101 protein-coding genes (1 of these 101 cut by a window edge) are annotated in these 115,343 nt (G+C 45.2%); 43 read left to right on the plus strand and 58 right to left on the minus strand.

Annotation, left to right across the window (positions count from 1 at the left end; all coding sequences use genetic code 11):
• Positions 1 to 23 precede the first annotated feature (23 nt).
• A complete protein-coding gene (locus OO016_RS01535; protein WP_266010265.1) occupies positions 24 to 1,346 on the plus strand; it encodes a M16 family metallopeptidase in 1,323 nt (440 codons plus the stop codon).
• A 1-nt stretch (position 1,347) separates the two neighbouring features.
• Positions 1,348 to 3,429, plus strand: coding sequence for a M16 family metallopeptidase (locus OO016_RS01540; RefSeq protein ID WP_266010266.1), 2,082 nt, complete (start codon positions 1,348 to 1,350; stop codon positions 3,427 to 3,429).
• 28 nt (positions 3,430 to 3,457) lie between these two features.
• Here the strand turns inward: OO016_RS01540 and OO016_RS01545 are convergent, their stop codons facing one another.
• Positions 3,458 to 4,345 (minus strand): DMT family transporter, encoded by an 888-nt coding sequence (locus OO016_RS01545; protein ID WP_266010267.1) that lies wholly within the window; start codon positions 4,343 to 4,345, stop codon positions 3,458 to 3,460.
• Between the two features lie 85 nt (positions 4,346 to 4,430).
• Here OO016_RS01545 and OO016_RS01550 point away from each other — a divergent pair, with 85 nt between their 5' ends.
• Entirely contained in the window at positions 4,431 to 4,856 is a 426-nt protein-coding gene (locus OO016_RS01550; protein WP_266010268.1) for a hypothetical protein, read from the plus strand.
• Here OO016_RS01550 and OO016_RS01555 read toward each other — a convergent pair.
• The 5 genes from OO016_RS01555 to mutY are packed head-to-tail and all read right to left on the minus strand — an operon-like array spanning position 4,853 to position 9,284.
• Positions 4,853 to 5,788: a pyridoxal-phosphate dependent enzyme gene (locus OO016_RS01555; RefSeq protein ID WP_266010269.1), complete on the minus strand. Its 936-nt coding sequence runs from the start codon at positions 5,786 to 5,788 to the stop codon at positions 4,853 to 4,855. The two genes, OO016_RS01550 and OO016_RS01555, sit on opposite strands and share 4 nt — an antisense overlap.
• 32 nt (positions 5,789 to 5,820) lie before the next feature.
• Complete coding sequence (gene gldD, locus OO016_RS01560; RefSeq protein WP_266010270.1) at positions 5,821 to 6,372, minus strand: gliding motility lipoprotein GldD; 552 nt, start codon at positions 6,370 to 6,372, stop codon at positions 5,821 to 5,823.
• Positions 6,362 to 7,690 (minus strand): gliding motility-associated protein GldE, encoded by a 1,329-nt coding sequence (locus OO016_RS01565; RefSeq protein WP_266010271.1) that lies wholly within the window; start codon positions 7,688 to 7,690, stop codon positions 6,362 to 6,364. Before OO016_RS01565 ends, gldD begins: the two co-directional genes overlap by 11 nt.
• Before the next feature lie 24 nt (positions 7,691 to 7,714).
• Positions 7,715 to 8,182, minus strand: a complete 468-nt coding sequence (locus OO016_RS01570; protein WP_266010272.1) for a single-stranded DNA-binding protein — start codon at positions 8,180 to 8,182, stop codon at positions 7,715 to 7,717.
• A 40-nt stretch (positions 8,183 to 8,222) separates the two neighbouring features.
• Entirely contained in the window at positions 8,223 to 9,284 is a 1,062-nt protein-coding gene (gene mutY / locus OO016_RS01575; RefSeq protein WP_266010273.1) for an A/G-specific adenine glycosylase, read from the minus strand.
• Between the two features lie 123 nt (positions 9,285 to 9,407).
• On the opposite strand from mutY, the gene OO016_RS01580 reads away from it, so the two are divergent.
• The 4 genes from OO016_RS01580 to OO016_RS01595 all read left to right on the plus strand — a co-directional run bounded on the left by OO016_RS01580 (position 9,408) and on the right by OO016_RS01595 (position 14,508).
• Entirely contained in the window at positions 9,408 to 9,698 is a 291-nt protein-coding gene (locus tag OO016_RS01580) for an HU family DNA-binding protein (RefSeq protein WP_266010274.1), read from the plus strand.
• Positions 9,699 to 9,948: 250 nt separating this feature from the next.
• The gene (locus OO016_RS01585; protein ID WP_266010275.1) at positions 9,949 to 11,496 is read left to right on the plus strand and encodes an Rne/Rng family ribonuclease; all 1,548 of its coding nucleotides are present in this window, start codon (positions 9,949 to 9,951) and stop codon (positions 11,494 to 11,496) included.
• A 108-nt stretch (positions 11,497 to 11,604) separates the two neighbouring features.
• Complete coding sequence (locus OO016_RS01590; RefSeq protein WP_266010276.1) at positions 11,605 to 14,004, plus strand: alpha-L-rhamnosidase-related protein; 2,400 nt, start codon at positions 11,605 to 11,607, stop codon at positions 14,002 to 14,004.
• A gap of 27 nt (positions 14,005 to 14,031) precedes the next feature.
• The gene (locus tag OO016_RS01595) at positions 14,032 to 14,508 is read left to right on the plus strand and encodes a regulatory protein RecX (protein ID WP_266010277.1); all 477 of its coding nucleotides are present in this window, start codon (positions 14,032 to 14,034) and stop codon (positions 14,506 to 14,508) included.
• Positions 14,509 to 14,516: 8 nt separating this feature from the next.
• Here the strand turns inward: OO016_RS01595 and OO016_RS01600 are convergent, their stop codons facing one another.
• The 4 genes from OO016_RS01600 to bioA form a co-directional block, all read right to left on the minus strand.
• A complete protein-coding gene (locus OO016_RS01600) occupies positions 14,517 to 15,401 on the minus strand; it encodes a cupin-like domain-containing protein (protein ID WP_266011915.1) in 885 nt (294 codons plus the stop codon).
• 76 nt (positions 15,402 to 15,477) lie between these two features.
• A complete protein-coding gene (bioB, locus tag OO016_RS01605; RefSeq protein WP_266011916.1) occupies positions 15,478 to 16,563 on the minus strand; it encodes a biotin synthase BioB in 1,086 nt (361 codons plus the stop codon).
• A gap of 96 nt (positions 16,564 to 16,659) precedes the next feature.
• On the minus strand, positions 16,660 to 17,820 hold the full coding sequence (locus tag OO016_RS01610; protein WP_266010278.1) for a beta-ketoacyl synthase N-terminal-like domain-containing protein: 1,161 nt from the start codon (positions 17,818 to 17,820) through the stop codon (positions 16,660 to 16,662).
• Positions 17,821 to 17,922: 102 nt separating this feature from the next.
• Positions 17,923 to 19,200, minus strand: coding sequence for an adenosylmethionine--8-amino-7-oxononanoate transaminase (bioA, locus tag OO016_RS01615; protein ID WP_266010279.1), 1,278 nt, complete (start codon positions 19,198 to 19,200; stop codon positions 17,923 to 17,925).
• A 62-nt stretch (positions 19,201 to 19,262) separates the two neighbouring features.
• Between bioA and OO016_RS01620 the strand changes: the two genes are divergently transcribed.
• On the plus strand, positions 19,263 to 20,756 hold the full coding sequence (locus tag OO016_RS01620; protein WP_266010280.1) for an ArnT family glycosyltransferase: 1,494 nt from the start codon (positions 19,263 to 19,265) through the stop codon (positions 20,754 to 20,756).
• Here the strand turns inward: OO016_RS01620 and bioD are convergent.
• The 3 genes from bioD to OO016_RS01635 are packed head-to-tail and all read right to left on the minus strand — an operon-like array spanning position 20,742 to position 22,940.
• Entirely contained in the window at positions 20,742 to 21,359 is a 618-nt protein-coding gene (gene bioD, locus OO016_RS01625) for a dethiobiotin synthase (RefSeq protein ID WP_266010281.1), read from the minus strand. The genes OO016_RS01620 and bioD overlap by 15 nt on opposite strands.
• A gap of 10 nt (positions 21,360 to 21,369) precedes the next feature.
• Positions 21,370 to 21,765, minus strand: a complete 396-nt coding sequence (locus tag OO016_RS01630) for a putative signal transducing protein (RefSeq protein ID WP_266010282.1) — start codon at positions 21,763 to 21,765, stop codon at positions 21,370 to 21,372.
• On the minus strand, positions 21,750 to 22,940 hold the full coding sequence (locus OO016_RS01635) for an aminotransferase class I/II-fold pyridoxal phosphate-dependent enzyme (RefSeq protein WP_266010283.1): 1,191 nt from the start codon (positions 22,938 to 22,940) through the stop codon (positions 21,750 to 21,752). The genes OO016_RS01630 and OO016_RS01635 overlap by 16 nt, the downstream gene beginning before the upstream one ends.
• 43 nt (positions 22,941 to 22,983) lie before the next feature.
• Here OO016_RS01635 and OO016_RS01640 point away from each other — a divergent pair, with 43 nt between their 5' ends.
• Positions 22,984 to 23,520, plus strand: a complete 537-nt coding sequence (locus OO016_RS01640; protein WP_266010284.1) for a GNAT family N-acetyltransferase — start codon at positions 22,984 to 22,986, stop codon at positions 23,518 to 23,520.
• 47 nt (positions 23,521 to 23,567) lie between these two features.
• Here the strand turns inward: OO016_RS01640 and OO016_RS01645 are convergent, their stop codons facing one another.
• From OO016_RS01645 to OO016_RS01670, 6 genes are all read right to left on the minus strand, one after another.
• Positions 23,568 to 23,846, minus strand: coding sequence for a F0F1 ATP synthase subunit delta/epsilon (locus tag OO016_RS01645; protein WP_266010285.1), 279 nt, complete (start codon positions 23,844 to 23,846; stop codon positions 23,568 to 23,570).
• A 29-nt stretch (positions 23,847 to 23,875) separates the two neighbouring features.
• Complete coding sequence (gene atpD, locus OO016_RS01650) at positions 23,876 to 25,384, minus strand: F0F1 ATP synthase subunit beta (RefSeq protein WP_266010286.1); 1,509 nt, start codon at positions 25,382 to 25,384, stop codon at positions 23,876 to 23,878.
• Between the two features lie 188 nt (positions 25,385 to 25,572).
• Positions 25,573 to 28,377 carry a TonB-dependent receptor gene (locus OO016_RS01655; RefSeq protein WP_266010287.1) on the minus strand — a complete coding sequence of 935 codons (2,805 nt, stop codon included), beginning with the start codon at positions 28,375 to 28,377 and terminating at the stop codon, positions 25,573 to 25,575.
• A gap of 220 nt (positions 28,378 to 28,597) precedes the next feature.
• Entirely contained in the window at positions 28,598 to 30,445 is a 1,848-nt protein-coding gene (glmS, locus tag OO016_RS01660) for a glutamine--fructose-6-phosphate transaminase (isomerizing) (RefSeq protein ID WP_266010288.1), read from the minus strand.
• 107 nt (positions 30,446 to 30,552) lie between these two features.
• Positions 30,553 to 32,367, minus strand: a complete 1,815-nt coding sequence (locus tag OO016_RS01665; protein ID WP_266010289.1) for a DUF4270 domain-containing protein — start codon at positions 32,365 to 32,367, stop codon at positions 30,553 to 30,555.
• Between the two features lie 17 nt (positions 32,368 to 32,384).
• Positions 32,385 to 33,194 carry a glycogen/starch synthase gene (locus tag OO016_RS01670; RefSeq protein WP_266010290.1) on the minus strand — a complete coding sequence of 270 codons (810 nt, stop codon included), beginning with the start codon at positions 33,192 to 33,194 and terminating at the stop codon, positions 32,385 to 32,387.
• Positions 33,195 to 33,296: 102 nt separating this feature from the next.
• Here OO016_RS01670 and panC point away from each other — a divergent pair, with 102 nt between their 5' ends.
• From panC to OO016_RS01700, 6 genes are all read left to right on the plus strand, one after another.
• On the plus strand, positions 33,297 to 34,145 hold the full coding sequence (gene panC / locus OO016_RS01675; RefSeq protein ID WP_266010292.1) for a pantoate--beta-alanine ligase: 849 nt from the start codon (positions 33,297 to 33,299) through the stop codon (positions 34,143 to 34,145).
• A gap of 13 nt (positions 34,146 to 34,158) precedes the next feature.
• Positions 34,159 to 34,509, plus strand: a complete 351-nt coding sequence (gene panD, locus OO016_RS01680) for an aspartate 1-decarboxylase (RefSeq protein ID WP_266010294.1) — start codon at positions 34,159 to 34,161, stop codon at positions 34,507 to 34,509.
• Between the two features lie 2 nt (positions 34,510 to 34,511).
• Positions 34,512 to 35,477, plus strand: a complete 966-nt coding sequence (locus OO016_RS01685) for a lysylphosphatidylglycerol synthase transmembrane domain-containing protein (protein ID WP_266010296.1) — start codon at positions 34,512 to 34,514, stop codon at positions 35,475 to 35,477.
• Positions 35,478 to 35,504: 27 nt separating this feature from the next.
• Positions 35,505 to 36,650, plus strand: a complete 1,146-nt coding sequence (locus OO016_RS01690) for an alpha/beta hydrolase (RefSeq protein ID WP_266010298.1) — start codon at positions 35,505 to 35,507, stop codon at positions 36,648 to 36,650.
• 106 nt (positions 36,651 to 36,756) lie between these two features.
• Positions 36,757 to 38,112 carry a DNA repair protein RadA gene (gene radA, locus OO016_RS01695; protein ID WP_266010300.1) on the plus strand — a complete coding sequence of 452 codons (1,356 nt, stop codon included), beginning with the start codon at positions 36,757 to 36,759 and terminating at the stop codon, positions 38,110 to 38,112.
• Positions 38,113 to 38,158: 46 nt separating this feature from the next.
• Positions 38,159 to 39,202 carry a proline iminopeptidase-family hydrolase gene (locus OO016_RS01700; protein WP_266010302.1) on the plus strand — a complete coding sequence of 348 codons (1,044 nt, stop codon included), beginning with the start codon at positions 38,159 to 38,161 and terminating at the stop codon, positions 39,200 to 39,202.
• On the opposite strand, the gene OO016_RS01705 is transcribed toward OO016_RS01700, so the two are convergent.
• Both OO016_RS01705 and OO016_RS01710 read right to left on the minus strand, forming a co-directional pair.
• The gene (locus OO016_RS01705; protein ID WP_266010304.1) at positions 39,203 to 40,243 is read right to left on the minus strand and encodes an NADP(H)-dependent aldo-keto reductase; all 1,041 of its coding nucleotides are present in this window, start codon (positions 40,241 to 40,243) and stop codon (positions 39,203 to 39,205) included. It abuts the gene before it with no gap.
• 67 nt (positions 40,244 to 40,310) lie between these two features.
• Positions 40,311 to 41,072 carry an exodeoxyribonuclease III gene (locus OO016_RS01710; RefSeq protein WP_266010305.1) on the minus strand — a complete coding sequence of 254 codons (762 nt, stop codon included), beginning with the start codon at positions 41,070 to 41,072 and terminating at the stop codon, positions 40,311 to 40,313.
• 130 nt (positions 41,073 to 41,202) lie between these two features.
• Here OO016_RS01710 and OO016_RS01715 point away from each other — a divergent pair, with 130 nt between their 5' ends.
• Positions 41,203 to 41,721 (plus strand): hypothetical protein, encoded by a 519-nt coding sequence (locus tag OO016_RS01715; protein ID WP_266010306.1) that lies wholly within the window; start codon positions 41,203 to 41,205, stop codon positions 41,719 to 41,721.
• Positions 41,722 to 41,756: 35 nt separating this feature from the next.
• Complete coding sequence (locus OO016_RS01720; RefSeq protein ID WP_439649296.1) at positions 41,757 to 43,826, plus strand: TonB-dependent receptor family protein; 2,070 nt, start codon at positions 41,757 to 41,759, stop codon at positions 43,824 to 43,826.
• Here OO016_RS01720 and OO016_RS01725 read toward each other — a convergent pair.
• Together OO016_RS01725 and OO016_RS01730 are read right to left on the minus strand one after the other, a co-directional pair.
• A complete protein-coding gene (locus OO016_RS01725) occupies positions 43,823 to 45,373 on the minus strand; it encodes a glycine--tRNA ligase (protein ID WP_266010310.1) in 1,551 nt (516 codons plus the stop codon). The genes OO016_RS01720 and OO016_RS01725 overlap by 4 nt on opposite strands.
• A gap of 37 nt (positions 45,374 to 45,410) precedes the next feature.
• The gene (locus OO016_RS01730; RefSeq protein ID WP_266010312.1) at positions 45,411 to 46,307 is read right to left on the minus strand and encodes a DUF8428 domain-containing protein; all 897 of its coding nucleotides are present in this window, start codon (positions 46,305 to 46,307) and stop codon (positions 45,411 to 45,413) included.
• 40 nt (positions 46,308 to 46,347) lie between these two features.
• Here OO016_RS01730 and OO016_RS01735 point away from each other — a divergent pair, with 40 nt between their 5' ends.
• Together OO016_RS01735 and OO016_RS01740 are read left to right on the plus strand one after the other, a co-directional pair.
• The gene (locus OO016_RS01735; RefSeq protein ID WP_266010314.1) at positions 46,348 to 47,052 is read left to right on the plus strand and encodes a ComF family protein; all 705 of its coding nucleotides are present in this window, start codon (positions 46,348 to 46,350) and stop codon (positions 47,050 to 47,052) included.
• A 49-nt stretch (positions 47,053 to 47,101) separates the two neighbouring features.
• Positions 47,102 to 48,721, plus strand: a complete 1,620-nt coding sequence (locus OO016_RS01740) for an Ig-like domain-containing domain (protein ID WP_266010316.1) — start codon at positions 47,102 to 47,104, stop codon at positions 48,719 to 48,721.
• On the opposite strand, the gene OO016_RS01745 is transcribed toward OO016_RS01740, so the two are convergent.
• The 4 genes from OO016_RS01745 to OO016_RS01760 all read right to left on the minus strand — a co-directional run bounded on the left by OO016_RS01745 (position 48,705) and on the right by OO016_RS01760 (position 54,263).
• Positions 48,705 to 49,481 (minus strand): amidohydrolase, encoded by a 777-nt coding sequence (locus tag OO016_RS01745; protein ID WP_266010319.1) that lies wholly within the window; start codon positions 49,479 to 49,481, stop codon positions 48,705 to 48,707. The two genes, OO016_RS01740 and OO016_RS01745, sit on opposite strands and share 17 nt — an antisense overlap.
• A gap of 8 nt (positions 49,482 to 49,489) precedes the next feature.
• Entirely contained in the window at positions 49,490 to 49,966 is a 477-nt protein-coding gene (locus tag OO016_RS01750; protein WP_266010321.1) for an ankyrin repeat domain-containing protein, read from the minus strand.
• Positions 49,967 to 50,037: 71 nt separating this feature from the next.
• Positions 50,038 to 51,423, minus strand: coding sequence for a DUF5689 domain-containing protein (locus OO016_RS01755; protein WP_266010323.1), 1,386 nt, complete (start codon positions 51,421 to 51,423; stop codon positions 50,038 to 50,040).
• Positions 51,423 to 54,263, minus strand: a complete 2,841-nt coding sequence (locus OO016_RS01760; RefSeq protein ID WP_266010325.1) for a carboxypeptidase-like regulatory domain-containing protein — start codon at positions 54,261 to 54,263, stop codon at positions 51,423 to 51,425. The genes OO016_RS01755 and OO016_RS01760 overlap by 1 nt, the downstream gene beginning before the upstream one ends.
• A 57-nt stretch (positions 54,264 to 54,320) precedes the next feature.
• On the opposite strand from OO016_RS01760, the gene OO016_RS01765 reads away from it, so the two are divergent.
• On the plus strand, positions 54,321 to 55,379 hold the full coding sequence (locus OO016_RS01765) for an endonuclease/exonuclease/phosphatase family protein (RefSeq protein WP_266010327.1): 1,059 nt from the start codon (positions 54,321 to 54,323) through the stop codon (positions 55,377 to 55,379).
• 43 nt (positions 55,380 to 55,422) lie between these two features.
• Here OO016_RS01765 and OO016_RS01770 read toward each other — a convergent pair whose 3' ends face one another.
• The 10 genes from OO016_RS01770 to uvrC form a co-directional block, all read right to left on the minus strand.
• Positions 55,423 to 56,013 carry a 3-keto-disaccharide hydrolase gene (locus tag OO016_RS01770; RefSeq protein WP_266010329.1) on the minus strand — a complete coding sequence of 197 codons (591 nt, stop codon included), beginning with the start codon at positions 56,011 to 56,013 and terminating at the stop codon, positions 55,423 to 55,425.
• Between the two features lie 9 nt (positions 56,014 to 56,022).
• Entirely contained in the window at positions 56,023 to 56,460 is a 438-nt protein-coding gene (locus OO016_RS01775) for a hypothetical protein (RefSeq protein ID WP_266010331.1), read from the minus strand.
• Between the two features lie 91 nt (positions 56,461 to 56,551).
• Positions 56,552 to 59,791 (minus strand): TonB-dependent receptor, encoded by a 3,240-nt coding sequence (locus OO016_RS01780; protein WP_266010332.1) that lies wholly within the window; start codon positions 59,789 to 59,791, stop codon positions 56,552 to 56,554.
• 168 nt (positions 59,792 to 59,959) lie between these two features.
• Positions 59,960 to 61,597 carry a glucose-6-phosphate isomerase gene (gene pgi, locus OO016_RS01785; RefSeq protein WP_266010333.1) on the minus strand — a complete coding sequence of 546 codons (1,638 nt, stop codon included), beginning with the start codon at positions 61,595 to 61,597 and terminating at the stop codon, positions 59,960 to 59,962.
• A 1-nt stretch (position 61,598) separates the two neighbouring features.
• The gene (locus tag OO016_RS01790; RefSeq protein WP_266010334.1) at positions 61,599 to 62,879 is read right to left on the minus strand and encodes a peptidoglycan DD-metalloendopeptidase family protein; all 1,281 of its coding nucleotides are present in this window, start codon (positions 62,877 to 62,879) and stop codon (positions 61,599 to 61,601) included.
• A gap of 2 nt (positions 62,880 to 62,881) precedes the next feature.
• Entirely contained in the window at positions 62,882 to 63,850 is a 969-nt protein-coding gene (locus OO016_RS01795; RefSeq protein WP_266010335.1) for a tryptophan 2,3-dioxygenase family protein, read from the minus strand.
• A 1-nt stretch (position 63,851) separates the two neighbouring features.
• Complete coding sequence (locus tag OO016_RS01800; RefSeq protein WP_266011917.1) at positions 63,852 to 64,652, minus strand: DUF3108 domain-containing protein; 801 nt, start codon at positions 64,650 to 64,652, stop codon at positions 63,852 to 63,854.
• A 311-nt stretch (positions 64,653 to 64,963) separates the two neighbouring features.
• On the minus strand, positions 64,964 to 66,106 hold the full coding sequence (gene hppD, locus OO016_RS01805; protein ID WP_266010336.1) for a 4-hydroxyphenylpyruvate dioxygenase: 1,143 nt from the start codon (positions 66,104 to 66,106) through the stop codon (positions 64,964 to 64,966).
• A gap of 226 nt (positions 66,107 to 66,332) precedes the next feature.
• Positions 66,333 to 68,627 (minus strand): patatin-like phospholipase family protein, encoded by a 2,295-nt coding sequence (locus OO016_RS01810; RefSeq protein WP_266010337.1) that lies wholly within the window; start codon positions 68,625 to 68,627, stop codon positions 66,333 to 66,335.
• A complete protein-coding gene (gene uvrC / locus OO016_RS01815; RefSeq protein WP_266010338.1) occupies positions 68,611 to 70,398 on the minus strand; it encodes an excinuclease ABC subunit UvrC in 1,788 nt (595 codons plus the stop codon). Before uvrC ends, OO016_RS01810 begins: the two co-directional genes overlap by 17 nt.
• Before the next feature lie 442 nt (positions 70,399 to 70,840).
• On the opposite strand from uvrC, the gene OO016_RS01820 reads away from it, so the two are divergent.
• Entirely contained in the window at positions 70,841 to 71,416 is a 576-nt protein-coding gene (locus OO016_RS01820; protein ID WP_266010339.1) for a 5-formyltetrahydrofolate cyclo-ligase, read from the plus strand.
• Here the strand turns inward: OO016_RS01820 and OO016_RS01825 are convergent.
• From OO016_RS01825 to OO016_RS01865, 9 genes are all read right to left on the minus strand, one after another.
• On the minus strand, positions 71,389 to 72,021 hold the full coding sequence (locus tag OO016_RS01825; protein WP_266010340.1) for a lipoprotein signal peptidase: 633 nt from the start codon (positions 72,019 to 72,021) through the stop codon (positions 71,389 to 71,391). The two genes, OO016_RS01820 and OO016_RS01825, sit on opposite strands and share 28 nt — an antisense overlap.
• Before the next feature lie 58 nt (positions 72,022 to 72,079).
• Entirely contained in the window at positions 72,080 to 72,682 is a 603-nt protein-coding gene (locus OO016_RS01830; protein ID WP_304608062.1) for a DUF4097 family beta strand repeat-containing protein, read from the minus strand.
• Between the two features lie 55 nt (positions 72,683 to 72,737).
• Positions 72,738 to 73,121, minus strand: a complete 384-nt coding sequence (locus OO016_RS01835; protein WP_266010341.1) for a TraR/DksA family transcriptional regulator — start codon at positions 73,119 to 73,121, stop codon at positions 72,738 to 72,740.
• Between the two features lie 4 nt (positions 73,122 to 73,125).
• On the minus strand, positions 73,126 to 76,527 hold the full coding sequence (gene ileS, locus OO016_RS01840; protein WP_266011919.1) for an isoleucine--tRNA ligase: 3,402 nt from the start codon (positions 76,525 to 76,527) through the stop codon (positions 73,126 to 73,128).
• 113 nt (positions 76,528 to 76,640) lie between these two features.
• Entirely contained in the window at positions 76,641 to 79,070 is a 2,430-nt protein-coding gene (locus OO016_RS01845) for a TonB-dependent receptor plug domain-containing protein (protein WP_266010342.1), read from the minus strand.
• A complete protein-coding gene (gene recO, locus OO016_RS01850) occupies positions 79,054 to 79,773 on the minus strand; it encodes a DNA repair protein RecO (RefSeq protein WP_266010343.1) in 720 nt (239 codons plus the stop codon). Before recO ends, OO016_RS01845 begins: the two co-directional genes overlap by 17 nt.
• Positions 79,774 to 79,863: 90 nt before the next feature.
• A complete protein-coding gene (gene gdhA, locus OO016_RS01855; protein WP_266010344.1) occupies positions 79,864 to 81,207 on the minus strand; it encodes an NADP-specific glutamate dehydrogenase in 1,344 nt (447 codons plus the stop codon).
• 102 nt (positions 81,208 to 81,309) lie between these two features.
• Positions 81,310 to 82,464, minus strand: a complete 1,155-nt coding sequence (locus OO016_RS01860; RefSeq protein ID WP_266010345.1) for a cystathionine gamma-synthase — start codon at positions 82,462 to 82,464, stop codon at positions 81,310 to 81,312.
• A gap of 62 nt (positions 82,465 to 82,526) precedes the next feature.
• Positions 82,527 to 82,991 carry a DinB family protein gene (locus OO016_RS01865; RefSeq protein ID WP_266010346.1) on the minus strand — a complete coding sequence of 155 codons (465 nt, stop codon included), beginning with the start codon at positions 82,989 to 82,991 and terminating at the stop codon, positions 82,527 to 82,529.
• A gap of 82 nt (positions 82,992 to 83,073) precedes the next feature.
• Between OO016_RS01865 and OO016_RS01870 the strand changes: the two genes are divergently transcribed.
• Together OO016_RS01870 and OO016_RS01875 are read left to right on the plus strand one after the other, a co-directional pair.
• Positions 83,074 to 83,427 carry an arsenate reductase family protein gene (locus tag OO016_RS01870; protein ID WP_266010347.1) on the plus strand — a complete coding sequence of 118 codons (354 nt, stop codon included), beginning with the start codon at positions 83,074 to 83,076 and terminating at the stop codon, positions 83,425 to 83,427.
• Positions 83,424 to 84,326, plus strand: coding sequence for a DMT family transporter (locus OO016_RS01875; protein ID WP_266010348.1), 903 nt, complete (start codon positions 83,424 to 83,426; stop codon positions 84,324 to 84,326). The genes OO016_RS01870 and OO016_RS01875 overlap by 4 nt, the downstream gene beginning before the upstream one ends.
• Here the strand turns inward: OO016_RS01875 and OO016_RS01880 are convergent.
• Entirely contained in the window at positions 84,301 to 84,777 is a 477-nt protein-coding gene (locus tag OO016_RS01880) for an acyl-CoA thioesterase (RefSeq protein ID WP_266010349.1), read from the minus strand. The two genes, OO016_RS01875 and OO016_RS01880, sit on opposite strands and share 26 nt — an antisense overlap.
• Before the next feature lie 110 nt (positions 84,778 to 84,887).
• On the opposite strand from OO016_RS01880, the gene OO016_RS01885 reads away from it, so the two are divergent.
• From OO016_RS01885 to OO016_RS01900, 4 genes are all read left to right on the plus strand, one after another.
• On the plus strand, positions 84,888 to 85,859 hold the full coding sequence (locus OO016_RS01885) for an NAD(P)H-dependent flavin oxidoreductase (RefSeq protein WP_266010350.1): 972 nt from the start codon (positions 84,888 to 84,890) through the stop codon (positions 85,857 to 85,859).
• 35 nt (positions 85,860 to 85,894) lie between these two features.
• A complete protein-coding gene (locus OO016_RS01890; protein ID WP_266010351.1) occupies positions 85,895 to 86,857 on the plus strand; it encodes a YheT family hydrolase in 963 nt (320 codons plus the stop codon).
• A gap of 41 nt (positions 86,858 to 86,898) precedes the next feature.
• Positions 86,899 to 87,375, plus strand: coding sequence for a c-type cytochrome (locus tag OO016_RS01895; RefSeq protein ID WP_266010352.1), 477 nt, complete (start codon positions 86,899 to 86,901; stop codon positions 87,373 to 87,375).
• A gap of 158 nt (positions 87,376 to 87,533) precedes the next feature.
• Positions 87,534 to 88,235: an SIMPL domain-containing protein gene (locus OO016_RS01900; protein WP_266010353.1), complete on the plus strand. Its 702-nt coding sequence runs from the start codon at positions 87,534 to 87,536 to the stop codon at positions 88,233 to 88,235.
• Between the two features lie 131 nt (positions 88,236 to 88,366).
• On the opposite strand, the gene OO016_RS01905 is transcribed toward OO016_RS01900, so the two are convergent.
• Together OO016_RS01905 and OO016_RS01910 are read right to left on the minus strand one after the other, a co-directional pair.
• Positions 88,367 to 89,896: a SulP family inorganic anion transporter gene (locus OO016_RS01905; RefSeq protein ID WP_266010354.1), complete on the minus strand. Its 1,530-nt coding sequence runs from the start codon at positions 89,894 to 89,896 to the stop codon at positions 88,367 to 88,369.
• Between the two features lie 78 nt (positions 89,897 to 89,974).
• On the minus strand, positions 89,975 to 90,946 hold the full coding sequence (locus OO016_RS01910) for a phytanoyl-CoA dioxygenase family protein (RefSeq protein WP_266010356.1): 972 nt from the start codon (positions 90,944 to 90,946) through the stop codon (positions 89,975 to 89,977).
• A gap of 164 nt (positions 90,947 to 91,110) precedes the next feature.
• Between OO016_RS01910 and OO016_RS01915 the strand changes: the two genes are divergently transcribed.
• Entirely contained in the window at positions 91,111 to 91,974 is an 864-nt protein-coding gene (locus OO016_RS01915) for a helix-turn-helix domain-containing protein (protein ID WP_266010357.1), read from the plus strand.
• 61 nt (positions 91,975 to 92,035) lie between these two features.
• Here OO016_RS01915 and OO016_RS01920 read toward each other — a convergent pair whose 3' ends face one another.
• On the minus strand, positions 92,036 to 92,962 hold the full coding sequence (locus OO016_RS01920; protein ID WP_266010359.1) for a nicotinic acid mononucleotide adenyltransferase: 927 nt from the start codon (positions 92,960 to 92,962) through the stop codon (positions 92,036 to 92,038).
• A 115-nt stretch (positions 92,963 to 93,077) separates the two neighbouring features.
• On the opposite strand from OO016_RS01920, the gene OO016_RS01925 reads away from it, so the two are divergent.
• Positions 93,078 to 94,079, plus strand: a complete 1,002-nt coding sequence (locus OO016_RS01925; protein WP_266010360.1) for an NAD(P)H-dependent glycerol-3-phosphate dehydrogenase — start codon at positions 93,078 to 93,080, stop codon at positions 94,077 to 94,079.
• A gap of 14 nt (positions 94,080 to 94,093) precedes the next feature.
• Here the strand turns inward: OO016_RS01925 and OO016_RS01930 are convergent, their stop codons facing one another.
• The 3 genes from OO016_RS01930 to OO016_RS01940 form a co-directional block, all read right to left on the minus strand.
• Positions 94,094 to 95,761 carry a glycerol-3-phosphate dehydrogenase/oxidase gene (locus OO016_RS01930; RefSeq protein WP_266010361.1) on the minus strand — a complete coding sequence of 556 codons (1,668 nt, stop codon included), beginning with the start codon at positions 95,759 to 95,761 and terminating at the stop codon, positions 94,094 to 94,096.
• A gap of 132 nt (positions 95,762 to 95,893) precedes the next feature.
• Entirely contained in the window at positions 95,894 to 96,205 is a 312-nt protein-coding gene (locus OO016_RS01935; RefSeq protein WP_266010362.1) for an antibiotic biosynthesis monooxygenase family protein, read from the minus strand.
• Entirely contained in the window at positions 96,202 to 96,558 is a 357-nt protein-coding gene (locus tag OO016_RS01940; protein ID WP_266010363.1) for a hypothetical protein, read from the minus strand. The genes OO016_RS01935 and OO016_RS01940 overlap by 4 nt, the downstream gene beginning before the upstream one ends.
• Positions 96,559 to 96,677: 119 nt before the next feature.
• Between OO016_RS01940 and OO016_RS01945 the strand changes: the two genes are divergently transcribed.
• The 5 genes from OO016_RS01945 (at position 96,678) to amaB (ending at position 100,530) form a co-directional block, all read left to right on the plus strand.
• Positions 96,678 to 97,193, plus strand: coding sequence for a CvpA family protein (locus OO016_RS01945; RefSeq protein WP_266010364.1), 516 nt, complete (start codon positions 96,678 to 96,680; stop codon positions 97,191 to 97,193).
• Positions 97,194 to 97,398: 205 nt separating this feature from the next.
• On the plus strand, positions 97,399 to 97,869 hold the full coding sequence (locus OO016_RS01950) for a CAP domain-containing protein (RefSeq protein ID WP_266010365.1): 471 nt from the start codon (positions 97,399 to 97,401) through the stop codon (positions 97,867 to 97,869).
• Positions 97,870 to 97,965: 96 nt separating this feature from the next.
• Positions 97,966 to 98,505: a 3-hydroxyanthranilate 3,4-dioxygenase gene (locus tag OO016_RS01955; protein ID WP_266010366.1), complete on the plus strand. Its 540-nt coding sequence runs from the start codon at positions 97,966 to 97,968 to the stop codon at positions 98,503 to 98,505.
• Between the two features lie 8 nt (positions 98,506 to 98,513).
• Positions 98,514 to 98,882 (plus strand): DUF1304 domain-containing protein, encoded by a 369-nt coding sequence (locus OO016_RS01960; protein WP_266010368.1) that lies wholly within the window; start codon positions 98,514 to 98,516, stop codon positions 98,880 to 98,882.
• Between the two features lie 94 nt (positions 98,883 to 98,976).
• Positions 98,977 to 100,530 (plus strand): L-piperidine-6-carboxylate dehydrogenase, encoded by a 1,554-nt coding sequence (gene amaB / locus OO016_RS01965; RefSeq protein ID WP_266010369.1) that lies wholly within the window; start codon positions 98,977 to 98,979, stop codon positions 100,528 to 100,530.
• Between the two features lie 92 nt (positions 100,531 to 100,622).
• Here the strand turns inward: amaB and OO016_RS01970 are convergent, their stop codons facing one another.
• Positions 100,623 to 101,489: an alpha/beta hydrolase gene (locus OO016_RS01970; protein WP_266010370.1), complete on the minus strand. Its 867-nt coding sequence runs from the start codon at positions 101,487 to 101,489 to the stop codon at positions 100,623 to 100,625.
• A 200-nt stretch (positions 101,490 to 101,689) separates the two neighbouring features.
• Here OO016_RS01970 and OO016_RS01975 point away from each other — a divergent pair, with 200 nt between their 5' ends.
• Complete coding sequence (locus OO016_RS01975) at positions 101,690 to 102,199, plus strand: helix-hairpin-helix domain-containing protein (protein WP_266010371.1); 510 nt, start codon at positions 101,690 to 101,692, stop codon at positions 102,197 to 102,199.
• On the opposite strand, the gene OO016_RS01980 is transcribed toward OO016_RS01975, so the two are convergent.
• Positions 102,196 to 102,921 carry a metallophosphoesterase gene (locus OO016_RS01980; protein WP_266010372.1) on the minus strand — a complete coding sequence of 242 codons (726 nt, stop codon included), beginning with the start codon at positions 102,919 to 102,921 and terminating at the stop codon, positions 102,196 to 102,198. The genes OO016_RS01975 and OO016_RS01980 overlap by 4 nt on opposite strands.
• Positions 102,922 to 103,101: 180 nt before the next feature.
• Here OO016_RS01980 and OO016_RS01985 point away from each other — a divergent pair, with 180 nt between their 5' ends.
• Both OO016_RS01985 and OO016_RS01990 read left to right on the plus strand, forming a co-directional pair.
• Positions 103,102 to 104,046 (plus strand): carbohydrate kinase family protein, encoded by a 945-nt coding sequence (locus tag OO016_RS01985; protein WP_266010373.1) that lies wholly within the window; start codon positions 103,102 to 103,104, stop codon positions 104,044 to 104,046.
• Between the two features lies 1 nt (position 104,047).
• Positions 104,048 to 105,991 carry an amylosucrase gene (locus OO016_RS01990; protein ID WP_266010374.1) on the plus strand — a complete coding sequence of 648 codons (1,944 nt, stop codon included), beginning with the start codon at positions 104,048 to 104,050 and terminating at the stop codon, positions 105,989 to 105,991.
• Here OO016_RS01990 and OO016_RS01995 read toward each other — a convergent pair.
• The 3 genes from OO016_RS01995 to OO016_RS02005 are packed head-to-tail and all read right to left on the minus strand — an operon-like array spanning position 105,988 to position 108,773.
• Entirely contained in the window at positions 105,988 to 107,124 is a 1,137-nt protein-coding gene (locus tag OO016_RS01995; RefSeq protein WP_266010375.1) for an ATP-binding protein, read from the minus strand. The two genes, OO016_RS01990 and OO016_RS01995, sit on opposite strands and share 4 nt — an antisense overlap.
• A complete protein-coding gene (locus OO016_RS02000; protein WP_266010376.1) occupies positions 107,121 to 107,879 on the minus strand; it encodes an SDR family NAD(P)-dependent oxidoreductase in 759 nt (252 codons plus the stop codon). Before OO016_RS02000 ends, OO016_RS01995 begins: the two co-directional genes overlap by 4 nt.
• Positions 107,880 to 107,897: 18 nt before the next feature.
• Positions 107,898 to 108,773: an aldo/keto reductase gene (locus tag OO016_RS02005; protein ID WP_266010377.1), complete on the minus strand. Its 876-nt coding sequence runs from the start codon at positions 108,771 to 108,773 to the stop codon at positions 107,898 to 107,900.
• Positions 108,774 to 108,933: 160 nt separating this feature from the next.
• Here OO016_RS02005 and OO016_RS02010 point away from each other — a divergent pair, with 160 nt between their 5' ends.
• The 6 genes from OO016_RS02010 to OO016_RS02035 all read left to right on the plus strand — a co-directional run.
• Positions 108,934 to 109,935 carry an AAA family ATPase gene (locus OO016_RS02010; RefSeq protein ID WP_266010379.1) on the plus strand — a complete coding sequence of 334 codons (1,002 nt, stop codon included), beginning with the start codon at positions 108,934 to 108,936 and terminating at the stop codon, positions 109,933 to 109,935.
• 98 nt (positions 109,936 to 110,033) lie between these two features.
• On the plus strand, positions 110,034 to 110,900 hold the full coding sequence (locus OO016_RS02015) for a DUF58 domain-containing protein (RefSeq protein ID WP_266010380.1): 867 nt from the start codon (positions 110,034 to 110,036) through the stop codon (positions 110,898 to 110,900).
• Positions 110,901 to 110,906: 6 nt separating this feature from the next.
• Positions 110,907 to 112,562: a hypothetical protein gene (locus OO016_RS02020; RefSeq protein WP_266010381.1), complete on the plus strand. Its 1,656-nt coding sequence runs from the start codon at positions 110,907 to 110,909 to the stop codon at positions 112,560 to 112,562.
• Positions 112,562 to 113,560 carry a vWA domain-containing protein gene (locus tag OO016_RS02025; protein ID WP_266010382.1) on the plus strand — a complete coding sequence of 333 codons (999 nt, stop codon included), beginning with the start codon at positions 112,562 to 112,564 and terminating at the stop codon, positions 113,558 to 113,560. Before OO016_RS02020 ends, OO016_RS02025 begins: the two co-directional genes overlap by 1 nt.
• A gap of 6 nt (positions 113,561 to 113,566) precedes the next feature.
• A complete protein-coding gene (locus OO016_RS02030; RefSeq protein WP_266010384.1) occupies positions 113,567 to 114,613 on the plus strand; it encodes a vWA domain-containing protein in 1,047 nt (348 codons plus the stop codon).
• Positions 114,606 to 115,343 carry the 5' portion of a tetratricopeptide repeat protein gene (locus OO016_RS02035; RefSeq protein ID WP_266010386.1) on the plus strand. It continues 111 nt past the right edge of the window, so 738 of the gene's 849 nt are visible here — the first part of the coding sequence; the start codon lies at positions 114,606 to 114,608; its stop codon lies off the right edge, out of view. The genes OO016_RS02030 and OO016_RS02035 overlap by 8 nt, the downstream gene beginning before the upstream one ends.

The following is a 115,343-nucleotide window of genomic DNA, read 5'->3' on the forward strand; positions in this document are numbered from 1 at the left end:
TTAATCATCTAAACACGAAACGTATGAAAACACGATTAATGTTGGCAGTAACAGCATTGCTGCTGCTTGTTACTGTCAATGCCCAGCAGGTTGCTTATGAAGAATACGACCTGGATAATGGCCTGCACGTGATCCTGCATCAGGACAACTCGGCCCCTGTGGTCACTACCTCGGTTATGTACCATGTAGGGGGAAAAGACCGCACGGAAGGACGAACAGGCTTTGCTCACCTTTTTGAACACCTTTTATTTGAAGGCACCCAGAATATCCCCAAGGGCAAATGGTTTGAGATTGTATCTTCCAACGGAGGGAGCAATAATGCAAACACCTCGCAGGATCGCACATACTATTATGAAGTGTTCCCTTCCAACAACCTGGAACTGGGATTATGGATGGAATCCGAAAGGATGCTGCACCCAATAATTGACCAGACCGGGGTGGATACACAACAGGAGGTGGTTAAAGAGGAAAAGCGTCTTCGCTATGATAATTCTCCCTATGGACAGCTTCTTCCAGTATTAGGTAAGAACCTTTTTAAGGTCCACCCTTACAAAGACCCGAATATTGGTTACATGGAAGATCTGGATGCTTCTACACTTGACGATGTAATTGCTTACTACAACAAATATTATGTGCCTAACAACGCTGTACTGGTGGTTGCGGGAGACATAGATATCCCATCTACTAAGAAGATGGTTCAGGACTACTTCAGTGAAATCCCAAGAGGAGCTGACATCCAGCGTAACTATCCCATGGAAGAGCCTATTACTAAAGAAGTAAGAGCAAAAGCCTTTGATAAGAACATTCAAATTCCTGCTGTAGGGGCTGCCTATCGCACTCCTGGTTTCCGCCAGCGCGATGCTTATGTTCTTGAAATGATCTCCGCCTATTTAAGTGATGGGAGGAGCTCCAAACTCTACAAGAAAATGGTAGATGACCAGAAACAGGCTTTGCAGGTAGGTGCTTTCAGTATCCCACAGGAAGACTACGGAATGTACCTGGTATTTGCTTTACCGGTTGGGGAAACCAGCCTGGAAACCCTGATATCCGAAATGGAAGAGGAAGTTGCCAAGGTTCGCGAAGAACTGATCTCGGAAAGGGATTACCAAAAGCTTCAGAACAAGTTTGAGAACCGTTTTGTGAATTCCAATTCCAGCATTCAGGGCATTGCCAATTCCCTGGCCCGTTATCATATGCTTTATGGGGATACTGAATTGATCAACAAAGAAATTGAAATCTACCGCTCTATTACCCGGGAAGAAATTCAATCTGCGGCAGAAAAATACCTGAAACCCAACCAAAGGGTGATTATAGAATACTTGCCCGAAGAAAAAATGGAAAACTAATATGAAAAAGATACTTTTTACACTCGTTTTTGCCCTGGCCGCTTGTAGCATCCAGGCACAAATAGACAGGACTAAAATGCCAGAGCCAGGTCCGGCTCCGGAAATAAACTTAAAAGATCCGCAACGTTTTGAACTGAATAACGGCCTGAAGGTCCTTGTGGTAGAGAACAATAAACTACCCAGGGTTTCCATCCAGCTCAGCCTGGATAACCCCCCTATTTTGGAAGGAGACAAGGCTGGTGTTACTAGTTTAACTGCGAGCCTGCTGGGTAATGGATCTACCAATATCCCCAAGGATGAATTTAATGAAGAGGTAGATTTCCTGGGAGCAAGCATTAATTTTGGATCGCAAAGTGCTTTTGCCAGTTCGCTTTCCAAATACTTTCCCAGGATATTGGAACTTTTGGCAGACGCTGCCATTAACCCCAATTTTACACAGGAAGAATTTGATAAGGAAAAAGAAAGGCTTATAACCAGTCTTAAGACCCAGGAAAAAGATGTGTCAGCCATTGCGGGAAGGGTACGTTCTGCCCTGGCTTATGGCACAAAGCACCCCTACGGAGAATATGTATCTGAGGAAACGGTGAATAACATAGAACTGGCTGATGTAAAGAATTTTTACCGCAACTACTTCGTGCCCGCAAATGCATACATGGTAGTTATTGGTGATGTTACTTTTGAACAGGTCCAGGAACTGGTAACCGAATACTTTACCCCCTGGACAAAGGCATCACCCCTTTCGCTGAGTTATTCAGAACCAAAAGATGCACAGTATACCCAGATCAATTTTGTAGATGTGCCCAATGCAGTACAGTCCGAGATAGCCGTGCAAAACCTGGTAAGCCTTAAAATGAAGGACTCCGACTACTTACCGGCCCTGGTTGCCAACCAGATCCTTGGGGGTGGTGGCGAAGGAAGATTATTCCTAAACCTTAGAGAAGACAAGGGTTATACCTATGGGTCTTATTCAAGGCTGGGGAACAACAAGTGGGCATCTACAACATTTACGGCAACTGCCAGTGTCAGGAATATGGTTACCGATAGCTCCGTGGTGGAAATCTTAAAAGAAATAGATCGTATCATTAAAGAGCCCGTTAGCGAAACTGAGCTCAAAAACACCAAGGCTAAATATGTAGGTAGTTTTGTACGAGCACTTGAACAACCGGCAACCATTGCCCGATATGCCCTGAACATTGAGACCGAAGGCCTTCCCAAGGACTTTTATCAAACCTACCTTGAGCGCATTAACGCCATTACCGTTGATGATGTCCAAAAGGCAGCCCAGAAGTATTTTAATGTAAAAAATGCTAGGATTGTAGTTGCTGGAAAGGGTAGTGATGTTATTGATAACCTGGAAAAGGTAAACTTTAACGGAAAGAAGGTTCCTGTTTTGTATTACGACAAGTACGCCAACAAGACCGGAAAGCCTGATTACAGCGCTGCTGTACCGGAGGGAATGACGGTACAGTCTGTGGTAGACAAGTATTTCAACGCTATTGGAGGCAAGGAAAAAGTTGAGCAGATTACCTCATTGAAGCTAGTCTATGAAGGTGAAGCAATGGGAGCCAAGATCAAAAGCGAAGAAAAACGTACAGCCGACAAGTTTGCCCAGACTACTTATATGAATGATGCTCCGATGATGGGTGTTATAGCCAAAGGAGATGAATTGTATATGAAACAAGGCGGACAAAAAAGGCCGCTTCCTCCACAGATGCAGCAAGACATGCTGAGTGCAGCGAAGGGAGTGTTCCCTGAACAAAACTTCGTTCCTGGCGGTAAGGCCAAGATTACAGGAACAGAGGAAGTTGAAGGAAAAGAAGCTGTTAAGATCGAAGTTCCCGGTGAGGTTGTACAGCTGGTATACTTTTACGATCTGGAAACCGGACTAAAGGTTAAAGAAGCTCAAATAATCAACATGAATGGTCAAACACAGAACCAGGAAGTTATATACAAGGATTATCAGGAAATTGACGGGATCAAATTTCCAGGTATCCGGGTAGGTTCAATGGGTCCGCAAAAGATCGAAAGCAAGCTTCTTGAAGCTGTTATCAATATCCAAGTTAGCGATGCTGATTTTGAATAGTATTTAGATACTCAATAGGAAAAGCGCCTCAATCCCGGGGCGCTTTTTTCTTGTTTACCAAATACACTCCAACCAGTATGACCACTGCGGCTAAAAGCTGGACCAGGCTAAATCGCTCCCCATCCATTACCCCCCAAAAAATGCCTACAACTGGAATAAGGTAGGTAACCGAAACAGAAAATACCGGAGTTGAAATCTGGATCAGGCGGTTGAACATTACCTTAGCTACACAGGTGCCCATAATACTCAGAATTACCAGATACCCTATAGAAGAATAAAACCTGGGAGAAGCCATTACCTCTTCGCTTAAGGCACCGGAAAAAAGCAGTACAACAATGGCCGGTGGCAACATCACAACAAAATTCCCTACCGCAATACCAAGGGGCGAAACCTCTTGCAGTTTACCCTTGATAATGTTGGCGTTCAGGGCATAGCATATAGTGGCTATTATAACCAGACCGGCATACCAGTAATTTTGATCGGGATTTATATCTGCCCCCAGAAAAATCAGAAGTGAAGCGCCAATCAGGCCAATAATTACTCCGATTAACTGGTTGGATGTAAAGCGAATCCGGAAGGCCAGGTAGCCCACAAAAATGGTGAACAATGGGACACATGAGTTTAATATCGATGCTATACCACTATCGATTTCCGTTTGCGCAAAGGCAAAGAGGAATACAGGAAAGAAGCTGCCCAGCATGCCTGATGCAGCCACCCATTTCCACTGCTCCCTTGAGATTCCCCTCAGGGTCTTTAAACCGTAAATGAACAAAAATAAGGCCGTGATTACAATGCGAACTGACCCCATTTGAACCGGGTTAAAACCTTCCAGGCTCTTCTTGATCAGGATATAGGAGGTACCCCAGATCAGGGAGAGGGTGATAAGGTAAAACCACTTCCGGTTTACATCGCTCATGGCAGCAATTTTCCGCAAAAGTGGAACTTTTTGGGGATAAAATGCCTGTCATATTTGTAAATTTGTGTTTTATTTAACCTGCATCATGAGAGCATCTTTTATCAGTCTGCTGATCCTTTCCAGCCTTATTTTATCCATCTCCTGTAAAGAGGAAAAAACCGGGAAAAACCCCTCCAGGATGGAAGAGGTTGTAGCTATTCACGACATGGTAATGCCCGAAATGAAGACTATAGGGCAACTGGTTTCAGAATTGCAACCCCTTGTTGATTCTACGGCAACCGGTCAGGAATACGCCCGCGCACTTGATGATCTAAAGGCGGCCCATAAATCCATGATGGACTGGATGAGCGGTTTTGGAGAACGTTTTAACAGTGAGGAAATCTTTGAGGGAAAAGCCCTGAGTGAGCAAAAACAGCAGTGGCTTCTCGAAGAGGAGGTCAAGGTCAGGGCCATGCAGGAACAGGTAAATTCCAGCATCGAACAGGCAAGGGCACTTTTAAAGAAGAACTAAAAAGGAAGGTTCCCCAAATCTACGTTGCCTCCGGAGATTACTATACCCACTTTTTTTTTCCTAAAACGCAGGGGTTCTCGAAGTACTGCGGCCAGGGCTACTGCACTGGAAGGCTCCACTATGATCTTCATCCGCTCCCAGATCAGCTTCATAGCCGCAACAATCTCTTCTTCAGTAACCCGGATTATATCCTGAACATATTTCTGGATAATGGGAAAGGTATTGCTTCCCAATATCGTTTTTAACCCATCGGCAATGGTGTTCGTGGTTTCATTGCTTTCTATCTTCCCGGAATGGAAAGAACGGTAGGCGTCATCAACCTCAAAAGGCTCCCCTCCAATTACCTGGCAATTATTGCCAAAATAGTGGGCAGCCAAAGCTGATCCTGCAATAAGACCACCTCCACCAATCGGGGTTACTAAAAATTCCAGGTCAGGATGATCCTGCAGCAGCTCTATGGCTGCTGTTCCCTGTCCCAGGATTACCTCCAGATCATTAGAAGGATGCATAAAAGTGGCTCCCGTTTCCTTTGCAATGCGATCTGCTTCAGCCTCGCGGGCTTCAAGTGTGGGGTCACAAATGTATATTTTCCCTCCATAGGTCTTTACCCCCTCCACTTTAACTTTAGGTGCACTGGAAGGCATCACAATATGGGCATCAACCCCAAGGCGTTGTGCCGCAAGGGACAAAGCCTGGGCAAAATTCCCGGAAGAATGGGTTACCACTCCTTTTGGACGTTGAGCGTCACTGAGTTGCAGGATTGCGTTGGTAGCACCGCGAAGCTTATAAGCCCCCATCCCCTGAAAATTTTCACATTTGAAATACAACTCCGCACCCGCTTCCTGGTTTATGAGTCGCGAAGTCATCACCGGAGTGCGATGAATATAAGGAGCAATCCTTTTATGTGTGTCTATGAGTTTCTGCTTATCCATATGCAGCGATACTGTTTGTGCTTAATGTATTCCTATTCCCATTGGATGGTTTCCATAATCCTCCGGATATCTTTCTGTAAATAGACCGCTGCCGGATAGATGGAATCGTAATTGGGTTTCGCATAGAAATAAAGGGATCCCGTAACAAAATTCCTGGTGCTGTCTGTTACGTAGAACTGCGACTGTGAAGCAGCATCACCGCTCACCTCATAGAACATTCCATAAACCGAATCTTCCGGATTGATATAAGGCTGTTCGGTAATATCATCTGCCTTGATCACATGCTCATAGGATAGCCTCTGGGCGTCTGAAAGCAGGGAATTCAAGTTATCCTCAACCGGCTTATAAGTTATGTAAATAGCGGCGTTCAACAGTGGATAATCCAGGGTAATGGCATCCTTACCTTCCCGCCCAACACGGGCCAGGGAATTGCCTTCAAAACGGAATTTTTCATACTTCATGGAAATATGCCTGGCCTCGGGATAATCCAGTCGAAGCATCCCCTTGGGCTTGGGAAGGGTTTCACCTCCACAGGAAAAAAGCAAGGCCAGAATAATAACTGTAGTTAACCACTTATAACGCATGGGGCAAGGTAACTTTAATTTGTTTCAATCTTTTTTTATCAAGGCTTTCCACCACAAACTGGTAGTCCTTAAACGTTATGGTTTCACCCCTTTTAGGGAAACTTCCCGCTATTTCCAAAACAAAACCCGCAATGGTCTCAGACTCCCCTTTTTGTTCCTCAAAATCCTCCTCATCTTCAATATGCACCACACGGTAAAAGTCTTTCAGGGCCGTTTTCCCTTCGAAAACGTAATTAAAATCATCCAGTTTGGAAAAAACAAGGTCTTCATCGTCAAACTCATCGCTGATATCACCAACTATTTCTTCAATAATATCTTCCAGGGTTACTATTCCGGAAGTACCTCCGTATTCATCCACCACAACGGCAAGATGATTTTTTTTATCCTGGAACTCCAGCAGGAGATCATCCAGTTTTTTGTTCTCGGGAACGAAGTAGGGTTCCCTGATCAGCGAGGTCCAGTTGAATGATTTTCTGTCTATGTACGGCAGTAAATCCTTCACGTAAAGGACTCCCAGTACATTATCCACATTCTCCGAAAAAACCGGGATACGTGAGTAACCATATTTCTTTATCTCCTCCAGCACTTCAGGAAACTTCATGTCGTCACTAAGCGCAAAAATATCTATCCTGGGGCGCATTACCTGTTTGGTATCGGTATTGCCAAAGGAAACAATACCTTCAAGTATCTTCTGTTCTTCCCTGGTTGTATCGCCCTCGGAAGTCAGTTCCAGAGCCTGGGACAGGTGATCTACACTCAGATTAGATTTTCGCCTTCCCAACCGTTCATACATAAAAATACTTGCCTTCCTCATTGGTGCGCTTAGGGGAGTAAAAAGGAAGTCAAGCGTTTTCAGCGGATAAGCCATAAAGTGCGAAAAAGGTTTTTTATTCCGGTTCGCATAGATCTTGGGCAGGATTTCCCCGAACATGAGGATAAGAAATGTTGCTACTACCACCTCAAGCAAAAACCGCACTGAAATAAAGGAAAGCAGGGTGAAGTTGATCTTTGAGAAAAGGGTATCACCGATGGCATTAAAAAGCAAAACGATACCAATATTAATGGCGTTGTTGGTAATCAGGATGGTTGCCAGAAGTTTTTTGGGTTTCTCCAGTAACTTGATTACAATCCCCCCTTTGCCTGATTTGCTTTCGCGAATCTCATTTAGCTCCGTGGCCGAAAGTCCGAAAAAAGCAACCTCTGCTCCGGATATAAGGGCAGAACAGCACAACAGTAGCACCATGATAACTACCCGGATGATCAGGGCGCTGTCTGCGGCTATTAATCCAATAAGTAAACTATGGGGGTCAGGGTCCAATAGCTACGAATTTTTGAGGTTCAATTAGAATGGCAGGTCGTCATCCTCCTCTGGCTCCGCCATTGGTTCCGTTGCTACCTGTGGGGCCTGTACCTGTTCAGCACGCGGCTGGGGACCTCTCTCCATGGAAGAGCCGGAATTCGCCATGCTTTCCTGTTTGGTTGACAAAAAGGTGAAGTCCTGCACATGGATCTCGGTGGTGTAACGCGTGCCTCCGTCTTCCCCCTGCCATTGCCGGGTTTTCAGGCGGCCTTCCACATAAATTTTATCCCCTTTATTGAGGTACTTCTCACATATCTCAGCCGCTTTATTGCGCACCACTATATTATGCCATTCCGTATTGGTGACCTTTTCACCGGTTTGCCTGTTGGTATAGGTTTCATTGGTAGCAATAGGAAAACGACCTATACAATTGCCTCCTTCAAAATAATGAAGTTTAACTTCGTCTCCTAAATGCCCTATCAGCATTACCTTGTTCAGTGTTCCACTCATAACTTTACTATTAAATCAAAAATACGAAAATTTGTTGCTCCTAGGCATTTTCCAGGGCATTGCTATTTACCAGATATTTTTCAATAAAATCTGCGATCAAAACCGGAACGGGATACTCCTTTAATGAACCTACTGGTATACCCTCAGGCAATTCCCTGTCTACAGGGACCATCCAGAAATTGACATGTAAATGCTGGTGCGATAGTTTATGTATAATCTTGTTATTGTTGATGCGTACCAAATCTTTCACCCTGAAATCTCCTATTGAGATGGCAACTTCCTTTTGCAAGGCCGCTTTCTCAATTTCCCTGTCTGCTTCCACAAAAGGAAATTCATACAGGTTTTGCCATATTCCACGTCCTTCCCGTTTCCTGAATAAGGTTCGATTCAATGGGTCCCTGACAAAAAGGTAATTCAAAAATCGTTCCCGCACCCTGGTCTTGTTACCCTTGACCGGCAGCGTACTTACTTGTCCTTTTTGAAGTGCATGGCAGCTGTTATTAAGCGGGCAGGTTTCACATTCCGGATTCTTTGGCTTACAGTGCAAAGCCCCAAATTCCATTAGCCCCTGGTTATAGTCGCGAATATGCTCCATGTCCATGACCTCACGGGCCAGTTCCTTAAAATACTTAACCCCTTTTGGGCTGTCTATGGCTAACTCAACCCCAAAATATCGGGCCAAAACGCGATATACGTTACCGTCAACTACAGGTTCGGGCCTGCCAAAGCTAATGGAAGCAATAGCACTTGCCGTGTAATCCCCAATGCCTTTTAAACGCATCAAATCCCTGTGGTTATCAGGGAAGCGCCCTTCGTAATCTTCAGCAATTGTTCTGGCCGTGGCATGAAGGTTCCGGGCCCTGGAATAATATCCCAGGCCCTGCCATAATTTCAAAACAGTTTCTTCATCGGCCCTCGCAAGATCATATACCGTAGGAAAATGGGTGATAAATTTCTCGTAGTACGGCAGGCCCTGAGCCACCCGAGTTTGTTGCAGGAGGATTTCCGACAGCCAAATCTTGTACGGGTCAGAAGTTTGTCTCCACGGAAGAGGACGTTTGTGCTCCTCGTACCAATCCAGAATTTTACGAGAAAAAGACATGGGGTTTCAGTAAAGGAGCAAATGTAAAGGATTATGCACTTAAAATTAGCACTTTACCGGAAAGAAAGAATTTAATTTATATATTTGCAAGCCTGAAAAACGTATATAAACTATATAACTAAAATGACTAAAGCAGATATTGTATCTAGGATCTCAGAGAAACTGGGAATGGAAAAAGGAGATGTGCAAGCAACTGTAGAATCTTTCATGGAAGAAGTGAAATCTTCCCTTGAAAATGGAGATAATGTTTACCTGAGAGGCTTCGGTAGTTTTATCGTGAAGACAAGGGCAGAGAAAACCGGCAGGAATATCTCAAAAAATACAACCATTAAAATCCCCGCACATAACATTCCTGCATTCAAGCCGGCCAAGGTTTTTGTTGAAGGAGTAAAAAGTAACGTGCAAGTAAAATAATAACACCATTAAAGTAGAACTTCATGCCGAGTGGTAAAAAAAGAAAAAGACATAAGGTAGCTACTCACAAGCGTAAGAAACGCAGGAGAGCTAACCGACACAAGAAGAAGTAGTTTTAAACTACTTCTTCGTTTTATTACGTTCATTGACATAAGAATTCCAGTTAATAGGATTTCGGCGGGTTTTCACAACCTGTAATAACTATTGTATAATCACTTTTCCCATTCCGGGAAAAACTAAATTGAAACAGGTGAAAAGAGAATTAATCGTAAGATCCGATTCTAATGCCGTCGATTTTGCCTTACTAAAAGATGGAAAACTCATAGAACTTCACAAAGACATTGACGATAACAAATTCAATGTAGGCGATATATTCCTGGCCAAAATCAGGAAGCCCGTTACGGGGCTTAACGCCGCTTTTGTCAATGTGGGATATGAAAAAGATGCCTTTCTGCATTATCATGACCTGGGGCCACAGCTGGCTTCAATGCTCAAGTTCATCAAAGGAGTAAGTACTGGTAAACTCAAAGAGTATACCCTTAAAAATTTTCCATTTGAAAAAGATATTGATAAGCATGGCAGCATAAATGACGCTGTTAAAGCGAATCAGTCCCTTTTAGTGCAAATTGTTAAAGAGCCTATATCCACCAAAGGCCCAAGGATAAGTTCAGAACTTTCCCTTGCCGGCCGTTATTTGGTTATGGTACCGTTTTCGGACCGCGTCTCCGTTTCCCAGAAAATTGGGAGCAATGAAGAAAAGGACCGGTTGAAACGTCTTGTAAAAAGTATCAAACCAAAAGGATTTGGGGTAATCATTAGAACAGTTGCCGAAGGCAAAAAAGTCGCGGAACTAGACAAGGATTTGCAAAACTTGCTGAACAAATGGACAGCAATGTGTAAGAAATTGTATAAAGCGCCCACACCATCCAAGGTCCTGGTTGAACTTAACCGGGCCTCTTCCATCCTGAGGGATGTGTTTAACGATACCTTTAGCGGTATCTATGTGGATGACGAAACGCTTTATAACCAGATCAAAGATTACGTTCAGGAAATTGCCCCCTCTAAGGAATCCATAGTAAAACTGTATTCATCTTCTACGCCCATTTTCGAAAAATTCGGAATCGAACGCCAGATCAAAACTTCGTTCGGCAAAACGGCTTCCATGAGTAAAGGTGCTTACCTGGTAATTGAACATACCGAAGCACTTCACGTAATTGACGTGAATAGTGGTAACCGTTCTAACAAGGCCAAAAATCAGGAAGATACTGCCCTTGAGGTTAATTTACTCGCTGCCTCTGAAATTGCCCGTCAATTGAGATTGAGGGATATGGGAGGTATCATAGTGGTCGATTTCATCGATATGGTACGATCGGAAAACAGAAGGAAATTGTACAATTTCCTCAGGGATGAGATGAAGGATGACAGGGCCAAACATAAAATTCTGCCCCCAAGTAAATTCGGGCTGGTACAAATTACCAGACAACGCGTAAGACCCGAAGTAAATATCAAGACCACGGAAGAAAATCCAAGTGGCAGGGGAGGAGAAGTAGAGGCTCCAATTGTACTCATTGATAAGATTAATGTAGACCTTGAAAAGATTTTGAAGGGTCGGAACAAGAACAAAGCGCTTGTCCTGAATACACATCCGTTTATTGCGGCATACCTTACAAAAGGATTTCCGTCCATCCGTTCCAAATGGTTTATGGAACACCAAAAATGGATCAAAATCCAACCCAGGGATGCCTACACTTATCTAGAATACCGTTTTATGGATAAAGAAGGGAAAACCATTACCTAACAGAAGCGGCTCCAATTGCATTGGGGCCGCTTTTTTTTTGCCTTCGCCATGCGTGCAAGAGATGCTCAAATTGGTCCATATTTTTTAAATTCGTTTAAATTCTATCCTGTGAAAAATTCATTCCTCTCTATTCTCTTTTTGGTTTTACTACTCGTTTCCTGCACAGGCACACAAGAATCACAACTATTTACTGATGCGCTGGACGGTGCGCCATCTATCACCGGTAAAGAATCTTACCTCAATTCACCCTATGTGAATGCAGGAGACAGGGTTTATATGGTAGGGCATCAGGACGGCAGTTTCCCGGAAATAGGATGGCATGTACAGGGAGAAATGGGCGGTATCTGGGATCACCCTATCAAATTGATGGATGGGTTTGAGTTATCCCTTGCTGAGGAAGGAGAGTCCATTTTACTGGATAAGGCCGATAGTTTTGTGAACTACCCCTTTGCCAATGAACACCTATACAGGCTTCCGGAATCAGAGTTACAGCTAATCAGATCACAGTTTGTGCCGGATAGTCATGAAGGTGTCATTGTAGAATACCATCTTCAAAATAATTCTGCAAATGCAAGAACCCTTGAACTTACCTTTACGGGGTATTCTGATTTGAGGCCGGTATGGCTTGGTGAGCGCACAGGAATGAACGATTCCCGGGATCAAGGTGAATTTGATGAGGCTTTAGGAGCCTGGATTTTCAAGGATGAAGACAACCCCTGGTTTGTTATTTTTGGTGCCGATCCCCCACCTAATTCCCATATGAAGGCAAAAACTACCTTCGCGGGTATGGGAAGTGCAGGATCCTTGGGGTATTCCCTTGAAATCCCAGCGGGAACCACTTCCTCAGTAACCTTCACCATTGCCGGCTCTTATAGATCGAAAGACGCAGCCATTGGTACCTACACAACCTTACAGCAAAATAAACTCAGCCTGCTTGAGGCCAAGAAAAAACGTTATGAAAAACTGGCGGCTAATTCCAAACTCAAGGTACCAGATCCCAGATTACAGCAAACTTTTGAATGGCTGAAATACAATTGTGACTGGCTTATCCGAACGGTTCCAGAAATCGGAACCGCGATAACTGCAGGTATACCGGATTATCCCTGGTGGTTTGGAGTAGACAGCGAATATGCCTTACGGGGGTATATGGCTATTGGACAAACCAATGTGGTCCATCAAACCATTAAACTCCTGGACAGTGTATCCAACGCCGTCAATGGAAACGGCAGGATCATCCATGAAATGTCTACCAACGGTACCGTATTTAACCCCGGGAACATCAATGAAACCCCGCAGTTTGCCTCGTTAATCTGGGAAATTTATCTCTGGAATGGTGATGAGGAGTTTTTGAAGAAGTACTACCCAACGGTTAAAAAAGGACTAGCCTGGTTGATGGAAACCAATGACGAGAACCAAAACCTGTTTCCCGATGGTTTTGGTATGATGGAAATACATGGCCTGGATAGTGAGATGATCGATGTGGCTACCTACACGCAAAGGGCATTTGCAGATGCCTCAAAAATGGCGTTAGCTATGGGAGAAGAAGTCCAGGCTTTGGAATACCAGGAAATGGCTGCAGCTTTAAAAGCAAAGATCAACGATGAATTCTGGTCGGAGGAATTCAATTCCTTTGCCGACTTTATAGGAACGGATGAACAAGCCCTGCACCTAATTGATGATGCCATTATACGGGCAGATACACTGGACAAACCCTGGGCGGTGGAAGAGCTAAAACAAACTGCAAAAAAGATTCGTGAAAATCCCTCCAGTGAACCACGTCCTTTTGTTCTGCACCATAACTGGGTGGTCAATACTCCCATGGAAATGAAAATAGCCGATGAGGATAAAGCCATTAAGGCACTGGGTACAGCTGAGACTTTTGTCAATCCATTCGGGGTTTTTGTTACCGGGATCGATCGTGATGCCTCTGCAGGTTCTGATGACGGATCCTTTCGGGGTAGCAAGGTATTTTCGTACACTGGTGCCGTGATGACGCTGCCCACAGGCGTACAGGCGGTAGCCGAAAACAACTACGGCAGGCCTGATCAGGCGCTGAATTACCTGAATCGCATGGCCCGCACATTCAGCTATGCCCTGCCAGGAAGCATGTATGAGGTATCGCCAGATTACGGGATGATTACTCAGGCATGGAATATATATGCATTTGCTATTCCCATTGTTCAACAATTCTTTGGGATACAGCCCAATGCTCCCGAAAAGAAAATTGTTGTGCAACCTCAAATGCCTTCTTCCTGGGATAATGCAAGCCTTGAAAATGTTCGTGTGGCAGATAATTCTGTTTCCGTATCATATTCTAAAAAAGCAGGGGTAACCCGAATACAGGTTAAACAGGATCAAAAAGGCTGGACCCTGGAATTGATTCCCCCAAAAAATTCGAAGGCCCAATATGAAGTATCCGGTGCAGACGTCACGCAGGAGGAACGTGATGGCCTTACTGTTTTTAGTACTAAAGAAACTGAAATTACACTGGAGATCAGTTCAGAATAGGAGATCACCCTTGTGTACAGTCATTACATGAAGCGTCAAGGAAAATCCTACACCTTAGAAGAGGCCCTGAAAAAAATGGGGCGCTACTGTGCCTACCAGGACCGGTGCCATCAGGAGGTCCGACAAAAACTCAGGGAGATGAAAATGATCCCGGAAGCTATTGACCACATCATGGCATACCTGATCGAACACGATTTCCTGAACGAACAGCGTTTTGCAGACAGCTTTGCCCGGGGCAAATTCAGGATCAAGAAATGGGGTAAATTGAGGATTATTAGGGAGCTCAGGCAAAGGGAAATATCTCAGTTAGCTATTAAAAAATCATTAAAGCAAATCACAGATCAGGAATACAGGGAAGTGCTGGATGATCTTGCATTAAAAAGACTCGAGACTCTAACCCAATGTACAGCATTGGAAAAAAAGCAGAAACTCAGTTCTTATTTGCTATATCGGGGGTGGGAAAACGAGTTGGTTTATGATAAAATCCGTGAGCTGCTGGACTGATTGCAATTTCAGGCACTTTTTCTATAGAATTCCCTGAGGTAGCGATCTGTTTTGCTGATTGCCTGTTCATTTTTCCAGTCGATCCACTTCTGTCCTTTCAACCTTCGCATCGCGTTGTCAAAATACCTCATAACGGCAATGTTATAAATGGCTTTGCACAGGTTTCTGGGATTGCGCGGTATACCCCTCAGGCTCATTGAAATCCCCGGGGTTATATACCTCATGTAATGCCAGTAGCCCTCCGGGATATAAACGGCATCACCATGGTTAAGGCTGGTTTTATAACCGTTTACATGTTTCAGCGCCGGCCATAACCTGTAATCCGGATTGGAAAAATCAATGCTTTCATGGGTAATCAGGGAATGTGGGATCTTATACAGCAGTCTGTTCTCTGTTTGCGGAAAAAGGATGCACTCTTTCTCACCGTCGAAATGGAAATGAAAAATATTGGCCAGGTCAATGTCGTAATGCATAAAAGTGTAGGAATCCTCTCCTCCGAAAAACAACATAGGCAAGCCTTTCATCAGTTTAATCCCGAGTTCGGGGAAATCAAAGTCCTTCTGTAAGTCGGGCACTTCTTTAAGAATGTTCCACAGGAAAATGCGATACCTGGTAGGCCCCCTTTTAAGCAGGTCAATATAATCTGCCATCTTCATCCTGGCATGGGGCTCGTTGAATCCATCCTCGTGTTGAACCGGACGATCGTCATACAGAGGAACATCCTTGTCTCCTGCAACACGTCTCATATAATCCAGGTTCCATTTGCTGTAGGCGGGCCAGTTGGCCATAAGCCCTTCTAAGACCACTGGTTTTTGCGGCCTGAAAAACTCCTTTTGAAACGCTTCCGGAGTGAGATTTTTTCGCCTTGGGATGTCCTGCAGGTTCACAGATATTCGGGTTTTTATAAGCTCCAAAGGTATAAAAAATCCCTGTCTGATATTTTATGATAAGGGTGCGGCTTACCTCATATCAGGCTTTTGAACGCCGTCTTGCTGCCTCGTTTCGTTCAATCTTATGCCCTGGCCTGGTCCATTTAGGGTTTTCGCCCATAGGGGCAATACTCGAATCTTCCTCTTCCACAGTCACAGGTTGAGGGGCTTTTTTGAAAGCCTTCTGAGGCTGCAAACCAAGCAGGCGGAACATCTCCATATCTTCATTAACATCCGGATTAGGTGTAGTGAGTAGTTTATCCCCCGCAAAGATGGAATTGGCTCCTGCGAAGAAACACATAGCCTGACCTTCCCTGCTCATATCAGTGCGTCCTGCAGATAATCTTACCTGTGTTTTTGGCATTACTATACGGGTAGTTGCAACCATGCGTATCATATCCCATATCGGGATGGGTTCCATATCTTCCATAGGTGTACCTTCAACGGCCACAAGTGCGTTTATGGGAACAGATTCCGGCTGAGGGTTCAGGGTAGAAAGGGCAACCAGCATGCCAGCCCGATCTTCCAGGCGTTCGCCCATTCCGATAATCCCCCCGCTGCATACCGTTACGTTCGATTTTCTAACGTTATCTATGGTTTGCAACCTGTCTTCGAATGCGCGGGTAGAGATCACGTCCTTATAGTAATCCTCAGAGGTATCCAGGTTGTGGTTATAGGCATACAAACCGGCCTCTGCAAGTCGCTGGGCCTGATTCTCAGTAAGCATCCCCAGGGTGCAGCAAACCTCCATATCCAGTTTATTGATAGTACGTACCATTTCCAGCACCTGGTCAAACTCAGGGCCATCCTTAACATTTCTCCATGCGGCACCCATGCACACGCGGGAACTGCCTGAAGCTTTAGCCCGCAGCGCCTGTGCTTTGACTTGTTGCACAGACATGAGGTCATTTCCCTCTATATCGGTATGGTAACGGGCTGCCTGCGGACAATAACCACAGTCCTCAGGGCAACCCCCTGTCTTTATGGAAAGCAGGGTAGAAACCTGGACCGTATTAGGATCATGATGCAACCTGTGTACCGTAGCAGCCTCATAAAGAAGTTCCATCAGCGGTTTATTGTAAATCTCCAGTATTTCTTCCTTGGTCCAGTTGTGTCTTTCCACAATTAATAGGTTTTGTTATGGTTCAAAAATAGGTCTTCTCTATTTCATTAACCAATATATGAAATCAAAATTAATGGTAAGCCCTCAATTATAAAGACGTCAAAAAGGTAGCTGCAAAAGTATACTCACTGCATTCCCCCCAAATCCCACTGCATTAACCAGTATATTGTTAAGCTTTTCGGGGTATTTGTTATCCACAAATGGTACAGGTATAAATTGCTGATGCATCATCATCATTATACCCATTTCCAAACTCAATATACCCGATGCGCCAAAGGTGTGCCCAATCTTCCATTTATTGGTGGTCAGGGCTGGCATTTTATCCTTAAAAACCGATTCAATTGCCCGGTACTCGGAGAGGTCCCCCTTTATGGTGCCCGGGGCATGCATGACTACAGCATCCACCTCACCCGGATTTAGTCCGTTCAGGGCCATACTCATGGATCTCTGGAAGCATTTTGCATCTGTAGAAAGTGAAACACTGTGTTCCAGGGGCTCCGTAGCATATCCAACACCTCCTACATAAACAAGGGGGTCCTTAACTGGATCGGCCTCAAGGCAAATAGCCCCTGCACCTTCGCCCAGTATCATGGAGTTTGTGCTCTTTTGAAGATCGAGTGCACGGCATGGGTATTGTCCGTTGGCTTCAGAATATATTTTCAGTGCGCTCATTTGCGCCAGGGTAAAGGGCGTAAGGGCCGCTTCGGAACCACCAACTAAAAATTTATCGGTCATTCCGCTTTGTAACCAGGCTATCCCATTGAGCAGGGCGTGCAGTGCCGTGGAGCAGGTGATGGAATGGGATATCTCCGGACCCTGAATTTGTAAATCATGGGCCACCCAGGAGGAAATATTGCCAAGTGTGGTATTGGGCGAAGTTCTGGTGGCCGTACTATTTCGTTCAAGGAAATCCCTGTGGTATCTTTCAAAAAGACCGGTTGCTCCCCTACTTGAGCCAAAATTTATTCCAAAGGAACTTGTCCCCTCCCATCCGGAATTTATCACGGCTAATCGCGATACCAACAAGGCCAATAGTACGGAACGGTCCAGCCCCCTGTAGTGGTTGTTTTCTTCCCTGATTAATTGAATTTGATCTTCTGAGTCGGCCTCCAGGGGTGCCACCCAATATTCCTGACCTCCGATTTCCTTTTTAATTGCAAGGTGACTTGTTTGCAAATAATGTTTCCAGGCTTTCCTGGGGTCATGCCCCAAAGCTGAAATACTGGCAATACCGGTGATCCCTATTTTTTGGGAAAGCATATCAGAAACTTTCAGGCAAAAGTAAGGCTAATCTGCATCATCCCCCAAGCAGACTCAACAGCTCCTGAACCTGAATACTAAAACTCCATTGTAATCCCGGGGTTAATGCTGGTATTCAGTCAGAATGCCGAGAATCACCTGGTAAACGTGTTGCAATTGTTCGTCCTTAATTACGTAAGGAGGTAGCAGGTAAATCGTATTGCCGAGTGGCCTGAGGAAGACCCCGCGGTCCATGAATTGTCTGAAAAGAATATCCCTCAGGTTACCGTACCTTTCCATAGCCATCGCCAGCTCAAAGGCATAGATTACACCAATCTGCCGGGTGTTCTGAACCATAGGATTCTCCCGTAGCTGCATGTCAAACGACTTATGCGATTGTATAATCCTCTGAATGTTGTCCTGCATTTCCCGGGACCTCAGCAATTTGATCCCCGTCAGGGCAGCCGTACAGGCCAGGGGGTTGGCGGTATAGGTGTGTCCATGAAAAAAGCCCCTGCTAATTTCATCGCTGTAGAAAGCATCATAAATTGCTGCTGTGCAGCTAGTAACTGCCATCGGCATTAGACCAGCGGTTAGGGCCTTGGACAGGCAAATAATATCCGGCTTCTCCTGTAGGTGGTCTGAGGCAAAAAAACTTCCGGTTTTCCCAAATCCGGTCATTACTTCGTCGGCAATCGTAACCACATTATTGGCCTTGAGAATTTTGAGGATTCTGTTCAATCCCCGGGCATCGTGCATTTTCATTCCAGCAGCTCCCTGGACAAGTGGCTCATAAATAAATCCGGCCACAGAATTTGAGGATAAAAGCGTATTCAGGGAGGACTCAACCTCATCGATATTTTCCACAGTTGGCACAGGAATGCGCTTAACCTGAAGGAATAACTCTTCAAAAGGACCGTTGTAGACAGAAAGTCCCGAAACAGACATGGCACCAAAGGTATCACCGTGAAATCCTTCTTCGAAGGCCAGGAGGACGTTTCGCCTTTCACCTCGATTAAAATGGTATTGAAGGGCCATTTTAATCCCGATCTCCGTGGCGGTAGACCCATTATCTGAGAAGAACAATTTCTCCTGGTTATGGGGCAATATCTCCATTAACGCCTCTGATAATGCTACAGCAGGTTCATGTGTAAATCCGCTAAACACAACCTGGTCCAGCACCTGCATCTGATTTGACACTGCTTTTAATATCTGCGGGTTGCAATGCCCGTATACGCAGGTGTACCATGAGGATATGGCATCTATATATTCATTTCCGTTTTCGTCCCGGATCATTGCTCCCTGAGCACTGCTGATACCGAGCATTTCCGGGTATAATTTATGCTGGGTAAGAGGGTGCCAAATATGCTTCTGATCCCGTTTTGACAAATGCGTCTGCAATTCCTGGACTTTAAAAAAGATGATACAATTTATCTATATTGCGTTCCGGGCAATCCCAGAACATGCAAAGCAAAGGTAAGACATCTCCTATTTCCATTTACGAAAAGCTATCGGGCAAAGTAATGCTTCTAATCCTGTTTCTCCTGAGCTTTTTTGTCCGGTTTCCCTTTTTTTTCAGGGATTATATAGACAGGGACGAAAGCACTTTTATCCTGGTTGGACAGGCCCTGGCAGACGGATATTTGCCGTATACCCATCTGTGGGATCTAAAGCCTCCCCTGATATACTTCCTTATGGCCGGATTGATCTCTTTATTCGGGAAAAGTTTTATTGCTATCCGTTTATTCGGGGTTGTCGCGGTAGCCCTGACCGCCTTCTTTACATTTGAAATTGGCAGGCAGGTTTTTAGCCGGAAAACAGCGGTGTTTTGCTCACTGGGCACAGTATTGTTACTGAGCCTGTTCGGTAGTCTGCAAGGTGTGATGTCTGAGCATTTAAGTATGCTGTTTTTTATGCCAGCCCTGTTAATTCTGGTCCGGGGTCGCAGTAATATGAATGTCTTTTTAGCAGGTTTACTTACAGGCTTAGCTATCATGACCAAGATTAACCTGGCTTATGCTGCACTTTTCATTGCGGTATTCCTTTTCGTTGCAATGGGAAGAAAAAACACCTGGCTTAGGGGGTTTATCAATAGCTTGTGGTTTGGTCTGGGTATAATGCTTATCATATTGCTGACAATTCTTCCTTACATATTTTCAGGTACGGCACATGTCTGGTGGAATTCTGTTGTCTTAGCCCCGTTAGAATATACACGGGCTGAGCCCTTTGCCCCGGAAAAGATATTGCCATTTATAATTGTTATTGTTTCCTTCTTCCTGTTCGCCTGGAGAAAACAGAAAATAGATTTTAAAAACCCCGGGGTTCTACTGCTTTTTATAGCTCTATCCGGGGTGTGCTTTTCATTTATCAAAGGAGGCAAGATCAACGGGCACTATCTGATTCAGATCTATCCGATATTACTACTGTTTGTAGGGTCAGTTGTTGCCCGCATTGAAGGGATACAAAACTGGAAAGCCGGGCCTGTCGCAGTTTTGCTCCTTATCCTGCTGCCTGTTGAAAGCTACAAGGAGTATTACGCCGTTTATGCTTATAACAAAGAACGCGGAACCTACTTTAACGGTGAGGGTATAAGCGTTCCCGATTACCTGAAAAAAGAAGGCCTGGACAACAAAAGCGTGCTCCTCTTTGAATACCATATTGGCTACTGGAAGTTAAACCAGTCGCCCCTGACCAAAGCTGCAACCCACCCCAGCAACCTTTGCCGGGACCAGTTATTCCCCTACTTTGAGAATCCCAGGCTAACAGCCCTTGAAGAGTTGAAATACATTATGGAAGACCTTAAGCCGGGGATTGTAGTAGTACGCAAGGATAAGCCCATATTCGACAGGAAACAGGAACAGGCCAACGCCTATACGTCACAATATATACAGGATCATTACGTCTTACACCATACTATTGACCGGGCAGAAATCTATCTCAGGTCAGATAGTCGCTAGGCTTTTGGCAAACAGTCTGGCATATCGTTTAATCATCTCCCTGTTAAACTCCGCTTCTTCGCCGATACGCCCCAGGAATCGTGCTCCTGTTTTTTTAAGAATTATCTGCTCTGTGGTAGGGTGTTCCTCTCCGCTAAAAATCAGGGAGGCATTGATGCCTCTTCGTTCTAACGCCTCCATGGTTAACAAGGTGTGGTTGATGCTGCCCAGGTAATGCCTGGATACAACAACAACATGGTAGTGAGGCTTTATAAGATCCGCAATGGTGTCGTCCTGGTTCAGGGGAACCAAAAGGCCTCCGGCGCCTTCAATAATCAGGTGGTTAGTGGTTTCAGGTTCCCTTATTTCCTTCAGTTCTATCTGCACCCCATCTATTTCAGCTGCAGCATGGGGGCTCATAGGTGTGTTTAAGGCATAGCTGTTTTTGTGAATAACCGTATTGGTATTCGATATCAGCCTGGCTATTTTATGGCTGTCGGAATAATCCAGATCACCCGACTGTACCGGCTTCCAGTAGTCGGCCTCCAAAGCTTCAACCAAAATAGCAGAGGCAATTGTCTTCCCTACTTCCGTGGAAGTCCCTGTTACAAATATCCGCTTCATATCCATTTGTTTAAATAGGCTTGGTGATCATACCGCACTTAGTGCATCTGTATTTCTTTTCTTCCAAAAAGGGAAAAAGCTTGTGCAACAAGGATTTCCTGCTGTAGTAGACTTCGGATCGATTTGCCTTGCAGTTAGGGCAAACAATGGGTTCACCCTTATCATCAATTGCGTATGCCCTGACCTCGTTATAAATTTCTCGGGCCCTTTCCTTATCACGACTATAAACAGCCAGTTTAACCCCTCCAATGGCACTGCTTATCAGGGGATCCGTGTTGAGGATGTTTTCATCCCTAAGAAATACTGCAATCCCTTCGGATTCTAATTTTGATTTGATTACCTGCACATCGGCAGCATATTCGAAAGAGCCCAGAATAAAAAACTCTTGCTTTACCTTTTCTTCCATAGTGTATAGAGCAGTTTTAAAACGACATCAATTTCATCTTTTTTATTAAAACTATGCAGGATTAATCGAATTCTTTCCTTTCCCTTTGGCACTGTAGGGGCAAGAATTGGCCTGACGTCAATACCCCTGTCCTGAATATCCCTGGCAACCTGTTTTACGACCAGATTATCAGGAAGGATACACGACTGAATAGCAGAATTACTTTGAATAAACGCCTCCTTAAAACCCAATTCTTCAATGCGGGACCTGAAGTATGCGATATTCTTTTTCAATAAGCTGACCTGTTTCTGCCCGATACTCTCCTTCAAAAGACCATGTGATTCCCGAATTGCAACCAGGCTATGTGGGGGCAGGGCGGTAGTATAGACAAAGCTGCGCGCAAAATTGATGAGGTACCTTACAAGGTCCTTACTACCCAAAATAGCGGCTCCATGGGTGCCCAGTGCTTTTCCAAAAGTTACCACCCGTGCAAAAACTTCATCCTGTAGCCCCAGGGATTCCAGCAAACCAGCTCCGGCTGTCCCGAAGATTCCAACGGCGTGCGCCTCATCGACAATTAAGTTAGCCCCGTATTGCCTGCATAGGGTAACCATTCCGTCTAAATCGGGCGAATCCCCGTCCATAGAGAAAACAGATTCTGTAACCACATAAACCACATTATCCGGGGTGGTTTCGATCCGTGCCCGGATCATATCCAGCTTTGCTTCGAAGTCTTGCAGATTATTGTGCTGAAACTTATAGGCTTTTGCATGGGACATACTGATCCCGTCTCGGATGCTGGCATGACTGAGCTCATCGTAAAGTATGAGGTCTCCTTTCTGGGGAACTGATCCAAAGAAACCCAGATTCGCATCATATCCCGAGTTAAATATAAGCGCTGCCTCGGCGTGGTAATAATCGGCAAGCATTTGCTCTACACCTTCAGATAAAGCTGAATTGCCTGACAGAAGCCGGGAGCCGGTAGAACCATTGATTTTAAGTTGATGTTTTTTAAGATATTCCGATATGCGGTCAAACAGGTCTTCATTACGGGCAAATCCCAGGTAATCATTGGAACAGAAATCAATCTTGCCCTCCATAGATGTGAGGTTTCTGAGGGAATTATCTGCCTCCCGCTGGTCCAATTTTTTCTTGAGTCGTCCCGGAAAATGATCCATGCAGCAAATGTAAGGCATAGGCGATATAATTCGTAAATTGAAATAAGCAAACCCTGTAGCCATGTATCCCATTAGTTATACCAAAGTTTCTTCCGAGGATGAGTTATTGCAGGTGCTGGAATTACAAAAGGCCAATCTTCCTTCCGCGCTTTCTGAAGTAGAATCCGGGCAAGAAGGATTTGTGACCGTTGTGCATTCTTTAGCCCTGCTAAGAAGAATGAATGATAGATGCCCCCATGTACTGGCCAAATCGGGAAATAATGTAGTTGGCTATGCCCTGAGTATGCACCCGGATTTCAGCAGGGAGATCGACATCCTCAAGCCTATGTTCCGGGAAATTGAAAAAGCGGTTCCTTCCAGGGAACCATATCTGATTATGGGGCAGATATGTATTGACAAAGCGTACAGAAAGCAAGGCATATTCCGGGGATTATACCATAAAATGCTGGAATATTATCAAAAGGAATATCAGCAGATCATTACCGAGGTAGACGAAAGAAACCAACGATCATTAAAGGCACATTATTCGATAGGGTTTAAGGAGCTCAGCCGGTACCAAAGCAGTGGTCGCTACTGGCACCTTATCGTTTTAAAATAAAAAAGCCATACCCTGAGGTATGGCCTTATTTTTAGAGTGATGTTCCCTTAATCAGCGAGTACGATCACTTTATTATCGTTCATTTCAACAGTACCGCTGTTGATGGCCAGGGTTGTTTTTCCGTTGCCATCTTTATTGAACTTCGCCTCGTATTCTTCGTGAAGCTTTATATCGCCATCAAACTTTACGAGACCTTCCTGCAGTAAGGAAACAATAGGTGCGTGATTCTCCAGCATTTGAAACTCACCATTAACCCCAGGTACTGTAACAGAATTTACTTCTCCTGAGAATAAGGTTGCTTCGGGTGAAACAATTTCTAAATACATAGTTTCTTTTTATTGGTCCTTTCTCAGACTTAAACTTCAGCCAGCATTTTCTCACCAGCTTCGATAGCCTCTTCAATGGTACCTTTCAGGTTGAAGGCAGATTCAGGAAGGTGATCCAGTTCTCCGTCCATGATCATGTTGAAGCCTTTGATGGTATCCTTGATGTCTACCAGTACACCGGGTATACCTGTGAACTGCTCTGCAACATGGAATGGCTGTGAGAGGAAACGCTGAACACGTCTTGCACGACCTACCGCAAGCTTGTCTTCCTCGGATAATTCTTCCATACCGAGGATAGCGATAATGTCCTGCAGTTCTTTATAACGCTGCAGCAACTCTTTAACGCGCTGGGCGCAATCGTAGTGCTCATTACCCAATATTTCAGGAGCAAGGATCCTTGAGGTAGAATCCAGCGGGTCTACCGCAGGATAGATACCAAGCTCTGCGATTTTCCTTGACAATACCGTGGTTGCGTCCAGGTGGGCAAACGTTGTTGCAGGGGCGGGGTCCGTCAAGTCATCCGCAGGTACATATACTGCCTGTACGGAAGTAATGGAACCTCGTTTTGTAGAGGTAATTCGTTCCTGCATGGCACCCATTTCCGTAGCCAGTGTTGGCTGGTAACCCACCGCCGAAGGCATACGTCCCAGAAGTGCAGATACCTCAGAACCTGCCTGTGTAAACCGGAAAATATTGTCAATAAAGAACAGTACATCTTTACCCTGTCCGTCACCTGAACCGTCACGGAAATATTCTGCAATGGTAAGTCCGGATAGTGCCACACGGGCACGTGCTCCAGGAGGCTCATTCATCTGTCCGAATACGAAAGTAGCCTTGGATTCTTTCATGGCTTTTTTATCGACCTTAGTCAGGTCCCAACCACCGGCTTCCATAGAGTGAAGGAAATCATCCCCATATTTGATAATGCCGGATTCCAGCATTTCACGAAGCAGGTCGTTTCCTTCCCTTGTCCTTTCCCCAACACCGGCAAATACAGATAGTCCACCGTGTCCTTTTGCAATATTGTTGATCAATTCCTGGATCAGTACAGTTTTACCTACACCTGCTCCACCAAACAGACCAATCTTACCACCCTTGGCGTATGGCTCGATAAGGTCAATTACCTTGATCCCGGTAAACAATACTTCTGTAGAAGTGGATAGATCTTCAAACTTAGGCGCTTCACGGTGAATTGGCAGTCCGTTCTTACCTTCTTTAGGAAGGTTTTCCATTCCATCGATGGCATCACCAATCACATTGAACAGTCGGCCGTAAATCTCATCTCCAACCGGCATTTGAATTGCATTTCCTGTAGCTACAGCTTCCATCCCCCTGCTCATACCATCAGTGGAGTCCATGGATACCGCTCTTACCGTATTTTCACCAATGTGAGACTGTACTTCCAGTACCAGTATGCTTCCATCTGATTTGGTAACTTCAAGGGAATCGTAAATTTTAGGAAGGTCGGCTCCGGACTTGAATTCAACATCGATTACTGGTCCGATAATCTGCGCAATTTTTCCTGTGATTTTAGCCATTGTGCTCTTATTTGAATTATAATGGTTCTTAAGCTTGATGATTAACCTGGAATCGCGTAGCGCCAGGTCCATTTTTCGGCTGCAAAGATAGGGTATTCCTTCTGAAATCAGAATGGATTGGGCTTCTTTTTTTGCATATAAAAAAAGCACCGGAAAACCGGTGCTTTCAAAATACTTTATCCTAAGGTTTAAGGGTTTATAGCCCAGGATACGTAGAAAATAGAACCTACGGCCCCTGTACCAATTGCTGAGAAATACTCCTGTCCCAAAATGTTAGATCCACCTGCCTTGAAAACAGACTTGATGCTTGGCACGGCATAGTTGATCTGAGCATCCACAATATTGTAAGAAGGTATCTGCCCGTCTGCAAAACTGGCCTGCCAGAAATAGGTATCATTCCAGCGGTAATTGATATTGAAGCCAAAGTTTTCAAACAGGGCTGTATTTCCAAAGGAAGCCTTAACCTTGTGGTTAGGAGTGTTGAAGTTAGTTCGGAAATCAGGGAATGCAGCCTGGTCAAAATCAAGATCGGCATAGGTGTAGTTAACACCAATGTCGTAATTCCCGAATATCTTTGCATCCACTCCAATAGTAGCCCCATAGGAATCGATATCCACCAGGGCATTGGTGTAGGTCTGGTATGCCTTGAAGTCCCCATTTTGAAGTGCCAACAATGAAAGGGAATTGTCCCCAACCTGACCGTAAAGGGGAACCAGAACAGTGGTCTGGGAGATAAAATTCTTATACCTGTTGTAGTAAGCACTCAGGTCAATAACCACTTTTCCAAACTGTGCCCGGTAACCCACCTCATAAGCGGTGATCTCCTCAGGTTCCACCAGGGGTGTATCAAGATCATACTCAACATCGTCAAGTTCTATAATTGAAGGATTGGGATTTACCGGAGCCTGAGGGTTACCTGCCTGAACTGAGGCCAGTGAAAATGCGTTGGTATAGGCGTCGATCCCCACAATGGTAGATGTGGTTCCTCCCGTTATAATCCGTCCTGACTCTGAAAGCGGCCAATCCCTGACATCACGTAACAGGTTGTCCGGTGCAGACCCTACAAGTACGGCCGCTCCCGCATCCAACCCAATAAAAAGGTCTTGTGTAGTCGGGTTTCTGAATCCCTGCTGGACCGAGAACCTGAAGTTTTGTTTCCTATTTTCTCCTGCAGTGTAGACTGCCGAAAACCTCGGGGAATAAAACCCATCAAAGAACTCATTCTTGTCGTAGCGCACTGAGCCTGTCAGCTTCAAGCGCTCATCCATTAATTTTTTCTGCAATTGCATATAGGCTCCGTACTCGTTATAAGTAATTGGGCCATCAATGTCTGTAAAAATAGTTCCCTGCGAATTCAGCTCATATTCACGGAAAGAACCTCCGATCTGAATATCCATAAAGTCACCGGTCAGGTGGCTGAAGTTATAATTCGCATCGATATGACGGAACTTGGTGTTATCAATAAACTTAGCTCCCGTGGTTAAATCACCATCACTGATAACGCGGTTAAAAGCGCTTTGAAATTGTGGTGTTCCCGGTATCAATCGGCCAGTATCGGCTGCCTGTCGCGCCAGGGCATGGGCAGTAGCCTCATCCAGTGGATTCCCTGTGCCAATCCCCAGGCGAGCTCCAATATATGTAGCAGCATAGTCACCGAACCAGTCCGTATCCGATTTCCACTGCCGGTTTAGGTTAATGGCTGCAAAACGGGTGTCATAGGAATCCCCTGAGTTTTCAGAGGTAATATATCCCCTAACGAAAAAATTGTCATTTCGTATCTCAATCTTGTGCTGCTGCAGTATGAAATTACGTACCGCATAGCGGTTAGCCCCCTGGTAAATGGTATTCCCCCTACCTACACGACCGTTGTAAATGATCTCAAAATCATCGGCAAAAGGACGGTAATACAGGGAAAAGTCAGTCTTTACGCTTTCGGCACCATAGTTTACCAAATCCCGTTCATCATATCCTGTACGTGAAACATTAGCCGAACCTAATGTCCCAGAAGGCAGGTCTGCCAGCTCATCAAAGTTCAGCGGAATTGTAAAGTCGTCCCCATAAACGTTGAGTCCATTATAAGAAGGGTCAGAGCGATCGGCCCCCGGATTGAATAGATCATCAGTCCTGTTGGCGTGCCAGTCTTCCCCTTTCAGGAAGGAGAAGTTGGCCTTAATCGCCAGCTTGTCGCTGAAAGCATGTGCTGCACGTACACCAAAATCATAATAATTATTGTCGCCCGCAGCTTCCTGGGAAGTGATCCCTGTCTTAAAATAGGCACTAATCCCCTGGAAATCAAACGGACTTTTACTCCTCATGAACAGGATCCCGTTAAAAGCGCCTGCTCCATAAAGTGCAGAAGATGCCCCAGGCAGGATTTCAATACTCTGAACTTCCAGCTCGGACATACCTACCAGGTTACCCAGTACGAAGTTGAGACCGGGAGCGGTGTTGTCCATCCCGTCTACCAGCTGCATAAAACGGGTATTGGCAAAGGTGGCAAACCCACGGGTGTTAACAGACTGGAAGGTTAAACTGTTGGTGTTGATGTCTACTCCTTTTAAATTTTGCAGTCCGTCATAGAATGTGGCTGCCGTGGTGTTTTTTATTTCCTTGATTCCAAAGCGTTCAATGGAAACAGGAGATTCAAAAACCCGTTCAGGTGTACGTGAAGCCCCGAGCACTACCTCATCCAGACTGGTTGCGCTGTAGGTGAGTCCAATCCTCAAATCATCCGTTGCCTGCGTAATGGCTATAGTGCGTGTGGCATAGCCCGTATAGGAAACAACGATGTTGAACGGGGGATCAGATGGTGCTGAAAGGGTGAATTGTCCGTCAAAATTGGTAGTTGTTCCTGTTGTTGTACCTTCAACGAGTATAGTGGCCCCAATAAGGAGTTCACCTGTATCGTTATCCACAACAGTTCCGCCGATCTGCGTCTGGGAATACGCAAAGAAACCCATGAATAAAAGGGTTCCAAGAATCATTCTTTTCATTCGTGTACCGAGTTAATTAGTTTAGTTTAACCTGCAAGATACTCATTTTTTCCCATGAGAATCGCATATCCGCAAAAAGTAGGGGGCATTGCCGCTAATAATACAATTTAAGCGGTTGATTATTTGGGACTTGACAATTACCCAAAAAGGTACAGGTTCAGGCGAACCTGACTCCAACATTGAATTCCGATCAGATAGGAACTGTATTATTTGTGAGTTGCTACTCTACGGTAACAGACTTGGCCAGGTTCCTGGGCTGGTCTACGTTACAACCGCGCATTACAGCAATATGGTACGATAATAACTGCAGTGGAATGGTAGTCAGCAGCGGACTCAGGCTTTCAAAAGTTTCCGGAATCTCAATCACGTGGTCCGCCAGATCGCGGACCTGTTCATCTCCTTCGGTAACAATTGCGATAATCTTACCCTTTCTGGATTTGATTTCCTGTATGTTGCTTACTACCTTTTCGTAATGGCCTTTTCGGGTCGCAATAACGATTACAGGCATTTGCTCATCGATCAGTGCAATAGGACCGTGCTTCATTTCTGCAGCAGGATAACCCTCGGCATGGATATAACTGATCTCCTTTAGTTTCAGAGCACCTTCAAGGGCAACCGGGAAATTATACCCCCTGCCCAGGTACAGGCAGTTATCCGAATCTTTGTAGTCTTCGGCAATAATTTCGACCAGTGGGTTGCCTTCAAGTGTCTTTTCCACCTTGGCGGGAATTCCCTCCAGTTCTATCAAATGCTGGTGGAACTGATCTTCGGAAAGTTCCCCTTTTTCTTTAGCCAGCTTTAGGGCGACTAATGTAAGTACAGTAATCTGAGTGGTGAAGGCCTTGGTTGAGGCTACTCCAATTTCAGGACCGGCATGGGTATAAGCTCCGGCGTGTGTTTCTCTCGCTATGGAAGAACCTACAACATTGCATACCCCAAAAACAAAGGCTCCATTCTCCTTGGCCAGTTTTATTGCTGCCAGGGTATCTGCTGTTTCCCCGGACTGAGAAATGGCTATAACCACATCGTTTTCAGTAATCACAGGATTCCGGTAACGGAATTCGGAAGCGTACTCCACCTCTACAGGAATCCTCGCTAGGTCCTCAAAAATATATTCGGCTACAAGGCCAGCATGCCAGGAGGTTCCGCAGGCTACAATAATGATCCGGTTAGCATTGAGGAATTTCTCCATATGCTGGTCCAGACCAGACATTTTAATAATTCCTTCGTTTACCAGCATCCTTCCCCTGTAGGTATCCTTTATAGCCCGTGGTTGCTCGTATATTTCCTTGAGCATAAAATGGTCATAACCACCCTTTTCAATTTCCTCAAGGTTCATTTGCAGTTCCTGTATCATAGGATAGGTAATGGCATCATCCTTAATCTTGCGAAGTTTGATTTCCTTACCAAGGCGAACCACAGCCATTTCCCCATCCTCCAGATAAAGAGCGTTTTTGGTAAATTCAATAAATGGAGAGGCATCCGAGGCAATAAAAAATTCGCCTTCACCTACCCCAATAGCCAATGGGCTACCCAATCTGGCGACAACGATTTCATCGGGTTTTTTCTTGTCAAATACAGCAATAGCGTATGCCCCCACTACCTGGTTCAGGGCCATTTGCACAGCCTTGCCCAATTTGACGCCTTCCTGTTTTTTAACCTCTTCAATCAGGTTAACCAGGACTTCGGTATCGGTATCGGATTCGAACTTATACCCCCTGTTAATAAGCTCCTTTTTCAGGGATTCGTAATTTTCAATAATCCCGTTATGGATAATGACAAGGTCTCCGGAATTGGAATAGTGTGGGTGGGAGTTAACATCATTAGGCACTCCGTGAGTTGCCCATCGGGTATGACCAATCCCCAGGTAACCGGCGAGGGAAATGGTATTCTCAGAAATACTCTTGAGGTCCTCAACCTTGCCTTTGGTTTTGGACAGGTTGATTTCATTCCCGTCGTAAAGCGCAATACCGGCACTGTCGTAACCCCGGTATTCCAGCCTTTGCAACCCTTTGATAATTATGGGATAAGCATCCCTATGACCAATGTAACCTACTATGCCACACATATGATTTCAGATTAAAAACAGGATAAAGTTACTATTTGAATAGATTCTCTACCAATATATCGTTCAGATAACGAAAATCTTCTATGATTGGTATACGGGCCTCTAGCTTAGTTGGTTTCAGTGTAGAATATTTCCAGTTTAAGCCTGCGATCGTCAGTTTCAGGCACATTGCTTCCTACAAGGACGGTACCCAGAGGAGTAATATTGCCGCTTACCGGAATCCTCTTCTCTATCCCGCCAGGCAGGATAGCATTGGAAGTGCCCGTAAATCGGATATCCGGGACCGTCATAAGTCCAAGCGTAGCATTTGCAGAGTCCCGAACTATGATATCATTAATGTATTCTGTAATGCGCACGGAATATTTAATTCCCTTGTCATCCTCCTCCTCGAGGAAGCCGTCGTATATCAGAAATAGGCCAAAGGCCGATTGGGAAACTGAAAATTCTGTTCTTTCATCGAATAGGGGTGCATTAGTTTCCGCATTATACAGATATAGCCTGGGAGGTTCAGGAATACCACCGGCATTGTCCAGGGTTTCCCTGTCTACGTAAAAAACCAGATTGGCCTCGTTGATTATCCAGTTATTGGCTTTGATTTGATTGATAATATCCTCCCCGTTGTTTTCATCAAATAACTTGATCTCCGCATAAGAGCCACTGCCCCCTTTAAGGTAAATTCGGGAGGCATTAAGGCCAGTGTCCATTTCATCTAAAATCGGCTGGGGAAACGATTCGTTAAGCAGGGTATTTACCGCATTACCATTAATAGCTGTAAAGTTTCTTCCCCCGGTTATCAGCCCCAGTACATAATTTCGCTCCTCCTTGTTAATAACTCCATCACTGAGCACATCGTACTCGTAATCGATGGTTATAGTGGCTTCGGCAAAATTTAACAGCAACATTATGTCGTCTTCCGGGGCGATGGAAAAATGTAATCCTCTTAAAAATTCATTAAAGGTAGAGCTACTTACTAATTCGGAGGCCCCTTCCTTGTCTATAATATTTTCCTGGAAAAACTGGGGATCAAGAGCCACACGTATCCCTGGTTGGAGACGCTGGTCTACCAGTTCGGATTCATCTACATCCGTTGTCTCGGGATCATCTTCCTGAAATGTAATGTATTCCTCATCGCTTATTTGCACCTGACCTTCAAACAGTACATCTGAAACAAATGCTGGTGAAAATTCCTGGGAAGAATAATATTCCTGGGCTTCCAAGAATCCGGCATCAGGATCCAGGTCACGAAGAAAATAGGTAGATCGTTCAATTTTAAGATTAAACGGCGTGGAAATGTCACCATAAATACTGTCCAGGTCTACCCTTCTCGGAAAAGCGTTGGCTATGGTTTCCTCATCCTCACCATCCGGTATTCCGTCTCCATCGGTATCATTGCTTAGTGGATTAAGCCCTGCTGCCCTCTCCTGGTTGTCAGTCAATCCATCTCCATCAGTATCACTGTTGGGATCGTCAGGATCAGCATCAAAAACATTGGGAACACCGTCCTGATCGCGATCCGCATTGGTGTTTTGGAGGTAGGGAATGTAGAAAGTAACACCGGTAACGGTTTCGTTTTCGTCTATGATATTATCAGTGTCATCCGTATCGGCAGTATCTTCGGTAGCCTGTGTAAAGCTCCCGAATAAAGGGCTGTTGCCTCCTGCCAGGGATACCTGTGAAGTAACGCTTGCCGTGGTCTTCCCATAAATAGGATCGTTGTAGTTTCCCAGCTGGTAAATGGGCAACTTATTGGTCTGTACCGCCTCAATCTTCTTATTATAGGCAAAAACGTCAAAAACTGCCTTATCCGTTTCAAAGGGTTCACCCCCAATTACTCCTTCACCCAGGGTAACCAAATCCTCTTCGCAAGCTAAAAAGGACAAAAAGAAAACCCCACCAATCAAGGGAAGCACAATCTTTTTCATATGCAACTGCTTCAATGCTATTTTAATACTTCTGTGGTGTAAAACTGCGTATAGGCTTCTTCGAACTCCTGTATGGAAACATAGGGCAAAGCAGGTATTTGAAGTTTATCCACATAGGCCGTTAACTCTTCAGGAATATCTTCTGAAGCGAAAATAACTGCATCGGAGTAATCAACAGCTACCTTTAACAAATTATTATAGGAGGCCTTTTCCAGGGTGGTTATGCTATCTGCATCAATGCCATCAAAGGCGATTTTATTTTTCATGTTTGGATCCAGTTCCCCTTCAAAACCCCTGCCATAAATAGAGGTTACGATCTTACTGTCTGCAAAAATGGGTTCATCCGCATAATATTTCCTAAGGTATAGCGGCAATAGCGAAGCCATCCAGCCATGTACATGTATAATATCAGGAGACCAGTTGAGTTTCTTAACAGTTTCCACAACCCCTTTGGCAAAGAAAATTGCCCTTTCATCATTGTCGGCAAACAAATTGCCGTCCTCATCCGTAAAGGTTGCCTTGCGCTTAAAATATTCCTCGTTGTCTATAAAATAAACCTGGATACGTTCTTTGGGAATAGAGGCTACTTTGATAATCAGGGGCATATCCAGATCATTGATAACCAGATTCATACCTGACAGGCGTATTACTTCATGAAGCTGATGTCTGCGCTCATTGATGTTTCCATACCTCGGCATAAATATCCTTATCTGGCCTCCGCTGGCGTTCACCATCCTGGGGGCTTCGTAAGACATCAGGGAAACTTCATTCTCGGGTAAATAGGGCACTAATTCAGAAGATACAAACAATATCTTTTTACCATTCATACAAGTAGTATTTCGGTTATCGAAGAAACGTAGCTGCAAAATTACAAAAATTATGAAGAATACCCGTAATTATAGTAAGTTTGCACGCCCGTAACCAGAGATATGACTACGATCAACACACGCGAAGAACTGCGCATCTTCCTGGAAGGTGAGCGCAATGAAGCCAGGGAAATAGGTCTGGTCCCCACTATGGGGGCCCTGCATGAAGGGCACCTGAGCCTTATTGAGCGAGCCGTTCAGGAAAATGACCGTGTTATCGTTAGCATATTCGTAAACCCAACTCAGTTCAACAACCCGGAAGACCTGGAGAAATATCCACAGAACCTGCAGGCCGATCTGGATATACTGAAAACCTTCCTTCCCAAAGTGGTGGTTTTTGCTCCTGCTATTGAAGAGGTATACGCCGGGCAGGTCAAAGCTCTTGATTATGACCTTGGGGGACTTGATCAGGTTATGGAAGGGGCATACCGTGAGGGGCATTTTCAAGGAGTGGCCACTATTGTGGAAACATTGCTACGGCTTACTTCCCCGGACAGGGCCTATTTTGGTGAGAAAGATTACCAGCAACTGCAGATTATCAAAAAACTGGTAAAGGATAAGGGGCTGGAGGTTACCATCTGTCCCTGTCCTATTGTCAGAGAACCGAATGGCCTTGCCATGAGTTCCCGTAATACCCGACTGCCAAAACGACTTAGGGAGCGGGCCGGAATCATTTACCAGACCCTTCAATCTGCCAGGCAACAATTTGGCACAGAAAGTGTTAGTAAGATAATGGATTGGGTGCAGGAGGTATTCAGTAATGAAGCAGATTTCGAGCTGGAATATTTTTCCATAGCCGATGCCAACACGCTGATCCCCATTAATACAAAAAACGAAAACCAGGAATACAGGGCATTTATCGCGGTTTACGCCGGAGATATCAGGCTAATTGATAACCTTGCCCTGAATTGATTAATTTTGTCCGATGCAAGTAGAAGTAGTTAAGTCGAAAATACACAGGGTTCGCGTTACCGGAGCGGATCTGAACTATATTGGCAGCATAACCATAGATGAAGACCTTATGGATGCCGCCAACATTATTAGGGGTGAAAAAGTACAGGTGGTTAACAACAATAACGGTGAACGCCTGGAAACTTACGTAATCCCGGGGCCCCGTGGCAGTGGTGAGTTAACCTTAAATGGAGCGGCTGCGCGTAAAGTTGCCGTGGGGGATATCCTTATCCTCATTACCTATGCCAGGATGGATATTGAAGAAGCCAGAACCTTCAATCCGGCACTGGTCTTCCCCAATGAAGAGACCAATCTTTTACAATAATTTTGAGCAAAAAACTGGTCAAGCTTCTCAAAACCATACTCCCAATAGGCCTGGGTCTTTTTTTGGTGTGGTATTCTTATGCCATTACTTCGGAAGAAGACCGGAAACAAATACTGAAATATATAGGTGAGGCTAATCCTGTTTGGGTATCCCTGTCGATTCTAATCGGGATCCTCAGCCATATTTCAAGAGCTGTACGCTGGAACTACCTACTAGAGCCGCTGGGATACAGGCCCAGGATTACCAATAACGTTCTGATTATCCTGATGGCCTACTTCACCAACCTGGGAATCCCGAGGTCTGGAGAAGTTCTCAGGGCTACTGCCCTTGCCAGTTATGAAAATGTGCCTTTTCAAAAGGGTTTCGGCACCATAGTCACGGAAAGGGTTATTGACCTGCTCATGCTTTTCCTGATAATACTGATCGCCTTGTTTTCTCAGACAGATATCATCATGGAATATCTCAGAGACCATGGGCTTGGAATGGGGACTACCCTGGCCATAGTAGGACTTGGGGTTGCGGGTATGTTTATCTTTCTGGCCTTTATGCGAAGGTCTTCTTCCCAATTTGCCGTTAAGCTCAAGGATTTTGTCAGAGGCCTTCTGGATGGCATCCTGAGCATTTTCAAAATGGAAAAAAAGTGGCCTTTTGTACTGCACACTTTATTCATTTGGGGTGCTTATATACTCATGTTCTGGGTTATCAAATACACCGTTGCCGAAACAGTATCACTCAGCTTTGGAGAATTACTGGTAGGCTTTGTTGCCGGGGCCTTTGCCATGTCTACCACCAATGGTGGAATTGGCCTTTATCCCATTGCGGTTAGTGCCTCACTGGGGATTTTTGGCGTAAGTTCAGTGGGCGGTGACGCATTTGGCTGGATCATGTGGATTGCGCAAACCCTGATGATCGTAGTTTTTGGCGCAATATCCTTCCTCATCATACCGTTATTGAACAGAAACAGATAAACCGTACTGTTTCTCAAAAGACAACCCATGAGACGAATTCTATTGTCAATGGCCTTCGCCATTAGCTTCCTTGGCTTAAATGCCCAGGTTACACAGGAAATTTTTGAATCCTTCAAATTGCAGGAAAGGCGCAATATTCAGTATTACATCCCTGAAGACTATGACCCGGGGAAAAAATACCCGCTAGTAGTGGTACTGGACGGGGAATATTTGTTTGACCTGGTGGTAGCCAATGCTAAATTCTACAGCAAATTCCAGGGTATGCCTGAAGCGATAGTCCTGGGTGTTGGACAACAACCCGACAACCTGAGGTGGGAGGATTGTGCTTTTGATGAACGCAATGGCCTTCCCGGAGAAAAAGGTCCTCAATTCTACGAGTTTCTCGGCATGGAAGTTATCCCATTTCTTGAGACTTCCTACAGCACGGCGCCGTTCAAAATATTCGTGGGATATGATATTACCGCCAATTTTGGCAACTACTTCCTTTTTAAGGATAAATCCATTTTTAATGCCTATATCAGCATATCCCCATTCCTTGCTCCGCAAATGGCAAGTAGGGTTCCCGAGCGCCTCAATGTGCTCCAGCAGCAGATCTATTATCACCTGATCGTCCCTACGGGCAAAGGCGACAATTGGAATGCCACTTTGCAACTGGACAAGGGCTTAAAGAGTCTCAACAAGGAAAATATTCAGTATTATTTTGATGAATACAAAGCAGCCGATGACACCTCTGTTATCACCTACGGACTGGGTAAGGCATGGGACCGTACCTTCGGTATCTTCAAACCCATTACGCCCCAGGAGTACAAGACACAAATCCTGACTTCAGAGGCTCCGGTATTTGACTACCTGAAAGAAAAGTACGATAAAATCCAAACCCTTTTTGGTTTTCGAAAGAAAGTTGAGCTGAATGATATTATGGCAATATATGCCGGCTGCCGGAAAAAAGATGATTTCGAATCCCTCAAACCCCTGGCAGAATTATGTAAATCCGAATTCCCGGATACCATGCTGGGATATTATTTGGAAGGGGAATACTACGAAGAAATCGGGGAGCCCAAAAAAGCCCTGAGGACTTTTGAAAAGGCCTTTGGTATGAAAGAAATCGATTTCCTTACCAAGGATATGGCCCTGGAAAAAATGGAGGCGCTCAAAGCTGATTTCGGATACTAAGTTCCTATCCTGAAATAATCCACTAATATCTGGGAAAGTACCGGATCCGTCTTTGTTTTTCCTGACGGACACGATATCTTTATGGTCTTGCTCACCTAGAGGTATCATGGCCAAAACAAAAACTGCTTTTTTCTGCCAGAATTGCGGAACCCAGTACGCCAAATGGATTGGACAGTGTTCTGCCTGTAAAGGCTGGAACACCATTGTAGAAGAAGTGATCCAGAAAGAGGCCACTACCTGGAAGACAACTCAGGAAAGTTCCCGCATAGCAAAACCCAGGAGAATTAAGGAGATCAGCCTGGAAAAGGAATCACGATTAGACCTGCGCGACACAGAGTTTAACCGGGTGCTGGGTGGAGGACTGGTTCCTGGTTCCCTGGTATTATTAGGCGGTGAACCCGGAATAGGCAAGAGTACGCTGGTTTTGCAAACGGTATTAAAGCTCCCGGTAAAATCCCTGTACGTTTCCGGGGAGGAAAGCGAAAAGCAGATCAAAATGCGCGCAGAACGCATTCTGGAAGGAAATGAAAACTGTTTTATACTAACCGAAACCAAAACCCAGAATATATTCCGGCAAATAGAAGCCCTGCAACCTGAACTACTGGTTATCGATTCCATACAGACCCTGCATACAGATTACATTGAATCTGCAGCGGGAAGCATCTCCCAAATACGAGAATGCACTGCCGAACTAATCCGCTTTGCCAAAGAGACCCATACGCCCGTAATCCTGATCGGGCACATTACCAAGGAAGGGCAGATTGCAGGACCCAAGATCCTGGAGCACATGGTAGATACCGTATTGCAGTTTGAAGGTGACCGGCACTATGTGTACCGAATCCTCCGGGCATTGAAAAATCGCTTTGGTTCCACATCAGAACTGGGCATTTATGAAATGCAGGAAAAAGGGCTCAGGGAAGTGAGCAATCCTTCAGAGGTCCTGATATCAGGGAATCGCGATGGATTGAGTGGCACCGCCATTGCCGCCACACTGGAAGGTATGCGACCACTGATGATAGAGGTACAGGCCCTTGTGAGCACAGCCGTGTACGGCACCCCGCAGCGTTCGGCAACGGGCTACAATGCCAAACGCCTGAATATGTTGCTGGCAGTGCTTGAAAAAAGAGCCGGATTCCGGCTTGGGGCTAAGGACGTGTTTCTGAATATAACCGGGGGGATCAGCATTGACGACCCGGCATTGGACCTGGCGGTTGTGGCTGCTATCCTTTCGAGCAATGCAGATGTGGCAGTTCAGAAGGACTGGTGTTTTGCGGCAGAAATCGGGCTGGCAGGTGAGATACGGCCTGTTCAACGGGTGGAGCAAAGGATACAGGAAGCTGAAAAACTGGGCTTCTCTCGCATTTTTGTTTCAAAGCACAATAAACTAAGCGGAAACAAGGGCGGCATAGAACCTGTCCTGGTGTCCAGGATTGAAGAAGTTGTGCAGTTCCTGCTTCCCTGAAATTGACAATTTTCCTACCTTTAATACCTACTCAAAACACTATCCTATGAAAAAATTGACTCTGGGCTTACTGGTAATCGCTTTCCTGATTTCCTGTAAACCTCAACCCGAACAACAGGCAGAAAATACCAGCCAGGATTACTGGAGTTTCGAAAACCGTGATGACCAGTTTACCGGCGGTATCAAGATGATCCCGATACAGACCGAAAAGGGAGAATTTAAGGTCTGGACCAAGCGGGTGGGTAACAACCCCACCAAAAAAGTACTGCTACTGCACGGGGGTCCGGGTATGACCCATGAGGCATTTAGCTGTTTTGATGGATATTTCCCCCAGGAAGAAATCGAGTATATCTACTATGACCAATTGGGCTCCTATCATAGCGACCAGCCCGATGACCTCAGCCTCTGGACAACGGAACGGTTTGTTGAGGAGGTAGAGCAGGTAAGGCAGGCTTTAGGCTTGGATAGTTCCAATTTCTATCTGCTCGGACAGAGCTGGGGAGGGATTCTGGCTATGGAATATGCCCTGAAATATCAGGATAACATGAAAGGACTAATTATCTCAAATATGATGAGCAGTGTCCCCGAATACAACGCCTATGCTCAGGAAGTACTGGGACCACAAATGGACCCAGAAGTCTACAAAGAGATCAAGGCAATGGAAGATGCGGAGGACTTCACAAACCCCCGTTATGGCGAGTTGCTCATGAACCATTATTATACAGAACATGTACTAAGGCTGCCCATGGAAGAATGGCCGGAGGCAGTAATGCGCACACTCAATCACGCCAACAACCAGATCTATGTACACATGCAGGGTTATAGTGAATTTGGCATTACCGGAGATGCCACTTTAAAGGAGTGGGATGTGAAAGACAGGCTTAAAGAACTGTCGGTACCCACCTTGGTTATAGGCGCCCAATACGACACTATGGACCCCAAACATATGGAATGGATGGCCGGGGAAGTTCAAAATGGCCGCTATTTATACTGCCCCAATGGTAGTCACCTTTCACAATATGACGACCAAAAGAATTATTTTTCCGGGGTAATTGATTTTGTGAATGATGTGGATAGTGGGAGCTTCTGACTAAGGCGCAGGATTGGGATGCATGTTATGGATTTTCTCAATCCCCTTCAGGACCTCATCACTTAAATGAACATCCATACTGCCAATATTTTCCTTAAGCTGCTCCATTGTAGTGGCCCCTATGATATTGCTGCTCAGGAAAGGACGCGTATTTACATAGGCCAGGGCCATCTGGGCCAGGGATAATCCGTGGCTTTGGGCAAGTTCGTAATACTTCTGGGTTGCCATAACCGCCTGTTCGTTGATGTACCTGCTGTAATTGGGGAAGAGGGTAATTCTGGCCTTGGCAGGTTTTTTCCCGCCCAGGTATTTGCCACTCAGTACACCAAAGCCCAATGGGGAATAGGCCAGCAAACCAATATTTTCCCGCATTGATATTTCCGATAAGCCCACTTCAAAAAGCCTGTTGAGGAGACTATATGGATTCTGAATGGTAATCATCCTGGGAAGCGATTTATGCACTTTGCTTTCCTCCAGGAAACGCATGGTCCCCCAGGGAGATTCATTGGAGAGGCCCACCTGCCTTATCTTACCGGCTTTCATCTGATCCCGAAGTGTTTCCAGAACCTGATGGATATTGTCCTGCCAGTAATCTTTCAGTTCGGGATTATACCCGCGCTGGCCAAAATAATTAGTGTTGCGCTCAGGCCAGTGCAACTGATATAAATCAATATAATCTGTCTGCAAGCGCTTCAGGCTTCCGTCCAGTGCTTCGATTATGGAATCCCGGCTGAAACCTGTACTCCTGATAAACCTGGTAAACTCAGCCCTGCCTGCAATTTTGGATGCCAGAACAATGTCCTTGCGCCTTCCGGTTTTCTTAAACCAGTTACCAATAATAATCTCCGTATGGGCAAAGCGATCCGGATGAGCGGGAATAGGATAGAGCTCTGCGGTGTCAAAAAAATTGATCCCCTTTTCCACAGCATAATCCATCTGCGCAAACCCCTCCTCCTCGGTATTCTGTTTGCCCCAGGTCATGGTTCCCAGGCAAATCTTGCTTACTTCGATATCAGTGTGCGGTAATGTGGTATATTTCATAAACAACTTCCGGAATTTGGTGGCAAAGGTAACAATATCTTTTTGCTGATTTCCCTTGAAATTACGACTAACCCAGTTCGAGCAAAATAGGGCAATGATCGCTGTGGACTGCCTCAGAAAGAATCACAGATCTTTTTAGTTTGCTTTCCAGAGGGCGACTCACCATCCCATAGTCCAAACGCCATCCCTTGTTATTAGCCCGTGCATTAGCCCGGTAAGTCCACCAGGTATAATTGTGTGGCTCTTTGTTGAAGAATCGGAAACTATCTATAAATCCGCTATCAATGAAATTTCCAATCCATTCCCTTTCCACAGGCAGGAAACCGGATACATTCTTGTTGCGAACCGGATCGTGAATATCTATGGCCTCATGGCAAATGTTGTAATCACCGCATATAACCAGGTTGGGCGTTTCTTTTTTCAGCTGGTTGACATAATCCTGAAAATCGTCCATATACTGCAACTTATGATCCAGGCGGGCAATGTTGGTTCCAGAGGGTACATAGAGGCTCATCACTGAAACCCCGTTAAAGTCGGCTCTTAAATTCCGGCCCTCGTGATCCATGTAGTCTATTCCCGTGCCAAAAACCACCCTGTCCGGTTCTTTTTTGGAAAGTATAGCCACGCCACTATAACCTTTTTTCTGGGCACTGAACCAGTAATTGTAGCGATATCCGGCCTGATGGAAAAGTTCCAGTTCCAGCTGAGATTCCAGTGCCTTAATTTCCTGCAGGCATACCACATCCGGATTCACCTGTTGCAACCAGTTCAGAAATCCCTTGTTGATTGCTGCACGAATTCCATTTACGTTGTAGGAGACTATTTTCAAGGTTTTTGTTTTGCGGCAAAATTACTGATTGTGTTTTTAAACCCGAATACTATGATTGATTCTTAGCAATACCTTAAGTACTTTTCGTTTTTAAATAAGTTGAAGTACCTTTAAATTTAAACCTCCCGCAATGAAGCATGTACCATTATTTATTTGTGTATTCCTTTTTGGCATTTCCGTTTCTGCCCAGGCATATCCTGTGCTAACCGAAGATCATGAAATTAAGTTCAATATCGGTTTGTTCCTGGCCACCACCACGGTTGAAATGTCTTACGAGTATTATCTGAGCGAGGATACCAGCATTGGAGGTACGGTGTATTTTGACAATGACGGTGATGACTACAACGGCGATTTTGGCCTGGGTGCCAATTTCAGGGCCTATTTTGGATATCAGCCCAGGAGTGGATTCTTTGCTGAGGCATTCGGGCTCTATTATACTGCTGAAAGAGAATTAGAATCAGGGGGTTTAAGACTCACGGAGGATTATAACAGTATTGCGCTGGGCCTGGGTCTGGGAAATAAATGGGTAACCAGGAGCCAGCGATTTTCGCTCGAGATCTTCGGTGGATTTGGGAGGAATATCAACCCTGAAGAATTTCAGGATAGTTTTGTATACCGGGGCGGACTGTCCGTGGGATTCAGGTTTTAATGGTTACTTTTGCTGCCTAACTTCCTAAAATGGTTTTGCGCTCACTCCTAATCATTCTGCTAATTCCTGTAATCCGGGTATACAGTCAGGATCAGGTCAGGGATACTGTTACACAACTGGAGGAAGTTATACTTTATGACCCCATACAACGGAATACTTCCCTGGGGATCACGCCTTCCTCCATAATCCGCGAGAAGGCATTTCAGAACCATAGTCCCGTAGACCTGCAGTCGTCCATCAACCAGATTTCAGGTGTCTATGTTTTATCGGGAGCTCTGAACACCAACAGGATAACCATAAGAGGAGTTGGTGCGCGAACCCCTTTTGGCACAGACAAACTTCGCCTTTATTTCAACGGGATCCCTGTAACCAATGGAACCGGATCTTCCACAATGGAAGCATTCGACCTGGAAAACCTTGCTTCAGTTGAGGTGATCAAAGGTCCTAAAGGAACCGCTTATTCATCCAGCCTCGGCGGTGCCATACTGCTCAATACAAAGTCCTCGGAAAGAAGGGAAACAAGACTGCAAACCAGTTTTACCCTGGGGAGTTACAACCTGCAAAAGAACAATACCCTTTTTTCACTTTCCGACGAACACTGGGTACTGGATCTAAATTACAACCGACTCCGAACAGATGGCTACAGGGAAAACAACAGCTTTGAACGGGATGGTCTACTGTTGAATGCGGGTTACAAATTCAATAATGACAGCCAGATCAGCCTGCTGGTAAATTATATCGATTATACCGCTCAAATTCCGAGTTCCCTTGGTGCAACTGCTTTTGCTGAAGATCCTACACAAGCGGCATTTACCTGGGCACAAGCACAGGGGTTTGAGGCAAACCGCTATACCCTGGTTGGTTTGTCTTACTCCAATAAGCTCACGGATAAGCTTAAATACGAGCACAGTATTTTCTATACTTACCTGGATCATTATGAGCCCAGGCCTTTTAACATTCTGGATGAATTCACCAACGGATACGGGTTCCGTTCTGTGTTCAGGGGAAACATGGGCAAATTATCCCGGATGAACTATACTTTTGGAGCTGAACTCTACAAGGATGAATACAATTGGGGTACATACGAGAATTTATACCGGGATAATAACGGGGAAGGCAGTCTCCAGGGTGAGCAACTCAGCGATAATAAAGAATACAGGCGTCAGTTCAATGCCTTTGCCACTCTGCATATTCCCTTTTCTAAAGCCTTTACCGCCCAGCTTGGGTTAAATATCAATAAAACCGTATATGATTTCAGGGATCTTTTCAATATCGGAGCTTCCAGCAGGAGTGCAAGGCGCAATTTCGATATTATTGCCCTACCCAGCCTGGACGTGCAATACAACGTGGGCAAGGGAAACAGTCTGTATGCCAATATCAGCAGGGGTTTTTCCAATCCCAGCCTTGAAGAAACACTGACCCCTGATGGTGTAATCAACCCGGACATCCGCCAGGAAACCGGCATGAATTATGAACTAGGCACCAAAATATACAGTTCAAATGGCAAATTCTGGATGACGGCCTCCCTCTTTCGGATGAACATTAAAAACCTGCTTGTAGCCGAACGCGTGGGAGATGATCAATTCATAGGAAGGAATGCGGGCCGTACCAGGCACCAGGGACTGGAACTGGATATGAATCTATTGCTAAATCTCTCAAACAGCCTCGATTTTATTCCCTTTCTGAGTTATTCCCTGAGTGATCACAGTTTTGTGGAATTCCTGGATGCAGGGGAAGATTTTTCGGGGAACCCACTTACTGGTGTACCAAAACATAGAGCAAATTTTGGGTTGAGGATAAAAAACAACGAGGGGTTCTACTGGAACAACACTTTTCAGTATGTAGACGAAATCCCCCTTCGGGACGATAATTCCCTTACCAGTGATTCCTTTACGGTGTACAATACCCGTATGGGAATTCAAAAGAAACTGGGGAGCAGCTTTCGAGTGAATTTGAATGCAGGGGTAAACAACGTATTCAATGTGCGCTATGCCCAGTCCGTACTGATCAATGCGGCAAGCTTTGGGGGTAATGAACCCAGATATTTCTATCCGGGAAATGACCGGAACTTCTACGCGAATATCAGCCTCAACTATACACTCTAAACAGTGTCCATCTTATGAAGCCAGTGCTTCATGTCTACCTCAGCACTTATAATTGCCGAGAGGTCTGATATAGCTACCCGCTTTTGCTCCATGGAATCACGGAAGCGGATTGTTACCGTATCATCTTTCAGGGTGTCGTGATCTACAGTGATGCATAAGGGGGTTCCCACGGCATCCTGTCTGCGGTACCTTCGGCCAACGGCGTCCTTTTCGTCATAAGCAATGTTGAATTCCCAGCGGAGTTCATCCACTATCTTCTGTGCTATTTCCGGCAATCCATCCTTCTTTACCAATGGAAGAATAGCCGCTTTAACAGGAGCCAGTACTGCCGGTATTTTCAATACCACCCGGGAGGTATTGTTTTCAAGGGTTTCCTCCTGGTAGGCGTGTGATAATACCGCCAGGAACATCCTGTCCAGACCAATGGAGGTTTCCACTACATAAGGAACGTAGCTTTTGTTTTGCTCGGGATCAAAGTATTGCAGCTTTTTCCCGGAATATTTTTCATGATTGGCCAGGTCAAAATCAGTCCTGGAATGTATCCCTTCCAGTTCCTTGAAGCCAAATGGGAAACGGAATTCAATATCTGCTGCCGCATCGGCGTAGTGTGCGAGCTTTTCGTGATCATGGAAGCGGTAATTCTCTTCGCCCATACCCAGCGAAAGATGCCATTTCATACGGTTTTCCTTCCATTTTTCATACCACTCCTTCTGGGTTCCGGGAGCGATAAAAAACTGCATTTCCATCTGCTCAAATTCCCTCATCCTGAATATGAACTGCCGGGCAACGATCTCATTCCGGAATGCCTTACCTACCTGGGCAATTCCAAATGGGATCTTCATCCGCCCCGATTTCTGTACGTTCAGGAAATTCACGAAAATCCCCTGTGCCGTTTCTGGTCTTAGGTACAGATCCATGGCGCTATCTGCGGTAGCTCCCAGTTTGGTCCCGAACATCAGGTTGAACTGCTTAACATCGGTCCAGTTTCTTGATCCGGATAAGGGGCATACAATACCCAGCTCTTCAATAAGGGCTTTTACATCTGCGAGGTCTTCTTTTTCGAGGGATTTCCCAAGCCTTTTCAAAATCGCATCTGCCTTGGCCTGGTAATCCAGGACCCTATGATTTGTATTCAGGAATTGTTCCCTGTCAAAGGCATCCCCGAATCTTTTGGAGGCTTTCTTTACTTCTTTCTCAATCTTGGCCTCAATCTTGGCAACATGGTCTTCTACCAACACATCTGCGCGGTACCTTTTTTTAGAGTCCTTGTTGTCTATCAAGGGGTCGTTGAAGGCGTCCACGTGGCCTGAAGCCTTCCAGGTGGTTGGATGCATGAAAATAGCAGCATCAATACCAACTATATTCTGGTTAAGCTGCACCATGGCCTTCCACCAGTACTCCCGTATATTTTTCTTGAGCTCCGCGCCATTTTGAGCATAGTCATAAACAGCGCTCAGACCGTCGTATATCTCACTGGACTGTACAACAAAGCCGTACTCCTTTGCGTGAGAAATTACTTTTTTGAATACCTCTTCTTGATTTGCCATTGGGCAAAAATAGAATATTAGAAAAAAAGAGAATGAATTATTTCAACTGAAATTCCGAGGACGACAATAATTTCTGGTCCTCGAACACATTTAAGGTGTAGATGCCGGGTTCAAGGGAACCTTCAGTAATAGTGATAAAATCGCACACGCTCATTTCCTCCCCGAGGTAAATAAGTTCTACCCGCTTGCTGTAGATGTTACCGCTAACTGAAATGGTGTTGGCATTATCCTCTATAACGCGCATATTTGGCCCCAGGAACTGGTAATAAATTACTTTTTCCATGGATCCTGAGCTTTGGTCTGCTTTTATAGTGACACACCCCCTTAGCTTTTCAATAGTAGATGCCTTATTGGTCCTGATTGGTCTACCACCACGTAATCGGAAACCACTGCCTTCGGTATTCTCCATCTGGAGGTAGTTTTTGATCTTCAACTCGTTGCTGAGTTCCTGGTTCTTCTTCCTCAACAAGGCCTCAGCCTCAGCCAGTGAGCTGCTTTCTCCCCTCAATTCCTCGATCAGTTTACGCGCATCGTCGTATTTCTGGGTGAGCTGCATGTTGTTGTATCGGAAGAAATTATTTTTCAGTTTAATTGAATCGTATTTTGCTTCCAAAATGCGGAGTTCCTTACGATATTCACGGAGTTTGTTAACGGTGAAGTTCAGCCTGCCTACGGAATCCAGAAGTTGCTGTACACGGTAACGGCTGTCCTGCAATTCTATCTCGTTCACCTCGTTGAGTGCAGAGAGTCTGTCTACCTCGGTTTTCATAACCGTAAGGTCCTTGACCAAAAGGGCTTTTTCCTCTTCCAGGTAACCTATTCGGGCACTGGACTGAGCGTAGCTGTAATAGAACGCAATCAGGATACCCAAAATGACAGCTAAAAGGGCTGCCAGGATAATCTTATAGTTGAATTTATTTTCTTGATTGTCCATGCAATTAGGCTATGTTATAACGCGTAAAAGCCCATAAAATTTGATTATCTCGAAGCTATCAAATATAGCAAATGATATCAACAAGGTACTCCTGCCCACTTTGTGTTTTGGATGTATGGTTCGATTATCTCGAGGAGAACAAATGTTATGTACCGTTTGTCGAAACCATTTACCCCTTACCGAATACGATTTTGAGCGCGAAAATGCCGTTGATCGGATATTTTTCGGCAGAACTCCAATCAGAACAGCTGCGGCAATGCTCTTTTACGATAGGGAAGGCATTGTTAAAAACCTTATCCACGCCCTTAAATATAAGGGTCAACAACAGGTGGGAGAATTCCTGGGCGACTGGTTTGGGGAATTGCTTAAAGACTGTACTCCTGAAGTGGATTTTGACTATGTAATTCCCGTGCCCTTACATCCTAAAAAACTCAGAAAACGGGGGTATAACCAGGTAGAAGGATTTGGCTTAAAACTGGCCTTTCATCTGCAGGCAAAATACCGGGATGACCTGCTGATAAAAACGGCCAATTCACGCACCCAAACCAAAAAAAACCGGCTCTATCGCTGGATGGGAAATCAGGCACTCTACCAACTTAAGGACCCATCGGCATTAGAAAACAGGCAGCTACTCCTAGTGGATGACGTGATCACTACAGGGGCCACCCTGGAAGCCTGTTCAGAGGCCCTGCACAAAGCACCGGATGTTTCAGTTTCCATTGCCGCCATGGCTGTAGTTCCATAATTTTAGTTTTCTGCAAATTAATCGTTTCTTTGCCCCATAGCGTATCCCTATGGTTTACCTGCGACGGTTACTGGCTGCCGCCTTTTTTTTCCTGATCCTGTTAACGGGCTGGCAATGCGCCAGAAGGGGAAGTCCTACCGGTGGCCCTAAAGACACTACTCCTCCGGAACTGATCCGTAGTGATCCGGAAAATTTTTCCCTGGAATTTGATAACCGAAGGATCAGGTTGTTTTTTGATGAATACATCAAATTAAATAATATTCAGGACCAGCTGATCATCTCTCCGCCTTTAAAAAATCAGCCGCAAATATCACCACAGGGTGTTGCCAGCAAAAGCATTGAGGTGACAATTAAAGACACATTACTCGAGAATACCACCTACACCCTCAATTTCGGACAGAGCATTGTGGATAACAATGAAGGCAATCCCAACAGCTTTCTAACTTATGTGTTCTCCACGGGAGATTACATTGATTCTCTGACAGTTAAAGGTGAAGTTCGCGATGCCTTCAACCAAAATGCTGACGAATTTATCAGTGTTATGCTATACAGACTGGATTCTACGTATACGGACTCAACCATATACAAGCAGCCCCCGTATTACCTGACCAATACTCTGGATAGTGCCACTACTTTTGAATTGCAGAACCTTAAAGAGGGGAAATATCTTATCCGGGCTGTAAAAGACGAAGGGAAAAATAACCTTTTCGATCCCAATGCAGATAAGATCGGGTTTTTAAATGACACTCTGGAATTACCAACGGATACATCATTTGTTCTTACCCTGTTCAAAGAGATTCCTTACTACAACGCTGTTATCCCTACACTGGCCTCTGGAAACAGGATTATTTTTGGTTTTTCAGGACCTCCGGACCATGTCCACATCAACCCTTTAAGCAAAATACCCGATACGGTCAGGATCCTCGTATACCCGGAACCTGAAAAGGATACGCTAAACTATTGGTTTACTCCTTTTGAGCGCGATTCCCTCGTATTTGAGATCTATCAGGATCAACTGGATATCCGGGATACTTTTACTGTAAAAACTCGGTCCCTACCCCTGGATTCACTGGTGATAACCGCAAGTCACCGGGGAAAAATCAATTTTGAGGATAAATATACCCTTAGTGCGAACATCCCGGTCTCTGCTGTGGATACCGCCAAATTTTTCATGATGGACCAGGATTCAGTTATAATACCGCTGACGATGAGTCTGGATTCAGTATACAATCGCTTGGCCATAGATTTTACCAAAGAAGCCAACACGAATTACAGATTAAACGTTTTCCCCGGGGCAATTACAGACTTTTTTGGAAACACCAATGACACCTTGAACCTGCGGCTCAGTACAGCGAGTTATGCCGATTACGGAAACCTCAGGCTGAGACTATCTGGTGATGTCAACTATCCACTGATTGTGCAACTCACAGACGACAAGGAGGTTATGGTAAGGGAGATCTTCGCCAGGGAACCCCGTGTATTTGAATTTAGGACCATTGATCCGGGAAAGTATTTAATCCGCCTTATCCTGGATGCCAATGGAAATGGCGAATGGGATACGGGAAACTACCTTAAAAATGTACAACCCGAACGGGTAATATACTACCCAAAAGTCCTTGAGGTAAGGGCTAACTGGGAGCTGGAGGAAACGTTTACCGTTGAATATTAAAGTGGTCGCGGTCCTTCAGGAACTGTAGCTTTTCCCGGTTAAGATTTAAATGTTGTTGGGAGAGTACTACCTGTAGTATGGCCTCCTCCTGGGAAAATACTATAGTATTGCCCAGGCAATCATAGGCTGCGGAATGGCCGGTATATTCATGGCCATTTTGATCACTTCCAAGCCTGTTAACCCCCAGACAATAGGACATGTTTTCAATTGCCCTGGCTTTCAGCAGGGCATCCCAGGCACCAATTCGCGGGGCAGGCCAGTTAGCCACATAGATTAGAAGATCGTAGTCCTCAGTATTTCGGGACCATACCGGGAATCGAAGGTCGTAACAGATCATCGGGCATATTCGGAAGCCCCTAAACTCAAACAGGAGGCGTTTCTTCCCTGCCTCGTATTCTTTATCTTCCCCAGCCAGGGTAAAGGTGTGCCTTTTGTCGTACTGCTCCTGTTCCCCATCCGGGCCAACAAAAAACAGGCGATTGAAATGGCGATTGTTTTCCCCGATAAAGACCGTGCTGCCCAGGATACCTGCCCTGTATTTTTTGGCTTGTTCCTGCATCCAATCCAGGGTTCTTTGCCCTTCGTCAGCAGGAATAGACCCAGGATCCATGGTAAACCCGGTGGTGAACATTTCGGGGAGGATTATCAGATCCACCTCTCCTTCCAATTGCTCCATTTTGGATGCAAGTAAATCTCTGTTGGCTTTGGGATCTTCCCATACCAGGGCTGTCTGAACCATCGCTACATGCAAATGTTCCATAGCAAAGGTTATTGATGGGTTTCTAGGAGTTTAACAAGGGGCGCAAATCCCTGCATCCTGGCATGGTCCAGTGCAGTACTGCCCCTCATGTCTTTAATGTTAGGATCGGCCCCATTGGATAAAAGCAATCGTACAATAGCCTCTTTGTTAAAGGTAGCCGCATAAATCAGGCAGGTACCACCCATAGCGTTGCGTTCGTTCACATCTGCACCAGCTTCAAGCAACAATTCTACCACCCCTTCAAAACCCTTGAAGCATGCCCCCATAAGTGCACTATTGCCTGTGCCATCCTTTTCTCTGACCCTGGCCCCATTTTTAAGCAATGTGGCCACTACTTCTATTCGATCATAATATGCAGCCAGGATAAGTGGTGTATATCCCCGGGAATCTTTGCTGTTAACCCAGTCCGGGTGTTCGGCAATTGTTGCATTTACCTTTTCCAAATCACCTTCTCTAACGGCTCCAAAAAATGTCTCTAAATCCATGTCCTAAAAATAGGGAATAATAAGATTCCACTGAAAGGTAAGCTCGAATTTGAAATCCAAGCTGGCTGCCTTTATTTATTATGAATTCCCGGTGAAAAATCGTCTGGTGCCAGTTGAGGCTGGTTTATTGTGCCCACCAGCCCCGTATCATTGAATATATACCATTCTGAAGGATCATAAACTGTGCTTCCCGTACTTACTTCACTTTTTCTAAGCGCCCTGCCGTCTTCAAACTCGTGATCCGTGTTGGAGCCATCTTCACCTATTCTTCCGAAAATATCCTTTACTACACCAAAAGGGTCTTTCAAAATCAGGTTATCATCTCCATTAGAATCTGCCGGACTGTTCTTGCCTCCTTCCAGATCCGGAGGAAAACCGAAAACCTCTTCAAAAACAGCAGCATTTGAGGCTATCAAGGCTGTTCCCCCGGCCCGAATCATCAAGTCCGAAAGGTCTATTACAGAACCTGCTTCCGGGTTATCATTGGTATAGCGCTCCAGGGTCCACCCTGCCAAGGGTAAATCATCACTTCCGGCATTGAATAATTCAACAAACCTAGCTTCACTATTATTATCCGGATCTGCTATTTCAGATAGGAACAAACTGTCAGATGTTATAGGGTCAGGACCTGACGGACATCTTTCATGGATAAATTTTACCTCCTTGAGCTTATTGATTCGAATGATAAGACTACCCCGGTCTTTTAATAATATTCCCGATATTTTGCCGCTCCCGGCGGGCAATGGAGTCCATGCAAAATCGGCATAACCGCTATTAACGACTTCAATAGAATTACCATAACAATCTTCAAGTAATCGTATGGTTTCCTGTTCTGTTTCAGCAAAGGGTTGTCCAATAATATCTTCGGTAAATTGGACAGAATCGATTTCGACATAGGTGCCCGGATTTTCTAACTCAAGCCTTTGCAGGGAAATGGATTTGGGCACAAGCTCATATGAATCTGCACAACCCAGTTGCAGGTGTTTTTCTGTAAGGCTTGCAGGCAATCGTCCTACCTTCTGATTCCCAAAAAAACTGGAAACACCTCCCAATTGAAAAATCTCTCCATCCTTTCCCAAATACATTCCTTTCAAACGTATTAGGATACGATGTCCCATGGGGTAGAAAATGTGTGTGTCCGGAAGATCAATCAATACCTCCAGCCCTGCAGTGGGGTTATCAGGCAAGTCCTGTATATGTATACTCCCGAAGAAATTTCCTTCCTGATCAGAAGATATAACATAAGCTTCCAAGAATTGGTTATCCTGAATCCGTACCGTTTCGCCAGGATAGAGCGACTGCAATTCGGCGATTGATATGTTGGATTTCCATTCATTTTCACAAAGTAGCGGCTTACTGTAATTGTCTCCTTCAGTACAATTTATATTTACGATTACAAACAGGATGCAAATAGTTAGCCGAAGCATTCTCCATACGACTTTCAGGAAATCCATCATCAGAAACTCATACTAATGTTAAGGAAATAGGTCCTTCCGTAACCATACCAGTATTTAGGGGCAAATGATGGGGTTAAACTTCGCTCATCATCAATGTATTGCATATAGTGACCATTTCTGCTTTGTTCAAATCCTCCTGTCCTGAAGGTGGTATCAAACAAATTATTGACACTTGCAAAAATCCCGAGATAGTGACCCTTGATCAACCAGGACTTTCCACCAACCAGATTAAGTAAAAATACCCCTGGCAACGGTTCTTGCCTTAACCGGGTTTTCAGGAAGTCTTCGTCAATATCCCTAACCGTATCTCTAGTTTCAGGATCCAGCAGGAAACTATCGGTTCTAGACAGCACTGACAGATCTATAAAATTCATGTTCAGTTGATTCACAGTGGCACTGACAAACCAGAAGTCGGGATCCCTGTAAGTAAACCCGAGGGAAATAGCTTGTTGTGGTCCCCGGGGCATATATAGCTCCTTAAGCTTTGCCGGACCCAGGTTTGCTCTTCCGGATGGATGGATAGGGTTTTGATCTGCTTCCGTTACATCAAAATACAAGCTTACCAGTGGATTATTCACATATTTATAGCTAGCCATTGTTCCGGCCAGAGAAAGGGTAACTGAACTGCCTGGTGCGTATTCCAACCCGAATTCCAAACCTCTGTGCCAGGTATTTATATTGGTTTGAACCTCCTGCACGAAGTCCGATCCCAGTCCGGAATCTGTATAGAAAAACCCGATATCAGTAGTATTGGAAAACCAGGTAGAAAACCAGGAGGCCCTGCCGGTTAACCGGGGGAATCTTAAATGGGCATTCATTTCTACAGATTTTACAACCGGGAGAAGCTTATAGGATACGGTCTTTTGGTTATCACGTTGATTGATATACAGGTTCCCGGGGAGTGGGAGTCTTTGCTGGCTGGTGCCTCGAAGATTGAATTGAATCCTGGAGTTTGGATAGTATGCAATACCGGCTTTAATTCCCGAGCCCGAAAATTTTCGTACCGGACTTGGCCCAAAAGACTCTTCCGGGTAGCGCGCATTTAGAAATAATCCCTGTCTTTGATAATCCCTGGATTCCCATCCCCCGGAAATAAAGGTAGACCACTTTCTTTGTAGAAACTCTACCTGTGCAAAGGCTTTTATCGCTTTAATCCCTAATGAATAAGAATACCCAAAGCGATCGCCAACTCCTTTTTCTTCAGGTCTGTTTATATCGTTCGCGGTGCCGCTGAAGGGATCAATATCCAAATGGTATTGGGCTCCTAATAAATCATCAATCCGTGAAAAGTATTCTTTATACTGATCCCTGTATGAAATACCCGCATCCAGATTAATGGATTTACTAAGCTTGAGGTTGGCATTTGCTCCGGCAATAAGTTGCTGTCCTTCCTCAACTTCCGAATAATCTAAATATGAAGCCTTCCCAGTTGGACTGTTGCTATTTGCCCGGTATAGATTTTCCCAGGAAAGCTGCCCGTATGAACGAAATCCTGCTGCTGCGTTTTGTGCACTTATTGAATAATCGCCAAAACGATTATTGTAATAAAAACTCGGCAGATATCGATAATAGGTAGGGTCCGGATTCGGCGCCTCAAAATAACCCAACCTGCTGGAAGCCTGTTCACCAAACTGATATCCCAATCCCAGGCGTAATCTTAAGCGTTCTCGTTTCAACTGGAAATTGAGCATCAATACAGGCTCGGATATCAGTCTTTCCCGTGAATTCCGAATTCTGCCCCCCTGAAATCCCCAGTAGGGATTGTAGGCCCTGCCAGCCAGATCAAAGACCTCTTCAGTAACAGGTGCAGATCTGCCTCTGCGATTACTTGCCAACATGGCAAATCCGTAAATTGAGCTGTATGGTCCCAGTTGCAGTTCCATACTTCCAAAAAGGGAATATGCATTATATGAGGTTCCCTGAATGAATCCTTCCTCTGCCCATCTCCTTGATAGAGAGAGTGCAAAAGAAAAAGGACCATCCCTGCTCCCGGAAGCAAAAGTACCCATGAGTCGGGTAGCATAGCTGCGATTGGAAAAAGAGGCAGTTATCCGGCTGCCAGGCCTCATCTGTGATGGGCGCACGGTAAAATCCACTCCTCCCAGAAGACCTTCAAATGAGGTCCTGGAAATATCCAGGTTTAAGCTTCTTGTGGCGTAACGCATAACATCATTGAGACCCCCCCAATTGTTCCATTGGGGGCGGCCATTAGTTAGACTGTTCATAGGCAACCCATTAATGTGTACTAATCCTTCCGAGGAATCATAACCACGAATCCGAAAAAAGGATTGTGAAAAATCAAAAGCAGCCCTGTTGAGAAAGATATCCCGGGAACCTTGTAAAAAACCGACCACATCCGATACCCCATCTTCTTCATTCAGGTCGCTTTCCGACAGATTCAGCAGCACATCGCGTTTCTCAACAGGGTTTTGCCTGCTTAACATTATTGATCCCAAATCAATGACATCTGTACCCCTTTCTAATGGTAGCCTCAGACGGTGATACCCTGTTTTGTCAAATTGCAGGAGACAATCCGAAAGGCAAACTATATTGAGTTCAAAAGTTCCATCGGCAGCCGTACGAACACCTTGAAGATTGCCCTCCGTGTACACCCTGACCCCATCAATTTCCTTATGATCATTTGCGTCCAGGACAACCCCCTTTACAGTAATCCCCTGGGCCGATATTACCCCGCTTGTTGTTATGGTAAATAAAAACAATAAGCAGTAAGTCCTTTTCCTTTCCCTCCATAATTGAATTGACCATCCCTTCTTCACCTTCACCTCCCCCTTGCTATTTGCGCGTACTTTTTTTCCTTGTGGCCAAAAGTATAGGTGCATGCCGCATGAAGCTTTCAGACCATGAAATTACTTTTGGCTCAATCCAAAAAGAGAAGTTTGAAAAACAAGACTGGATTAATTTGCTGGGGCTTTGCTATTGTATTTACCGCTGCAAGTGTTGCTCAACAGGAGAGTAAGCCCAGATACCGTGTCCGTACAATTGCATTCTACAATCTTGAAAATCTGTTCGACATCTCAAACGACAGTCTCACCTTTGATGATGACAGGACTCCCGGCGGAAAGTATCGCTGGACCGCTAAAAGATACCGGCGTAAAATCGGAAACCTGGCAACAGCCATTTCACTTATCGGACAGGGAACAAGAGGCTCCGGACCGGATATCATAGGACTTTGCGAACTGGAAAACGAACAGGTGATCCGCGATCTCTTCAGCCATGAAAAGCTAAAAACGGAGGGCTACCAATGGATCCATTATGATTCCCCTGATGAAAGAGGCATTGATGTTGCCCTTGCTTACAGGAAAAGCTCATTTACCCCATTTTCACACAAAAGTCAGCGTTTATTATTGGAAGATAAAGAGGGCTACAGGGACTATACGCGGGATTTGCTCGTAGTGGGCGGTATGTTTGAAGATGACGAATTATTTATCCTTGTCAACCACTGGCCTTCCCGAAGCGGAGGTGAAAGTCGCAGCCAACCATTCCGGGAGGCGGCTGCCCGACTTAACAAACGGGTAATGGATTCCATCCGTAGATTTTCACCCAATGGACGGATAGTCATTATGGGCGACTTTAATGACAACCCAATGAATAGTAGCATAATGCATCTGCTAAAATCAAAGGGAAGGCATTCAAATCTAAAGGAAGAAGAATTGTTCAATCCAATGGAGCAGTTGTATAAAAAGGGGCTGGGGTCACTTGGATACCGGGACCAATGGCATTTATTTGATCAAATAATCCTGACAAGCAATATGGCTCAACCGCAATCCGGGAATTATTTTTTCTGGAAGGCAGGTATTTTCAATCCTCCGTTTATGGTGACAAGTGAAGGACCTTTCAGGAGGTACCCAAAACGGACCTACGTCTCCGGTATTTATCAGGACGGTTACAGCGATCATTTCCCCGTTTATATTTATTTACTGAAGAAAGTAGAATAAAAAAGGGATGGCTCGAATTTGAAATCCGAGCCATCTTCTTCTTTTATTCGGGGACGCTAATCTTAATATTCCGCCATTTTACCCTGATACCACCGCCATCGTGGATCTGCAGTGCTATCCGGCCTTCCCCCTGCCCGATCTTTTCATCCTGCAGGCTTACCATCTCAACACCGTTCAGCCAGGAGGTAAGCTGGTCTCCCACCATACGGATCTTAAGGGTATTCCATTCGCCTTCCCTGAGGACCTTTTCCTTTTCCGGTTCCGGCTTGATCAACCAGCCCCTGCCATAAGATTCGTACACCCCACCGGTATGCTTTCCTGCCGGGGCCACCTCAACCTGCCATCCGGTTACTTTGGTGCCTTCAATAGTTGAGCGCACAAAAACGCCACTGTTGCCATCGGCCTCCTGCAGAAATTCCAGGCTGAGTTCGAAGTCCTTGTAAAATTCCTCGGTTGCCAGGTAGCCGTAGGCCGCATCCGGTCCACTTTCGGAAACTAACAGGCCGTCTTCAACATACCACTTTTCCGTGCCGTAATTGATCCAGCCATCCAGGTTGCTACCATTAAACAATTCCTTTTCCTGGCCCAGGATTATGCCGCCCATCAGTCCCAGGAGCCATAGTATTTTCTTCATAATCTCATTTTAATAAAACCACTTTGACCAGGGGATTCGCGACAAAATCAGGAGTAGTCCCAGGCCATAGAAAATGGCGATAGCCCTGAATTTTTTCTTCCCTTCCATGTATTTCTTGTGCCGTGACCAGCCAATTGTGATCAAAACAATGGCCACAATATTGATAGAAGGATGCTCCACGGCCAACAGGCGGGCTGGTGCGTTAAGCCCTCCCATCCCCACTGCCTGTATAGCCTTCAGGCCACTGGTTGAAAAAAAGAAGAGCAATAGCCCCAGAATAAGCTGTAAATGACTCAGGATAAGCGCAAACAAGCTGATTCGAAAGTCTTTCTCCAGAGTAAACATACGGTTGCCAGCAAAGCCAATTATGGCGTTGAAGACTGCCAGCAGGAGAACAAGCAATACCACATAAGCCAGATAGGAGTGAACGTTTTGTAAAATTTCCATAATCCCAGTTTTAATTGCCTAAATGTAGCCATTTAGAACGAAAAAACCCTGATGAAAATCACCAGGGTTTTTAGTATTAGGAAGATAAGATCTAGTTGAAAATGTAACGCAGACCTATCTGGGCTTGCCATCTTGATGATGCCAATCCAAAGTCATCTATTTCCTCAATGTTCGGGCTACCATCAGCGTTAACCACACCATTGTTTATTGAAAAGGTCGGTGTAGAACCTGTTGATACCGTTTGCAGAGGAGAAACTTCGCTTCGGATAAAATTCCTCTTACCCCAATCCTCGTTAAGGAAGTTGGTGAAGTTGAACATATCCGCTGAGATCTGGAAGGTGTGTTTCTTTCCACCCCAGTCGAGGCTAAAGTCCTGAAGTACCTTAAGGTCTACTATATGGCTCCAGATACCTCTTGAAGCATTTCGCTCGGCGTATCTTCCACGATTTTCCCTAAGGTATTCAATACTTTCAATAAAAGTATTCAGACGATTCCATTCAGCTGCAGGATCATCACCTACCAGTACAATCTCATCTGAGCTGGCCGGTATGTACATCAGGGCATTATCTCGGGAATCATCATTCAGAAGGTCGCGCCCCTCACGATAGGTAAAGCTGTAAGGCTGACTCTGGTAACCTTCATAGAACAGACCAAAAGTAGTTTTGATATTATCATTCCAGCGCAATTCATAAGAAACATTTGCAGTGATACGGTTACCCAATGCAAAGTCTGAACGGGTAACAGGCAATTGGGAGTTCTTACCATTCACAGTCTGAATGTTCCTCCATTGTGAACTATTCTGGGAAGATGTGCCATCAAACACCTTGTAAGAATCTCCGAATGTCCAGGCAATCTGACCTGCAAAACCATTTTCATAAGGCTTGCGGATAGATAGAGTGGTGTTGTGTGCATAACCACCTCCTGTATTAGAAGCCAGGTAAATCGCCTGGTAGGTTGGATCTATCTCATCCCTTCTGTCATAGAAAGGCCTGTTGTCCGCACCTTCGTAAAAACCAGCTGGCCCTTTCAGGTTCAGTTGCTCATAGTATACATCCGTGATAACATCTGTATACAGGAAGTCAGCAGAAGCGATCAGGTTCCAGAAAGGAAGTTTCTGATCTATAGCGATGTTGTACTTCACTACCTGTGGCAGTTTGAAATCCTTGGCAATCAAATCCACGTTACCACCAGTTCCACCAGTTCCTGGTGCAGGATCTTCAAATTGGTTGTTTACGTCAGCCACGAAAGGTTGATTAAACTCGAACATAAACCCACCGGTAATACCGTTATTGTTGTAGGTTCCTCCGGGCCATACCAACGGAAGTCTGGAAGTAAATACACCGATACCACCTCGTATCTGGGTTTTACCTTCTCCGTTTACGTCCCAGTTAAATCCTAAGCGAGGAGCGAACATGGCCGTGGGATCAATCCCCTGGCCTACGCGGGCTCCTTGAAGGTCTTTTCCAAAAGACTCCAGTATAGGAATGGTCCTATTGTTGAAATCAGGGTTTTCTGTACCATCACTCCAGTAAGGGATATCGATACGAGCACCGAGGGTTACTCGGAAATCATCAGTCATCTGTACCTCGTCCTGGATATAAAAACCTGCCTGGAAGGTGTCAAATTCAGAGGCACCTGCAGATTCATCACCGGTTATACCTGATCCAACAAGGGAGTATCCGTGCTGGTAAACATCGGCATCCTGACCGGTAAGGAACTGGTTCAGACCGGAAGAGATCAGGTTACCATCAGAATCGAATTGATCTTCAAAGGTGTAGTCACCATAGTTATAGGCGAAGAACAGGTTCTTTAACTTGGCAAACTCCAGGTTAGCACCAAGTGTCACAGTATGTCGACCTGCGTAGATCTCAAAGTTGTTGGTCAGGGTCAATACATCCTGATCCAGCAAGTTTGCTGTAGAGAATGGTTCAGCTCCGAAAGAGATGGTTCCACCACCATCCTGTATATCAACAGTTGGGAAAGGGTCACCAGCCGGGTCCCTGTCATCCCTTACTATAGTATAACCTAAGATGAAGTTGTTGGCGAATTTATTTCCAAATCGCGAGTTCAATTCCAGCGCCAGAGAGTTGGTCTTGGAAATAAAGGCTTCGGAACCGTTAATGAACCCAATATTGCGGAATCCAGAGTTACGTGCTTCCAAATTGTCTGCATCCGTATATCCGTAACGCAGGGATAACTTATGGTCCTGATTGATGTTCCAGTCCAGTTTGGCTGTAATCCTGTTACTTTCCAGGGTCCTGGTATTATTGTCAAATATTCCGGGGTCATAGCCATAAGTGGTATTCAGGAAACTAGTAAGTCCCTGCAGATCAGAAAGGCTTGACCTACCTGCATAATTACTGAAGTTGAAAGGCTGTGGGGTTTCATCTTCCTGACGCTCATAATTTAAGAAGAAGAAAAGCTTGTCCTTAATAATGGGGCCGCCTACACGCACACCATAAGTAAGTGCACTGAAGTCTGCCAGTTTTTCCCGTTCCTCATCATCACCAACAAGATCAACAGGGGTTTTACCTGCCAGGCTTTCGTTACGAACGAAGGAATAAGCAGATCCTTCCCAGTTGTTGGAACCTGATCGGGTAATCGCGTTGATGGAACCACCGGAGAAACCAGACTGACGAACATCAAAAGGAGCGATGTTAATCTGGAAGGTTTCAATAGCATCCACAGAAAGTGGGTTAACTCCTGTTTGCCCTCCGTTAGTACCTGATCCCGCCAGACCAAATACATCGTTATTTACGGCACCATCAATATAGATAGCGTTGTAACGGTTGTTCTGACCGGCTAGGGAGATACTAAATCCGTCATTACCCTCAGAAACCTGAGCCTGTGGTGTTAAACGCACAAAGTCGGCAATGGAACGGGAGGCAGCAGGAATCGTAGATACTTCCCGTTGGGAAATAGTTGTTTCCGTACCTGTTTTGTTGGCCCCGAAAATGCCTGTGCTGGTTGCTGTCACGACAACCTCCTGCAAGGCTGTGGCCGATTCAGATAGGGTCACATTAAACTGTGAAGTCCTACCCAGGGTGAGGAAGATATTTTCCTTTACATCCTCATTAAATCCAAGATAGGAGAAGGTAATCCTGAAAGGACCGCCGGCACGCATACCAGAAATGCGGTAGAAGCCGTCAAAATCTGTAGCTGCACCATAGGTAGACCCTGTAGGCGTGTGTACCGCAACTACAGAAGCCCCACCAAGGGGTTCGCCGTTTTCATCAGTTACCTGTCCGCTGATCGCAGAGGTTGTAACCCCTTGCGAAAATGCAATAGCCGTGCAAAAGAGCGCCACTACTGCCAAGTAAAACTTTTTCATTTGAGTGTTATTTAGTGTTTAAAAATGCAATGCAAATGTGAGGCATAAATAGATTAAGAACATTAAGATAATGTTAAATCGAGACCACAAATTTAACACTAAATTAGCAAAGTGTGAAGCAATTATAGAACTCATTTTAAGCTATTGAATATCAATAGTTTATATGGCCTATTTTTTGAAATTTTTAAGCAAATTTTCTGTAGAGCTGTCGTGCTCGGAAATAAGAGGAGAATTCAGGTCTCCTAAAATGGCAGATGCGAGCTGTTTTCCCAGTTCCACACCCCATTGATCATAGCTGAAAATATTCCAGATTACACCCTGCACAAAGATCTTGTGTTCGTATAGGGCAATAAGTGCCCCCAGGCTGGCAGGGGTAAGGCGGTCAATTAATATAGTAGTGGTAGGTTTATTCCCTTCAAATACTTTAAAAGGAGTAAGTCTTTGCTGTTCTTCAGCGGAAATCCCTTTGGCCTCAAACTCTGCCTTTACCTGGGCTTCCGTTTTGCCATTCATAAGGGCTTCCGTCTGGGCAAAGAAATTGGCCATTAGTTTATTATGGTGGTCTGTATCTCCGTGTAGCGAATGTTTAAAGCCAATAAAATCTGCCGGGATCAGTTTGGTTCCCTGGTGGATCAGCTGGAAGAAGGCGTGCTGAGAGTTGGTGCCTGGCTCACCCCAGATAATAGTTCCTGTCTGATAAGGAATCCGTTTGCCACTCCGGTCCACACTTTTCCCGTTGCTCTCCATGATCCCCTGTTGCAAATAGGCCGAAAACCGGCTCAGGTATTGGGTATAAGGGATAATGGCCTCTGTTTCGGCCCCATGGAAATTGTTGTACCAGATGGTGAGCAGGCCGGCCAGCACCGGAATATTCTTCTCAAAGGGTTCTTCACGGAAATGATTGTCCATCTGGTGTGCTCCCATGAGCAGGGCTTCAAAATGGTCATAGCCAACAGCCAGGGCAATGCTGAGCCCTACGGCACTCCAAAGGGAAAAACGACCGCCCACCCAATCCCACATTGGGAATACATTGGCAGGGTCAATCCCAAATTCGGCTATCTTGGCTTCATTCGTGGATACGGCTGCAAAGTGCAGGGCAATATCTTCAGGACCTGCATGCTGCAGGAACCAGTTCTTAATGGTTGTGGCATTGGACAGGGTTTCCTGTGTGGTAAAGGTTTTGGAGACTACCACAAAGAGGGTAGTTTCCGGGTCCAGATGCTTAAGTGTCTCGTGCACATGATCGCCATCTACATTGCTCACAAAATGCATGTCCAGGTGGTTCCGGTAATACTTGAGGGCTTCGGTAACCATGGCCGGCCCTAAATCCGATCCGCCGATACCAATATTAACAACTGCCTTAAAAGGTTTCCCACTATATCCTTTTTTCTCCCCTGATATAACAGCATCCGCAAATTCACGGATGTGCGCCTTTACCTCCTGCACCTCAGGAACCACGTCTTTGCCGTTTACCAATACCGATTTTCCAGTAGGCATACGCAATGCCGTATGCAACACGGCACGCCCTTCGGTCTGGTTTATCAAATCCCCATCGAAATATTTTTCAATAGCGTCCTTAAGATCCACTTCCTTTGCCAGGGCAAGCAGGTGCTCCAGGGTTTCTTTGGTTATCCGGTTTTTGGAGAAATCCACCAGGAAATCCTGCCATTGCAGGGTTAGATCGCTGGCCCTTTCTGGGTTATGGGCAAAAAGGTCTTTTAGGTGTTGCTGGTGTTGTTGCTTGTAGTGTTCCTCGAGCGATTTCCAGGCGCTGGTTTGGGTTGGGTCAATACTCTTGAGCGGCATGTCAGGGGTTGGAGGTTAGCAGTTGTTCTTTAGCTGGTTCATTATAGGGAATACAGTCCAGTTGGTACTTAATTGGGTTGATGTATTCATAAAATTTGGGCCTGAGTGCCTCAGCAAGTGGTTCTGCCGCCGGCAGATCTTCCCTAAGCGGATCCACCTGTCTCCCGTTTTTCCAGAACCTGTAGCATACATGCGGGCCTCCGGTATTGCCCGTCATGCCAATCCACCCTATCACATCTCCCTGCTTCACAAATTCCCCTCGTTTCACCTTTTGTGCCTTCATGTGCAGGTATTGGGTACTGTAGGTACTGTTGTGCCTTATCTTTACGTATTTTCCGTTACCCCCTTTCCGGGTAGATTCTGTCACTACCCCATCTGCAGTTGCCAGGATTGGTGTTCCTATAGGAGCGGCATAGTCCGTTCCCCTGTGCGGACGAACCCTGTACCCGTAGTATTTGATCCTGCGACGGAGGTTGTAACGCGAAGACAGGCGCCCGAACTTAAGGGGAGCCCTTAAAAAAGTCCTCCTGAGGTTGTTGGCCTCTTCGTCATAATAATCCACTACATTCTTCAGGGAATCCGATTCATAGGCAAATGCGTAAATGGGTTGGCCGCGGTGCTCAAAATAGGCCGCCTTGATATGTCCCGCTCCGGCATCCACAGAGTCGTTAATGTAAAGTTCGTCGTAAATGATCTTGAACTTGTCCCCGGCATCCAGTTTAAAAAAGTCAATGGTCCAGGCATAGACCTCAGATAGTTCATTTACCATCAGGTAGTCGATACCCTCCTTGACCACCACATCAGAAAGTGAGCCTCCCTGCGGGATTACCCCGGAAGCCTCGCGTTCCACGTACTTTATGGGTTTTCTTCCTTTAAAGGCATTGACCGAATCCCTGAAGTCCACAACGGTATAGTTGATAAGGTCATTTTCATATACAAAGACCTCAGGTCGTGAAACCGAATCCCTGGATTTCAGGATCATATAAGGCCTGCCAACACGTATCCTGCGTATATCGAAAGTATCGCGGAACTTTTTAGAAAGCACCTCAACCTTGTTGTAGTCAATATTCTGCGCAAGCATGAGGCCTCCAAAACTATCACCGCTGCGAACCGTGTCACGGATCACTTCAAAATCATCCAGCTCAAATCCATAGGCCACTTCCGGAGCTTTCTCCTCAATGGCTTCGATTTGCTGTTCATCACTTTGTTGCGGGTCTTTTTCCTCCTTGCAGGAGGCAAGGAAAATCAATGCGAATGCTATTAAGCCCCAAAATCTTTGCATTGTCAGCTACTGAATTTATCGGGGTCAAAGATATGGTCTACCCATTGTTTCCCCCAATTATTTAACTCTTGATTTGAAAACAGTTCCGGAAAAAACACCACTTTTTGAAAACTTGGCGGGAGGTAAGCCTTCCAGTTGGTACCTCCTGTAGCCTCAATGGGTGCGTCCTCCCGATTGAGATAACGGTGGGCTGAACCCAGGTGCACTAGCGGCCAGTTCACGTTAGCGTTGTTATCCATAGTTTTTAACGCCTCAATCAGGGCTTTATTATTCCGGCTTTCTTCCGGCAAATTCAGGTATTTATGGTAGATGGTATTGCCCTTTACTTCCTTGGCAATCCTAATAAATCTCGGGGTATACCGGTATTCGAATTGTTTGAGGGTGAGGGTTTTCTCTCCGGTTACGGCATCCGTAGCTCCTTTCTTCCAGTAAATGTGTTCATATAGCTCTTCTATTGGATTTTTTTCTGTAAAGAGCTCTCGTTCCGCAGGATCTACCAGGTTCTCCAGAGGGGTGGCGTAAATTTCGATCATTCGGTACTGGGCCGACTGGAAGCCGCTGGAAGGCAGCAGAGCCATCCGGTATTTCAGAAACTGCTCTTTTTCCATTCCCCTAACCATGATTCCAAAAGAAGATATGAGTGCTTTGTAATAGCTGTTGATCCTCCTTAATTTTTCCACAAAGAAGTCTACCTGCTGGGAGGTGTCGTCTACAATCTGCTTCTGTTCGTGCAGAATGAGCTTAAAATACAACTCGGTGATCTGGTGGTACAGGATAAAGATCTCTTCATCCGGAAAGTGTGTACGGGGAACCTGCAGGCTCAATAAAGTGTCCAGGTGAATGTAATCCCAGTAGGTTAGGTAACGCTGATAAAGAAGTCCGTCAAGATAAGAGCTGAGGTCCTGCCCCGAATCCTTGTATTTCTCTTCGAGTTTTGAGATTTGGGATTCGATTCGCTCTTTGTCTTTCATATTAACGGCGGTCCATTATTATCTTAAACTGGTTCTTCAATCCGTTGTAACCATCCAGGTCTGCCTTGATTGAACCTACCACAAGGTCTGCCTTGATCCGGATCGGAATCTTGTTCCGGTCATTGGAAACCCATAGGGATAGGCTTTCCTGTTCTTTAAAAACACGGCCCGACTGTACATAGGGTCGGAATTTCAGGCATTCAACCTTGCCGTATTTTGTCCTGAGGACTTCCTTCCCCAGGTACTTCAGTTTAAAGGGAAAGATACCATCATCATCGTACAGCATTTCCACGCTAAGCGACTTACCTAGCTCCAGGTCATCAAATTCGAACTTGTTCCTGAGATAATAAAAGCCCGATATCAGGTCCTGAATCCCTTCCTGTATGGCAAAATTAAACTTTTTATTGTTCTTTTTGTCGTTCAGAATGGCCTGATCGCTGCTGTAGTCGAAATTGATTTCAATATCCTTGGTATAACCTCCTTCACTAATCTTGCGGATAAACCGATATGGTTTCCCGTCAGTTTTGTCGAAATAACTTTCGTAAGTATCGTCTACTTTAAAGAAAATACTGGCAAAACCTGTGGTCCTGCCTTTCCCAATCACATGATAGACTGGTTTTTCATTTATGGTGTCATTGACTACGTGCAAAGTGGCATAGCTGGCATTCAGAAAGCCGTAATGGATCCTGAATTTGAGCCATTCTCCTGTTTTAAATGCAGATTGTTTCCATGGGAGGTCGCCATTCTGGGCAGCCCCGCCCAGGCTGGATAACAGGAATAATATAAATAAGACCTTTTTCATATAAATCTTGGCCAAAAGTATCAAATTAATACCCACAAATTGTGGGTTTACAATAGCTTAAACAAAATTTGTTCCATTCTATTGCACAAAAAAAGCCCCGACAAAGTTGTCAGGGCTTTTCCTAAATAACCAACCAAACTTTAAATTATGAAAAACCAATACTTAAAGTTATAAGGGAACCACCCCTTATGTAGTGCAATTTAATACAAGGATTTTCTTCGGCAATCGTTTTTAACTTACTTTAACGACCACCTTAACAATACTTTACAGTTCTTATCGGGATTTTTAGATAATCTTAAGAACTGCGGGGCTTACAGCGTTCCCCGGGAGGCCTGTTCACGCTCAATTGACTCGAACAAAGCCTTGAAATTTCCCTTTCCGAAAGACTTGGCTCCCTTGCGCTGAATGATCTCGATAAACATAGTTGGCCTGTCCAGTATGGGCTTGGTAAATATCTGAAGTAAATAGCCTTCGTCATCCCTGTCTACCAAAATTCCAAGTTCACGCAATGGAGCAAGATCTTCGTCTATTTCACCAACCCTGTCCAGTACGTCTTCATAATAGGTGGCGGGGACGGTCAGGAATTCAACACCGCGGTCTCGCAGTTTGGTCACTGTTTCAATAATATTGTTGGTTGCCAGGGCCATATGCTGAACTCCTGCGCCATTATAGAACTCAATGTACTCCTCTATCTGCGATTTTTTCCTGCCCTCCGCAGGTTCATTTATTGGAAATTTGATGCGACCATTACCATTGCTCATCACTTTACTCATAAGAGCTGTGTATTCTGTGGAAATGTCTTTATCATCAAAGGAGACCAGTTGGGCAAAACCCATGACCTTGGCATAGAACTCACACCATTTGTTCATCTCATTCCACCCCACGTTGCCCACCATGTGGTCTATATACCTCAGTCCCGTATCCTCTGCGCGGTAATGGGGGTTCCATTCCCTGTAACCAGGAAGGAAGGGCCCGTTGTATTCGTTTCGCTCTACAAAAATGTGTACGGTTTCTCCATAGGTATGGATTCCTGAAAGTTTTACTTTCCCATTTTCATCTTCAAAGGTTTCCGGTTCCAGAAAGGATTCAGCTCCTCTGGAAGTGGTTTCCCTGTAGCTCTTTTCGGCATCATCTACCCAAAGGGCGATCGCCTTTACACCATCTCCATGAGAATTGATGTGCTGATTGATTTCCCCTCCTGGTTTCAGGGGGGAAGTAAGCACCAATCTGATCTTATCCTGCTGCAAAACATAGGAAACTCGATCCTTAAGCCCCGTTTCCAGGCCCGCATAAGCCAAAGGCTGGAATCCCCAGGCCGACATATAATAATGTGCTGCCTGCTTGGCGTTTCCTACATAAAGTTCCACATAATCTGTTCCCAATAAAGGGAGGAAATCCTCCGCTTCAGGATTTTCTACTGGTAAGTGTAATGAAGTATTATCTAAAGTTGCCATGATATATTTTTAACTGTTAATGTTGTCGCCAGGTGCTTGGACCTTTTGTTTTCCGTATTGAAAATTGGGCTTTTACCACATTGCCCTGAGATGAGCATATATTTCCACGCTAAAGTGCATCATGGTAGAATTTTACTGTACAAATATCGTAAAAAACAGCGAATTTTTCGGACGTATCAGGATTTGCGGCCTCAGTATTTTTTAGGTCGGGAGACTGGGAACATGCTTAAAACCAGAAGCCTACGCTGAAGAAGAAATTGCCATCTGAGATCTGCGGGGACCAGGAGTAATATACCTGTACCGGACCCAGGAACGATTCCCAGCCATAACCCAGCGCAAAACCGGTAAAATCAGGTGCGGTAAACCATTCTCCCGTTCTAAAAATATCGTCTTCCACATTGGCCATATTGAAGGAAAAAAGCGCGTGGTTTTTAGGAGAGAACTCGTAATCCAGTCGCGCATAAGCCTTGACAAAGCTATTGCCCGGAAGGCTCAGAAAATCGTATCCAAAGAAGGGGATAAAGTTATTAATAAGGTCATTGCCAAATCCACCCAGCACAAAGTCAAAGGAAGTTACCGGAGAGGTCCCTAATTTAAAGCCACCCTCAGTTTCCAGGTTCAGGGAAAGGTCCCCGAATAAGGGGAAAGCAGCTCCCATGCGCGCCTTGCCAATGGAAAACTCCTTGAAATTATTATTGAAGTCGGAAGAGAAAAGGTAGACATGGAAATCCCCGTTGAAATAGAGCCCCCGACTGGGGAAATAACTGTCGTCATAGGTGTCCAGGATCAACTTTCCATAGGTGCTGTAAAAATTACTCTTCTCAAAAAAAGTACGAGTGTCTCCATCAGGGTCCACGGGAAATTCCCCTTCCGGGAGCACTTCGTTCAGTGTGGTTGTGCTGTATTTTAGCAATTTGTGTTCAATGCCCAGGATTACGGCAAATTCTTCACGCAATACGGTCTGAAGATAGATCTGGTTGGTAAAATCAGTTATCTCAAGATCAATGTTGTTAATATTCGGATCTTCTGGCACATTGAAATTGGATTGGATAACCCCGTAGTTAATCCCAAAGTCGAACTCATTCAGACGGGAATTGAATCCAAAACTCCAGTATAGTCCCTTGTCTATGTAGTACTGCAGGTTATAGCGTATGTTATCCCCCAAAATCATATCAAATGAGGCTACATCGTCTTTCATCAGGAAATGTTTTTGGGTGAGGTTGATCATGGCAGCACTTTTGTAGAGATCGTCATAATGGGCACCCACCCTTATAAGTGTCTTATCCTCGCTTTCGCCCAGTTTAAGTATGAGATCTTCCCCAAGGCCTTTAGACCTCAATTTATACCTGATCGTGTTAAAATTCCCTGTTGCTGCAAGGTTTCCGACTCCCTGAGTTAGATCGGAATAGGCAATGCGCTCGGCCAGGGGAAAGCGCAATTTACCTTTCACATAAGCACGTGTATAATTGTCGTTCCCTTCAAGGATGAGCCGGTTAACCACCAGGGAATCGAGATGTGTAACAGGAATGTGTTCCTTTATTATAGCTCCCTGCTTCTTTGCCAGCTCCTCCAAGGCGTGTTTATTAAGCCTTGCCGCTTCTTCGCCCTCATTTATGATCGCCCCTTTATACTCAAAGTCAATTACGGAGAATTGATCGATATCTGGTTTGATATAGATATCGGTCAAGCCAGCTTTGTCCTTCATTGCCCCTACCGTACGAAAATTGTTTATCTGAAGGAGGATTTCCGTAGCGGAAAGCAATTCTTCCCGGTCCCGCAAGCCGTGTTGCACATCCACGCCAATAACAACATCTGCACCCCTGGCTTTGAGTTCCTCTACCGGGTAATTGTTCAGCACACCCCCGTCAATGAGTATCCTGCCATCTACTTCAATGGGTTCAAACAGGGATGGCAGGGAACCGCTGGCCGTAATAGCCTCCGGTAAATAACCCCTGTCCAGAACCACCTCACCACCTGTTTCAATATCGGTAGCAATGCAGAAAAATGGAATGGGCAGCTTGTCAAAATCCCGGACATTCCTCACATGGTAGAGCAAGCCCACCAGTTCATTGTATATGTTTTGTCCGCCGGAAAGCCCCTTTGGGAAAGTGACCTTGAAGTCGTTAAAAGGCAGGGTGAGCGCATAACGTTCAGCATCTTCTTTCTCATAAAAGGATTTGGCACCCCTGGGAAAATTATCCTGAATGAGGGCTTCCAGGTCCCTGTTTCGAAAAAGGGAATCCAGCTCTGAAGCAGAATAACCGGAGGCATAGAGCGCCCCAATGATAGCTCCCATGCTGGTTCCACCTATATAATCAATTTTAACCCCGGCTTCTTCAATCACCTTAAGTGCCCCAATATGTGCCATGCCCTTAGCCCCACCTCCGCTGAGAACCAACCCTACCCTGGGTGGATCCTGATTTGCCCCAGACTGCCCGAAAGCAGCAGGAAGCAGCAGGAAGGAAAGAATCCCGCACATGAACAGCTGGTATGCCTGTGTATGTCTAATGAAAAGACTCATATACTTTCTTGGCTTTGGACAGCCCAATGGCTTTGGTCAGGTCTTCAATGGAAGCTTCCCTGATGCGTTTGACTGATTTAAATTCCTTCAGGAGATCTTCTGCCGTTCGTTCGCCAATTCCATTTATAGCTTCAAGTTCTGAATTAATTGCGGCTTTACTCCTTTTGTTTCGATGGAATGTTATTCCAAACCGATGTGCTTCATTCCGCAATTGCTGTATGATCTTCAGTGTTTCGGATTTTTTGTCCAGGTATAAAGGAATAGGGTCTTCAGGGTAGTAAATTTCTTCTAGTCGTTTGGCTATGCCGATGATGGCTATTTTACCCCTGAGCCCCAGTACATCCAAGCTTTTCAGGGCCGAAGAAAGTTGTCCCTTGCCACCATCGATCACGATCAGCTGAGGAAGGGGCTCATCTTCATTCAAAAGCCTTTTGTACCTCCTGAAAACTACCTCTTCCATAGATGCAAAATCATCCGGGCCGGTAACCGTTTTAATATTGAATTTACGGTACTCACTCTTTGCTGGTTTGCCATTTCTGAATACTACGCAGGCTGCCACCGGATTACTTCCCTGTATATTGGAGTTGTCAAAGCATTCAATATGCCTGGGCTCTTCATGCAACCTGAGGTCTTTCTTCATCTGGGCCATGATCCTGTTGGTATGCCTGTCCGGATCAGTAATCCTCACCTGTTTAAACCGTTCCTGTCGGAAGAATTTCGCATTTCGTTCGGATAGGTCGACCAGCTTTTTCTTATCACCCAGCTTGGGCACAACTACCTTTACATCTCCAGAAAGGGTAACCGGAAATGGCGCATAGATTTCCCTGGACTGGGAATGGAATCGTTGTCGTATCTCATGGATAGCAAGTTCCAGCAGGTCTTTATCGTCCTCGTCCAGTTTTTTCTTCAATTCCAGGGTATGGGAACGGATGATGGAACCGTGGGAAAGCTGAAGGAAGTTAATATATGCATAGGATTCATCCGAAATAATGCTGAATACATCCACATTGTTTATCCGCGGGTTGACAATAGTGGATTTGGCCTGGTAGGATTCGAGTACGTCTATTTTTTCCTTCATCTGCTGTGCCTCTTCAAATCGCATATCCGAGGCCAGCGATTTCATCTGCTTTCTGAAATAATTCAGTGAGGATTTGAAATTCCCTTTGATAATCTCCCGTATATCATCTATCTGCTGATGGTATTCTTCTTCGGACTGCAAGCCTGTGCAGGGGCCTTTACAGTTGCCGAGGTGGTATTCGAGGCAGAGTTTGTATTTACCGGCTTCCACTTTTTCCCTGGACAGATCGTAATTACAGGTCCTTAAGGGATAAACACTCCGTATCAGGTCCAGCAGGGTCTTTACCGTCTTCATGCTGGTATAGGGGCCAAAATATTCGGATCCGTCCTTTATAAGTTTGCGTGTAGGAAATACCCTGGGGAAGCGTTCTTTTTTAATACAGATCCAGGGATAGGATTTATCGTCTTTCAACAGCACGTTATACCTGGGCTGGTATTTCTTGATCAGGTTATTCTCCAGAAGAAGGGCGTCTGACTCCGTTGGAACTACAATGTGCTGAATGCTTCTGATCTTCCGAACCATCACGCGGGTTTTGCCGTAGTCATGCTGTTTGTGGAAATAACTGGAAACCCTTTTTTTCAGGCTTTTGGCCTTGCCAACATACAGAATTTTGCCCTCCCCATCATAGAACTGGTAAACCCCAGGACTATCAGGGAGAGTGCTAAGTTGTACCTCAATAGGTATTTCGGACATACTCAACTTTGTTTCTACAAAAGCACTATAAAGGTAAAAGGTAATTTTATTATTCAGGTGATGGCACTACAAAATCACTTTGAAACAATTTACCCGGGATTTATCGTTTACTTCTTTTTGTTTAAGCATGTCTTATATATCAATAATTATATTAAATTGTTTATCAGCTAGTTATGTAAATTAGCATTAAATATATTTTTAAACATTTGTTAATTAACTGATAAAAACAATGCATTTCGTCGATAAAATGACCCCTTTAATAGGATATTAAGAAATATTCTGTCTATATTTAAGCGACTAAAATGAGCATTACATGGACAATTATCTCATCACTATTGGGATGTACATCATTCTAATGCTGTTTTTCAAAATCTATTTCATAGTAGCCGCCAAGGACTAATTTGAAAGCAGAAAACAGCCCTATAGACCTACAAAATTAGTTATGTTAAAAAGGGAAATCAGAGCCCTATACCCCAAGCTCAGAACAGAACTCCCTCAAGACATACTTAGAGAAAAAAGCCTGGATATTTCCAACCAGCTGCTCAAGCTGCAGGTTTGGGATGCTGAATATTTTCACATATTCCTGCCTATTTCAGAAAAAAAAGAAGTAGATACTTCCTACATCATTCCTGTACTTCAGGGAAGGGATAAGCATGTTATAATTCCCAAAGTTACCAGAGATGGTGAGCTCTCCCATTTTCTGCTAAGCGACAATACCCGGCTTGTAAAAAACAAATGGAATATTCCAGAACCGGAGAATGGCATCCAAATAAGCGAAACCCAAATTGATGTGGTTTTCCTTCCTATGCTTGCCTTTGATCGTGAAGGATATCGCGTAGGTTACGGCAAGGGATTTTACGACCGTTTTCTCGAGAAATGCAGGGAAGACGTAATTAAAATTGGTTTATCCTTTTTTGGCCCGGTTGACAGGATTTCAGATCGGGAAATGCACGACATCCCCATGGATTTCTGCCTTACACCAGATGAAATCTACTCCTTTTCCAACTCCTCCCGCTGACCAAAGGCCCGTTTATTGAAGACGATAAGAATACCTACCCCGGTACTGATCGCGGTATCGGCAATGTTGAATACGGGCTCAAAGAACCGAAAGTTATCTCCTCCCACAACTGGTACCCAGTTGGGCCAGGTACTGTCTATCAAGGGAAAATAAAGCATATCTACCACCTTCCCATAGAACAATTGCCCATAGGCCTCATCAGCAAACAGGGTAGCCGTTTGATTGAAGCTATTATCGAAAATTACCCCGTAAAAAACAGAATCGATTATGTTGCCCAAAGCACCTGCAAAAATGAGGGAAACAGCCACTACGAGGGTGCGGTTGGATTTCTTTCTGATAATATCCCACAGCCAGTAACCAATACCAGCAATGGCAAAAAGCCGGAATACCGTCAGTACCAGTTTCCCCAGCCCATCCGAAATAGGTAGCAGGTCACTTAATTTGGTTCCCCATGCAGCCCCTTCATTCTCAATGAAAAGTATCTTGAACCAACTGAATACCTCAACAGATTCTCCCAGGACAAAATGAGTCTTTACATAGATCTTGCTCCACTGATCTATCAACAAAATCAGGAATATTAAGAGGGCGGATTTTCTAAAAGGCATATGATCTGACTAATTCGGGTAAAAATAATGATTATTGCAGCGCGGGAAATGAATGTGGTTATTTTGTTCGATAAAGGGTAATATCGCCAGTCACCGTCTCAAGGTCGTAATGCATTTCGCCCTTTGGGATTTCATCCTGAATAAGCTGTCCGTAATGACTAACTGCCCGCACCACACCCTGAAGGCTGTTTAATACAATATTCCCACTCTGTGTTTGGACATTGACCCTCTGGGCCACCTGATTTAATGTGCAATTCCCATCGTTTAAAACTACATCCACATTATTGAATGCCCCTGACATGGTTACGTTGCAACTGTTTCCAAATACCTGCACGTCAAGATTCGTAGGGATCTGAATGTTTAGTGATACAGACACAACTTTATGGGCACTTAATTTGTCGTTGGGAACTTCAAAAGCGGGGTCAAATTCTGTGGCTACCCAAAGCGTGGAACCTTCTTTGGTAATATTAACAGACAAGGCATCTGCATATTCCCCATCCAGCCTGGCTTCAACAATAAGGTCGGTACCGTCGTAGGCCATGATTTCGGCTTGAAAAGACTTATCAGTATCCACCTGAATCAGCGTGCCAAAAGGAGCCGGATAGGATTTCCTGATAATCTTCTGTCCGAATAGGGATTGACTGAAGAGCACAAGACTCAACAGGAAAAGCCCAATCCTTGCTATGTAGTTTTTACCCTGCAGGAGAAAGGCCTATTTATTTCTGCATGTTCTTAGCCTCGATGCTAAGGGTAGCGTGCGGGACTAATTTAAGGCGCTCTTTATTGATAAGCTTACCCGTTACCCTGCAGATTCCATAGGTTTTATTCTCAATACGCAAAAGGGCATTCTTGAGGTCGCGGATGAACTTCTCCTGACGAATGGCAAGTTGCGTATTGGCTTCTTTGCTCATTGTTTCAGAACCTTCCTCAAAAGCCTTAAAAGTAGGAGCCGTATCATCTGTCCCATTGTTACCATCGTTCATATAAGAACTCCTCAAAAGCTCCAGGTGACTTTTGGCTTTCTCTATCTTCTCTTCAATCAGGACCCTGAACTCCTCCAATTCCTTATCGGAGTAACGCACTTTTATATCTTGTCCCATTTTTTTAATGTTTTTTAATTAATAATCTGGTATTCACCTCGTCGAAAGAAACGTCAGCACCCTCATCCAACTGCTCTTCAAATTCCAGCTCTGCCGTCAGGGTTTCGTTTTTAATATAGTTTATATTGTTTGTGACCGCTTCTTCAACGTATCCGTCTTTCTGAATTTTAATATCTATTTTGTCCGTAACCTCAAAACCGGATTCCTTCCTCAGGTTTTGTATACGGTTTACCAGTTCCCTGGCGATCCCTTCCTTTCTCAGTTCTTCTGTAACATGTATGTCCAGGGCTACCGTTATCGGACCTGAACTGGCTACGAGCCAGCCTTCAATATCCTGTGAAGAAATCTCTACATCCTCTAACTTCAATATAATACTTTTATTATCCAGGTCAAGCGCAATCTCTCCTTCACGCTCAATTTTCTGGATATCTTCCTGGCCGAGCTGGGCAACTGCCTGCCCTATGGCCTTCATATCCCTTCCATAACGGGGGCCTAAAAGCTTGAAATTCGGTTTTATTTTCTTTACCAGGATACCAGAGGCATCATCCAGCAATTCAATCTCCTTTACATTTACCTCAGAAAGGATCAGGTCCGAAACCGCTTCAATTTCTTCCCGCTGCCTGTTATCCAGAACAGGGATCATGATCTTGTGCAACGGCTGCCTTACTTTAATCTTTTCCTTCTGTCTTATGGACAGCACCAGGGAAGAAATGGTCTGGGCCTTCTGCATCTTGCTTTCCAGTTCTTTGTTCACCATGGCCTCATCATAGACCGGGAAATAAGATAGATGGACACTTTCAAATTGTTCCTTCCCTGTAGTGCGGTTCAGGTCCAGGAATAGCCTTTCCATAAAGAAAGGGGCAATGGGCGATGCCAGCTTGGCAAGGGTTGCCAGACAGGTATAGAGCGTCTGATATGCCGAAATCTTGTCCTGACCGTAATCGCCTTTCCAGAACCGCCTTCTGCACAAGCGCACATACCAGTTGCTCAAATTTTCCTGCACAAAATCGGCCATTGCCCGGGCTGCCCGGGTTGGTTCATATGAGTCATATGCCTGATCAACTTTTTTGATCAGGGTATGCAGTTCAGACAGAATCCACTGGTCTATCTCAGGCCTTTCAGACAGGGGAACATCGTCCTCCTTATAGCTAAACTCATCTATGTTGGCATAAAGGGCAAAAAAGGCATAGGTATTGTAAAGTGTTCCAAAGAATTTTCTTTTTACTTCCTCTATCCCGGCTACATCAAACTTGAGGTTATCCCATGGGTTGGCGTTGGAAATTAAATACCAGCGCGTAGCATCAGGGCCATACTCTTCCACTGTTTCCAGGGGGCTTACAGCATTACCAAGGCGCTTGGACATTTTTTTCCCATCCTTGTCCAGCACAAGTCCGTTGGAAACCACATTCCTGTAGGCTACAGAATCAAAGACCATAGTTGCAATGGCGTGCAGTGTATAAAACCATCCCCTTGTCTGGTCTACACCTTCGGCAATAAAGTCGGCCGGGAAGCCAATTTCCTGATCAATAAGCTCCTTGTTTTCGAAAGGATAGTGCCACTGTGCATATGGCATTGAACCGCTGTCGAACCAAACATCGATCAGGTCCAGCTCGCGGTGCATGGGCCTTCCGGAATCAGAAACAAGAACAATCTTATCGACAATATTCTTGTGCAGGTCTACCTTTTCGTAGTTTTCTTCGCTCATATCCCCTTCACTGAAATCGGCAAAGAGATTTGCTTCCATAAATCCGGCAGCAACCGCCTTTTCCATCTCTTCTTTTAGCTGGGAGACTGAACCTATACACATAGCTTCCTTACCATCTTCGGTACGCCAGATAGGAAGTGGCGTTCCCCAGAAGCGGGACCTGGAGAGGTTCCAGTCGTTTGCGTTAGCCAACCAGTTGCCAAAACGGCCCTCACCAGTGGCTTTGGGTTTCCAGTTTATGGTCTGGTTGAGCTCATACATCCGGTCTTTGATCTGGGTAACCTTGATAAACCAGGAATCCAGGGGATAATACAGGATAGGCTTGTCCGTACGCCAGCAATTCGGATAGGGGTGTTTGTATTTTTCTACCTTGAAGGCTTTGTTTTGTTCCTTGAGCATTATGGCAAGCTCCACATCCACAGATCGTTCCGGAGCTTCGCCTTCATCGTAGTATTCGTTTTTTACATACTTGCCTCCGAGTTCCTTCATCTCAGGGCGGAATTTTCCCTGCAGATCAACCAGGGGGACGGGGTTGTCATTTTCGTCCAGCACAAGCATTGGTGGCACCTGAGGTTCTGCCTTCTGGGCAACAAGCATATCGTCTGCACCAAAGGTAGGGGCGGTATGCACTATACCCGTACCGTCTTCAGTGGTTACAAAATCACCGCTGATAACCCTAAAAGCGTTATCGGCGTTCTGATAAGGCTGGGCATAGGTCAGCAACTGCTCATATCGCACCCCCAGCAGGTCTTTCCCTTTGAAAGTGTTGAGGACGTAGTACGGTATTTTTTTATCGTCCTCGCTAAAATTATTGATATCGCCAATTTCTTCAACGGCTTCATACTTTCCGCTGAATTGTGTTTTCACCAGGTTTTTAGCAAGTATAACCTGTATAGGCTTAAACGTATATTGATTGTAGGTTCTGACCAGTACATAATCGATTTCCTCCCCAACTGTCAGTGCCGTATTGGAAGGCAGTGTCCAGGGTGTTGTGGTCCAAGCCAGCAGGTAAACCGGCAATTCATGATCAGATAAAAAATCAGGCAGGGTCTCTTTCACAGCTCTGAACTGGGCAGTAACTGTTGTATCCGTTATATCCTGGTAAGTTCCTGGCTGGTTTAATTCATGGGAGCTCAAGCCCGTACCTGCTTTGGGGGAATAAGGCTGTATGGTGTAGCCCTTGTAAAGCAGGCCTTTGTCATATATCTCCTTGAGCAACCACCAGACCGTCTCCATGTACTTGGATTTGTAGGTAACATATGGGTCTTCCATATCTACCCAATACCCAATCTTTTCGGTCATATCGTTCCAGGCATCTGTATAGCGCATCACCGCTTTTTTACAGGCCTCGTTGTATTGTTCAATGGATATTTTAGTACCTATGTCTTCCTTGGTGATACCCAGCTCTTTTTCCACTCCGAGTTCAACCGGGAGCCCGTGCGTATCCCAGCCAGCCTTGCGCTTTACCTGGAAGCCTTTCATGGTCTTGTATCGGGGAAAAATATCCTTAATCGTTCTGGCCATAACGTGGTGGATACCGGGCATACCATTAGCAGAAGGAGGACCTTCATAAAAAACGTATCCTGGCTTCCCTTCCCTTGAAGTGATGCTCTTATTAAATATGCGGTTCTCTTTCCAGAAATCGAGAACTTCTTCTCCCAGTCTGGGCAGATTCAACCCTTTGTATTCCGCAAACTTCATGTCTACAATATCCTTGTCAGGCAAATTAAGGCAGCAAAATTAATGAATTTCAACGGATTTCAGAGGTGATTTCTAAATTTGATAGCGGCAGGTAAAATCCTGCCCTTTACAACCTAAAATTTGTAGGATAATCCTGTGATAAGGTTAAAACCGGGTGCCGATATCCCGGAAGAATAGGTGCGGTAAAGCTGATTGGTCATATTTTCCACGATAAGACTTGTGGTGAGTCCATTGCTGATTTTGATCCGGGACCTGAAATTCAGGGTATACCAGGAAGGCGAATAGGGATTCCCATTGCTATCAACAGCATACAGGAAAGGCTTATTCCTTTCCGAGACAGCGAGGTCATCGAAGGACAATTCCCCGTTGTAGTTTAGGAAAAAGTCTGTCTCCAGCCACTGGTTTTTCCACAGCAGATGCAAATCGCCAAAAGTTGGAGCCACATGCCTCACCGGACTGTCTACCCCTTCCTGGTCCTCTTCCCTGCCATCAGTAAGTGTATAATTGGCGGTTAGTGACCATTGATCTGTCAGAAAGGCCTGCAATCCCAATTCCAGTCCGTAGACATATGCCTTGGCAGCGTTTTGAATGGCCTGCACCCGACTTAATTCACCGTTGTAGATAATCTCCGATTCCCCATCGAACTCAAAATTCCTCCTGACCAGAGCATCAACCAGATAGGTGTAATAGGTAGCACCTTTCAGAACCAGTTTATCCTGGAAATTCTTTTTTACCCCTAGCTCAACATTGTAGGCATATTCAGGTTCCAGATCCGGATTGGGAACCACCACTGCACCAGGTTCAGAATCGAAAACTTTGCCTATATCGTCTATATTGGGAGATCGGAATCCGGTGGATCCGTTGAGGGTAAACTGCAAATCAGCTTTGGGGAACCAGCTGAACCCCAGGCTTCCGGTTAAGGCGCCATTGCTTAAAGAAGTTTCATCAAATGGAAATGGATAGAAGGTAGTGTCAAAATCGGCCTGCGTCCAAACATGACTGTATCGCATTCCCGCCAGGAATGTAAGGTTAGGTTTAAGCTTGTATTCTCCGTTTACATATCCCGCCAGGGTTTGCCAGATGGCCCCATCCGGATACCGGGAAGGAGAATTGCTAACACTGCCATCAGTAATATCCGTCTGGCTTCCCACAGATGCCACCTGATTGAAAACGTATTCTGCGCCGTAGTACATCCTGAAATTTCCAATTTTCTTGTTCTCAAAATCGAGGTTGGCAGACAGGGCGTTCAGTTTTTCCAGTGTGCTGTAACGAATGGGGTTGGCAAAGTTTCGCTCATTACGGCTTTCCTCAAAATACTGATATGCTGTGGTGAGCTTTACGCCATCATAAAATTTACCCCGCCCTTTTTTATACACCTGCAAATTTGACAACCACCATTTCTGTGGGCCGTAGAACCACTCAGCCGAACGAAGACCTGTTCCGTCTCTATTGGGGCGAATCAATCGATCATATCGGGAATAATCAGAGGTTTCAGAATAATGCATGTTCAGGTCGTATTCCCAGGAATTATTGGGCTTATGGGAAATTTTCTGCATCAGGTTTAACTGGTTATACCCTGAGGGAAGCTGGCGACGGGGATTGGGGTTAGGCCGCAGGATATCTGTGTTGTTTTCGGTCACCACATAGGAGTCCCTGAGATATTCCCGGGGGCCATTCTTACCCATTTGAAGGTCCCCAAAATCATTGTAGGTAATACTGCTGAGAAATGCCCAGGTCTTCCTTCCAAAATTCAGGTCCAGGTGAATGGTATTCTCATTATTGGCCGTAGCATGGCGATAAGTGGCCATACCGCTGAAAGTTTTATCCGAATAGGATGCGAACATCGGCTTCTTTGTAAAGAAGTTCATCACCCCCCCTATGGCATCACTCCCGTATATCACGGAACCGGGGCCAAAAATAACCTCCGTATTCTTTACCGTAAAGGGATCTATAGAAATCACATTTTGAATATTACCGCCCCGAAAAATGGCGTTATTCATGCGAACACCATCTACACTAAGCAACAAACGATTAGTGGCGAAACCCCTGATCATGGGGCTACCCCCTCCGAGCTGACTCTTCTGTACATATACCTTTCCACTCGACTGCAACAGGTCTGCAGAAGTTTGCGGGTTATTGAAGGTGATACTGCGTGCGTCTATACTGGCAATTTTCTGTGGGATATCCTTTTTTTGCTGTTCCCATTTGGAAATAGACATGACCACCTCTTCAAGTTGCTGTGGATTTACATTGAGGTAAACCCTGCTGTTCTGACGGAGTATCTGGGCTTTTGTAGCTTTAAAGGATAAATACCCCATATGCCGGAATGTGAGTCTTTCAGTACGCTTGAAAATTTCAAGGTCGCAACTACCGTCAATTCCTGTGATTACCGTACCGGACCGATCTTCATTATAAACAATAACATTGCCAATGCCTTCCTCGGATTCGGCATCCAGCACATAGACTTTTTGTGCGATAGCCAAATGGAAAGGAAAAAGCAATAACAGGAAAAGTATCCCCCGTATGTTAGTTGAAGACTTCATTTAAAACGGCGAGTGACCTGGGCTTTCTAAATCCGTGCAAATGTAATTCAAAATATTCCACGATAATCTGAAGCAGTTTTTGCCGCTGTACCTTACTCATTTTTATCAGGTGAACTACATCAAAAGTTGTGCCTAACAGCTTCCTGAATTGATGAAGTTCATCTCCGCTGATTACATTTTCCGCACTGGGAACTTCTGTAAACTGACCCTCCGAAAGATCGAAATACGCCGCATCCTGGTTGGAAAGGTCAGGGTAACATCCCAAAAAGCGCGTGAGGGAAAGCAGGAAATACAAGTGGAAATTGGCAATTTTATCATGCGTGTCCAACCACTGAAGTGCGGTCTGCAGGTATGAAAAAAGAGCGGGATCTGCCTGTTCTTCACGGATACAATTGGAAAGCATTTCGGCCAGAAACAAAGTGATGGCATTTTTGGTAATGTCGGTTTGCAAAGTGCTGTAAGGGAAATCCACCCTGGCCTCCCTGATTTGTTCCAAGGTTCCTTTATTCTTGTGAACAGCAACAAGCTCCAGTTGGCTCAGGGGCTGAAAATATGCCGTTTTCAATTTCCCTTTTCTCGAGGCAAGAATCCCTTTCAACAAATAGGCCTTTAGCCCGTCAGATTCGGTATATGCCCTGACTATGAGGCTGGTATCTCCATATTTAAGTGAAGACAGAACAATGGCTTTGGTGCGAACCTGCATGTTTCAGGGTTTGTTGCAAAGATAAAAAGTAGTTTAATCAAAAAACCCGGCAAATAGCCGGGTTTCAGGTAAATAGTTCAGCGGATTGCTTCAGATTACCCCCTGGGCAAGCATGGCGTCTGCTACTTTTACGAAGCCGGCAATGTTAGCTCCTTTCACATAGTTGCAGTACCCATTTTCCTCCATACCGTATTCCAGGCAGGAGTTGTGAATCTTTTCCATAATATCCTTGAGCCGTTCGTCTACCTCATCCCTGGTCCAACTGATCCTCAGGGAATTCTGAGACATCTCCAGACCTGAGGTGGCAACACCTCCTGCATTGGAAGCCTTGCCGGGCGCAAATAAAATCTCTGCTTCGTGGAATGCATGAATAGCTTCAGGAGTGGAAGGCATGTTGGCTCCTTCAGCCACACAGATACATCCTCCTTCAATCAGGGTTTTGGCCTCTTCGCCATTTAATTCATTCTGTGTGGCACAGGGCAGGGCAACATGGCACTTAACTCCCCATGGTTTCTCCCCCTTGTGGTAGGTAGCTCCTGGGTACTTATCTACATACTCGGAGATCCTTCCCCTTTTGTTATTCTTGAGGTCCATCACAAAGGCCAGCTTTTCCTCATCAATACCGTCCTTATCATAAATATATCCGCCCGAATCTGAAAGCGTGAGGACTTTACCTCCGAGCTGTAATACTTTTTCTGCGGCATATTGCGCTACATTCCCGGATCCGGAAATCACCACATCTTTCCCGTCAAAATCTTCATTGCGGGTTTTCAGCATGCTCTGTGCAAAATAAACGGTTCCATAGCCGGTAGCCTCAGGGCGTATCAAGGACCCTCCCCAGGAAAGGCCCTTTCCGGTCAGCACCCCGGTGAATTCGTTTCGTATCATCTTATACTTTCCAAAGAGGAATCCAATTTCACGGGCACCCACACCAATGTCCCCAGCAGGGACATCTGTATTGGGGCCAATATGCCTGCATAGCTCGCTCATAAAGGCATGACAAAAGCGCATTACCTCATCATCAGATTTTCCTTTGGGATCAAAATCGGAACCTCCTTTTCCACCGCCCATAGGCAGGGTGGTCAGGCTATTTTTAAACACCTGCTCAAAGGCCAGGAATTTTAATATGCTCGCATTTACCGATGGGTGGAAACGCAGTCCTCCCTTGTAAGGGCCTATGGCCGAATTCATCTGGATCCGGTAACCCCGGTTCACGTGAATCTCACCTTTGTCGTCTACCCAGGCCACGCGAAAGGAAATGAGCCGCTCCGGCTCTACCATACGAAGCAGGATATTCTTCCCGTAGTAAATATCATGCTTTGCAATGTAGGGAATTACCGTTTCAGCTACTTCCTGAACGGCCTGGAGGAATTCAGGTTCATGTCCGTTCCGGATCCTGACCTCTTCCATGAAATTTTGAATAATTTCTTCCATCAGTATATTAATTGTTTCAGTTATTGAGGAATTAAAAATTTAGGGGCAAAATTATAGTATTTCTACAATTTTACCCCTCTTTTTTTAAAAATTCATCAAGTCCTAGCCCAGGGCCTGTTCAAGGTCGGCTATCAGGTCCCTGAAGTCCTCTATTCCCACGCTTAACCTTATAAGTGCATCCACCACCCCGCTCTTCTCCCGTTCATCTTTCGGGATACTGGCATGAGTCATGCTGGCAGGGTGTCCGGCCAGGCTTTCCACTCCCCCGAGAGACTCAGCGAGGGTAAAGACCCTGAGCCGTTCAACAATACGAATGGCTTCGTCATAACTGCCCCCTTTGGGTATAAAAGAAATCATCCCCCCGAAGTCGGCCATTTGACTTTTAGCGATATGATGGTTGGGATGGTCTTCAAAACCTGGCCAGTATACCTTTTCGATTTTAGGGTGAGTTTTTAAAAATTGGGCAATCTCCCTTCCGTTTTCGCAATGGCGCTGCATACGGACATGAAGCGTTTTAATCCCGCGCAAAACAAGGAAACTGTCCATGGGTCCGCAAACGGCACCGCTCGCATTCTGGATAAAGTAAAGCCTTTCTGCAAGGGCCTTGTCATTAACAACCAGTGCTCCCACTACCACATCGCTGTGACCACCGAGGTATTTGGTGGCAGAGTGCATGACTATGTCCGCACCAAGGTCCAGTGGCCTTTGTAAATAAGGGGTGGCAAAAGTATTGTCTACGGCTAGCAGAATATCGTGCTTTTTGGCCAGCACTGAAATTCCGGATATATCAACCACATTCATCATGGGGTTGGTAGGGGTTTCAACCCATATGAGCCTGGTACGTTCATTAATTTTTGATTCAACCGCATCCAGGTCCTGTAAGCCAATGAAGTGGAATTGTATCCCGAACTTTTCAAAAACCTGCCTGAAAAGCCTGTAACTACCCCCGTACAAGTCGTTGGTGGATATCACCTCATCTCCGGGTGCCAGAAGCTTTACCACCGCATCAATGGCAGACAACCCGCTGGCGAAGGCCAGGCCGTATGTGCCATTCTCGATACTGGCCAGTGAACGTTCCAGGGCCGTACGTGTGGGATTAGCACTTCTCGAATATTCGTAGCCTTTATGGCCGCCAGGCGTAGACTGGGCATAAGTAGATGTTTGATAAATTGGAGGCATAACTGCTCCATAGGCCTTGTCTGGTTCCTGACCCCCGTGAATAGTCTTACTGTTGAAATGCAATTGCTGCTCGCTCATATTGTGAAATTAGAAAAACAAAGGTATCGTATCCGGAGGAGTTTGCCATGGGGCAAAAGTCCTCAATTGCTCAGTGCTTTCTGCAAGGCCAGTATAGCCCCCAGGTGCAGGCCTTCGTGATATACATTAAAAGCAAGGGCCTCCTCTACAGAAGTTAAAGTTACATTGGCACTGGTTGTATACGACTGGTACGCTTTAAAGTGTCCATCCCGGTAATCCTGCTGCGTCTGTTCGAGTGTGGAAAAAAGCAATTTCTGCAACTCTTCAAGCTCCTCAGTAGAAACAGTAACGGATTCAGGAACCGTCCCCTTGCTGTATTTGGCTACCAATTCGGCGCCCACATGCAGCGATAAATTGCTCAGACCATAAGTAATCAACTGCTGGGTAACCACCACATGGGCAATATTCCAGTAGATGTGATTTCGAAATCCATCCGGTATTTGGAAAAGCTCCTCCCTGGGTGTTTTCCGTAGAATAGAATAAAGAAATTTGCGGTTCTGGAGCAGTATGGTAAACAGGTATTCCATGGCAGAAGATTTGATTAAATATAAAATATTTGAGGGTAATTAGGTTTCTTTGCGTTAAAATCAATATCCACCCTGGCGTGTTATGAACAAGATATACTATCTCAGCAGTTGTGATACCTGTAAACGTATCCTAAAGGAGCTGCAACCTATGGAAGGAATGGCTTTACAGGATATTAAAACAACCCCGATAACGGAAGAACAGATCCAGCAACTTTTTGAACTGGCCGGAAGTTACGAGGCTCTTTTCAGCAAAAGGGCGCGATTGTATAAAGAACGAAACCTGAAGGATAAAAACCTTGGAGAATCCGATTTCAAAAACCTTATCCTAGAGCACTACACCTTTCTCAAAAGGCCGGTTATAGTCATTGAAGGGGAAATCTTTATAGGGAACAGCAAAAAGACCGTGCAGGCGGCCAAAGAAAAACTCCATACTTGAGCAAACGAAATCTCGCTTTACTGGCTGCCCTTGGAGCCACCACTATATATGGGCTTAACCATACCATTGCCAAAGGTGTAATGCCTTACTATGTTGGCCCTTTTGCTTTTATATTACTGCGGGTAGTAGGGGCTTCCATACTTTTCTGGGCTGTTTCATTTCTGGGTCCTAAAGAAAGAATTGAAAGAAGAGATTGGGGCAGGTTAATCGTCTGTTCCCTTTTCGGGATGGCCATTAATATGTTGTCATTCTTCAAAGGACTGGACCTGTCCACGCCCATAAACAGTTCTGTGCTGGTTACCACAACTCCCATCATAGTAGTTGTGCTCTCTGCATTTTTGATCGAGGAAAAGATCCGCCTGGTAAAAGGTATAGGCATCCTAACAGGTCTGGCCGGGGCGCTTGTACTGGTACTCTATGGCAATGAGATCCGGGGGGATGCCCCCAATATCCCACTTGGAAATATTCTTTTCCTGGTTAATGCCCTCTTTTTTGCACTTTACCTCATACTGGTAAAAACCCTGGTGGAAAAATACCATCCCTTTACGCTGATGAAGTGGCTTTTTCTGATTGGAGTAGGATTGAATTTGCCTGTTACCCTGCCTGAATTTCTTGAGATATCCTGGGCAACACTCCCATGGGAAGCTATTTGGAAAATTGGCTTTGTGGTCGTTGGCACTACCTTCTGTACCTACCTGTTCAATGCTTATGCCCTTACCCAGCTTAAGGCCTCCACGGTAAGTGCTTTTGTATACCTGCAACCCCTTATCGGTATCATCTTCGCCCTGATCAGTGGAAGAGACAGTTTAAATGGCGTTAAGGCCGGAGCCGCTATTCTGGTGCTGATTGGGGTTTATCTGGTGAGTAAACGACCTAAGCCAAATCCTGGGGACGTTTAGCATATTTACGGGTATCCGCAGCCGTCAGTATACGGAATCCTTCAGGCTTTTCAACCTTGTCCCAGGCAGAAAGAAATCTTGCTTCCAGGGGGATCAGTTTGCGGGTCTTCAGACTGATCCATCCACCAATTAGTTCGCAATGAGCCAGATGGCGCCCCTGGTGATCATAGAAATTGTGGTGAAACTCAAAATACATCCCGTCTTCACTTAATCCCATAACCTCGAGCGATACGCGAACTGCCGTGCCGGGAAGAACCTCCCTGAAATAGTACATATGCTCGTAAAACACAACAGGCCCGATCTGATGTTCCTGCAGGGCGGCATGATCAAAGCCAAGTCCTTCAAGGAAAGACATCCGGGTGTGGCTCATAAAACTCATGTAGGAACTATTGGCCAAATGCCAGTTGGCATCCAGATCGTTCCAGCGAACTTCAAACTCTTTAAAATACATCAATACGATTTATTATGCGTGCATAGGAAATCAAAAATACTACAGTTTTACCTAACAGCTGCTAAAGGAGCTTTAATATTATGCCTATTTTTAAGCTCACAACAAAAAATATGGATACCAAGGCACCTTTTATTGACTCCCTGTCACTTCCCGCAATTGCGGCTCCCATGTTCTTAATATCGGGGCCCCAACTCGTTATTTCCTGTTGCAAGCAAGGAATTGTTGGGACTTTTCCGGCACTTAACCAGCGAACCAGTGAAGGGTTTGAGGAATGGCTTATAGAAATCAAAGAAGCCCTTGAAAAATTTGAACAGGAAACCGGCAGGAAACCAGCCCCTTTTGGAGTGAATCTCATTGTACATCCCACCAACCCCAGGCTGGAAGCCGATCTGAAGTTATGCATAAAGCATAGTGTGCCCCTGATTATCACCTCACTTGGTGCAGTTTCCAAGGTAGTGGATGCCGTGCATAGTTACGGGGGACTCGTATTTCACGATATCATTAAGAAACGACATGCACAGAAAGCTGCCGAAGCCGGAGTGGATGGCCTTATCCTCGTGGCTGCAGGTGCGGGGGGACATGCTGGCACCCTCAATCCCATGACTTTAGTGGCAGAGGTCCGTAAGTTTTTTAAGAAAACACTCATACTTTCAGGATGTATCAGTACCGGAAGAGATATAGCTTCCGCCCTGCAAATGGGGGCAGACCTGGCCTATATGGGTACCCGGTTTATCAATACAACCGAGAGCAAGGCCCCCGAAGATTATAAAAAAATGATCATTGAATCCGGAGCAAGTGATATTGTCTATACCGCCGCTATTTCTGGCGTACACGCCAATTTCCTGGCGGCAAGCCTTCAGGCCGCGGGAATTAGGCAGGAGGATCTGACCAAGGACCACAAGGTTGATTTTGGCAAAGAACTGGACACAGAAGCCAAGGCCTGGAAAACCATCTGGTCTGCCGGGCAGGGCGTGGCCACCATTGAGGATGTGTTACCCGTGGAAGAGCTGGTAGCGCTACTCCGCAAAGAGTTTCTGGAGGCACTCGAAGATCAGACAAAGATCCTGAAAAAGTACTCTTAAAGATAAACCTGACCGAAGAATTATTTTCTTTACCGATGCCCGTACTGCCAAGTCCTTACAACCCTCCCCTGCTTTTCAGGAATGGGCATGCTGCAACCATTTACGCCGGCCTTTTCCGCAGGGTAGACGGGATAAACCAGGAGCGGGAACGCCTGGAACTTGAAGACGGGGATTTTATGGACCTGGACTGGAGCTATGCCGAAAAACCCTCCCAAAAAGTTGCTGTCCTGCTTCACGGACTAGAAGGGCATGGCCAAAGGCCTTACATTACAGGTAGCGCTAAAATATTTAACCGGGCAGGCATAGATGCCTGCGCAGTTAATTTCAGGGGTTGCAGCGGGGAGACGAATCGTCTTTATCGTTCCTATCATTCCGGGGCTACGGAAGACCTGCATGCTGTTATCCTGCATATCCTTGAAACAGGGAAATACACGGATATTCTTATAAAAGGCATTAGCCTCGGGGGCAACATGGCTATGAAATATTTGGGAGAGGGACGTACTGTTCCCAAAGAAGTAAAAGCGGCCATTGGAGTGTCTGTGCCCTGCGATCTTCACGATTCCTTAATACAGCTGCTAAAACCAAAAAACTGGGCCTATGCCCACCGGTTCCGCAATCACCTCATTGCCAAACTCCGGGCCAAACAAAAATTATACCCCGAGCTCATTACGGATGAACAAATTCAAAACATCAGAACTCTGAAGGATTTCGATGATCTCTATACCAGTAAGGCCCATGGTTTCAGGGATGCACTGGATTATTATGAAAAATGCAGCAGCGGGCAATTCCTGAATGGTATCCAGGTGCCGGCCCTGATCATAAATTCCCTGGACGACTCTTTCCTTGGGGAAGCCTGTTACCCGCAACAAGAGGCTGAAAAGAATCCCAAACTTTATCTGCGCATGCCCCGGCATGGGGGTCATGTAGGTTTTATTGAGCAGGGAAATATCTCTTATTCTGAAAAGGTTAGCCTGAGCTTTGTATCCGAATTCCTATAAGTTGGCATTTTTGGTATATTAGTGCCTCCAAAACAAATACTATGTACAGAAAATTAATATGGATTGCCCTGGCTACGGTCTTCGTTGCCTGCGGCGGTAAACAGGAAAAAAAGGATTCCTCCGATGCCAACAATGCAAAAACTGAGGTTAGCAAAGATCAGGAATCTGGTAATGTTGCGATCGATATGGACAACAAGGGAATTGGCCCTATTAAAGAACTCACCTTCGACAGTGAAATCAACAAAGAACTGGCAGCTAAAGGGGAGGCTACTTTCAATATGATATGTACGGCCTGCCATATGACAGATCAGCGTATGATCGGCCCTGCCATGAAGGGGATATACGAACGTCGAAGCCCTGAATGGGTAATGAATATGCTCCTGAATCCTGGTGGTATGCTAGAGGAAGATCCCATAGCGAAGGCTTTGCTAAAGGAATACAACAACATGGTTATGACCAACCAGAACCTCAGCGAAGAAGATGCAAGGGAAATTGCCGAGTACCTGCGAACTCTTTAGGAAAAGTACAAATAGCTAAATAAGGCGCAAATAACCGGGGTAAGGGTTGTTTGCGCTTTTTTATTTGTCCTGATTAAGGCATGGAAATCCCCTATCTTTATAAAACGGCACGACTCTTGAATTAACTCGGAAGGACGTTTAACATAAATATATTCATCATGAAAAATTACGGCTTTGCCACTCGACTATTCCTTTTTCTGGGCACAAGTTTTTTACTATGTCTTCCTGCTGTTGCACAGCAAAAGAACTTTATTGACCAGCCCTATCTGGAAACTACAACCACGGTAGATACCCTTGTAGTGCCAGATCGTATTTATCTCAATATTGTCCTAACAGAAGCCGATACCAAAGGAAGGACATCTGTTGAGGAACTGGAAAACCGAATGGCTGCCAAACTTAAAAGCCTTGGGATAGACCTGGACACACAATTGAGCCTGTCCGACCTGGGCAGCGATTTTAAAAAGTATTTTCTTCGAAAAACCGATATACAAAAAGAGAAGGCCTACACGCTTGTAGTGTATGATGGACTTTCCGTTGGACAGGTACTCAAAGGGATGGAGACTGTTGGTATATCTAATATCAGCCTGCAGAAGACTGAATATTCCCAGATGGAATCACTAAAAATGGCTTTGCGCATCAAAGCCCTTTTGAAAGCCAAACAACAGGGTAGTAGTCTAGTAAAAGCCATCGGACAGCAGCTTGGGAAGGCTCTCCATATTCAATATTTTGAAAGGAATTTTACAGATTCAAGAAGAGGGTTACAGGAAATGGTGGTAATGACTAAATCTGAGCCTATGGATGTAGAGTTCAGTAAAATCAGGATTGAAACACAGCTGTCCGTAAAGTTTGCCATGGAATAAATCAAATCACCCCATTAAGAAACAGGAAAAGGGGTTATGTTCCCGGTGATTTCAGAATGTCCTTCCTTAAAGACCCGAATGATCGGCAGCGTTAATTTTGAAGTAGAATATGGGATTTATGCCCGCAGGGCTTAGAACTTATCTACCAAAACCTTGTAGGTGGGATCTTCCAGCACATTGACATCTATTATTTTGTCTGCATTTGACAACAGTCTTCTACAGTCCCTGCTGAGATGCCTGAGGTGAACCCTTTTACCTACCTTGAGATAGCGCTCCGTAATCTTGTTTAGGGCTTCGATAGCCGACATATCAACCACACGGCTCTCTTTAAAATCGATGATCACCTCATCCGGATCATTTAAGACATCGAACTTTTCATTAAACAGGGCAACCGATCCAAAAAATAGTGGTCCATAGATCTCATAGTGTTTCACCCCGTTTTCATCGATGTGTTTCCTTGCACGGATACGTTTTGCATTATCCCAGGCAAAAACAAGTGCCGAAATAATAACCCCTACTAATACAGCAAGTGCCAGATTATGTAGAAAAACCGTAACCAGGGTTACCAGTACCATCACCAGCACATCAGATTTAGGCATCCGCCTGAAAGTCCTCAAACTTGCCCATTCAAAAGTCCCCAGTGCAACCATGATCATCAGGCCTGTAAGCGCAGCCATGGGCACCTTTTCGATAAGATCGGCCCCAAACATTATGAATACCAGTAACATAACAGCTGCCACAATCCCCGATAAACGGGCACGAGCTCCATTAGAAGTATTGATCAAACTTTGTCCTATCATGGCGCAACCTCCCATTCCCGAGAAAAATCCGGATAAGATATTTGCGGCCCCCTGGGCTACCGCTTCTTTATTGCTTCTTCCCCTGGTTTCTGTAATCTCATCAACAATATTGAGTGTAAGCAGGCTTTCGATCAATCCCACTCCTGCTACTATGGCAGCGTAAGGAAAGATTATTCGCAGGGTTTCTATGCTGAGCGGAATTTCAGGAATATGAAATGGGGGGAAACCGCCTTGAATACTGGCTATATCTCCGATGGTTCGGGTGTCTATATCAAATACTACCACGATTCCAAAAATCAGCAAGATCGCCATGAGGGAGGCAGGCACCACCTTGCTCAGTTTGGGGAGGCCCCATATAACAAGCATGGTCAATAGCACCAGGCTGAGAAAGATGAACAAAGTGTTTCCGGACATCCATATCCCTTCCTGAACCTTGAATTGATCCAATTGTGACATGAAGATAATTATGGCCAGACCATTTACGAACCCGAATATTACCGGATGGGGAACCAGGCGCATAAACTTTCCCAATCGGAGGAAGCCTGCCGCTAACTGCAAGATACCAGCCAGGACCACCGCCGCAAAAACATATTCAACACCATAGTCTGCCGCAAGCGAAACAATAACAACCGCCACGGCCCCTGTAGCACCGGATATCATTCCGGGCCTGCCTCCCAAAATTGAAGTAACCAAACCCATTACAAAGGCAGCATATAACCCGGTTAAGGGAGATAAGCCTGCAATCAGTGCAAAAGCAATTGCTTCTGGAACCAGGGCGAGGGCAACGGTAAGACCGGATAAGACTTCCGTCCTGTAGTTTACTTCCTGTGAAAAATCGAATAGATTGAGATATTTTTTCAATGCCCTTATTTTAAGGGGCCAAAAGTAACCTTATTCTCCAATCTTACCGCAAATAAGGATGAATTTATGCCTGCTCTATTACCAGTTCTTCAATCCGAGTAACTTCTCGCCAAGGTCTGACAATTCGGCCCGACCGTACCTGGTTTGTTCCCATTTCCTGGGATCCCCGGGAAAGGCATAGCCTTCAGGTGCCACACGGTTCTTCCAGGAATGTATGCGCCAGTTACGCAATTCTTCATTGTCTTCTTCGGCAGGCATCATGGAAATATACTGGGCTATACGTACCTTATTACGCGACTTATTAGGTCTGATTCCATGGGGTTCTGTACTGTTGAAAATCAACAAATCTCCCGTTTCCATTTTTACTTTGACAATCTTATCCTCCAGTCCCTGCAAATCGGGTTGAAAATGGTCGCGGTCTTCCGGTTGGGTAAGTTTCCAGCTATCGTAGTTCCTGTAAAGCCAGGGAATACATTGAAAGCCCCCCATATCCTCATCGGTCTGGTCTGATAAGGCCAGGACGCCCTGAACATTCTGAGGCCTGGTTTCAGGATCGTAGTCCCAGTGTATAAATCCTTTTTTGTTCTCACCGGGCCGTTGTGGAAAATTGAGGTTTGCCCGGTCTATGGTTACCCATAGTTTTTCCGTACCCCAGACATCCACAAAGGCATCGTAGACTCTTTGCGTTTGCCTGTTGTTCCATAGGTGCTGATGGTTGTAAACTTCTACCATCCCTGTACCTGTGAGTTCCTTCATCTTCATTTCGGCCCTGGGGGGCGCATACCAGGTCTCAGGATCGTCAGGATCCTTTTCATCAAACTCCCAGAGAAAATCCGCTGTTGCCCTGGCCTGTTCTTTGGGCACTGCGTTTTTAATGACTATATAACCATTATGCATCCAGAACTCCCAGTCGTCCTCAGACAGCACACGCAATGGCATCCCGCTGGAACGGTCATTCAATTTCTTTTTACTGCTGGTAGCCGTGGAAGGATTGCCTGGAATTTCTTCGTGTGCCTTGTTGGCCATTTCTATTTTTACCTCCTTATCCATAGTCATTAATTTTTAGTTTACCATCCCAAAACTACTCGTATGATCTGTTCACCTCAACCGTGATATTGATATAAATTTGAATAATATTAACATTATCTGTATCATTTAAGATTTACTAGGTAAATTTTGTGTAATTTTAGCTTGTTCATGCTGTTTCCCCAGAAATGAAAATTCAATTAGAGACCATATCTCCGGATACCAAAAGTCCTTTCAGGCTTTTGCATAATCCTAAATTGAATCACCTTTTTTACTGGCATTTCCATCCGGAGCTGGAACTCGTATATATTGAAGGCGCCAATGCCAAAAGGCATGTTGGGGATCATATTTCGGAATACCAGGGGAGTGACCTGGTACTCATTGGGTCCAATATCCCCCATTTGAACTTTGACCATGGGGTTACCACATCCTATAAGAAGGAAGTCCTGCACTTTAAACCCGAATTCAGGGATAATATACTGGAGGGTTTGCCGGAACTGAAATCTATTGACCGATTGCTTGAACTATCCAGGTATGGTATTGCCTTTCACGGCAGAACCAAAAAGGAGGTTGGAGAACTTATGAAAAATCTGCACCTACTCAAGCCATTCGAATTCTTTATGTCCATTATGCATATTCTGAACGAACTGTCGGGCAGCAAAGAATTTGAGCTCCTGCATAAAAAGCCTTTCGTAAACAAATACAGCAAAAAAGAACAATCACGAATCCGCAAAATTTACGGCTTTATTGACGAGCGATATCAGCATAAAATTACGCTTGAAGAGGTAGCTGCCATGTGCAACTTAACCAAACCGGCCTTTTGCCGGTATTTCAAAAAAGCCACCGGAAGTACCTTCATAGAATTTTTAAACCAGTATCGCGTTAGCCAGGCCAAGCGGTTGCTATTGATGGGTAAAAATGTCAGTGAGTCCTGTTACGAATGCGGCTTTGAAAGCCTGTCTTATTTCAATCGCAGTTTCAAGAAAATTACGGGGGCAAATCCATCTGAATTTAAAATCACCTACGCTTCAAAAGCGAACCGCCCCATGTAAGGATACTTCGGGGCGGTTCTCAACTAACTAACCAACTAAAAAAATGAACTGTCTTTTTATGCTATAATGGCCTTTTTCGTTTCACGTCCATTACAGGCAATTCCTGCTTGCTGCGCTTCTTTGCCTCGTTGCCCTGACCGGATTTCAGGTATTGCTGAAATCCTCTTCCCCTGAATTCATAGAGCGTACCGCTATCGGGATGATACAGTTCCAGCGTATTATCATTGGGCACGTACAGCTCAAAGTAATCATTGCCCATAAAGTCGTAATCCAGAGTCAGGGTCTTAAGCGTGGCATCATTTGGCACATCAAACACCTGGTATTCCCCTTCGTAATCCCACTGCACCTGTCCGATCGGAATTCCTGCAGGGTCTATGGATGACCTGAAGAAACCTCCCCCGGATACGGGCAGAAACTGCAAGTATGTTTCCTCATCAAAATCATTCAGGGCACCTGCCTCACTGGTAAAGACTTTTTCCCATAAGGTATACTCCTGCAGGAAGTACTGTATATTGTCATAGAACACGCCGTCATAATCAAATGAATGCCTCTGATAGCCCTGAAGGATATAAGAAGTATTAGTACGGTTATGATATAATTCTATAGTACTGCCATTGACTACATAGATGTCAAAAAGCCAAAGTCCATCCACATCGTGGTCTACCTCCACAGCGCCGTTCAGGGGACTGTAATATCCTACTGAAATACCCAGGCCATTTCCTGTTTTACCAAGACCTACCAGGTTATTGTTTGCCCATAATACGCCGCGATCGAAGGTGATGGTAAAAGCCTGTTGCAAAAAGGGCACCTCTCCACTACCTGAAGAAGCATTGATATCCACATACCAGAGGTCAAAAGACTCCAGCAATATCTCTGTATTACGCGGTGATTCCACTATTATTTCATCGTCAATAATTACCTCTGTATAGCACGAAGAAAATGCGATACCAAGTAAAGCCCAAATCGGAAGTAGTTTTATTGCCCTCATAATTCTTTTATTTGGTATATAGTAAACAAGGTCTATGCCAATTTTATAAATATCTGATTTTAAGATTTTTAGACCTCCTTGCATTTTTGTTACTTTTGAATCCTAAAGAAAAACCATGGGGAAACCTGTTCAATTTGCTGTCCTGGGGGGAGGAAGCTGGGCAACTGCGATAGTTAAAATGCTGTGCGAAAATGTCCCCAGGGTGCTATGGTACATGCGCAACGAGGATTCGGTCTCGTACATCCGCAAGCATGGGCATAATCCCAACTACCTCACCGATGTGGAATTTGAGAAGGACCAGCTGATTCTTACTTCAGACATCAATAAAGCCGTGTCCGGAGCCGAAATCCTGATCTTTGCTATTCCCTCGGCTTTCCTGGAAAGCGAGCTGCGCAAGATTGAAGGCAACTTTGCCGACAAAATCATTTTTTCTGCAATCAAGGGCATTGTACCGGAAACAGGCCTTATTGTAGGCGAGCATTTTCACGTTCATTACGGCATTCCCTTTGCAAATATTGGTGTGATTACAGGGCCATGTCATGCCGAAGAGGTAGCTCTGGAACGGCTGTCCTACCTGACCATTGCCTGCGACGATCAGGATAAGGCAAGGCGTGTAGCGGAATGCTTACAGAGCGATTATATCAGGACGAAAATCTCTGATGATATTATCGGTACGGAATATGCTGCCATGTTAAAGAATATCTATGCCCTTGCTGCGGGTATTGCTCATGGACTGGGATATGGGGATAATTTCCAGAGTGTTTTGATGAGCAATAGTATACGGGAAATGGATCGCTACATCAAACGGGTTCACAAGATGAAGCGCAATATCAACAATTCTGCCTATCTGGGAGACTTGCTGGTTACCGGCTATTCTACATTCAGCAGAAACCGTATGTTCGGGAATATGATTGGCAAGGGATATACCGTAAAGAGTGCCCAGATGGAAATGAATATGGTTGCCGAGGGTTATTATGCCACTAAAACTGCTTATGAATTAAAGAGTCGTTTTAAGAAGAAGGTTAAGTCGCCCATCATTGACGCCGTTTATGAGATCCTCTACCAGAAGAAAAGCGCTAAAAGGATTTTCAGGCAGTTAACTGAGAACTTAGACTAAAGTTCCGTTATCCCTTATACCCGTTCCAGGTCGAACTGAGAGTGCAGGGTTAATTCCCTATCCAGGTCGTCCCGCCATCTATCAATCTGTTTTTTATCCAGGCCGAAGTGCTTCTGGAAATAAGCCAGAACAGGCTCGGCAAATTTTCTGACACTGTGTATATCGAAGTACAGTCTGCCAGTCCTCCTGATGAAAAAATCCAGGGGAGTCAGGATACATTCGTAATCCAGCCCAAATTCCAGCTCGGCAAGGATCATCCGTTCCTGGGGCGAACTGACCTTTGAATTCTGATAATTCAGAAGTATCTGCTCGGTTTGTTTGCCGTAGTTAGTTACCAGGTACCAGGCATCATAATCGTTAAAACCATCGCCTGCTATCCGCCCGTGAACTTCGGTTATATACTGCTTTACATGTTTGAATTTTTTAAAGGCACTTCCGCAAAGGGGAATGGTATCGGTTTTACATGACGGAATATCCCGGTTGTGATCTTCCTTAAATTTCACAGCAACCTGGTTAACCACGCGCTCGGCCATTTTGCGATACCCCGTCAATTTCCCCCCGGCCATGCTGATCAGGCCGCTTTCCGATGTAAAGATCTCATCCTTCCTCGACAATTCCGAGGCAGATTTTCCCTCTTCATGAATAAGTGGCCGGAGGCCTGCCCATGAGGACTCGATGTCTTCCATCTCTAGATTGATATCAGGAAACATATTGTTCACCGCAGAGATCAGGTAAATGGCGTCTGCCAGGTCGGTGGTTACATGGTCCTTGTCATCCAAATAATCCGTATCTGTAGTGCCCACATAGGTAACTTTACCCCTTGGGATGGCAAAAATCATCCGACCATCGGGAACATCGAAATAGACAGACTGCTTAACGGGTAACTTTTCATAGGGGAATACCAGGTGTACCCCCTTGGTAAGATGCAGTCGTTTTCCCCTAAGGGAATTGTTCAGGCTGCGTAACCTGTCTACCCATGGCCCTGCTGCACTGATCACATAAGTGGCTTTGATGGTAAGGGTTTCTCCTGAAACATGATCCTTAACTTCGGCCCCGGTAACCTTTTCCCCATCATAGGTAAAATCCGTAACCTCCACATAGTTCAACACGGTGGCCCCGTAATCGAGGCTTGTTTTGATATTCTCCAGGGTTAGTCGGGCATCATCTGTTCGGTATTCTGCGTAATGGCCTGCTCCCTTGAGGATTTTTTTGGGCAACAAAGGTTCCAGTTTAAGGGCTTCCTTCTTTTCGAGCATCTTGCGCTTGTCATCCCCACTTACCTGGGCCAGGATATCGTACACCTTCAGACCAATAGACGTAAGCCACTTGCCGTAAGAGCCATTTTCAATGAGGGGGAGCAGCATTTTCTCCGGCAGTACAAGGTGAGGGGCAAGCTTATGAACAATGGCCCGTTCCGAGCCTACCTCTTTTACCAGCCAAAAATCGAATTGTTTGAGATAGCGGAGACCCCCATGGATGAGTTTGGTGGATTTGCTACTGGTTCCCGAGGCAAAATCCGCTTTCTCTACCAGGGCCACCTTTAACCCACGGGAAGCGGCGTCAAGGGCTATCCCTGCTCCGGTGATACCCCCGCCTATGACCAGGATATCAAAGTGTTCTTTGGATAATTTGCTCAGGATCTCTTCCCTGTTCTTATTGGAAAATGGGATATTCTCTTTCATAGTCTTCCTGTAAATCAGGACCTTAAATTATAGCAATACCAACTTTAAAGCAGGTCTTTATGGCAAATGTAAGGGATTTAACTGCCGGGGTCAAAGGGTTGGTCTAATGATAACCAAAAGGTAAAGCTGGAGTTATTCCCTGTTGAAGTTGTATTCGCGAAGAACCTGACAAATACGCACCTTATACCACTGGTACCATTCCTTAATACCCATGGCCTGGGCTACTTCATGCTCAACATTGGCTTTCCAGGCGGCTATGGCCTCAAGGCTGTCCCAGTAGCTGATTGAAATCCCGGTTTCTTCCCGGGCAGTTTCAAAACCCAGGTAACCCGGTTGATTTTTAGCCAGCTCCTCCATCTTGCCTGCCATATCCCGGTATCCTTCAGTGCTGGCGCATAGCGCATTGCTAAAAATTACGGCATAGTAGGGTTTGTGAGCCTTCATTGAATAAACTCTTTCTCTATGAAATAATCTACAATGGCTTCTTTCATCAGGACCGACTGCTCTCCTGCCTTAAGTGGGGGAAGGGGTTCCTTTACGAGATAGTGCGGCCAGCCCTCATCATCAAAGTAATCGAACTCATAATAGCCATAGGGTTCCAGCAAACGGCATATGGCAATGTGCATGAGGTTGATCTTCTCATCTTTTTTGAAGGAGCGGTGGTATTGACCCAATTCCTGCAGCCCAATGAGGTAAATTATGGCATCGAGCTCCAAAGGATCGCCATCTGAGAACTTTTCAGACAGCTTCTCTACCAGCATTTCCCATCGCTCCTTAAGAATAATATCTCTGGACATACGCTTCGCTTTAAATGACTCCGGATAAAAAATAATAGTGAATTACTCCGTGGATAACCCACCAGGACAGAGCTCCAAATGTACGAATCAATACTTTATATTTGAATAAATACATCGGGATGGGAATCTTAGATATAGTCCTGGGCTTACTGCTGGCTTACGGGTTCTACAGGGGTCTGAGAAACGGTCTTTTTATGGAAATAGCCTCACTGGTAGCACTGATCGCCGGGTTATACGGGGCCATACACCTGTCTTATTTCACCGGGGACTACCTTGAACAGCGCGTGGATTGGGATGAGCGCTATGTAAGCATTGTTGCTTTTATCATCACTTTTTTCGCCATAGTGCTGCTGGTCCATATAGGGGGCAAGATAATTACCAAAGTGGTAGACCTCACCGTGCTGGGCCTTCTTAATAAGATTGCCGGAGGAATATTCGGTGCCGTTAAAGTAGCGGTTATTCTGGGTGCCATCCTGATTTTTTTTGATAAAGCCAATGAGTCCCTCAATATGTATGAAAGTGAATCATCCCGGGAATCTGTTTTATATGAGCCGGTTAAAAGCCTGGGAGCTTTTGTGTTTGGGGCCATAATTTCGCATTACAACCAAATCGAGTCTGATCCGGAAATACAGTGACCCGGAACAACTTCTGTTGTAAGCCTACAGGAGCTATCAGAAATTTCTGTAAGGGGTTAAAAAACAAGGCCGTTCGTCGATAAATATAGCCTCTTAAAGGAAAGTTGTGTAAGTTCCTCGACTTTTATTTACATTTCATCGCTTGGGTATTTTGTTGCCGCCCTGCGACAAATCTACCCGGCATACGAGAGAACACTATATGAAAATGAAACTCAACGGGCTGTTGCTGGCATTTTTGCTATGCATTGTGGTTTCCTGTAATGAAGAATCACAGGAAGAAACTTTGTATGAGATAAACCAGAATGCCGTCCAGGTTGAAAATGCATTGCTGCAGGCAGTAAATGAGCATCGCATTTCTTTGGGCTTTAATGCACTTGAGTTCAGTGCCATTGCTTACGAATACGCCAATGAGCATAACGACTACATGATCGCCAAAGGAGGCCTGAGCCATGACCACTTCAGCTCCAGGGCATCCAGTATAGCGGCTGAAACCAACGCCGAATATGTTTCCGAAAATGTTGCCAAGGATTACCCCAGTGCGCAGCAAGCTTTCGAAGGTTGGCTGAACAGCCCCAACCACAGAAAAACCATGGAGGGAGAATTTACCCATACTGCGGTAAGTGTCAAAGTAGACAATACGGGCAATTATTACTACACACAGCTTTTCTATCGCTAACAGACTATCTAACTTTTGCTTTTTGTATTTTTAGTTTCTGGAGCCGGAACCTATGCTGTTTCGTCTTTTCAGGATTGCTAACATCAAAAGATCATAATGGCTATTCAACCCCCCTTTAACCTGCTCAAATGGATCGAGGAAAACAGGGACACCCTGAAACCTCCGGTGGGCAATAAAAACTTGTACAAGGATGCCGGAGACTATATTGTAATGGTAGTTGCCGGACCCAATGCCCGAAAGGACTACCACTACAATGAAACCGAGGAATTGTTTTACCAGCTGGAAGGAAACATTGAGGTTCACATACAGGAAGACGGGAAGAAAAAGACTTTCAAGTTGGGGCCAGGCGATATGTATCTACATCCGGCTGGCATTCCACATTCCCCGGCTCGTCTGGAGGGCTCTATCGGCTTGGTTGTGGAAAGAAAAAGGGATCATCTGAACCTTAAGGATGGCCTGATGTGGTTCTGCGACAATTGCAACCACAAACTATATGAAGCCTATTTTGAGCTGCATGATATTGAAAAGGACTTCCTGGGACACTTTGAAACGTTCTATGGATCGGAGAGCCTCAGGACCTGCGATAAATGCGGTACCGTTATGGAAACCGATGAACGTTTCCTGCCTGAAAAATAGGATGTAAAATGGATGTGATTGCCACCATTTTAATTATTGTCATTGCCCTGATGCACCTTTACTTTCTCTGGCTCGAAATGTTTGCCTGGACCAGCCGGGGCAGGAAGGTATTCAAAAGCTTGCCCCCGGAGCTGTTTGAACCCACTAAAACCCTGGCAGCCAACCAGGGGCTTTACAATGGATTCCTCGCCGCAGGACTGGTTTGGAGCCTCCTGATCGGGGAGCCCGAATGGCAAAAGGCCGTTGCGCTCTTCTTTTTAAGCTGTGTAGCTATTGCCGGTATTTACGGCGGTATTTCAGCAGACAAAAAGATCTTTTTGGTACAGGGAGTACCGGCACTTATCACCCTGGTGCTTATCCTCCTTTTCCAGAGCTGAAATCCCTTAAATTACCCGGGCTTTGGAGGAGGTGTTCAGCTCTATAATTCGTAGCTTTGCAGCAGTAATTTACTCACCGATAAAATAGCAAACCATGTCTGAAATTGCACTGGATTTTGGAATTCAGGAAGCCCTAGAAAAACTGGGCGTAAAAGAAATCAATGAAGGAACCTCCACCGGTTCAGAAAATTTTGCCTCCGGGGAAACGATAAGCTCTTATTCACCTGTTGATGGTGCCCTGATAGGCACAGTTATCGGAACCTCAGAAGCCGATTATGAAAAGGCAATTGCAACTGCCGGGGAAGCCTTCAAAACATGGAGACAGATTCCTGCTCCTCAGCGCGGTGAAATCGTCAGGCAGTTTGGGGAAAAACTCAGGGAACTGAAAGAACCCCTCGGTAAACTGGTTTCCTATGAAATGGGGAAATCCTACCAGGAAGGTCTTGGAGAAGTGCAGGAAATGATAGACATCTGCGATTTTGCAGTTGGTCTTTCGCGCCAGCTCCATGGCCTTACCATGCATTCCGAGCGACCCCTGCACCGTATGTATGAGCAATACCATCCCCTGGGGATCGTTGGCATCATTTCGGCATTTAATTTCCCGGTAGCTGTTTGGTCATGGAATACCGCACTGGCCTGGGTTTGTGGGGATGTATGCGTATGGAAACCTTCTGAGAAGACCCCGATATGCGGCATTGCATGCCAGAACATCATTGCAGAAGTGCTCAGGGAAAACTATCTTCCTGAAGGTATTTCCTGCCTGATTAATGGAGATTATCGGGTTGGGGAGTTTATGACCAAAGACAAAAGGATTCCCCTGATCTCTGCAACAGGTTCTATCAGAATGGGGAAAATAGTAGCACAGGCCGTGGCGGCCCGTTTGGGTAAATCCCTGCTCGAACTGGGCGGGAACAATGCTATTATTGTCACTCCTGACGCGGACATAAAGATGACGGTTATCGGGGCTGTTTTCGGCGCCGTGGGTACAGCCGGACAACGATGTACCTCAACCAGAAGGCTAATCATCCACGAAAAGATTTATGAGCAGGTTAAGGAAGCCCTGGTCTCAGCCTATGGTCAGCTCAGAATTGGCAATCCTCTGGACCAGAACAACCACGTTGGGCCACTGATTGACAAGGATGCTGTTGAACTCTATCAGAAAGCCCTGGAAAAAGCAGAGCAGGAAGGCGGAAAGGTACTGGTTCAGGGAGGGGTGCTTGACGGTCCAGGTTACGAAAGCGGCTGCTACGTGAAACCGGCTATAGTGGAGGCCGACAATTCTTTTGAAATTGTTCAGGAAGAAACTTTTGCCCCAATCCTTTATTTGCTGAAATACAGCGGTGAGGTCACCAATGCTATTGCTACACAGAACAATGTGGTACAGGGACTTTCCTCGGCCATTATGACCAACAACCTCAGGGAGGCAGAACAATTCCTTTCGGCAGCAGGCAGTGATTGTGGTATTGCCAATGTAAATATAGGTACGTCCGGAGCAGAAATAGGAGGTGCCTTTGGAGGTGAAAAGGAAACTGGTGGCGGAAGAGAATCGGGTTCTGATGCCTGGAAAATCTATATGCGCCGACAAACCAATACCATCAACTACAGCACGGAGCTCCCACTGGCACAGGGGATAAAATTCGATCTGTAAAATATTCAACTGGAGTTAAATCCAAATAGAAAGACCGCTGCATTAAACAATTGCAGCGGTCTTTTATTTAGCGATTAATCGATTCCCTTAAACTAAGGCTTCAGAATTTCAGCAATTGTCTTGACAAATTCCTCATTCCATTTGTCGATTTCATGACCCCCTTCATATACCTTAAGCTCAACATTAGATCCGGATTCCTGATATTTTTCTCTTAATAGCTTTGGTTCATCAGTATATCCTCCGGTTTCCTGATCCCCGTATTGCAAATAAAGGTCAGGGTATTTGGTGTTGGAATTCCATTGGTTACTGGCAACGTTTGACCCCAGGGTAGAATAACAGATAAAAGTTCCTATCAAATCCGGGTGCTTATTTAACAGGTTAGCCCCAAATCCGGCCCCATTGGAGTAGCCATAAAAGATCCTGTCCTCTGGAGTCAGTTTTTGATTAAAGTCAGATTCTACCTTTGAAATAAGTTCTTCCTTAAAATAGCTCATATGGTTGGCAAAAAGATTCTCCGTTCCTGGCATTGATCCGCCTGGGTTATTGGTCTCTACATACTCAAAAAATCGATAATGCAGAGCAAAGGTCTGACCATCTGCTGTTTGAATTGTAGATCCGGGGATTTCATTGGTATTCGAATGACTTCCAATATAAATGACAGGTACTATGCTATTCGAATCTATCAAAGAATCCAGCGCAGGTTTTATAAAACTGTCTTTTAAAGATTCCTCCCCGTCTGTCCCATAAATTATGGGATAGCTTTTGTTACGGTCAAAGTCCTTTGGGAGGTAGACATTATGTTTTCTGTATCCCTGTAAAGATTCACTGTAAATAGAATCTGTATAGAATTTTGAGGGAATTTCTTTTGATGGTTTTGCATCCTGACATCCAATAGTAGTAGTCACGACTAATGCAAATAGGATTACTTTGAGAAATTGTAATGTATTGGTTGTTCGCATTGTTAAATATTAATTGGCGATGGCTAAAATAGATATTCTCCCTTCTGCATAACCCTAAGTAAATGTTAAGTATTGCCTTGCCTGCCTTACATATTCACAGGCATTATCTTTTATAAGTTCAAACCCCTAACATGTTGTCAATTAGTCGATGAATTTTGATTAACTTGTAAGGGAGTACTAACCATATAAAGACAAACAAAATGGACAATTCTAATATCTCCTACTGGCTATTATTGCTTGGGGTTGGCATAATTGGATTCCTGATAGGTTATTTCCTTAGAGGTGGAGGCAAAGACAAGAAAGATGAAACAGAAATTGCCGAATTAAAGAATAAGTTGGGTTCTCTGGAGGAGGAGTTAAATTCCTGCCAGAAAGCCCTTGAAAATGCGAAGGCTGACGGACAGGATCATAACTTCGATTTTAAGACGGCAAAAGCAGTATTTGGCAAAACCATCAAACAGGACGACCTCAAGGTCATCGAGGGGATCGGACCGAAAATAGAAGGCCTCTTTCATAATTACGATATCAAAACATGGGATGCGCTTGCCCATGTCTCGGTTGCCAAATGCCAGGAAGTCCTGGAATCAGGAGGGGATCGATACAAAGTACACGATCCTTCATCCTGGCCTATGCAGGCTATGATGTGTTATGAAAATAAGTGGAAGGAACTCTACCGCTGGCAGGAAGAGCACAAGCACGGCAAACTTTAGTTTCTTCCCCTTTCCTGAGGATACAAAGTGTAAACCGGGTCGCTCTGCCAGAACACTTTGGTATCAGTATCAATTACTGAAAGGGATCCTTTAAAAGCAGCCCCTGTATCAATATTCCAAACACCGGAAGCACAATAGGGCGTAGACTTCCCTATTCGGGTTACCGGCGTATGGCCAATATAAATTTCCTCATACCGTTTCAGGCGCTGCGGGTATTTAGGGGACTCCCGGGGGAGGTTAGGGTCCAGGGAAAGCGCTAATTCCCATAATGTACGATCCCAGTAAAAGGTCTTGGAAAAATACTCCTGCCCTACTCCATTTAAGTTGGTGAAGCCTGCATGCAGGTAAAGCCTGTTCTCTGCATCCAGGTAATAATCATCCAGCTGTTTGTAGAATTGCAGGTGGACGTCCCGTATGGGATCAGGCACATCCTGGTAAGAAGCCACTGTGGATTCCCCTCCACTGCGCAACCATAAATCGTGCGCCCGGCCTGATTGCAACCAATTCTGACACAATTCATCGTGATTGCCTTTCAGGAAAACACAGTTGTGGGTCACTTTAAGCTCAATGAGGAAATTTACGGTCTGAACTGCCTCGCTCCAGCCATCTACATAATCCCCAAGAAAAATCAACAGATCCTCAGTAGTAACCGCTGCCCGTTCCAATACCTGTTCCAGGGCTTTTAGTCCTCCATGTATATCGCCAATTACCAATGTTCTCATTCAGCAAAAATCGGGATTATCAGTACAATCGCCATAACAAAAAGAACTAAAAAAATGATCCGGAAAAATTATGTGGTTCTTCTAATTACACTTAAATAAACTTTGACCGGGCTTTCAAAAAACGATAAAAGTTGCCCGTGCTGGTAAATCTGATTATTTTCGGGAAGATAAGCGCATACCATGAAGAAAGTCTTTTGTATTGGAGAACTCCTGATCGACTTTGTAGCCGAAAAACAGGGCAATGATCTCTCCAAAGCCGTCGAGTTCACAAAAAAGGCCGGGGGAGCCCCTGCAAATGTATCCTGCGCCATTTCCAGACTGGGCGGACAAAGTGCGTTCATAGGTTGTGTGGGCCATGATCCTTTTGGCAAGTTTCTGTTGGATGTCCTTATAGATAATGGAGTAGATTGTTCTCTGGTGCAAAGGTCGGATACCTTTACCACCCTGGCGTTTGTATCCCTGGCAGAAGACGGTGAACGCGATTTTGTGTTTAGTCGGGGAGCGGACATGGAATTACAGTATGACCCGGAGGTAAAGAAAGAGTTCAAAGGAAATATGATACATTTCGGAGCGGCTACGGCCTTGCTCGGGGGCCCACTGGAAAAGGCTTATGGTCATTACTATTTCGATGCCCTGACCCAGGACATTTTCATCAGTTTCGACCCCAACTACAGGGGAGACCTCTGGAAGAACAAGGCCGAGAAATTTGTCATGAAATGCCTTCCCTACATCGAAAAAGCACATTTATGCAAATTCTCTCTGGAAGAAGCGCAACTGATATCGGGAAAAGATGACCTGGAAGAAGCCTGTTCAGCCATACATGAAATGGGAGCAAGGATAATAGCAGTTACCCTGGGTAAAGATGGAACTTTCCTGAGCTCTTCAGGGCATACAATAACGGTGCCGAGCGTCCCCGTCACTCCTGTGGATACAACCGGCGCCGGAGATGCTTTTATCGGTTGTTTGTTATTTCAGATATCGCAACTGGAAAAACCAACCACCCTGTCACAGGACTTTCCCCTCCTGCAAAAAATGGTAGCAACGGCCAACAAGGCAGGAGCCATTACTACTACAAATTACGGGGCTATAGAATCCCTTCCCGACCTAAACGCTTTAAATACCTGATATGAACCAGGCGGAGCTTCACCGTTACTTATCAGCCGGGTGCCTCAATCCCCCTCAGGAGGCAGATAAGAAAGCCTTGTTTGAGCAGCGGCTTACGGCAAATCTCACCCTGATCCAGGACCTGTTCTTTTCCCTCTATCCGGAATCGGAATATGAGAAGTCTTTTGCCAAACTTCTTGCCATTTTACCAATCCTATTTGAGGGCAGGCCCGAGGGTTTAAAGCTTCGGGACCTGGAGAAGATGAAAGAAGGAAACTGGTACCTGTCTCAGAAAATGGCAGGGATGCAGCTCTATGTGGATCATTTCAGCAAAGATCTAAAGGGACTTAAAGATAAACTTCCCTATTTGCAGGATCTGGGAATTAACTTCCTGCACCTTATGCCCATTACCACCCGACCGCAAAAGGAGAATGACGGAGGCTATGCCGTTAATGGCTACACCCAGATTGATAGAAAATTCGGAACTAAAAAAGATCTGGCTTCACTTACTGAGAAAATGAGGGATAAAGGAATGTACCTCATGCTCGATTTTGTGGTAAACCACACTTCAGATGAATACCCCTGGGCGACAAAGGCCAAAAAAGGATCAAAGAAATACCAGAGCTACTATTATACCTACCCGGATCGCGTCTTGCCAGACGAATTTGAATTGTCCCTTCCTGAAGTTTTTCCGGAAACTTCGCCTGGTAATTTTACATACGATAAAGAGATGGGCCAATGGGTAATGACTGTTTTTAACCGGTACCAGTGGGACCTGAATTATACCAACCCTGAGGTCTTTCTGGCCATGCTTGAAAACCTGGTTAACCTGGCAAACCTTGGTGTAGATGTGGTGCGTTTTGATGCCCTGGCATTCCTCTGGAAAAAATTAGGCACCATTTCCCAGAACCTGCCGCAAGCCCACCGGCTGATCTCTTTATTCAGATTATGCCTGCAGGTGGTTGCCCCGGGAGTAATATTGCTGGCAGAAGCCATTGTTCCCCCCAGGGAAATCATGAAATATTTTGGGGAGGGTATCTACCGTGGCAACGAATGCGAGGTAGCGTACAACGCCACCTTTATGGCCTTGCTATGGAACAGCATTGCAACACGTGAAACGGAGATGATGCGAAAAAGCCTGGAGGACATTCAGGAGCGGCCAGAATCTTCTACCTGGATCAACTATGTTCGCTGTCATGACGATATTGGCCTCGGTTTTGACGATCGATTTATTTATGAAATGGGGTGGACTCCTGGTCCACACAGGCGTTTCCTTCTGGATTACTACTGCCAGCGCCTGGATTGGTCACCAGCCAAAGGCCAGATCTTTATGCATAACCCCAAAACCGGTGATGGCCGGATTACCGGGAGTGCCGCATCCCTGCTGGGCCTGGAAAAAGCGCTTGAAGAAAATGACAGGGAAGCAATTAAAATGGCAGTTTCAAAAATAATCATGATGCACGGACTTATCCTGTCCTATGGCGGAATCCCCATGATTTACGCCGGAGACGAGCTGGGGGCTTTGAACGATTACAGTTACCTGAAGGAAGAAGGGAAAAAACAGGATAGCAGATGGGTAAACCGACCCAGGCACCAATGGGATGAAATAAACAAAGAGCTGAGTAATAAGGATAGTGTTGTAGCCGAGGTTTATTCCAAACTTAAAAATCTTATCGCCCTGAGGAAGGAATTCCCCTGCCTGGCAGATCACAATAACCTCGATCTGCTGGACCTGGGCAATCAACACATTTTTGCTTTTGAAAGACGCAGTAAAGAGTCACCGGGGATTGTTGTCCTGGCCAATTTCGAAGAAAGCCCTCAGGTTATTGACAGCACTTTTTTGAAAAACCTCGGGTATGCTAAAAATGGCTGTTTGCAGGAGCTGATTAAAGGCAAAAAAATAAAATTGAGGAGTGGGTTATTGGAAATACAACCTTATGAACTGCTCTGGTTCCAACAATACTAACTGTACTTAACCTTTCGCAATACCCTTATCGCTTCCTTAAGGGATTGATAACTGGTCTTATCGTATTTTTTCAAGAAAGCCCTGGCATAATCCATTTGTTCCTTGGCCTCTTCGAAACCGTTTAAAAAGCAAATGAGGTAGGTGCTTGGAAGGTGTCTCAGGTCCTGTATTTCTGTTGGTTTCAGTTGGGCTCCCCGTTCCAGCTTGCTAATAAGGGCATTGTTGGCATTGTAAATATGGTACAGGGTTTTCCGGTCGTATTCAGGAGGGGTAAAAATAAGCTCGCTGTGGATATGATAGGTGCCGTTATCCTTAAATGCTATCCGCACTTTTTCCAGGGGGTAATACCTCTGGCTGCTCCCCAGACCAAGCTGAACATACTCCACTATACTGAAGGAATTAGAGTCAAACGTAATGGATATTTCATCCAGGGCCGAATAAAATAATTTTACCTGTTCATTGATTAATTCAATGTCTACCCTAGAGTAATATACCTCATCCTTGACTTTCTTTTGATTTCCCGCCCAGCAGACCACAAATTGCTCCTTAAAAACCTTGTAATGGCTAATCAGGTCGCTATGGCGGTTGTTGATAAAGTCGATTACCCCATCCAGGGTAAGTTCAATATTGTTTCGGGCGTGTTGTTCTATGGTGGCAACCGTTTCAGAATTGATATCCTTAAGGACCACATCGAATGCCTTTGGCATACTGATGCTACCTTCCCTGAAGAAGACCGCTCCACCATAGTACTTCCAGATATTGCGACGCAAAGCACACACTTTGCCGTTGGAGGTGATTGTCACCAGGCCTACAACCTTCCCCTCGGGCAATTGGGGAAACTGAATGTTCTCATATGAAATAAGCGGGGGGTTATCCAGGTAGGCATTTACCAGGTTCTGTATCTTGCTGTCGTCAAAGAAATCTACGCCTACTATCTTATTGTCCTCATCCTCAACACCAACCACTATGTAGGAATTGTTTCGCGGGTTGCTGTTTGCCAGGGCACAGACGTGCTTCAGGAACTTGGCCTTGCCCTCCTTCTCCCCTATATTGATAAAACGCTTTTTGTCGTAAAAACTATTCTCGTCATTGTGGGCGAGAAGGTTTTTTACAAGCAGGCGTTTATTAATCATAGTTCTTTCTTCACAATGGTACTGCTGGCCTGGGCTGTAGGCATTACAACCAGGTCAGCTATATTCACATGATAAGGGCGTGTAACCACAAATAGGATGATATCTGCAATGTCTTCCGGCCTAAGTGCCTGGTACCCGCGATAAACAGAGTCTGCCCTTTCCTTATCCCCTTTAAAGCGCACCTCGCTAAACTCTGTTTCTACAAGTCCGGGATTAACGGCTCCGACCCTTATACCAAATTCATTAAGGTCCAGGCGCATCCCCTGGTTAATGGCATCCACGGCATGCTTACTGGCACAGTAAACATTTCCCTTCGGATACACTTCTTTTCCTGCGGTAGATCCGATGTTTATGATATGCCCGGATTTCCTTGCAACCATTTGAGGGAGCACTGCCTTAGAAACATACAGCAGGCCCTTGACGTTTATATCCAGCATGGCTTCCCAGTCTTCCACGCTACCTTTATCAATGGGATCCAGGCCATGGGCGTTACCTGCGTTGTTAATCAGAATATCTATGGTGCTAAAGGCCTCGGGCAGAGCAGAGATCGCATCAAACACCTTTTGTTTATCCCGCACATCAAAATTCAGGGTAAGCACTTTGGTCTGTTTTCCCAGCTTACTATTTAGCTTATCCAGTCGGTCCTGCCGCCGGCCGCAGAGCACGAGCCTGTAGCCTTTCTCAGCAAATGCTTTAGCGGTTGAAAGGCCTATTCCACTGGTTGCCCCGGTTATCAAAACGGTTTTCTTATTCATTAATTCGGAGTTTTATGATTAAGGTACTTTATGCCCCTGGGAGGCTGTCAGCAGGGCAAACCAGTCTTCCAGTTCCATCTCAAGCTCCACCGCCTCCATAGATTCATTAAGTCTTTCCGGATTGGTGGTTCCAACAACGGGATATGCCCTGGCAGGGTGCTTTAATATCCAGGCCAGCAAAAGTTGGCTTGGGGAGGCATTGTACTTCTTTCTCAATGGTTTAAGTGCTTTTTTAATGCGTTTTCGCTGTTCGTTCTTTTCCCGGAAATAACTGCCAAGCGGACTCCAGGACATCAGCATGCGATCGTTTAAAAGCATATCATCCAAAGTACCGTCAAACATAACCGAGTGGGCGGTAAGTGAGAATTCTACCTGGTTGCCGCTTACCGGGATTTCCTTTTCAATAAGGGCAATTTGAGAAGGGGTAAAATTGGAAACACCGAAGGACCTCACTTTACCGGATTGCATCAATTCCCCGAGGGCTGCTGCAACCTCTTCCGGATGCATAAGCGGACTTGGGCGGTGCAATAAAAACAGGTCCAGGTATTCCGTTTGCAATTCCCTGAGCGACCTTTCTGCTGACCAGATAATATAATCCTTCCCGTAATTATAGTGTTTAACCTTGTTCTCCCGTGCCTCGCAAACGTATTGGATCCCGCATTTAGTGATGAACTGCAGCTGCTCCCTTTCAATACTGCTCTCCGCAAAGGCTTTCCCGAAAGCTGCCTCCATGGTATAGCCGCCATAAATATCGGCATGGTCAAAAGTGGTAATCCCCATCTCGAAGCACTGCTGTATCAGGCTTGCCATTTCCCTGGTGGATAGTTGTTTACCCCATGGCCCCCAGGTCATGGTGCCGGAAATAATCCGTGAAAATTGGTTCTTGTTTTTCATATGTGGGTTAAAATAAAAAATATATCCCTTAAATACTTCATAAAACTAAGCAGTTACGGGGATTTTTAACCAATCATTAACAGCCAAAACGTAAATAAATTTTCAATTTGCGAGTTACGAAAAAAGCAGCCTTTTGATAAACCTTTACTAAGACTTTTACATGGAACAAAATACCGCATTGGATATAAGCGCAGTGAATGAAAAAATAGCACAGGAGAGCGCCTTTATTGATCTGCTGATGCTGGAGATGGATAAAGCCATTATCGGACAAAGACATATGGTTGAGCGATTGCTCATTGGCCTGTTGGGACAGGGACATATCTTGCTGGAAGGAGTTCCGGGTCTCGCTAAAACTTTAGCTATCAATACGCTGGCCAGAGCCGTTAAGGGAAGCTTTAGCCGAATCCAGTTTACGCCTGACCTTTTACCCGCCGATGTAATAGGAACTCTGATCTACAACATCAAGGAAAACGACTTTTCAATCAAAAAAGGGCCTATTTTTGCCAACTTCGTTCTGGCAGATGAGATCAACCGCGCCCCCGCCAAGGTGCAGTCGGCCCTTCTGGAAGCCATGCAGGAGCGACAGGTAACCATAGGTGACGAAACCTTTCCCCTGGACAAGCCCTTTCTGGTAATGGCCACACAAAACCCGGTTGAGCAGGAAGGAACCTATCCATTGCCGGAAGCACAGGTAGACCGTTTTATGCTCAAAACCGTCATTGACTACCCAAAAATGACCGAGGAACAACTGATTATGCGCCAAAACCTGTCCGGAGGGCATGAAGCAATTAAACCGGTAATAACCCTGAAACAGATTCTGAATGCCCAAGCGGCGGTCCGTGAGGTCTACATGGATGAAAAAATTGAAAAATATATCCTTGACCTTGTCTTTGCAACCCGCTATCCTGAAAAATACGAGTTGAAAAACCTGAAACCGCTCATCAGTTTTGGAGCTTCTCCAAGGGGTAGTATCAATCTGGCCAATGCAGCAAAATGCTACGCCTTCATCAAACGAAGGGGATATGTGATTCCTGAGGACGTGCGGGCTGTGGTTCACGATGTACTGCGTCACCGTATTGGGATCACTTACGAGGCTGAGGCAGAAAATATCACTTCAGAGGAGATCATTAATCGTATCGTCAACGAAGTTGAAGTGCCCTAGACGGCTATGCAGCCCTTAAACCAGGGGCTGTGAATTTTCCCTGGTTGCGGACTGCAATCCTGAACCAGATACCTAAGTCGAACATCCGTTAGAGCGTCATGGATACTAAAGAGCTTTTAAAGAAAGTACGGAAGATCGAGATTAAGACGAGGCGCTTATCCGATCACATTTTTGGAGGGGAATACCATTCTACCTTCAAGGGCCGTGGTATGACTTTCAGCGAAGTTCGGCAGTATCAGTTTGGAGATGATGTGCGCGCGATCGACTGGAACGTTACCGCGCGTTATAACGAGCCGTTTGTAAAGGTGTTTGAGGAAGAAAGGGAGCTTACCATGATGCTCCTGGTAGACATCAGTGGTTCGGAGCTATTTGGAACGGTAAATCAATTTAAAAAAGGTATCATCACGGAAATCAGCGCTACCCTTGCCTTTTCAGCACTGCAGAATAACGACAAGGTTGGTCTTATCCTGTTTTCTGATGAAGTGGAGCTATTTATCCCCCCAAAAAAGGGTAAGAGCCATGTGCTCAGGATTATCCGGGAACTGATCGAATTCAAGCCCAAAAGTCGGAAAACGAATATAGGGGAGGCACTGAAATATTTTACCAGTGTGATCAAGAAGAGGGCTATTGCCTTTGTTTTGTCCGATTTCATTTGTGACAATTACGAGCGCACCCTGAAAGTTACCGGAAACAAACATGACGTGACAGGTATACGGGTGTATGATTACAACGAGGAACATATCCCTAACCTGGGACTGGTCCAGATGGAAGATGCGGAAACGGGGGCTGTTGGCCTTGTGAACACACAATCCAGGAAAGTGCGCAAGGCATATGAAGCATACCACCGGGAGCGGGTAGATTATTTTAATGATGCCTTCACCAAATCAGGTTGTGGCACGTTAAGCTGCCGTGTAGATGAAAGTTATGTAAAAAAGCTGTTGGGTTATTTTAAAAGAAGGGCATAAGTATCCATGAAACTGATTTTTAACTCATATCGTCCATTTAAAATTGCCTGCAGTTCCTGCGGGTTGTTTTTGCTGGCCTTGAGTTTTTGTTTCACAGGTTTTGGCCAATCGCCCGTCATCAAAACGGAGGCCGATACCACCCAAATCAGGATCGGGGAGCAGATCCAGCTAAAAATTACCGTGGAAGCAGATTCAGCTGCTCAGGTGATATTCCCTGAAGGGCAGACTTTTTCACCACTGGAAACTGTAGAAGCATTCAAAACGGATACCAACAGGGTTAATGACCGTATGATCCTGCAAAAGATATATGCCCTGACTCAATTTGATTCCGGGCAGTATGTTGTTCCCATCCAGAGGATAGAAATAGATGGGGCCGGATATTTTACCGATTCCCTGATGGTGGCGGTTGGTACTGTTCCGGTAGATACCACTACCCAAAAGATGTACGACATCAAACCCCTGATCCAGGTAGAAAAAAACAATACTGCATTCTGGATTAAACTGCTTGTATCCATCCTTGTCCTCGGGCTTTTGGGATGGATAATCTATCGCGTATTTTTCAAAAAGAAACCCCTCACCCAGGAAGAAAAAGAGGCAATTCTTCCACCTTATGACCGGGCCCTGATGGAATTAAAGCGACTGGAAAATTCACGATACCTCATCCAGGATGAATACAAAAAATATTATTCCGAACTTACTGCTATAGTCCGCGCCTATCTCGAAGAAGAAGTACATATCAGTGCGCTGGAAAGCACTACTCAGCAGCTGATTGAAAAAATTGAACTCCTGAAAGATGCGGGGGAGCTCAACCTGGAAGAAGATACCATTAATCAGTTCAATAAAATACTGCAGACGGCAGATTTGGTAAAGTTTGCAAAGTCCAAGCCCCCAACCAATGTTGCAGAAAATGACCGTTTGGTGCTGGAGCAAATCGTTACTAAAACACATGAGGCTATCCCTGAACCAGATGAGGAAGAACTCATGCAAAGGGAAGAATATCTTCTGGAACTCGCTCGACAAAAACGAAAGAAAAAGCGAAGACAGTATGGCATTGCAGCCTTGATTGTTGTGCTGCTTTCCCTGGGTTCACTGGCTGTTTATATGGGCCCTCAAAATTTCTGGGACACTGTTTCAGGGAACCCTACCAAAAAATTACTCGAAAAAGATTGGGTTTCCAGCACTTATGGGTTTCCACCTATCAGCCTCGAATCCCCTGAAGTTCTCCTGAGGGAGTACAAAGAACTTTCTGCAGAGGAAAAAGAAAAGATCAGGGAACAACACATCTTTGAATACAGCAATCCGGATGCCCTCTTCAAAATTGGGACCAAATCAACCGTATTGGCACAACCCGAAGAACCTGATTATGAAAAGACACTGGAACAGGTTCTAAAAGACCTCGGGGAGGCAGGGGCCCGTAACCTGATTACTAAACAAGAAGAATTCACCACGCAAACCGGGGTGAAGGGCATAAAGGTTTACGGCAGGGGAACTTTTTCCCTTCCTGAATCTAACGAATCAGAACGCGGGCAATACGCCATTTACCTGTTTGGGGGCAATGGTTTCCAGCAGGTAATTGTGCTTACCTGGCAGGATGACGACCCTTATGCCGAAGAAATTATAGATAGAATTCAAAACTCATTGGAAGTTAAAACCGAAGCCTAGTGTTTGAGAATATAGAATTTGCCCACCCTCAATTCTTCTGGCTGCTGCTCTTGTTGCCGGTAGCACTACTTTGGTATTTCCTGAAACGGAAACAGGAAGTTGCCTCGTTAAAAATTTCAAGTACCGGGGGCTTCCAGGTAAATAGCATTTTACCCAGGCTCAAACCCGTACTTTTTATCCTCCGCCTGCTGGCTCTTTCTGGTATTATTGTAGCCATGGCCAGGCCTCAAACGGAAGAGATCTCTACCCGTACCAAAACCACTAGGGGGATCGACATTGTTATGGCGATTGATGTTTCCTCGAGTATGCTGGCGCGCGACCTCAAGCCCAACAGGCTTTCGGCTTTAAAGGAGGTAGCTGCAGATTTCATAGAGCAAAGGCCCAATGACCGTATTGGCCTGGTGGTCTATGCCGGAGAAAGTTATACCAAAACCCCTATTACCAGCGACAAGAACATCGTCTTAAGCGCTCTGAAGGACATCACCTACGGGGAACTTACCGATGGTACGGCAATCGGTATGGGACTGGCCACCTCCGTTAATCGATTGAAAGAGAGTAAATCCATTAGCAAGGTGATCATCCTGCTTACAGACGGAGTCAATAATTCGGGATTCATTGAGCCACAGACGGCGGCCGACCTTGCTATTGAATTCGATATCAAGACCTATACTATTGGTCTGGGAACCAATGGCAATGCCCTATCCCCCATTGCATACAATGAGGATGGCTCTTTCCGATATGGGATGAGGCAGGTTGAAATTGACGAAGAATTGCTTCAGGATATTGCAAACACTACCGGTGGAAAGTACTTCCGCGCAACTGATAATGAAAAGCTGGAGGCAATATACGAGGAGATCAATAAGCTAGAAAAAACGGAAATAGAAGAATTCAAATATTACAGGTACGAGGAAAAATTCAGGCCATGGGTATTGATTGCCGGCGCCTTGCTTCTTCTTGAATGGCTATTGAGAATTTCTGTATTCAGGAGTTTTATATAAGCGCATATGATACAAATTGACGAACAGGCATATTTTTATTTGTTTTTCATCATCCCGGTGGTGATTGTCCTTTTTGTGGCGTATCAGATCTGGAGAAAGAAGACCAGGCGCAGATTTGCCAATCCCCTTCTATTAAGGAGGCTAAGCCCTGAACGATCCAGGTATAAGTCAGTATTGAAACTTATCTTCTTCCTTATCGGGCTGACATTCCTGATCCTCGGTCTGGCCAACCCTAAAATCGGGACTAAATTGGAGACGGTGAAACGCGAGGGGGTCGACATTGTTTTTGCAGTTGACGTTTCCAAAAGTATGCTTGCCGAAGATATTGCCCCCAATCGACTTGAAAAGTCAAAGCGGCTGGTTTCAGAAATCATAAACCAACTGGCCAGTGACAGGATCGGCATTATTGCCTATGCAGGACAGGCTTACCCACAATTGCCCATAACCACAGATTACGGTGCAGCCAAGATGTTCCTTCAAAGCATGAATACCGATATGCTTTCCTCCCAGGGTACGGCTATTAATGAAGCTATTGACCTTGCCGCAACCTATTACAATGATGAGGCACAAACAAATCGCGTTCTATTTATCATTTCAGATGGTGAGGACCACTCAGGAGGGGCAACCACAGATGCCGTGGAACTGGCAGTGGAAGAAGGCATAAAGGTTTTCACTATAGGAGTGGGTACATCCAAAGGAAGTACTATCCCCATTAAGCGAAATGGCGTGGTGGAAAGTTATAAGAAAGATGCAGAGGGCGAAGTGGTTATCACCCGCCTGAATGAGGAAATCCTGATAGAAATTGCCGAGGAAGGCAATGGGGAATATATCAATGGTGCCAATACCGAAAATGCTGTCTCCGCTATCAAGGAAGAGTTATTGGAAATGGATAAGAAAGAGTTTGAAGCCAAGCAGTTTGCAGAGTTCCAGGACCAGTTTCAATGGTTTTTGGCTGCAGGATTGTTATTTCTATTTTTGGATGTTTTCCTGCTGGACAGAAAAACACAGTGGTTGAAAAAACTCGATCTTTTTAACGAATGGGAAAATGAATAAGACCTATTACATACTGTCTTTAGCCCTGATATTTTTATCAACCCTGTCTGTACAGGCCCAGGAAACCGAAGCGGATCCTGAACATGAGAAAGCATTGAGGCGGTCTACAAATCTCACCTGGGAAGCCAACAAAGAATTGTCAGAAAACGACTTTGTGGGTGCGGAGGCAGACTACAGGAGAGCTATTTCAAAAAGCACTGAAAACATAGCAGCCCCCTATAACCTGGGTAATGCCTATTACAACAGGGAGAGTTTTAGCGAGGCTTTTGGCCGATTCAAGCAGGCCGGGGAACTTGCCATCGAAAAGGCCGATAAGCACAGGGCTTTTCACAATTTGGGAAATGTCTTTATGAAAAATAAAGAATACCAAAAAGCTGTAGAGGCCTACAAAGAGGCTTTGCGGAACAACCCAAAAGATGAAGAAACCCGATACAACCTCGCATTGGCAAAGGAAATGCTGAAAAAAGACCAGGAAAACCAGCAAAACCAGGACAACCAGGATAACCAGGAAGATCAGGACGAAAAAGACGAGAAAGAGCAAAACCAGGATAACCAGGGGCAGCAGGAACAGGACCAGAATCAGGAGCAACAGGATCAGCAGCAGGGCGAACAGGAGAAAGAAGAAAATAAAGAAGGTGAGGGAGAGGAGAAACAGGAGCAGGAAAAACAGCCTCAAGAAAATGACGGGGAACAAAAAAAGCAACCCAAGCCAAATCAATTATCCCCACAG

The sequence above is a fragment of the Lentiprolixibacter aurantiacus genome, assembly GCF_026241225.1.
Classification (GTDB): Bacteria; Bacteroidota; Bacteroidia; order Flavobacteriales; family Flavobacteriaceae; genus Lentiprolixibacter; species Lentiprolixibacter aurantiacus.

What these genes read in the sequence shown, in the direction of transcription:
- OO016_RS01535 (WP_266010265.1), top strand. Translation starts at nt 24, where the DNA reads ATGAAAACACGATTAATGTTGGCAGTAACAGCATTGCTGCTGCTTGTT.
- OO016_RS01540 (WP_266010266.1), top strand. Translation starts at nt 1,348, where the DNA reads ATGAAAAAGATACTTTTTACACTCGTTTTTGCCCTGGCCGCTTGTAGC.
- OO016_RS01545 (WP_266010267.1), bottom strand. Translation starts at nt 4,345, where the DNA reads ATGAGCGATGTAAACCGGAAGTGGTTTTACCTTATCACCCTCTCCCTG.
- OO016_RS01550 (WP_266010268.1), top strand. Translation starts at nt 4,431, where the DNA reads ATGAGAGCATCTTTTATCAGTCTGCTGATCCTTTCCAGCCTTATTTTA.
- OO016_RS01555 (WP_266010269.1), bottom strand. Translation starts at nt 5,788, where the DNA reads ATGGATAAGCAGAAACTCATAGACACACATAAAAGGATTGCTCCTTAT.
- gldD (WP_266010270.1), bottom strand. Translation starts at nt 6,372, where the DNA reads ATGCGTTATAAGTGGTTAACTACAGTTATTATTCTGGCCTTGCTTTTT.
- OO016_RS01570 (WP_266010272.1), bottom strand. Translation starts at nt 8,182, where the DNA reads ATGAGTGGAACACTGAACAAGGTAATGCTGATAGGGCATTTAGGAGAC.
- mutY (WP_266010273.1), bottom strand. Translation starts at nt 9,284, where the DNA reads ATGTCTTTTTCTCGTAAAATTCTGGATTGGTACGAGGAGCACAAACGT.
- OO016_RS01580 (WP_266010274.1), top strand. Translation starts at nt 9,408, where the DNA reads ATGACTAAAGCAGATATTGTATCTAGGATCTCAGAGAAACTGGGAATG.
- OO016_RS01595 (WP_266010277.1), top strand. Translation starts at nt 14,032, where the DNA reads ATGAAGCGTCAAGGAAAATCCTACACCTTAGAAGAGGCCCTGAAAAAA.
- OO016_RS01610 (WP_266010278.1), bottom strand. Translation starts at nt 17,820, where the DNA reads ATGCTTTCCCAAAAAATAGGGATCACCGGTATTGCCAGTATTTCAGCT.
- OO016_RS01620 (WP_266010280.1), top strand. Translation starts at nt 19,263, where the DNA reads ATGCAAAGCAAAGGTAAGACATCTCCTATTTCCATTTACGAAAAGCTA.
- bioD (WP_266010281.1), bottom strand. Translation starts at nt 21,359, where the DNA reads ATGAAGCGGATATTTGTAACAGGGACTTCCACGGAAGTAGGGAAGACA.
- OO016_RS01630 (WP_266010282.1), bottom strand. Translation starts at nt 21,765, where the DNA reads ATGGAAGAAAAGGTAAAGCAAGAGTTTTTTATTCTGGGCTCTTTCGAA.
- OO016_RS01635 (WP_266010283.1), bottom strand. Translation starts at nt 22,940, where the DNA reads ATGCCTTACATTTGCTGCATGGATCATTTTCCGGGACGACTCAAGAAA.
- OO016_RS01640 (WP_266010284.1), top strand. Translation starts at nt 22,984, where the DNA reads ATGTATCCCATTAGTTATACCAAAGTTTCTTCCGAGGATGAGTTATTG.
- OO016_RS01645 (WP_266010285.1), bottom strand. Translation starts at nt 23,846, where the DNA reads ATGTATTTAGAAATTGTTTCACCCGAAGCAACCTTATTCTCAGGAGAA.
- atpD (WP_266010286.1), bottom strand. Translation starts at nt 25,384, where the DNA reads ATGGCTAAAATCACAGGAAAAATTGCGCAGATTATCGGACCAGTAATC.
- OO016_RS01655 (WP_266010287.1), bottom strand. Translation starts at nt 28,377, where the DNA reads ATGAAAAGAATGATTCTTGGAACCCTTTTATTCATGGGTTTCTTTGCG.
- glmS (WP_266010288.1), bottom strand. Translation starts at nt 30,445, where the DNA reads ATGTGTGGCATAGTAGGTTACATTGGTCATAGGGATGCTTATCCCATA.
- OO016_RS01665 (WP_266010289.1), bottom strand. Translation starts at nt 32,367, where the DNA reads ATGAAAAAGATTGTGCTTCCCTTGATTGGTGGGGTTTTCTTTTTGTCC.
- OO016_RS01670 (WP_266010290.1), bottom strand. Translation starts at nt 33,194, where the DNA reads ATGAATGGTAAAAAGATATTGTTTGTATCTTCTGAATTAGTGCCCTAT.
- panC (WP_266010292.1), top strand. Translation starts at nt 33,297, where the DNA reads ATGACTACGATCAACACACGCGAAGAACTGCGCATCTTCCTGGAAGGT.
- panD (WP_266010294.1), top strand. Translation starts at nt 34,159, where the DNA reads ATGCAAGTAGAAGTAGTTAAGTCGAAAATACACAGGGTTCGCGTTACC.
- OO016_RS01690 (WP_266010298.1), top strand. Translation starts at nt 35,505, where the DNA reads ATGAGACGAATTCTATTGTCAATGGCCTTCGCCATTAGCTTCCTTGGC.
- radA (WP_266010300.1), top strand. Translation starts at nt 36,757, where the DNA reads ATGGCCAAAACAAAAACTGCTTTTTTCTGCCAGAATTGCGGAACCCAG.
- OO016_RS01700 (WP_266010302.1), top strand. Translation starts at nt 38,159, where the DNA reads ATGAAAAAATTGACTCTGGGCTTACTGGTAATCGCTTTCCTGATTTCC.
- OO016_RS01705 (WP_266010304.1), bottom strand. Translation starts at nt 40,243, where the DNA reads ATGAAATATACCACATTACCGCACACTGATATCGAAGTAAGCAAGATT.
- OO016_RS01715 (WP_266010306.1), top strand. Translation starts at nt 41,203, where the DNA reads ATGAAGCATGTACCATTATTTATTTGTGTATTCCTTTTTGGCATTTCC.
- OO016_RS01725 (WP_266010310.1), bottom strand. Translation starts at nt 45,373, where the DNA reads ATGGCAAATCAAGAAGAGGTATTCAAAAAAGTAATTTCTCACGCAAAG.
- OO016_RS01730 (WP_266010312.1), bottom strand. Translation starts at nt 46,307, where the DNA reads ATGGACAATCAAGAAAATAAATTCAACTATAAGATTATCCTGGCAGCC.
- OO016_RS01740 (WP_266010316.1), top strand. Translation starts at nt 47,102, where the DNA reads ATGGTTTACCTGCGACGGTTACTGGCTGCCGCCTTTTTTTTCCTGATC.
- OO016_RS01745 (WP_266010319.1), bottom strand. Translation starts at nt 49,481, where the DNA reads ATGGAACATTTGCATGTAGCGATGGTTCAGACAGCCCTGGTATGGGAA.
- OO016_RS01750 (WP_266010321.1), bottom strand. Translation starts at nt 49,966, where the DNA reads ATGGATTTAGAGACATTTTTTGGAGCCGTTAGAGAAGGTGATTTGGAA.
- OO016_RS01755 (WP_266010323.1), bottom strand. Translation starts at nt 51,423, where the DNA reads ATGATGGATTTCCTGAAAGTCGTATGGAGAATGCTTCGGCTAACTATT.
- OO016_RS01760 (WP_266010325.1), bottom strand. Translation starts at nt 54,263, where the DNA reads ATGCACCTATACTTTTGGCCACAAGGAAAAAAAGTACGCGCAAATAGC.
- OO016_RS01770 (WP_266010329.1), bottom strand. Translation starts at nt 56,013, where the DNA reads ATGAAGAAAATACTATGGCTCCTGGGACTGATGGGCGGCATAATCCTG.
- OO016_RS01775 (WP_266010331.1), bottom strand. Translation starts at nt 56,460, where the DNA reads ATGGAAATTTTACAAAACGTTCACTCCTATCTGGCTTATGTGGTATTG.
- OO016_RS01780 (WP_266010332.1), bottom strand. Translation starts at nt 59,791, where the DNA reads ATGAAAAAGTTTTACTTGGCAGTAGTGGCGCTCTTTTGCACGGCTATT.
- pgi (WP_266010333.1), bottom strand. Translation starts at nt 61,597, where the DNA reads ATGCCGCTCAAGAGTATTGACCCAACCCAAACCAGCGCCTGGAAATCG.
- OO016_RS01790 (WP_266010334.1), bottom strand. Translation starts at nt 62,879, where the DNA reads ATGCAAAGATTTTGGGGCTTAATAGCATTCGCATTGATTTTCCTTGCC.
- OO016_RS01795 (WP_266010335.1), bottom strand. Translation starts at nt 63,850, where the DNA reads ATGAAAGACAAAGAGCGAATCGAATCCCAAATCTCAAAACTCGAAGAG.
- OO016_RS01800 (WP_266011917.1), bottom strand. Translation starts at nt 64,652, where the DNA reads ATGAAAAAGGTCTTATTTATATTATTCCTGTTATCCAGCCTGGGCGGG.
- hppD (WP_266010336.1), bottom strand. Translation starts at nt 66,106, where the DNA reads ATGGCAACTTTAGATAATACTTCATTACACTTACCAGTAGAAAATCCT.
- OO016_RS01810 (WP_266010337.1), bottom strand. Translation starts at nt 68,627, where the DNA reads ATGAGTCTTTTCATTAGACATACACAGGCATACCAGCTGTTCATGTGC.
- uvrC (WP_266010338.1), bottom strand. Translation starts at nt 70,398, where the DNA reads ATGTCCGAAATACCTATTGAGGTACAACTTAGCACTCTCCCTGATAGT.
- OO016_RS01820 (WP_266010339.1), top strand. Translation starts at nt 70,841, where the DNA reads ATGTTAAAAAGGGAAATCAGAGCCCTATACCCCAAGCTCAGAACAGAA.
- OO016_RS01825 (WP_266010340.1), bottom strand. Translation starts at nt 72,021, where the DNA reads ATGCCTTTTAGAAAATCCGCCCTCTTAATATTCCTGATTTTGTTGATA.
- OO016_RS01835 (WP_266010341.1), bottom strand. Translation starts at nt 73,121, where the DNA reads ATGGGACAAGATATAAAAGTGCGTTACTCCGATAAGGAATTGGAGGAG.
- ileS (WP_266011919.1), bottom strand. Translation starts at nt 76,527, where the DNA reads ATGAAGTTTGCGGAATACAAAGGGTTGAATCTGCCCAGACTGGGAGAA.
- OO016_RS01845 (WP_266010342.1), bottom strand. Translation starts at nt 79,070, where the DNA reads ATGAAGTCTTCAACTAACATACGGGGGATACTTTTCCTGTTATTGCTT.
- recO (WP_266010343.1), bottom strand. Translation starts at nt 79,773, where the DNA reads ATGCAGGTTCGCACCAAAGCCATTGTTCTGTCTTCACTTAAATATGGA.
- gdhA (WP_266010344.1), bottom strand. Translation starts at nt 81,207, where the DNA reads ATGGAAGAAATTATTCAAAATTTCATGGAAGAGGTCAGGATCCGGAAC.
- OO016_RS01860 (WP_266010345.1), bottom strand. Translation starts at nt 82,464, where the DNA reads ATGAGCGAGCAGCAATTGCATTTCAACAGTAAGACTATTCACGGGGGT.
- OO016_RS01865 (WP_266010346.1), bottom strand. Translation starts at nt 82,991, where the DNA reads ATGGAATACCTGTTTACCATACTGCTCCAGAACCGCAAATTTCTTTAT.
- OO016_RS01870 (WP_266010347.1), top strand. Translation starts at nt 83,074, where the DNA reads ATGAACAAGATATACTATCTCAGCAGTTGTGATACCTGTAAACGTATC.
- OO016_RS01880 (WP_266010349.1), bottom strand. Translation starts at nt 84,777, where the DNA reads ATGTATTTTAAAGAGTTTGAAGTTCGCTGGAACGATCTGGATGCCAAC.
- OO016_RS01885 (WP_266010350.1), top strand. Translation starts at nt 84,888, where the DNA reads ATGGATACCAAGGCACCTTTTATTGACTCCCTGTCACTTCCCGCAATT.
- OO016_RS01890 (WP_266010351.1), top strand. Translation starts at nt 85,895, where the DNA reads ATGCCCGTACTGCCAAGTCCTTACAACCCTCCCCTGCTTTTCAGGAAT.
- OO016_RS01895 (WP_266010352.1), top strand. Translation starts at nt 86,899, where the DNA reads ATGTACAGAAAATTAATATGGATTGCCCTGGCTACGGTCTTCGTTGCC.
- OO016_RS01900 (WP_266010353.1), top strand. Translation starts at nt 87,534, where the DNA reads ATGAAAAATTACGGCTTTGCCACTCGACTATTCCTTTTTCTGGGCACA.
- OO016_RS01910 (WP_266010356.1), bottom strand. Translation starts at nt 90,946, where the DNA reads ATGGATAAGGAGGTAAAAATAGAAATGGCCAACAAGGCACACGAAGAA.
- OO016_RS01915 (WP_266010357.1), top strand. Translation starts at nt 91,111, where the DNA reads ATGAAAATTCAATTAGAGACCATATCTCCGGATACCAAAAGTCCTTTC.
- OO016_RS01920 (WP_266010359.1), bottom strand. Translation starts at nt 92,962, where the DNA reads ATGAGGGCAATAAAACTACTTCCGATTTGGGCTTTACTTGGTATCGCA.
- OO016_RS01925 (WP_266010360.1), top strand. Translation starts at nt 93,078, where the DNA reads ATGGGGAAACCTGTTCAATTTGCTGTCCTGGGGGGAGGAAGCTGGGCA.
- OO016_RS01930 (WP_266010361.1), bottom strand. Translation starts at nt 95,761, where the DNA reads ATGAAAGAGAATATCCCATTTTCCAATAAGAACAGGGAAGAGATCCTG.
- OO016_RS01935 (WP_266010362.1), bottom strand. Translation starts at nt 96,205, where the DNA reads ATGAAGGCTCACAAACCCTACTATGCCGTAATTTTTAGCAATGCGCTA.
- OO016_RS01940 (WP_266010363.1), bottom strand. Translation starts at nt 96,558, where the DNA reads ATGTCCAGAGATATTATTCTTAAGGAGCGATGGGAAATGCTGGTAGAG.
- OO016_RS01945 (WP_266010364.1), top strand. Translation starts at nt 96,678, where the DNA reads ATGGGAATCTTAGATATAGTCCTGGGCTTACTGCTGGCTTACGGGTTC.
- OO016_RS01950 (WP_266010365.1), top strand. Translation starts at nt 97,399, where the DNA reads ATGAAACTCAACGGGCTGTTGCTGGCATTTTTGCTATGCATTGTGGTT.
- OO016_RS01955 (WP_266010366.1), top strand. Translation starts at nt 97,966, where the DNA reads ATGGCTATTCAACCCCCCTTTAACCTGCTCAAATGGATCGAGGAAAAC.
- OO016_RS01960 (WP_266010368.1), top strand. Translation starts at nt 98,514, where the DNA reads ATGGATGTGATTGCCACCATTTTAATTATTGTCATTGCCCTGATGCAC.
- amaB (WP_266010369.1), top strand. Translation starts at nt 98,977, where the DNA reads ATGTCTGAAATTGCACTGGATTTTGGAATTCAGGAAGCCCTAGAAAAA.
- OO016_RS01970 (WP_266010370.1), bottom strand. Translation starts at nt 101,489, where the DNA reads ATGCGAACAACCAATACATTACAATTTCTCAAAGTAATCCTATTTGCA.
- OO016_RS01975 (WP_266010371.1), top strand. Translation starts at nt 101,690, where the DNA reads ATGGACAATTCTAATATCTCCTACTGGCTATTATTGCTTGGGGTTGGC.
- OO016_RS01980 (WP_266010372.1), bottom strand. Translation starts at nt 102,921, where the DNA reads ATGAGAACATTGGTAATTGGCGATATACATGGAGGACTAAAAGCCCTG.
- OO016_RS01985 (WP_266010373.1), top strand. Translation starts at nt 103,102, where the DNA reads ATGAAGAAAGTCTTTTGTATTGGAGAACTCCTGATCGACTTTGTAGCC.
- OO016_RS01990 (WP_266010374.1), top strand. Translation starts at nt 104,048, where the DNA reads ATGAACCAGGCGGAGCTTCACCGTTACTTATCAGCCGGGTGCCTCAAT.
- OO016_RS01995 (WP_266010375.1), bottom strand. Translation starts at nt 107,124, where the DNA reads ATGATTAATAAACGCCTGCTTGTAAAAAACCTTCTCGCCCACAATGAC.
- OO016_RS02000 (WP_266010376.1), bottom strand. Translation starts at nt 107,879, where the DNA reads ATGAATAAGAAAACCGTTTTGATAACCGGGGCAACCAGTGGAATAGGC.
- OO016_RS02005 (WP_266010377.1), bottom strand. Translation starts at nt 108,773, where the DNA reads ATGAAAAACAAGAACCAATTTTCACGGATTATTTCCGGCACCATGACC.
- OO016_RS02010 (WP_266010379.1), top strand. Translation starts at nt 108,934, where the DNA reads ATGGAACAAAATACCGCATTGGATATAAGCGCAGTGAATGAAAAAATA.
- OO016_RS02015 (WP_266010380.1), top strand. Translation starts at nt 110,034, where the DNA reads ATGGATACTAAAGAGCTTTTAAAGAAAGTACGGAAGATCGAGATTAAG.
- OO016_RS02020 (WP_266010381.1), top strand. Translation starts at nt 110,907, where the DNA reads ATGAAACTGATTTTTAACTCATATCGTCCATTTAAAATTGCCTGCAGT.
- OO016_RS02030 (WP_266010384.1), top strand. Translation starts at nt 113,567, where the DNA reads ATGATACAAATTGACGAACAGGCATATTTTTATTTGTTTTTCATCATC.